This is a genomic window from Planifilum fulgidum (assembly GCF_900113175.1).
Lineage (GTDB): Bacteria > Bacillota > Bacilli > Thermoactinomycetales > DSM-44946 > Planifilum > Planifilum fulgidum.
The window spans coordinates 1-115,343 of the sequence record NZ_FOOK01000007.1 but is presented as its reverse complement, the minus strand read 5'-3'; the positions used below and the strand labels follow the sequence as shown (position 1 = coordinate 115,343).

Below are 115,343 nucleotides of genomic sequence, written 5' to 3'. Positions count from 1 at the left end.
TTTCAGCTCTACCTTGTACTTGAGGTCGATCAGCCTCTGGATCGTGGCCACCATCCGGTTGAAGCGGGCCGCCAGCTTTCCGATCTCGTCGTCCGAACGAACAGGCACCTGAGCGGAAAAATCGCCCTTCTCCACCCGCCGGGTCTGTTTCGTCAGCTCCACGACCGGCAGCACGATGAAATTGTAAAACCCGGTCAAAGCAAGGATTCCCAGCAGTACAGAGCTCAAAAACATCGTCCAAGTCAACAGGTAGACCGACTTCAAATCTCGAACGATTTTTCCTTCATCCACAATCGACACCAGATACCAGCCGGGCCCGCCGATCTCCCGAAGGACTGCAAGCCCCCCTTTGTCATACCGAAAGTGGAAAAACGTTTCGTTGTCCGGAAAACGGAGAATCCGCTCCACAAGAACCGAATCCGGATAAATGTTTCCCAAGTATTTGTCATCATCGTCCAAAACGACGGAACCGTCCCGTTGTACGACAAAAACCCTTCCCTTATCCCGGGTGACCGCCCCGGTGAAGGATTGATACAAATCCCTGGCGTTGATCCGAATTCGCACCAGACCGATGGGCCGTTTCGCATCATTGATGTCATTGATCACCCGAAAAAGAGTGACCACGTACTTCTTGCCGCTCCAACCGCTCGACACCGCGTAAGCGCTGCTCCAAACAATTTTTCCCTTCCTTTCCTTGGCAAGGCGAATCCATTGTTTTTCAGCGGCCCGCACCGGCTCGCCGAAATGGAGTTTGTTGCCGTTGATTCCCTCGACCGTGACCGAATTGATGTAGTTTTTCCCCGCCAGATGGAAGGTTAAAAACCCCTTCAACCGTTCTTCAAGATCCTCAAAAACCTGCGCGTTTTCCGGTGCGCGCTCCAGCGCCATGTAATTTCGGAAATCTTCGCTGAAGATCATGTAGGAGGAAATATCTTCAATGTCCTGAATCTTGGCGGACAAATTTTTTTCCGCCGCGTCCAGGTGTCGCTCTGTCGACTCCACGGCTTCCCGTTTCAAAATCTGGTTCACCTGATAAAGAACGAAGGAGCTGAAAACGGTCGACGGCAGCAAAATCAACACCGCGAAGAAAAAGAGGGATTTCCCTTTCAAGCTCCAGTTGCGGAAATGCCAGCGTCCCCCCAAGCATCCACCAGCCCTCCCGCAAAGACAAGGTCGGATTTCTATCACCTTTTTCTCCTCAGCCCTTTACCGCTCCTGCGGTCATCCCCTTCACCAAGTGCTTTTCCATGAAGAGATAAATGATCACTGTCGGGATCAGGGCCATCGTCAGTCCGGCCATCATCGTCCCGTAGTTCGTGGTGAATTGACCGGCGAAGCTGGCAAGCCCCAGCGGAATCGTCTTCAGATCGGCGTCATTGATCAGGACGAGGGCAAACGCAAACTCGTTCCAATTGTTGATGAAGTTCAGGATAATGACGGACGCCAGCGCAGAGCGCGCCATGGGCAAAATAATGGACCAAAAAATGCGGAAGATCCCGCAACCGTCCAACACCGCCGACTCCTCGATTTCCCTGGGAAATGCTTTCATGAAACTGACGAGGATGAAGATCGTAATGGGCAGGTTAAACGCGACATACGGCAGAACCAGGGAGGCGCGGGTATCCAGCAAGCCCAGGTTTTTCATCAGGATAAACATCGGAACGAGCGTTGCATGGACCGGAATCAACATGCCCAAGAGAAAAAAGGAGTGGATCCACCGGTTCCAGCAAAAATCAAACCTCGAAAGAAAGTAGGCGGCCAATGCGCCCAAAAATACGGTGATGATCACAGCGACAATGGAGACGAGGAAACTGTTCCAAAAATACGTGCCCAGCCTGGCCGTTTCCCATGCCGCCTCGTAATTGTCCCAAGCCCATTCACGCGGCAGGGAAAACGGATTCAAGGCGAACTCTCTTTCCGTTTTCAACGAATTGATCATCATCCAGGCGATCGGGTAAACATTCACCAGGCTGTATAATACCAGTACCAGGTATACAGCGGCTCTTTTCCACCTTTTCTTGCCCCGCTCCAGAGGCTCCGCCCTTTTCCGAAGTCCCGAGGACATGTCAGTGATCCCCTCTCCAGTCCCTTTTCATCAACAATCCCGAAACAATGAGAATGATCGAAAAACTGAAGACGAAGATCAGCAGGGACACGGCGCTGCCGTACCCATACCGCATGGATGAAAAGGTTTGCTCGAACATGTAGATGGCCATGACTTCCGTCGCGTGTGCAGGTCCGCCGTTGGTCATCACGTAGATCAAGTCGAAGGTCCGCAAGCTTCCGCTGATGCAGAGGATCACGGAGAGAACGATCGCATCCCAGATCATCGGAATCGTGACAGTCCACGTCTTTTTCCAACCGGTCGCCCCGTCGATTTCCGCCGCCTCCAACACTTCGTCGGGCACATTTTGCAGGGCGGCCAAAAAGATCATCAGGTATAAACCGACGAATTGCCAGACAATCGTCACGCAAACGGCGATCATCGCCCACCTCGGATCCCCCAGCCAGTCCCGCGCCAAAAAGTCCAGCCCGACCGATTGCAGCAACCGGTTCAACAAGCCATATTCCGCGTTATAAATCATGTTCCAGGTCAGGGAAATGATCACAGTGGATATCACAACCGGCAAAAACCCTATCGTGCGAAAGATTTTGGCCCCCTTCAGCCGGCGGTTCAACAGCAGAGCCAGCGCCAGGGCGATGGGAATTTGCCCGAAAACCGAGGCGAGCACCACATAGATGTTGTTTTTGAACGAATTCCAGAAAAGGGGGTCGGACAAGGCCTCCGAAATATTTCTCCATCCGACGAATGAGGCTTCAGACAATCCGTCCCAATCGGTCAGTGAATAATAAAAGGAGTGGAAGATGGGCACGATTCCGAACGCGCAATAGACGAGCAACGCCGGAATCAATCCCCCGGCGATTGCCCATTTCTGTCGGTTCAGCAGGTGCATGCCTCCACCTCCCCGGAAATCCGTCCGACCGGCCCAACCGCTCTAGCGATTCACTCCCCGCTGCATTTCTTCCGCCAGCTGTTCCGGCGTCATGGAACCTATGGTGATCGACTGCAATCCGTTGTTGATGATGTCCGTCAAACCGACCGGAAGCACTGCGTCGTACACCGGGGCGGTGCCGTGGCTCGTCAGTTTGATCTCTTCCTCGAACAGCGGATGTAGATTGTCCGGCATGTTCACTTTGGCCGGCACGAGCGATCCCACCGACAGCAACTGCCTGTAAAGTTCCTCATCATAGAAGAATTTCAAAAATGCGTGGGCCGCCTCTTTCTTTTCTCCGGACAACTCGCTGTTCAATGCGATTCCGATGCCCGTCACGCCGGACACGGCATTCGCGTTTCCCTTCCCGCCTTCGATGGCCGGAAATGCAGCCACACCAATCTGTCTGTCCTTCGGCAATCTTTCCAGGAGCGGTCCCAGGGCCCAGGTGCCCTCGATCATCATCGCCGCCTTGCCCTGCACGAAATAATCCCGCTGCTGAATGTTGTCCAGGCTGTTCATATCCTCGTTGAACGCGCCCAAATCCTTCAATTCCTTGATGATGGAGAGAGCCCGGACAAAATCCGGATCGGTAAATTTCTTCTCCCCTTTTAATGCTTTGTCCAGAAAGTCGCTTCCCGTAATCCGGTCGCCTATCGTCGACATGTAACAGGATTGCAGGACCCATTTCCCCTTGTTTCCGAGACTGATCGGAATCGTTCCCTCCGCCTTCAGTTTTTTAATGAGTTCCTTAAATTCGTCGTAGGTTTTCGGAAACTCCTTGTAACCCGCCTTTTTCAGCATCGCTTTATCGTAGAAAATCACGCTCGTGTACACTTTGTTCCCCGGTATCGCATATTGTTTGCCGTCGATCTGATAATCGGCCAATTTCTCGGATGGAATCAGCTTGTCCTTCCAGTGATCAACAATGTCGTCGATCGGCATGATCACTTTCGCATCCACGAGGGGCTTCAATTCCGCTCCCGGCCAGACCTGCACGAGGTCCGGCAGTTGTTTCCCCGCGGTTTGGGTCTTCACCTTGATCTTGTACTGGTCATGGGGGATTTTCTCCATCTTGATTTTTATGTGCGGGTTTTGCTTCTGAAAGTCTTCCACCTTCTTCAGGAACACCTCATTCTCCGGAATCGGCTCCGTCCAGGTGTTCCAGAACGTAAGTTCCACTTGTCCGTCTTCCGCCGCGCCGCCCGACGAACTTCCTCCGCATGCAGAAGCTCCCGCCGCCAGGACGAGCGCGAGCAAAAGCAGAAATCCCTTCTTCCCGGCTGCTCCCTTCATCGCACACACCCCTCATTCCCTTCCATAAACAGATTGGAGAAAAGGACATGCTTATGCGATGAATCATGATGATGGAATTTGTGTCAATTTTTATTGTACTGGATGAATGAAAGTGTGAATATCCGATAAAATTAAGATAATATCCGAATTTCACGGAAGACCGAAGTGCATTCATGGATTTTTGCTTATCTGTCACCCTGAAGGCTCAAAAGCGCGTTTTTCGGATCTGCAATAAAAAAACATGCCCGTCGGCATGTTTCAAAAAAGCGGATTTTTTGTGGTTTGCGCCTGATCCTTGCCACACCCCTTTTCCCCTGCCCACGGGCGCCACCCAGAGGCAGGGTTTTCTCTGAAGATGCAAGGAATCAAATCTTCAGCTCCCCTAGGCGCACCAGTTCAACAACTGCTTGCGAACGACCTTTTACGTTTAATTTCTGCATGACATTGGAAATGTGATTGCGCACGGTCTTTTCGCTGATGAACAGTTGTTGAGCAATTTCCTTGGTTGTTTTGTCCTGAACGAGCAGCTCAAACACTTCCCTCTCCCTGGGCGTCAACAACGGCTTCCCTTTCTGGTAGGTCAAAGGTGCCACCCTCCTTGCCCGAGCTCTGAGAACACGAGGGTCAGGGAATCAGTCAACATATCTTATGTCCCGTTGATTGCAGGGGTGAAGGAGAGAGGGCAATTTAGGCGGTTTCGGCATCGGATGTTCGGGAACCCTCAGGCATTTTCCATCATATTCACGATTTCACCTCCGGGTGACTGGAAACGCCCCTTTCATCCGCGTCTGCCGCCGCTTCACCGGCCCGCCTCTTCCCTTTACGTAGATCGGATTCGGGACAAGCTCCGGTGTCGACGCCCGCCCGGGCGCCCGCACCCGCTTGTCTCCCCGCGGGGAAGGACGAGCCTTTCTCACTCTGCATGATCCCACTTTTCGGCCAAGGCCTCCAGGTCCAGTTCTTCCAGGGAATCGAGGCGCAGATCGACTTCGCCAAAATCGAAGCGCCGGGTCACATCATTGGGAACGACAATGCATTTTAAACCCGCCCGCTTGGCGGCCAGGGCCCCGTTGGGGGAATCCTCCAGCGCCACGGCCTCCGACGGCTCCACCCCGAGGCAGTGGAGCGCCCGGCGGTACAGGGCAGGGTCCGGTTTGGTCCGCTCCACGTCCTCCCGGGTGCAGATGCATTGAAAATAGGGACGAAGTCCCAGCCGACTCAGATGATTTTCCACCCACTCCCGGGCGGAACTGGAAGCCAAACCGATTTTCCACCCGAGGGAACGGGCCTGATTCAGGACATCCCGCACTCCGGGCATGACCCCCTTTGTTTCGATCAGCGCGAGATGGCGCTGCCTCCGCCTCCTCTCCAGGGTTTCCCGGTCCAGTTTTTTGCCGGTGCACTTCTCCAGATAGGCATAGGGATCGAAATCGCTGTCGGAACAGCCGACCACCCGCGCCCACTCCCGGAGGGGAAGCTCCGCTCCGTGCTCCCGATACATCTCCACAAAGGTCAGGTATTCCGGGGATTCCGTATCCAGGATCAAACCGTCAAAATCAAAAATCACCGCTCGCAACACCGGTTTCTCCTCCCTCTCTTCAGGCGTCTTCATTGGTCCTGTCGCATCATCCCGGATCTGAGCAAGAACGCCCGTAACGGCGCAATTTGATCATACCAGGAATCGATGTCCTTATCTATGAATCTCCCGCCGTCACCAAAAGGCCACCGGCAGGTGCGGAAACCGGGACCGGAACCAACAGCGGTGCTTCTTGCCGCTGATGATAACCCAAGCGGCCCTGCGCAAGTCGAGAGTGCGTACGCCCCATTCGTGCTCGCTCAGCTGGACGCGGGGATAAGGAATCGATTCAAAGGCGAAAACGACCTCCCCGTATCGGAAACATGCCTCCAGACACCTTCGAATCGGATAAGAGGGCGAAGAGCGCAGGAGATGAACCGGCTCGAAGCCGATGGTTCGGATCAGCCGACGGGCATCGGCCCGCTTGGCGGGGGATTTGTTCCGGAAAGAAGAAGCGGGGTTGAGCACCGGATACTGCCGGACGAGATAGATGAAAGGTATTCCGTGAAAAAACATCGGACCACTCCCCTCCCGGATTAACATGGCAAAAATGCCGGCTTTCAATGCGCGGACCGGGCAAAGGATCCGGATTGTCCGCCCGGAATGAGGCAAGCCGTCATCCTCATACAAAGTATCAGGATTCCCTGCGCAAGGGGAGGCATCCTTTTCATGGTCCCAGGCTGTCAACCCGCCGGCGTCAAACTGTCATCGATCGTCCTGGAGAGAGCGTGGCCCGTCCTGCCCGCCCCCGTTCTCGCCCTGTCCGAACTGGAACAAGACGAGGTGTATCCCCTTCTGGACAAGCGGAAGATCGGAACCTATCTGAATCGGTCCCTTTCCATCGGAAGGGAAGCCGCCCGGGATATGAAATTCGACGGTGATTTGAAAACGCTGTTGAACCGCATGCTTCGAAGCGGAGTCCGCATCCGGTTTCGGGAGGGAAGCGGCCCGGGCGGGACCGGGTGGGTTCGCGCCCAATACCGCATCCGTCCCCCGACGATCACGGTGTTCCGCTCCTCCGTCGAACAGCTGAACCGTTTTTTTCGCATGACGGGAAACCCGGTGCGGAGGGAGGATCTCATCGCCCTTCATTTGATCCACGAATGGTTTCATCATCTGGAAGTGAGCCACATCGGCCGAACGGACCTCCGGCTGCCCCAGGTGGTCACGACCCGCCTCGGCCCCTTCCCGGTGAGGCGGCCCCTGAAAAAAACCCGGGAAATCGCCGCCCACGCCTTTGTGCAGGAGATGATGGGCCTTTCATTTTATCCCCTGCTCCTCGACCGGCTGCTCCTCCACCTTGACCGGGGATTGAGCAAGGAACAGATCCGGGAACAGTTCGAGAAGTTGAGAACCCGCTATCGGAGTCAACTCCCTGATGGAACATGAAGAGTCCGCCTTCGGAATTCAAGAACTCGTATGAACGGGTCCACGGAGGGCATTTTATAAAACGAATGATCCTCCCTGGCGGAGGATCGACCTCACTTACCCGATTTCCGGAGGTGTTTCCATGTCCAAACCCTATCTCTGTCCCTCCTGCGGAACCAACCGGACCCGGTTCAACCTGATCGAACAGGTGGTGCATCCGGTGAAAAAAGATCCCCACACCGGGGAGATCATCGAAAGGATCGGAATGGATGACCCGCTGCAGATTCCCTACACCGGCGAACCCCTTCGGGTCCAGTGCGGCGTCTGCGGTTTGGTGGAACCGGAGGAACGGTTTGTCAAAACGGCGCAAAGCCATCCTTTCCCCGCCGGCGTCAATGTCTGAGATTCGGCTTTGGGACCAGGACAACCGCGGCAACAGGTCCGCCGCGGCACACCCCCTTTTCCAGGGGGTTTTTGTCTGCCTACCGGGCGGCTGAAGCGACACGGATCTTGTACTATAATGAGGATAAATGGACCATTTGCCGGAATCCGTGCCGGCAAGAGGCGACCGGCGCCGGCCGTCAGCGCAAACGGAGGCGGAGGTCGCCGAAGGTTTCCGCAACAAAGGAATTTTCACAGAGAAGGGGTTTGAGATGCGCGCGTTCAAAGATTCGATATTGGAACTCATCACCGAAACATCCACCAATCTTCCTCCGGATGTGCGGGCAGCGATCCGTGCCGCCAAGGAACGGGAGAATGCGGGCACCCGCGCCGCCCTGGCCCTGTCCACCATTTCGGACAACATCCGCATGGCGGAGGAAAACGTTTCTCCCATCTGTCAGGACACGGGACTGCCCACCTTTGAAATCCGGGTTCCCGTCGGCGCCAACCAAATCGAAATGAGCCGCGACATTCGCGAAGCGGTGGCGGAGGCCACCCGCCGGGGAATCCTCCGCCCCAACTCGGTCGATTCCCTGACCGGAAAAAACACCGGCGACAACCTGGGACCCGGAACGCCCGTCATTCATTATGAACAATGGGAAAAAGATGAGATCGAAGTCCGCCTTATCCTCAAGGGAGGCGGATGTGAAAACAAAAACATCCAGTACAGCCTTCCCTGCGAACTGGAGGGACTGGGGCGCGCGGGACGCGATCTGGACGGCATCCGCAAATGCATCCTGCACAGCGTTTACCAGGCCCAGGGGCAGGGCTGCAGCGCGGGATTCATCGGCGTGGGGATCGGCGGGGACCGGACGACGGGCTACCAGCTGGCCAAGCAGCAGCTGTTCCGCCGCGTGGACGATGTCAACCCCGATCCGGACCTGGCCAAGCTGGAATCCTACATCATGGAAGCCGCCAACCAATTGGGCATCGGCACCATGGGCTTCGGCGGCGACGTCACCCTCCTGGGGTGCAAGATCGGGGCGATCAACCGGATTCCCGCCAGCTTCTTCGTCTCGGTGGCCTACAACTGCTGGGCTTTCCGTCGGCAGGGAGTGACCATCGATCCGAAAACCGGTCAAATCCGAAGCTGGTTGTACAAGGATGAGCCGAAGGACGCTTCGAAGGAGAAGAAGACGGCCCCGGCCGCCGCGCCCGCGATGAAAAAATCCCGGGAATGGCGCCTCACGCCGCCCATCTCCGAAGAACAAATCCGGCAACTCCGCGTCGGCGACGTGGTCATTCTGGACGGGCTGATCCACACCGGGCGCGACGCCCTCCACAAGTATCTGGTCGACCACGAGGCGCCGGTGGACCTGTCGGGGGGCGTGATCTACCACTGCGGTCCGGTGATGCTCAAGAACAAAGAGGGCAAGTGGGAGGTCAAGGCGGCCGGCCCCACCACCAGCATCCGGGAGGAGCCCTATCAAGGGGAGATCATCCGCAAATTCGGAATCCGGGCGGTGATCGGGAAAGGCGGCATGGGCGCCAAGACCCTGGCCGCCCTGAAGGAGCACGGCGCCGTCTATCTGAACGCCATCGGCGGCGCGGCCCAGTACTACGCCGACTGCATCGAGGATGTGGAAGGGGTTCACTTCCTGGAGTTCGGCATCCCCGAAGCCATGTGGCACCTGCGGGTCAAAAACTTTGCGGCCATCGTCACGATGGACGCCCACGGCAACAGCCTCCACGTGGATGTGGAAAAAAGTTCGCTGGAAAAACTGGCAAAGTTTAAGGATCCGGTCTTCGTCTGACCACCCGGGCGAAAGCATTTCGGCCCGAACGTCTCCGGAAAACGCCGCGGGGAGGGGGCGCCATCCCTCGTCGGCCCGAGGCGCTCCCTTCGGCCGCGGCGTTTTCTCTCTTTGGACGGTGAAATTTCGCCGCCTCCTTTTTTCCCGGAACGGATGGCGAAAGAATAGGTTCCCCGAATTCCCAGCAAAAATATACAAACAAGGCCCCATACCTCAAAGCGCCGCCGTTAAGAAAAACCTTTCGGCGAAAAACGCCCGCCCGTTGAAACCTCATGTCCCCAATCCACGTCTATATTTATTGAAAAGGGGGTTTTCACGATGAACTGGAAACGTCTGCGAAAAGCGGGAGTGGCAGCGCTAGCCTTCGCACTGATCTTCTCCCTTCTTCCTGCCGTCGCATTCGCCGACGCCGTTGTCGGCGAAACGGTCGTCACCCTCGGCGCCGATCTGACTCCCCAGCAACGGGATGCGATTCTGAAGGAAATGAATGTGGACAGAAACGTCCAAATCGTTGAGGTGACCAACGAAGAGGAACACCGTTATCTGGGGAAATATGTGAGCAAAGCCACCATCGGCACCCGCGCCCTCTCGTCGGCCAAAATCACCCTGGCCGAAAAGGGAGCCGGCATTACGGTGAAAACCAATAACATCACACACATTACCGAAACGATGTACGCCAACGCCTTGATCACCGCCGGGGTGAAGGATGCGGAGGTGTACGTCACCGCTCCGACCCAGGTTTCGGGAACCGCGGGACTGACGGGCATTCTCAAGGCCTTCGAAACGGCCACCGACACCAAGATCAGCGATGAACAAAAAGAAGTGGCCAACGAAGAAATGGTCCGGACCTCCGAATTGGGTGAAAAGATCGGAGACCCGGACAAGGCCGCCCAATTCATGATGGACCTCAAACAAAGGATGGCTGAAGAAAAGCCCGAAACGCCGGAGGAGTTCCGCAACCTGATCATCAACGTTTCCAATGAATACAACATCAATCTGAGCAATCAGGACATCGAGCAGCTCACCCAATTGCTTCAACGCCTGTCAGAGTTGAATATCGATTGGGGCGCCCTGAGCGATCAGGTGAAAAAGCTGCGGGACAACCTGGATGAAATCCTCAACTCCGATGAGACGAAAGGGTTTCTGGAAACCCTCCTGGACTGGCTCGCCAGCCTGCTGGATGCGCTGAAACAAATCTTCTCTTCGGAAAGCGCCTGATGCCCTGATCTGTCGCGGGGGAGGCGGGATCAAACCCGCCTCCCCTTGCTGCGAACGAAAAAACGATTTCCGCCGGGCATCCCCCGCCCGGCGGAGCGAATAGAGACGCCAAATCAGGGAGGCGGAAAAACCGCCTCCATTATATTTGGGCTGCATCCGGCCGGATTTGTGAACAAAAAACCCCCCGTGAAGGGGGGATCGGTCAGTTGGACAACCATTTGCGGAAGAGAAACCTGGTGGCCTCCCGGTTCATCGCGGCGATCGACGTGGTCAGCGGAATCCCCTTCGGACAGACCTGCACGCAGTTCTGCGAATTTCCGCATTCCTGCAGTCCGCCTTCGCCCAAGAGGGCTTCCAGACGCTCGTCCTTGTTCATGGCTCCGGTCGGATGGGAGTTGAACAGCCGGACTTGGCTGATCACAAAGGGACCCATGAAATTGGAACGGGAATTCACATTGGGGCACGCTTCCAGGCAGACCCCGCAGGTCATGCACTTGGACAGCTCGTAGCGCATCTGGCGCTCCGTCTCCGGCATGCGCGGACCCGGCCCCAAATCGTAGGTGCCGTCGATGGGGATCCAGGCCTTGACCCGCTTCAGCGCGTCAAACATCCGGCTGCGATCCACGATCAGGTCCCGGATCACGGGGAAGGTTCGCATCGGTTCCAGCCGGATGGGCTGCTCCAGGTGGTCGATCAGGGCGGTGCAGGCCTGACGCGGCTTTCCGTTGATCACCATCGAACAGGCGCCGCACACCTCTTCCAGGCAGTTGGACTCCCACACCACCGGGGTGGTTTTTTCCCCCTTGGCGTTGACCGGGTTCCGCTGGATCTCCATCAGCGCCGAAATGACATTCATGTTTTTCCGGTACGGCAGCTTGAACTCTTCCGTATACGGCTTTTCATTCGGTCCGTCCTGGCGGGTGATGATGAGATGCACCGTCTGTTCGCTCATTGTTTCGCCGCCTCCTCTTTCGCCACGTCGTACCGGCGCGGGCGCGGTTTGATCAGGGAAACGTCCACGGGCTCGTAATCAAACTCCGGACCGTCGGGGGTGTATTTCGCCTTGGTGGTCTTGAGCCACTCTTCGTCATTCCGCTCCGGATATTCCGGCTTGTAGTGGGCGCCGCGGCTTTCGTTGCGGTGATAGGCCCCCAGGGTGATCACCCGGGCCAACTGCAGCATGTTCCACAGCTGACGGGTGAACGAGGCGGCCTGGTTGCTCCACCGGCTGGTGTCGATCATGCTGATCCGCTTGTACCGCTCCATCAATTCCTGAATCTTTTCGTCCGTCTTCAACAGCCGGTCATTGTAGCGGACCACCGTCACATTGTCAGTCATCCACTCGCCCAATTCCTTGTGCAGCTGATAGGCGTTTTCATTTCCGTCCATCTTGAGGATTTGTTCGTATTTTTCCTCTTCCTTTTTGCGGTATTGCTCAAACAGGGTGGAAGGCAGATCCTCCGCCGACTTTTCCAGTCCGCGGACGTATCTGATCGCGCTGGGACCGGCCACCATCCCTCCGTAGATGCAGGAGAGAAGGGAGTTGGCGCCGAGACGGTTGGCCCCGTGGTATTGATAATCGCATTCTCCCGCGGCAAACAGGCCGGGAATATTGGTCATGTGGTTGTAGTCCACCCACAGGCCGCCCATCGAATAGTGCACCGCCGGGAAGATCTTCATCGGAACCTTCCGCGGATCTTCTCCCATGAATTTCTCATAAATCTCGATGATCCCGCCCAGTTTGACGTCCAGCTCCTTGGGATCCTTGTGGGAAAGGTCCAAATAGACCATGTTCTCCCCGTTGATCCCCAGTTTCATGTCGACGCACACCTTGAAGATCGCCCGGGTGGCGATGTCCCGCGGCACCAGGTTCCCGTAGGCGGGATACCACTCCTCCAGGAAATACCACGGCTTTCCGTCCTTGTAGGTCCAAACCCGTCCCCCTTCCCCGCGGGCCGACTCCGACATCAGGCGGAGCTTGTCATCCCCGGGGATGGCCGTCGGGTGAACCTGGATAAACTCCCCGTTGGCGTAAATGGCTCCCTGCTGATAAACGGCGCTGGCAGCGGAACCGGTGTTGATCATCGAGTTGGTCGACTTGCCGAAGATGATTCCCGGACCGCCGGTGGCCAGAATCACCGCGTCCGCCGGGAAGGCGCGGATTTCCCCGCTGCGCAAATCCTGGGCGACGATTCCCCGGCAACGGCCTTCATCATCCAACACGGCGGACAAAAACTCCCAATGCTCAAACTTGGTGACGCGACCGGCCACCTCGTAGCGACGCACCTGCTCATCCAGGGCGTACAGCAACTGTTGGCCCGTCGTCGCGCCGGCATAAGCGGTCCGATGGTGCTTGGTTCCGCCGAACCGGCGGAAGTCAATAAGCCCTTCCGGCGTCCGGTTGAAGGGGACTCCCATCCGGTCCATCAGGTAAATGATGCCCGGCGCCGCTTCACACATCGCCTTGACGGGCGGTTGGTTGGCCAAAAAGTCCCCTCCGTAAATGGTGTCGTCAAAGTGCTCCCAGGGAGAATCTCCTTCCCCCTTGGTGTTGACCGCACCGTTGATTCCACCCTGCGCACAGACGGAGTGGGAACGCTTCACGGGAACGATCGAGAACAATTGCACGTCGGCGCCCGCTTCCGCCAGTTTGATCGTGGACATCAGACCGGCCAAGCCGCCGCCGACAACGATGACCTTTTCATTCATTGGCAGTGCCCCCTTTTAGAACTGTGCCGACTGGGTCACGAATTCTGGGTCAACAAAGGCAAACAGGGCCCGAACGCCGATGTAGGACACGACGACGAAAACGACGGCCCACACCCAGGTGGAAACGGCTTGGGCGCGGGGTCCCACGGTGATGCCCCAGCTGACCAGGAAGGACCACATGCCGTTGCTGAAGTGGAAAACCGCGGCGATGACTCCGATCACATACAGGGCGAAGGTGAGATTGTTGGACAAAATTTCGTTCATCCTCAATCCCACTTCATGGGCGCTCAAGTCGTTCAGGGCGACGTAAATCCGGGTTTCCCAGACGTGCCAACCGACAAAGATGAAGGTGATCACCCCGGTCACCCGCTGCAGCATGAACATCAAGTTTCGGAAATAACCGAAATTGGTCACGTTGTTCTTCGCCTGGAAGGCGATATACAATCCGTACACCCCGTGGTACAGAAGCGGAAGGAAAATGAAGAAGATCTCCAAAAAGAGCAGGAAGGGAATGTCCCACAGCCACTCCACCTGCTCGCGGTAAGCGTCAGCTCCCCGGGTGGCGTAATAGTTCGTCAACAGATGCTCGAGCAAAAAAAAGCCCACCGGTATGACACCCAACAGCGAGTGCAGCCGACGGTTGAAAAAACTGGAGTGATTCATTGCCAGGCCCCCCATAAACCTGAGTGCTTCTCCTTATGTTACCCTGCTTTCCAAAAAAGCTGCACAAACGGCAGCAAAGAGATAAAATTCCTCATCAAAATGATTCACCGCTTTTTGGAAAGGGGTTTCACATAATGAATTAATACATCCCTATTGTACTCCCACAGTGTGGGAGCGTCAAGAAGACCTCATCCTCCCTTCCCCCAGGAAACGGCGAATGGGCGGCCCCACCAGGTCAAATTCGACCAAGAAAGCGTCATGGCCGTAGTGGGATTGAATTTCCTCCAACCGGGACCTTTTCCCCAGCCGCTGAAGCAGGGCATGGATTTTTCGCTGTTCCCGGATCGGAAACAGAATGTCTTCCCGGATGCCGATCACCAGCACGTCGGACTGAATCCGGGACAGCGCCCGCTCCACCCCTCCGCGTCCCCGGCCGATGTCATGCAGATCCATCGCTTTCAGGAGATAGAGATAGCTGTTCGCGTCGAAGCGGCGGACCAGCTTCTCCCCCTGATAACGCAGGTAGCTTTCCACCTGGAACATCGAATCCAGCCGGGTGATGGGTCCGTCGTCCTGGATCCGGCGGCTGAACCGCTTCTCAAAAAGGGTTTCGGTCCGGTAGGTGATCATTCCCATCATCCGGGCGATGGCCAAACCCCTTCGGGGGCCGGGCCCGGGATAATAATTTCCGCCCTTCCATTCGGGATCCGCCAAAATCGCTTGGCGGCCGATGTCGTTGTAGGCAATTCCCATCGGAGAGAGGGCAACGGAGGTGGCGATCGGGATCATCCGCTCCACCGCTTCGGGGTACATGATCCCCCATTCCAACACCTGCATCCCGCCCATCGAACCGCCGATCACCGCCGTTATTTTGGAGATGCCCATTTTTTCCAGGCAGCGCCGCTGGGCGCGAACCATATCACGAATCGTCACCACGGGAAAAGAGGTCCCGTAGGGACGACCCGTCCCCGGATCGATCGACGAAGGACCCGTGCTTCCGGCGCATCCGCCCAGAACGTTGGTCGTGATCACAAAATAGCGGTTGGTATCGATATATCCGCCCGGTCCGATCAATCCGTCCCACCAGCCGGGATGTTCCGCATCCCCCACGGCGTGGGCATCACCGGTCAGCGCATGACACACCAGGATTACGTTGTCCCTGGAATCGCTCAGGGTCCCGGCGGTCTCCACGGCGATCTCCACCTGCTTAAGGCGGCGGCCGCATTCCAAATCCAACGGACCGATCGGAACCGTCAGCTTTTGCGGGCAGTTGACGGTCGTCGCCACATCCATCCTCCCCCTTCCGGAAAAACAAGCGCCCTCTTCGATCAGAAGAGGGCGCGGGACCCACTAAGTGGGTTGGATTCCGTTCCGCCTCTTCTCATCTCTCAGGACCCGAGGGTCCTGCAGGAATTGGCACCTTTCCCCTCGTCCGGATCGTTCGGTCCGGCCGTTCCCTGCACGGGAGCGGGGTGGTTGCCGGGCTTCATCGGGCCAGTCCCTCCGCCTCTCTCGATAAGAAGACGCCTATTGAATTTTCTGTTATGATACGACAATCTGAAAGGGTGTGTCAACCCGCGGCAGATGATAAGGGGACGGCCGGGGGGGGGGGATTCCTCCCCCCTTTCCCGTCCCCTTAAGCGCAGAACCTACTTGGCCGAGATGTTCACCCGCAGACCCCGGTCCACGCGGGGAGCCTGAGGATGCTCCAGCCAGCAGTACACGCCGTGGCTGGAAGACGCTTCGGTCTTCTCCGGCATCATTTCATGGCAGATGTTCATCGCATGAGGGCAGCGGTCGGCGAAGGGGCACCCCTGCGGGGGCTTGAACAGGTCCGGCGGCGAACCCGGGATCGACTGCAGCTCCGTGTCCCGCTCCATGTCCAGCCGGGGCATGGAGTTGAGCAATCCCCAGGTGTAGGGATGGCGGGGACGGTAGAAAATTTCCTCCACCGTTCCGTACTCCACCACTTTCCCGCCGTACATGACGGCCACCTTGTGGGCGGTTTCGGCCACCACGCCCAGATCGTGGGTGATCAGGATGATCGCCGTTCCCGTCTTCTCCTGCAGCTCCTTCATCAGTTCCATGATCTGCGCCTGGATGGTCACATCCAGGGCGGTGGTGGGTTCATCGGCGATGAGGATTTTCGGATTGCAGGCCATGGCTATGGCGATCATCGCCCGCTGCCGCATTCCCCCGCTGAACTCGTGGGGATACTGATCCACCCGTTTTTCGGGCGTCGGAATCCCCACCAGGCGGAGCATCTCAATCGCCCGTTCCCGGGCCGCCCGCTTGTCGATCCCCTGGTGCCAGATCAATCCTTCCATGATCTGCCTGCCCACGGTCATCGTCGGGTTGAGGGAGGTCATCGGATCCTGGAAGATCATGCCGATCTCCGAACCGCGAATGCCGAACATCTCCTTTTCCGACAGGGTCAGCAGATCCTTTCCGTCGAAGCGGATCTCCCCTTCCTTGATGATGCCCGGCGGCGTCGGAATCAGGCGCATGATCGACTGGGCGGTGACGCTCTTCCCGCTCCCCGACTCGCCGACGATGGCCAGGGTTTCCCCCTTTTCGAGGGAGAAGCTGACTCCGCGGACCGCGTGCACTTCACCCCCGTAGGTCTGAAACGACACATGCAGATTCTCCACTTCCAAAAGAGCCATGATCTCCCTCCTTTACTTGCGCATTTTCGGATCCAGGGCATCCCTCAGGCCATCGCCGAGCATGTTGAAGGCCAACAGCGTCAGGCTGAGGAAAAAGGCGGGGAAGAAGAGGCGCCACCACTCACCCGACAAAATCACCGCCGTCGAATCGTCGATCATCGTCCCCCAGCTGGCGAAGGGCGCCTGCACCCCCAGCCCGAGGAAGCTCAGAAACGCTTCGGCGAAGATGGCGTTGGGAATGGTGTAGGTGATAAGAACAATAATCGGGCCCAAGGAGTTGGGAAGCAGATGCTTGAACAATATCCACCGGCCGCTCGCCCCCAGGGTCCGGGCGGCCAGCACGTACTCCTGCTCCTTCAGCTGCAGCACTTGTCCCCTAACCAGACGGGCCATGCGCAGCCAGCCGGTAATCGACAGGGCGATGATGATCGTCAGGACGCCGGGCTCCATCACGACCAGCAGGAGAATCACGGTCAACAAGTACGGAAGCCCCCACAGGACGTCGACGATCCGCATCATGATCTCATCGGTTCGCCCGCCCTTGTAGCCGGAAATGCCGCCGTAGAGCACGCCGATGATCAGATCGATCAATCCCGCCGCCAATCCGATCAGAAGCGACACGCGGGCGCCATACCAGGTGCGCACGAACATGTCCCGGCCCAGATCGTCGGTCCCGAACCAGTGCTCACTGGAGGGTTCCAGGTTCTTTCCGGTTTCCAGGTTTTGCTCATAATAGGTATAATCCACCATATAGGGGCCGAAAATGGCCATGACGGCGAGGAGCACGAGAATGACGAGACCCGCCATTGCCAACCAGTTCTTCTTCAAGCGCAACCAGGCATCCTGCCAGTAGGTAAGGCTGGGGCGCGCAATCGCCTCCGCCTCCGCCTCGCGGCGCGGCGCCGGTTCAAAAGCTTCTGCAGGCAAAGACATGTCAGTTCGCCCCCCTTCCGCCGATCTTGATGCGCGGATCCACCAACGTGTAAGCGATGTCCACCAGCAGATTGACCAGAAGAAGCAGCGCGGAATAGAAGATGGTCACGCCCATGATCACCGAATAATCCCGGTTGAATATGCTCTCCACAAAATATTTTCCGATGCCCGGAATGGAAAAGATCTTCTCGATCACGAAACTGCCGGTGATGATATCCACCGCCAAGGGACCGATGATGGTGATCGCCGGCAGAATGGCATTGCGGATCGCGTGCCGGGTGATGACCCTCGACGGGGACAGCCCCTTCGCGCGGGCGGTGCGGATGTAATCCTGGCTCATCACCTCCAGCATGCTGGAACGCATCAATCGGGTCATGAGGGCCAAGGGGGTGAAGGACAGGGCAATGGCCGGCAGAATGGTATCCTCGAAGGAACCCCACCCGGCGATCGGCAGAAGATTCCACTCAAGACCGAAATACTTCTGAAAGAGAGGGGCAAGGACGAAACTGGGGACGGCCAGCCCGACCACCGCCAGGAACATGACGGTATAATCCGGCAGCCGATTGTGGCGAATAGAGGCGATAATTCCCATGATCAGTCCCGCCAGCACGGCGACAGCCATCGCCTCCAGGCCCAGCTGGGCGGAGGCGGGGAACCCGTCGGCCAGAATGCTGTTCACATCCCGGGACTCCGATTTGATCGAGGGACCCAGATCGAACATGATCAGATTTTTCATATAAAGGGCATATTGCACCGGCAGCGGCTTGTCCAGATTATAATGCGCCTCCAGGTTGGCGATGATCTGGGGCGGCAACTTCTTCTCCGAAGCAAAGGGACCGCCGGGGGCCAGATGCATCATGATGAAGGTCAGGGTGGCGATCACCCAGAGGGAAATCAGCATGTAAAAAACGCGTTTTCCTATATATCGAAGCACCGGCAACACCTCCTCTGCAGAAAAAGCGGACAAGGGAAAGTCACCCCATGAAGGGGTGACTTTCACCCATGCCTCCATTAATGCTCAAGAATATAGGCATCTCGGAAGTAGACACTCCCGTCCGGGTTCCGCACGACACCCTTCACGTAATCCTGCTCCATGTAGAGATCCGTATAGAAATAGATCGGTGCGATCGGCATTTCGTCCATCAGAATGTCTTCCGCCTTGTGCAGCGCTTCCATGCGGACCTTTTGATCGGCCGTGGATTTCGCTTTCTCGATCAAGGCATCGTACTCCTTATGGCTGAAGCGGGTGTCGTTGTTGCCTCCACCCGTCACCCACATGTCCATGAAGGTCATCGGGTCGATGTAGTCGGGCAACCAACCAAGGCGTCCCACCTGGAAGTCGCCGGACTTGGTCTTGTCCAAATACACCTGCCATTCGGAGTTGCGCAGTTTCACGTCCACCCCGAGGTTTTTCTTCCACATTTGCTGAATCGCTTCCGCGATCTTCTTGTGACCTTCATCGGTGTTGTAATCGATGGTCACCGTGGGAAGCTTGTCATAGCCTTCTTCCTTCATGCCTTCCTCAAGCAGCTTTTTGGCTTCCTCCGGCTGGGCCGTTTCCGGCAGATAGGGATCGCGGGTCTCTACCCAGTCCTTGTTGGCGACAAAGTCCGGGATTCCCCACGGGACGAAACCGGTGGCCGGAACCTGTCCTCCCTGGGTCACGTTTTCGACGATCGACTTGCGGTCGATGGCCAAGGCAAAGGCTTTGCGGATCTTCTTGTTGTTAAAGGGCTTTTTCTCCACGTTGAACATGTAGAAGTAGATCGCCGGAGATTTCTGCGACTTGATCTCGCCGCTCTCCAGCCCTTTTTTCACCAAATCCGGAGGGATGATGATGGAATCCCCTTCATCCAGTTTACCGGACTTGAATTGCTGGTATCCCGTCTCCTCCTTCCCGATGAACGGGAAGTTGATCTGGGTCAGTTTCACATCCTTGGCGCCCCAGTAATGCTCGTTCTTCACCAGCTCGATCTTGGCATCGTGCTCCCAGGTCTTCAGCTTGAAGGGGCCGTTGCCCACGTAGGTGTCGGCCTCGGCGGCCCACTTGTCGTTTTTCTCCGCCACTTTCTTGTTGACCGGGAACAGGGTGTAGAAGCTGGTGAGAGACACGAAGTAGGGCGTCGGCTGCTCCAGCTCCACCTTCAGGGTGTGGTCGTCCACTGCCTTGACGCCGACATCTTCGGCCTTCGCTTTCCCTTTGTTGTACTTCTCCCCGTTTTTCAGGTAGTAGAGCTGGTACGCGTAGTCGGCGGGCGGTTTCTTCTTCGGATCGAGCACCCGCTTCCAGGCGTACTCGAAATCATGGGCGGTCACCGGATCGCCGTTGGACCACTTGGCGTCCTTACGCAGATGGAAGGTGATCTCCTTCCCGTCTTTGCTGACCTCCCACTTCTCAGCCACGGCGGGCTGCGGTTTGCCATCGGGGGCAATCCGGACAAGGCCTTCCATCACCTGGTTAAGTATCGTACCGGACGTTTGGTCCGTAGCGGTTGCCGGATCCAGGCTGGGCGGCTCGCTCCTGACGCGACCCACATTGAGCACCTGTTCTTCGGCGAGCTCCTCACTGCCTTTCCCCTGGTCGGATCCGCCGCCGCAGGCCGCGGTGAAGACCAGGGCAAAGGCGACCAGAATTGCCGAAAGTTTGCCTGTCCATTTGCCCTTTTTCATCAGTCAACCCCCTTGATTAGATCGTTAGTTGCTGTATCGATACATAATGTGTCCTATGATCCATTCTTTAATATATAGGCCTTTTGTACAAGCGGAAATTAAGACCATTTCGAATGGATCATAGTTGCACCTAATTCTTGTTTATTCTCTACAGATTGAAAAATTCCTTCTTGGCAGGGGTGACATCCGAAAAAAATCTTCGGAAGAAGGATGTATCTATATTCCATATTTTCCTATTATCAGGATGCAGAAAAAATGAGATTCATCCGGCACCTTTTGCCGCGATGCCCGCCATCTCGCCCTCGGCCACGTCGAGGCCGAAGGCGGCATGCAGCTCGCGGACGGCTTCCACGGCTCGTTCCCGCGGGATGACGCAGGAGATCTTGATTTCCGAGGTGGAGACCATTTTGATGCGGATGCCCGCATCGGTGAGCGCCGCGAACATCTTCGCCGCCACGCCGGGGCGGGACACCATCCCGGCCCCCACCGCCGAGACCTTGGCCAGTCCGGTCTCATACAGCACCTTGAGGTAGTCCAGTTCCTCCCGGCGGGCCTCGATCACTTCCTTGGCCAGTTCCCCTTCGTCCTCATGAACGCTGAAGGCCACGTCGATCCGTTCCGCATCGTGTTCACTCTGGACGATCATGTCCACATTGATGTGGGCATCGGCCAGAATGCCGAACAGATGGGACAAGGTTTCGATCCGGTTTTTCAGCCCCAACACCTTCATCCGGGCCACGTGCATGTCGTGGGCGATCCCTCTCACATGGCGCTCCGTTTCCAAGTCCTTCGCCTCCTTCACCCAGGTTCCCGGCTCCTCCGAAAAGCTGGACCGGACCACCAGCGGCACCCGGTGCTTCATGGCGCACTCCACCGACCGGGGATGAAGAACCGCCGCGCCCAGATGGGCCAGCTCCAGCATCTCTTCAAAGGAGATTTCGTCCATTTTCCCCGCCCGGGGCACCACCCGCGGATCCGCCGTGAAGACGCCGGGCACATCGGTGTAGATCTCGCAAACCTCCGCCTCAAGCGCCGCCGCCAGCGCCACGGCGGTGGTATCCGAACCGCCCCGCCCCAACGTCGTGATCTCCCCCGTCGCCGTCTTCCCCTGGAAGCCGGCAACGATCACGACCTCACCGCGGTCGAGGCACTCCCGGATCAGCCGGGTGTCGATTTCTTGAATGCGCGCTTTTCCATGGATCTCATCGGTGGTGATCCCCGCCTGCCAACCGGTCAGGGACCGGGCCGGAACCCCCAGTTCCGACAAAGCCATCGCCAACAGGGCGATGGACACCTGTTCCCCGGTGGTGAGGAGCATATCCATCTCCCTGGCCGGGGGGCGGGGACTCACCTGGCGGGCCAAATCGATCAGCTGGTCCGTCGTCTTCCCCATGGCGGACACGGTGACGACGCACGGCTTCCCCTGGGCGTGAACCGCCGCCACCCTCTCCGCCACCCGGCGAATTCTTTCCACACTGCCTACCGACGTACCCCCGTATTTCTGGACGACAATACCCATGATGGTCAGCTCCTCCCCGCTTCCTCATGACTCCCCGAAAAAATGAAAAAGGCCACAGCAGGAAACGAAGCTGTCGCCATACGGTCGATCCAGCCTCACTTACCTCCTGTGAGATAGTGCTCCACGAAAGCCGGCGGTCGGCCTTCGTGACAGTGCCGCCCCTGTTCGGTGACGGCCCCAGGCCACCCTCCCGCGGCCGGAAAGATGACCTTCGGCGGACTCCCCTTTCCCCGCCGGTCAACGGCGGCCGCTGCCTCGCGCCGGGTACTGATGGAGTTCCGCTCCCCTATTTCACATGCAGTGAGGAGTATGTTGTGGTTGTGGTTTTGGATCAAATATTTCTTGTAATCTTATCACAGCCCGGAATCCCTGGCAATGCTTTTCTTTCGAATCGGAGAAAAAAAGGATGTGTCAAAAATGGGAAAACTGCTTTTCTCCGCGCCCTTCCGCCGGGTCTTTCTTTGCGGGTCCCTCTGATCCGTAGTATAATGGGAATGCAAAATCCATCGGGGGTTTTAGACCCCATCGGAGTGTGAGCTTTATGATAAGCAACATCGGAGTACCCGGTTTGATCCTCATCCTGGTGGTGGCATTGCTCCTGTTCGGCCCCAGCAAATTGCCGGAATTGGGACGGGCCGTGGGACGGACTCTTCGGGAATTCAAGGAATCCTTCAGCGGGGCGGACGAAACCCGTACGGACAAACCGGAAAAATCCTCCCAAGAGCAATCCAAATGACGAAAGGACCAGCCCTCAGCGCCGAAGAAGGTCTGAGGGCTTTTTGCCGCGGCACAAAGTGCGCCGCCCGGCAGAAAGCCCTCATGCCTCCTCCCCGCCGTTCATCCTGCAAGCCCGGCAGTAATCCGCCGGTTCGTTCATGTTGAACAGGGCAAGCCGGGGATCCGCCACCGCCGCGATGGCTTCCCGCTCCACAAACCGTGTCCGGATCCGCCGGAGAAACCGAATGACGCTGAGATCCCCCGCTTCCAGGGACATTTCAAGGGGACCCAGACATTCCTTGGTGTACACGGCAAACAGGGGATGCGGGCGGTCGCCGAGGCGGGGAACGGAAGCATCATCGCCGGCGAGATGCGCAAAGAGCAGGTCGGCGAGGGCCCGGGAAACGAAGGGCATGTCGCAGGCAACCACCAGATTGACCCGGTGGCGGGAATGGGCAAGCCCCGCATGGATGCCCGCCAGGGGGCCCTTTCCCGGGAAGCGGTCGCCGATCAATGGAACCTCCAGGTGGCGATAGGCCTCCGGACGATTGGTCACCACCAGCGGATCGCCCCAGCCCTGCAGCCGGTGAAGCACCCGCTCGATGACGGGCCGCCCCCCCACGGGCATCAGCGCCTTGTCCCTCCCCATCCGCCGGGATTGTCCTCCGCACAGAACGATCAGTCCTCTCCCCATCATCCCTTTTCTCCCGCAGAGGAGGAAGAAGAACCCGCCGGTTCCTCGGAACGCAGGGCCTCAATGATTTTTCGGGCCAATTTGTCCCCGATCCCCGCCTTCCGGTACTCCTCGATGGTGGCGTTTTTCATCCGTTCGATGGAGCCGAAGTGACGGAAAAGCTGGCGCTTCCGCTTTTCTCCCACACCGGGGATGTCATCCAGACGGGAGCGGATCATCGTCTTCCTCCGCACCTGCCGGTGGAAGGTGACGGCAAAGCGGTGAACCTCCTCCTGTATGCGCTGGATCAGGTAAAACTCCTGGCTCCTGCGGTCAAGGCGCACCTCCCGGGGGGGATCCCCCGCCAGCAGGCGGGCGGTCTGATGCCGTTCATCCTTGACCAGACCGCCGACGGGAATAAACAGCCCCAACTCGTTCTCCAGCACATCCACCGCCGCTCCCATCTGCGCCTTCCCTCCGTCCACCAGAATCAGATCCGGCAACGGCAAATCCTCCCGCAACACCCGGGTGTAGCGGCGGCGTATCACCTCCCGCATCGTCTCCACATCGTCCGGCTTGTTGACGGTGCGGATCTTGTATTTCCGGTATTCCTGCTTTGCCGGCCGGCCGTCCAGGAAAACCACCATCGCCGACACGGGATCCGTTCCCTGGATGTTGGAATTGTCGAAGGCCTCGATTCGCCGGGCCGCTCCGATTCCCAGGATTTCTCCCAGCCGCCGGGCCGCCTGGACCGTCCGCTCCTCGTCCCTCTCCATCAAGCGGAACCGCTCCTCCAGAGCGATCCGGGCGTTTTCCGCCGCCATGTCGACCAGTTTTTTCTTCAATCCCCGCTGAGGAACGCGCACATGGACGCCCTTCAGCCATTGGCCCAGCCACTCGGTGTCGGTCCCGACCGGCAGATAGATCTCCTTGGGCAGGGCGGGTGTTTCGTGATAAAACTGCGTCACGAAGGAATGGAAATCTTCTTCCGGATCATGATAATGGGGAAAGATGGAAACTTCCCGCTCGATCAACTTCCCTTGGCGGACGAAAAAGACCTGGACGCACATCCAGCCCTTGTCCACCGCATACCCGAACACATCCCGGTCGATATCGTCGTTGAAAATGATGTTTTGCTTGGTCATCACCGCATTGATATGATGAATCAGGTCGCGCAGTTCCTTGGCCCGCTCAAAATCCAGCCTTTCGGCGGCCTCTTCCATTTTCTTCCGCAGATCCCGCTCCACTTCCCGGTAACCCCCGCTCAAAAAGCGGACAATTTCCCGGGCGATCGCCTCTTCCTGACTCGGATCCACATCAAACTCGCAGGGGGCCAGGCATTGCCCCAGATGATAATAGAGGCAGGCCCGCTTGGGCAGGGTTTTGCACTTGCGCAGGGGATACAACTTGTCGAGAAGCTTTTTCGTCTGCTGTGCCGCCCCGGCGTTGGGATAGGGGCCGAAATATCGGGAACCGTCCTTCTTTTTCTTTCGGGTCACTTCCAGACGGGGATGCTTCTCCCGGGTCAACCGGATATAGGGATAGGATTTGTCGTCCTTAAGCAGGACATTGTAGCGGGGACGGTGCTTCTTGATCAGGTTGCACTCCAGGATCAACGCCTCCGTCGGCGTTCCGGTGACAATCACCTCCACATCGGCGATTTGCGACACCAGCAGCTGGGTTTTTCCGTCATGGCTGCCGGTAAAGTACGAGCGCACCCGGTTGCGGAGGCTTTTGGCCTTGCCGACGTATAATACCTCCCCTTTCTCGTCTTTCATCAGATAACACCCCGGCTGATCCGGGAGCAGGGCCACTTTTTCCTTTACCCGATCCTTCACGGGACCTGTTCCTCCCTTCCGATCATTTCACTATTGTACCACAAGGCCTCCCGCAGCCCGTGAATCTTACGGATCGGCAACATGAAAAAACGGATTTACTCTTTCCCCGAAATCCAATATGATGGACGCATAACGGCGTGGAGACGACCGTTTTTTCTTTCCGACGGGACTTGCCACATCCGAAAAATCGACATGGCGTAAGAAAGGAGGAAACCGACTTGACACAGTCCTATTTCGGCACACTGAAGCGTCATGGAGTCAAATTGTCTGTGGCCCTGTTCCTCGGTTACCTGTTTCATGTGGCGATGGCTTATCTGGCCGCTTTTTTGCTGATCATCTTCGCCGTTTTCATCGGGGCGGTTGCATCCTTACTGGATGCGGAACCTTCGGAACACGGGAAAATCGTCCTCGGAGCGGTCTTTTTTCTTCTCCTGTTCCTCGCCGGCACTCTGCCGCAAAGCTTCTTCACCGCCGGAGCCTACGGGGCTGCGGCTGCCTGCGTTTTCCGCGGGAAGTCGACCATCGGCTCCTTTTTTTCTGAGGGATTCAGGAACCTGTGGAAAATGTTCGGTCAGCAGGTCCTTTTGGTCCTTTTTTTGATGGTTGCCCTTTTGCTTGTGATTTTCCCCTTCGGCCTGCTCGTCCGAACGGAGGAACCCCCCCACATCCTCATATTCCTGTTCCTCCTCATCCTTGCAGGATATTTGTGGGTGTCCCTTCACGCCCCGCTTTTTCTGGTCGTGGAACGGACGGGAGTATGGAATTCAATCCTCCTCTCGTTTCGGCTGATCATGAAAAAACCGGGGCAAACCCTTCTGTCGGGCCTCTTCGCCCTGGCCATCCTTCTGGGCATTCTTTTGCTGGCCGCATCCATACTGATTGTCCTCCCTCTCCTTTTTATGAACCTGATGGAAGAAAACGGGGCGGTCGCGGCTTTGGTCATTTTGGGCATCCTGTGCTTCCTCCCCGTGATTCCCTATGCCTTCGCCGCCGCCCTGCTGGCCGTCGTCCACCGGTACAGCACCCGCTTTCGCCACGTCCTTTTTCCCGAATCTCATCAGGACGGGGAAGCCGCCGGAGCAGCGCCCGTGCCCGATCAATAATTTGCCGTCCCTCACACCGATTTCCCAATACACCGCAATATTTCTCGGTTTAGACGATCAGGCGGATTTACTTTTTTCCCGAAATTCGGTACCATGTGTTCGTGACGGCGTGGAAGCGTCCGTCATTTTTCTATCTGAATGTGACGGACTTCGTATTTACTTCCCAAGGGAGATACAATATCTTGAAAGGAGGAAATTCGTTTGACGGAATCCTACTTTGACACACTCAAGCGCCACGGACTCAAATTGTCCGTTGCCATGTTTCTCGGCGGTTTGCTTTACTCGGCGTTCTATTACGTGGCGCTGATCCTGTACGTGATCGTTGCTTTTCTCCTGATCGCGATATTTTCATCGGCCTCTTACATACTCGAGGGCGATACGGATCAGCTCGCCGACAATCTCGCTTCCGAACCCGGAGGGATGGTTCTGATCGCAGTGCTGATCCTGCTTTTTTTCGTCACCCTCTTACTGCCGCACAGTTTCTGGACCGCCGGAGCCTATGGAGCCGCCTCCGCCTCGGTCTTCCGCGGCGAATGGTCCATCGGATACTTTTTCACGACGGGATTCAGGCACTTGTGGAAAATGTTCGGTCAGCAAATCCTATTGATCCTTTTTTTCATAGGGCCCGCCCTGCTCATGCTGCCCTTCATCAGTTTTCTCGCTGTAAACGGGGGCTCGGAAGTCGTCCTCCTGATCTTTCTCTTGCTGTTTTTCATTCTGCTCTTTGTCCTGTCCATCGGATATCTCTGGATATCCCTGCACTCTCCTCTGATCATGATCGCTGAACGGACGGGAGTTTGGGACTCGATCCGCCTCGCGTTTCGGCTCACCGTCAAAAAACCGGGGCAAACCCTTCTGTCCGGTCTCATCGCCCTGGGCATCTCTTTGGGCGCCTACGGTTTGGTCTTGCCGATTGTTTTCGTCCTTTTCATTCTGTTTGACGTTCTGACGGGAGGAAATGAGATCGTTCGGGTGATTTTGGGCATCTTCTTATTGTTGACCATTCTGTTTGTCGCTTACTACGCCCTTTCCGCGTCCCTGCTGTCCATCGCCCACCGGTACAAGACACGGCTTCGCAGCTATCTCTTCCCGGAAGATCCGGACCGGGAACGAGCCTTTGTCGGGACAACACCCGGTTATGCCCCGAACAATTGGTGATTTTGGAGGGAAAGGGATGGAAAACTACTTTGAACTGTTGCGCCGTCACGGACTGACACTGTGGCTCGGCAATATTGTCGGTTCTCTGGTCGCGGGAGTCATCTTCGCGGTCATGACCATCATCATCGCCCTCATCGGCCTGCTGCTCCTCGTCCTGATTGCGGGAGGGATGATCGGATCGATTATGGATCCTTTTAACCCCGAATCCCCGGATCCCTTTGCCGCCGCGATGGACAAGGCGGCCGTCCCGGTACTGATCGGGTTGCTGATTTTCAGCATCTTTTTCATCCTGGCTTTTTTCCTTTACTCGGGTTTTACCTCCGCAGGCATGAACTCGATGGTAAACCATGCGGTCTTCGAAGACCGGTCCTCGCTTCAGATCTATTTCACCCAGGGATTGCGCTTTATGTGGAAAATGGCGGGTCAGCAATTCCTGCTCTTTCTCTTTTTCATCCCCTCCATCGTCCTGTTTGCTCTGGGAATCGTGATCTTCGCAGCCGGGCTCATGGAAGGGAATGAGAGTCTGCTATTGGTCAGTTTGTTGCCCCTCCTTGTCGCCACCATCCTGACCATCGTGCTGGCCCTTGTCTTTCTTCACGCTCCGGTGATCCTTGTGGCGGAAAACACGGGGATCTGGAAGGCCATCGCCCTTTCCGGCCGGCTTTTTACGCGGTCCTTCGGGCAGGTCTTCCTTTCCGGTTTGATCATTTTTCTCATCAATTTTGCGTACGGATTGTTCCTGATTCTGCTTTCGGAGTTCTTCGGGTTCAACTCCTTTGATCCGGCCAGTTCCGCCGAACTAAACCCGGGTCTTCAATTTCTCTTCAGCCTGATTCAGTACGCCCTCGGCGCTCTGGTCAATGTGTTGTGGCTCCTGGCGGTGTTCGTCCGCTACCGGAACCGGCTCCGTCCCCGCCTTTTCCCGGATGAAAACAGCGGGACCATCGGCGGCATGAAAACGATCTGGGGATAAACCAAAAAAAAGGCTGTTGACCGTCGTCAGGGTCAACAGCCTTTTTTCGCGGGGAAGTCAAGGATCACAAATAGGGGTCGAGCCATTCCCGCAGCTGTTCTTTGGGCTGGAAACCGACCATTTTGGAGACCATTTCGCCGTCTTTAAACACCATCAGGGTCGGAATGCTCATCACCCCGAAACGGCCCGCCGTCTCCGGGTTGTTATCGACATTCAATTTGGCGATCTTCAGCTTGTCGCCGATCTCGTTGTCCAGCTCCTCCAAGACGGGAGCGATCATTTTGCACGGACCGCACCAAGGAGCCCAAAAATCGACCAGCACGGTCCCCGATTTCACTTCCTCGGAAAAATTCTGGTCCGTCACATCGACGATGGCCATTGTTGTTTAACCTCCTCAATTCACCGAGTTCCGATCCGACGAACATAGTATACCACTCCGCGGCGAAGGATCCAAGGTATTTCGGTTGACGAAAAAACGAGAGATTGCCCCAAAGGGGGCGCCTTTCGCCGCTTTTTGCCGAAAACGCGCAGGCGGGATCCGTCAAAGCGCAAGGTGGCGGCGAAGCCGTCTTCACCGGCCGAAAAAGTGCGGCAGACTCACGGTCTGCCGCACCGGGCACGAAATCAGTTGGATTCGGCCAGGACCTTCTTGAATTCCTCCGTCAGCATCGGAACCACTTCAAACAGATCTCCCACGATGCCGTAATCGGCCACGTTGAAGATGTTCGCCTCCGGATCCTTGTTGATGGCGACGATCACCTTGGAGTTGGACATACCGGCGAGGTGCTGAATGGCGCCGGAGATCCCGCAGGCGATGTAAAGATCCGGCGTGACCACTTTTCCGGTTTGGCCGATCTGCAGGGAGTAATCGCAGTATCCGGCATCGCAGGCGCCCCGGGATGCGCCCACGGCGCCTCCAAGGACATCGGCCAGTTCCTGAAGGACTTTAAATCCCTCCGCACTTTTCACGCCCCGACCGCCGGAAACAATGATCCGCGCCTCCGTCAGATCCACACCGCCGGCGGTCTTGCGAACCACCTCTTTCACGATGGTCCGCAGGGAATCGGCGGAAATCGCGACATCCAGCTCCTCCACCTGGGCGGAACGGGAAGTGTCCGCCTCCCCCGCCGGAATGTTGTTGGGACGGATCGTCGCAAAGACGGTCCCTTCCTTCACCGCCTTTTTCACAAAGGCCTTTCCGGCGTAAATGGGCCGGGTGAAAATGATCCGTCCGTCCGCCGGCTGCACATCGGTGCAGTCGGAAATGAGCCCCCATCCCATCCGGGCGGCGATCCGCGGGCTCACATCCCGTCCGATGGCGGTATGCCCGGTGAGGATGACGTCGGGATGCACCTTGTCGATCACTTGTTTGAAGGCCTGGAAATAGGCATCCGTGGTATATTGGTCCAGCTTCTCATCGGTGGCGACGACCACCTTGTCGGCGCCGTGATGGGCGAGCGTGTCCGCAAATTCCTTCGCTTTGCTGCCGAACACGGCGGCCGTGATGGTTCCCCCCTCAGCGACCCGCCGCGCCGCCGCCAGGCACTCCAGGGAGACATTCCGCAATCCCCCGTCCCGCACTTCGGCCAGTACCAATACGTTTCTGCTCATGGACGTTTCCCCCTTGCAGTCTGCATGGTCTTCTCAAGCCGCTTTTTACCGTGCCGCAGGCGTTGAAACAGCCCCTGCCGGGATCAGATCACCTTTGCCTCGTTCCGGAGCAACTGAACCAGTTCCTTCACCTGATCGGACAGCTCGCCTTCCAGGATCTTCCCGCCTTCCTTCTTCGGCGGAAGGAAAATTTCCAGCGTTTCCGTCTTGGCTTCGATGTCCTCCTCATCCAGGTCCAGATCGTCCAGGTCCAGACGCTCCAGGGGCTTTTTCTTCGCCTTCATGATCCCCGGGAGGGAAGGATAGCGCGGTTCATTCAGCCCCTGCTGGGCCGTCAACAGGATGGGCAGTTTGGACTGAATGATTTCCACGTCCCCCTCCACGTCCTTTTCCACTTCCACGTTTTCGCCGTCGATGGTCAATTTGGTGATGGTGGAGATGTGGGGAATTCCGAGCAATTCCGCCAAGCGGGGCCCCACCTGCGCCGAGCCGTCGTCCACGGCCATGTATCCGCACAGGATGATGTCGTACTCCTGCTCCTTGATCACCTCGGCCAAAATTTTGGCGATGGTGTATTCATCGGCATCTTCCAAATCCTCGGAATCCACGATGATTCCCTTGTCGGCCCCCATGGCCATGGCCGTGCGCAACGCTTGTTCCGCCCGCTCCGGCCCCACGGTGATGACCGTCACTTCCCCCCCGTGCTCTTCCTTCAGCTTGATGGCTTCCTCCACGGCATATTCATCGTAGGGGTTGATGACAAATTCCACCCCGTCTTCGCTGATTTTGCCGTCCTCGAGAACGATGCGCTCCTCGGTGTCGAAGGTTTGCTTCAGGCAGACCAAAATGTTCATGCATTACCCTCCTTCTCAGACTGAGCCTCCCTCTGCTGAGGGGCATCCTTGCCCATTCCGTAGAGGAACAGGCGATGGATGGGTTCCACCTGGTCCATCAGGCTGTACTTGCAGCCGTTGGCGATCCAGGACGTGACGGTTTCATCCAAGGTGCCGAAAATCATCCGGCGGGCGACCCGTACATCGACATCCGGGCGAAAAATCCCCTGCTCGATCCCGGAGCGGATGATGTCGTCGATGACATCCATGTACTTTTTCAGGGTTTCCGCAATCCCCTTGCGCACCTTCCGGTTGGATTGCCGCAGTTCGATCTGCGTGACGATCGCCATCTTCGGATTGTTTTCCAGGTGCGCAAAATGGAGGCGCATCAGCTCCCGGAGCTGGTCCGGCGCGGAGTCGACACGGGCGATGGCTTCCCGGACGGTCTCGATGAAGGCCCCCATCTTCTCATTGAAGAGGGAGATCAGCATATCGTCCTTGTTTTCGAAATAGAGATAGATCGTCCCGTCGGCCACCTTTGCCTCCCGGGCGATTTTGGACACCTGGGCGTTGTGGTAACCGTTTTCGGCGATGACGCGGATGGCGGCGTCAATGATCGCCTCATATTTTTCCCCGGTCCGTTTGGCCATGCCATTCCCTCATTCCTTAATGAATGACCATTCATTCAATTTCTAGTTTATTACGCAAAACAGACCCCTGTCAACTTTTTTCGTCAAAATTGCGGATGAAAGCGCAACCGAAAAACATTATACCATGTCGGATCGCCCCGGGAACAAAAGAAATCGGCAACTTTCAAGAAAAACGTGGAAATCGCCGCTTGTCGGAAATGCTTGCCGTGGCCGGGGGTTTTCATCGCCGCTTCGCCCCCGTCACTTCTTCTTCTCTTCTTCGACCAACACCCGCCGGAGAATCTTCCCCACGGTCGTCTTGGGCAATTCGGAGCGGAACTCGTAAAGTCGGGGAACCTTGTAAGCCGCCAGGCGCTCCCGGCAGTAGGCATCCAGTTCCTCCTCCGTGATCCTCTCCCCTTCCTTGAGGACGATAAACGCTTTCACGGTTTCCCCCCGATAGGGATCCGGAACACCGACGACGGCCGCCTCCTGAATCGCCGGGTGTTCGTACAGCACCTCTTCCACTTCCCGCGGATAGATGTTGAATCCGCCGGCGATGATCACGTCCTTCTTTCGGTCCATGATGGCGAAATAACCTTCCTCGTCCATGAAAGCCATATCTCCGGTGCTCAGCCAGCCGTCCTTGAGCACCTTTTCCGTCTCCTCCGGCCGGTTCCAATATCCCTTCATCACCTGGGGACCGCGAACCTGAAGCTCGCCGACCTCTCCCTGCTTCACCTCTTCGCCGGTTTCCGGATTCACAATCCGGCATTCGGTGTCCGGCCACGGAAGGCCAATCCTGCCGGCTTTCCGACGGCCCCAGATGGGATTGGCGTGGGTGACGGGGGAAGCCTCGGTCAATCCGTATCCTTCGACCAGGCGACCGCCGGTCAAATTTTCAAACCGCTCCTGCACCTCGACGGGAAGGGGGGCGGACCCGCTGAGGCAGGCTTCGATGGAAGAAAGGTCGTACTTTTCGATGTCGGGATGATTGATCAGGGCCACATACATCGTGGGGGCACCGGGAAAGAGCGTCGGCTTCTCCTTGGCGATCGTCTTGAGGACTTGTCCGGCGTCAAACCTCGGCAGGAGGATCATCGTCGCCGCCATGTACACGGAATAATTCATCACCACGGTCATGCCGTAAACGTGGAAAAAGGGCAAAATGCCCAAGGTTTTTTCTTTTCCCTTCCGCCCCCGGTACATCCACGCGGCGCACTGGACCGTGTTGGCCACCAGATTGCGATGGGTGAGCATCGCCCCCTTCGCAAGCCCCGTGGTTCCGCCGGTATACTGGAGCAGGGCGAGCTCGTCGGGGGATTCGACGGGCATCGTCACCGGATCCGCCGGCGCTTTCCGGATCAGTTCGGAAAAGCGGTGGATGTTATCCCCGTAGGAAATGTCCACCCGATTGCCTTCTTTGAGCATTTTAAGCGGATACAGGATGTTCTTCGGGAAGGGAAGATAATCCTTGATGCTGGTGACGATGACGCGCTTCAGCGGGGTTTCGTCCATCACCCGCTTCACCTTGTCGAACACCAGATCCACGCAGACGATCGTCTCCGCGCCGGAATCCGTCAGCTGGTGTTTCAATTCCCGCTCCATGTACATCGGATTGGTCTGAACGACAACCGCCCCGGCAAACAGCGTGCCGTAATAGGCGATCACCGCCTGGGGCGAATTGGGCAGCATGATCGACACCCGTTCCCCTTTGCGCACTCCCAGATCCTTCAGGGCATGGGCAAAGCGAAAGACATCATCCAAAAGTTCCCGGTAGGTAATCCGTTTTCCCATGAAGTGAACGGCGTCCCGGTCGGGAAACTCCCGGGCCGACTCCAAAAGAAAATCCGTCAAATACGCTTCGGGGTACTCCAAAGTTGCGGGGACTTCTTCCGGGTAATACTGGTGCCAGATCTTCTTTTCCGTCATTGGAAACCCTCCCGACTGAATGAATAGTCATTCAATAATGGGGATACTTAGTCGTGGTTTTATTTGGATGGTTTCCACACCATTTTAACGAACTTTTCATCCGATTTGAATCACTTTTCTTGGAAATCCCCGGATGAAGGGCCTTTTCATCGGGCGGAAAAAGGCCCTTCGCACCTCCTTTCGAGGCCAAGGCAAGGGGCGGGCGCACCTATCCCTCCCGGCGATCCGGATCCGACGGAGAAAGGACCCGCGGCCGTTTCGATTTGATCGGCATGGGCGAACGGACCATCACATCCCACAGCGCCTTCCCGTTGAAGGGAACCAGCGGCCACATATAGGGCGTGTTGAGGCACCGGGTCGTCGCCAGGACGAAAAACCAGATTCCCACGGTGAGAATCAGCCCCGGCAGCTTCCCCAGGGCGACCCCGACGAGGAAAAAGAGTCGGGATATCTTGTTGGCCAGGCCCAGCTCATAACTGGGAGTGGCAAAGGTGCCGATGGAGGCCAAGGCCACGTACAGAATCACCTCCACGTTGAACAGCCCCACTTTCACCGCCATTTCCCCGAGCAGAACGGCGGCGATCAAACCCAGGGCCGTGGCCAGGGGGGACGGCGTGTGGATCGACGCCATCCGCAGGATCTCCACCCCCACTTCCGCCGTCAGGATCTGCAGAAAGAGGGGGACATCCCCGATCTTCTCCGGTCCGAGAAAGCGCAGATCCGCGGGGAGGAGATCCGGCTCCAGAACGAACAGATACCACAGGGGGATCAAAAAGAGGGAAGCCCCGATCCCGAGAAACCGAACCCAGCGGAGAAACGCCCCCACCCCCGGTTTCTGCCGGTATTCCTCCGCATGCTGCAGATGGTGGAAAAAGGTGGTGGGAGTGATCATCACGCTGGGGGATGTGTCCACGTAAATCAACACGTGTCCCTCCAACAGATGGACCGCCGCCACGTCGGGCCGTTCCGTGAAACGGACCATCGGATAGGGATTCCAGAAGCGCCGGAACAGATACTCCTCCAGGCTCTTCTCCGCCATCGTCAATCCGTCCACCTCAATTTGGCTCAGGGTGCCCCGGATCGTCTCCACCAGCTCGGGATCCGCCACATCCTCCAGGTAAGCGATGCAGATGTCGGTTTTTGAGCGGGTGCCCACCTGCATGTACTCCATGCGAAGGGAAGGATCCCGGAGCCGACGGCGGGTCAGGGCGGTGTTGAAGGTGAGCGTCTCCACAAAACCGTCCCGGGAGCCCCGCACCACCCGCTCCACGTCCGGTTCCTCCGGATTGCGGGCGGGATACGTTCGGGCATCGATCAGGATGGCCTCTTCTTCCCCGTCCGCCAGCAAGGCCAGCGGACCGGACAGGACCGCCGTCACCACATCGTCGATTTTCTTCGTCGATTCCACTTCCAGATAGGGCAGATGGGTGCGGATCAGCCGGTTGATCGTCCCGGGAACGAGATCCTTCCGTTCCAGCTTGGATAAGTGATCCATCACCCGGTTCAGGATGTCGTCCTTGGCGAAGCCGTCCACAAAATACAGGGCGAAATCTTTTCCGCCGTAAGTGAGCTCGCGACAGATCACATCGAAGCTTTTCCCCACGCCGAGCACCCGGTTCAAAATCTCGACATTTTTCCGGAGGGAACGATCAACGGTAAGCTCCTTCAGCTTTTCCTTCTCCGACCTGTTCAGAGGAGATCCCTTCCTTCAAACGCGTTTCCCGATGCTGATCCCCATTATTTCCAGCCGGATTCGAAGGCAAACGCTTCCGCCAGATCCGCTCGAGGAAAAAGACGGCCAATGTTCCGACGAGGAGCCCGTTTTCGAGCACGTATCTCACCGCCGGGGGAAACGTCTCAAAGAACGGGGTGGGGAGAAACATCGTCCCGATTCCCAACACCAGGCTGATGCCAAAAATCGTCGCCCTCCGCTCGTCCAGGGGTTGTTCCATCACCGTCCTCACCGCGGTGCCCGCCATCTGGACAAAGGAGGCCAAGAGGGCGGCATAGACGACGGGACCCGGAATGGAGGCCAGCGCCTCCGTCCAAGGCGGAACCAGGGAAACCCCGATCATGAGCAGACAGGCGATCAGGAAGGGGCCCCTTCCCCTTTCCCCGGTCAGCCGGACAAAACCCGCCGACACGGAGAGGGGAACCATCCCGCCCGTGGAAAACAGGGCGGACAAGCCGTGGTTGATCCCGCTCACCCATCCGCCCCGGGTCAGCTCCCGGATATCCACGTCGCTGCGACCGCGAACCGCCTCGCCGACGGCCGCCAGACTGGCCACCATGTTGGACAGCAGGACGAATGCGACCAGAATTCCGGTTATCGCCGACTCCATTCCGATGTGCGGAGGCCCCCATTCCAGCACGGTCGGAAGCGGCGAACCGGCCGAGCTCTCCGCCCCGGAGGCCCGCCCAAAGGCGGAGAAAAGGATCCAGCCGGCGAGCATCCCGATCAGCATCGCATAACTTTTCCACCAACCTTTCCCGACGGCGGACAAAAGGAGGACGAGAAAAAACACCCCCAGGGCGGTCCAGGCGGAAAGCGGATCAAAACCGCCGTTTGCACCCGTCAACATTCCCTGAAAAAAGATTCCGCTCAGCTGAGAGACGAGCAGCAGCAGATAAGTCCCCGTCACCAGGGGCGTGAAAAGGGGAAGCAGCCTTTTCATCCATCCCGTCATGGAAAGGATCAAGAAACACCCCCCGGTGACCAGCATCGCCCCCTCCAGCGACTGCAGCACCTCCCGGGCATCGCTCCCCCGCGCGAGGGCCTGACTCCCCAGGATGGCGAACACTCCCATCCAGATGCCCGCGGGTCCGTCCATCAGGGGCAGCCGGTGCCCCAGCCATCCCTGAAGCAGCGAACCGACCGCCACCACCAAAAACGTCCGCTGCATCAGGGCGGCGGTTTCCGCAGAGGTGAACTGGAAAATCTCACCGATCACCACCGGCAGCGCCACCGTGTTGGCCACCAAAAAGATCAGCCACTGCACGGCGGCAATGGCTTCAGCTCCCCAACGGCGCACCTTTGAATTCTCCATCCTATCCCTCCCTACCTCGAATTCACAGATCCTGGGTCAAACAAGTCTTCAGGGACTCCCTTTCATCGGAAAGGGGCGGCAGCAATCGCCGCACCCCCGGCTTTGGGCTTTATCATCGGCCCATCATTTTTTTCCTTCCTCCTGTTTGCTACAATAACAGGTGCAACCTCAGACACCGGACGGGAGGATGACCTGTGGCACAGCTCCCCGACAAATATCTGGAACAGATGAACGAACTCCTGAAGGATGAATATCCCGCCTTCCTCGCCACCTATGAGAAACCGGCTTCCAAAGGCCTCCGGGTGAACACCCTCAAAATCGGGGTGGAGGAGCTTCTCCGGCGGGTCCCCTTTCGCCTGGAACCGATCCCCTGGTGCAGGGAAGGCTTTTATTTCGAACCGGAGGAGGATCGTCCGGGAAAACACGTTTACCATGCCGCCGGGCTGTACTACATCCAGGAACCCAGCGCCATGGCCCCGGTGGAAGCCCTGGATCCCCGGCCGGGGGAACGGGTGTTGGACCTTTGCGCCGCTCCCGGAGGGAAAACGACCCAAATCGCCGCCCGCATGCGGGGCCGGGGACTTCTGGTGGCCAACGAGATCGATCCCCGGCGGGTCAAAGTGCTGGTGGAAAACCTGGACCGCTTGGGCGTGAGCCACGCGGTGGTCCTGAACGAGGCGCCGTGGAGGCTGAGCCGCCGTTTTGTCGGTTTCTTCGACCGGATCCTGGTGGACGCCCCCTGCTCCGGCGAAGGCATGTTCCGCAAGGATCCCGACGTGTGCGGACGGTGGAGCCCGCGGGCCACCCGCCGCTGCGCCGACGTGCAGCTGGAGATCCTGGACTCAGCCGCCGCGATGCTCCGTCCCGGCGGGCGGCTCACCTATTCCACCTGCACCTTCAATCCGGTGGAAAACGAGGAAGTGATCCTCCGCTTTCTGGAAAACCATCCGGAATTTGAACTTGAGCCCGTCCCCGGGGCGGAACATTTCCAAAAGGGACGCCCCGACTGGGTTGACGGTCCGCCGGAGCTCGCCCGTTCCGCCCGGCTGTGGCCCCATCGCCTCCGGGGGGAAGGACATTTCGTCGCCGTCATGGAAAAGACCGGCGGTCCGGAAGGAACGGCCCCGCGTCCCGGTTCCTTTCCGCCCGTCTCCGCCGACGCCATAAACAAACTGAAGCAGTTCGCCCGGGAAACGCTGGCGGAAGATCCCCCGGACGGCCCCTTCACCCTGTACGGGGAGCATCTGTATCTTTTGCCGGGTTCTCTCCCCACCCTGAAGGGGCTCAAGGTGGAACGCCCGGGATGCTATCTGGGACAGGTGAAAAAGGGGCGATTCGTCCCCTCCCACTCCTGGGCGATGACCCTGACGCCGGACCGCGTCAAGCGATCCGTCTCCTTCGCCGAGGAAAGCCCCGAACTTCACCGTTACCTCCGCGGGGAGACGCTGCCCCATTCCGGGGAAAAGGGATGGGTCCTGGTGGCCGTCGACCGCTTTCCCCTCGGCTGGGGAAAAATCTCCGGAGGAATGCTGAAGAATCACTTTCCCAAGTGGTTGCGGTGGGATTGAACCCCCGGGAAGGGAACCTTTACGCGGCCTTCCTCTCCCCCTCCCTTTCCCGGGAAAGCCTTCTCGCCCACCGGTAAACAAACAGCGATGCCAGCACAAACAGGCCGCCGATCAGGAACATGCTCCGGTAGCCCCACCAGCCGACAAACAGCCCCAGCACGAAGGAGCCGAGGCCGATTCCCGCGTCCATTGCGATCAAATAGGTGGCGGTGGCCGCCCCCCGCCGTTTCGCCGGCACCTCCGCGATGACCAACGCCTGAACGGAGGGCTGAATCGCCCCGTAGCCGAAACCGATCAATCCCGCCCCGGCATAGAACAGCACCGGGCCATCGGCCAGGCCGAGGGCGGCCATTCCCGCCAGATACAGCAGAAAGCCGGGAATGACCGCGGAGTCCGGCCCCCTGCGGTCATAGATTTTTCCAGACACCATCCGGGACAGGACCAGGGCCAGGGCATAAACGACAAAATATCCTCCGGCCATTCCGGGATTCCCCAGCTCGACGGCATAAAGCGAAATAAAGGAGATGACGCCGCCGAACACGATCGCCGGCCCCACCAGGGAAAGGGAATACGGGACCGCCCGCATCTCCAGCCATCGCTTGAGGCCGCGCTCCGTCCCATCGGAACGCGCCTCCGCCCCGGAATGACGGATCGGCAGGGAGAACAGCAAGGCCAGGGCCGCCAAGCCGGCGCCGACAAGAAAGAGCAGCGGATACGATCCGTGTTGAACAAGCGCCATGCCGAGGGCGGGGCTGAGAATCATGGCCACCATCGAGGAAACGCCGAAGATCCCCAAGCCTTCCCCCCGCCGGCCGGGCGGCACCCGGTCCGCCACCACCGTCGCCGCGGCGGTGGTGGCCATGCCGAAGGCGGCGCCGTGAAACAGCCGCAAAAGCAGGAGAAAAACCAAGCTGAAGGCCGCCAGATAGGCCGATGAGGCCGCGGCGAACAAGGCCAGCGACAGGATCAAAAGGCGCCGCCTTCCCCACCGGTCCAATCCGATGCCGGAGACGGGCCGGGCCAGCACCGCCGCCACCGTAAACACGCCGACGATCAGCCCCGCCTGTCCCGCCGCTCCCCCCAGCTCATCCACCACATAGATGGGAAGGGTGGGCAGCAACATGAAAAAACCGGCAAACATAAAAAAATTGACCGCGCAAATCAGGATGAAATCCTTTGTCCACAAGCGCTCCCTCATCTCTCCACCCCTTTCGGTGCCTTCCGAATCCCGCATGAACCGTCCCCTGGCGCCCATATATTTACATTAACAGAAGCGACAGGGGGATGATCGCGGTGAACGAGACGGAAGAACGGACCCGCCTTGTGCCCTATGGCCCGCTGACCCTGGGACTGATTCAACCGGAATGGCTGTTTACGTACCATTACTTCCCGGAAGAACCGGACGAAGAAGAGCACCCGCCAGAAGAATCCGGAAAAGAGAAAGCCGGGATCCGGATCCATTTCCGCGCCAGGCGGGATCCGGCGCCCTGAACGGGAGGCCCGCATCCGGCGCGAAAAAGGCGAACCGATGTCGGTCGCCTTTTTCGCATTTGTCCGGCCTGCGGGTTTTCATCCATAAAGGTTCATGAGACAAACTGATTCACGAAGTGTTCCGGGTTGAGCGATTCCCCCGTCGCTTCCTCGATCAGGACCCTCCAGCCGCTCCGGTCTCCCGGCAGAAACACCTTTTCCAGGAAAAAGCGGCCGGTCTCCTCGGTGAAAAGCGATGTCGCCCCGTTTCGGCGAAGGGCGGCGTCAAACTGGGAAGCCGTCAGTTCCCCCAGCAGGTAATTTTGATAATACACCGGGGCGATGGTGAAATGAATCTTCGACGCCCAATGGGGCTCATCCGTTTCCTCCGGCGGATTCACATACTGAATCTCCCGGACCAGCTTCCACCACAGGCGGTTCAGGTCCTGATCGGGATCGCGGTACAGCTCCCTCTCAAAGGTGACGAAGGTGATGATCCAGCGGGCAACGATCAGCATCTGCCGCTTCAGCATCTTCTCCACCTGGGGCATGATCCGCGAAAGCTCCGCCCGGTCCACCCGGGGAAATCGCTCCAGCCACTCCCGGTTCCGGGTGAGGCGGCCGAAAAACATCGCGACGGCCTCGGTCGTGAAAATGTGGGCGGGAGTGCGCAGGATGAAGGGCAGATTCCGATCCCCGTACTTATCGTATACGGCGTGGCCGAACTCGTGCAGCATGGTGGACATCCAGTATTCATTGTCCCGGATGTTGCACAGAACCCGAACGTCTCCCCGGCGATTCATATCCAGGCAGAAGGCGTGCTGGTTTTTCCCTTCCCGCTCGTACAGGTCGCTTTTGGCGAGCAAATCCCGGATCTCCAGCCCGAGGGCGGAAAAGGTGTCGGCGGTCAGTTTTTCGATGTTTTTCCCCCGGTAATGGACATCCATATCCAGGCCGGGCACCGGCGGGGCTTCCTGAAAAAAGGGATCCGAATAATGCCACGGCCTCAGCTCCTGAGGCTCCAGCCCGAATTTCGCCCCCAGTTCCGCATCGATTTCCCCCTTGAGCCGCCGGAAGGGCTCGTCGGTCAACTCCTTGAGCCGCTGAAACAGGGAGAACACCTCATCCCGATCCAACTCGGTGAGATGAAATTTCATCTGATGGTGATCCTCGAACCCCAGCCCGCGCGCCGCCTCGTTCCGGAGTTTGACCAGCCGGATCAGGCCCGCCTCCACTTCCCGGCCGATCTGCTTGCTTGCCCGCCACACCTTTTCCCGCTCCTCGGAATCGGTGCTCTCGGCCAGGACGTTGCGCACCTGGTTTTCCGTCACCTTCCGCCCGTCGACGGTGCCGCGGAAGGTGTTGAAGATATTGCTCAGCTCCGATGAAAGGCGGATCATTTCATCCAGCAATTCCGCAGGCACCTGGTTTTCCAGCGCTTCCTGATAGAGGCGATCCAGCTGCCGCCGCTCCAGGGACCCCTCCGGAACCTTTTCCCTCAGTTCGGCAATCCGCTCAAACCGTTTCCGGTCGGCAAAGTGCCGCCGATACTCCCTTTCCGCCTCCACTTCCGCCTCCTGCCACTTCTTCTCCCCGGTGGTGTTCACCATCCACACGGCATGGGCCACCCGCTCGGACAAACGGGCAACCTCCTCGTTCTCCTCCCGCAAAAAGCTCTGTACGTCCAAAGCTAATCCTCCTTCCCGCAAAGGGGAAAATCTGGTCGTTGAGCCTCCCGGTATTATGGCCCATGTTATCAGAATATCAGAAAAAGGGAAGTCGCAGAACTCCTGAGATCCTCAGACACCTTCGAAAAGGGGCGGCCGCACGATGGATGGAGTTTAAGCGCCTTTCCGCCTTCATCCTTGCTTTCCCTCCCTGCCGATCGGGCCGGGAAAAGGAACATCGCAGCTTCGGCCCAGCTCCTCCAGATCCGACACCACTTCCCTGGAAAGGGGAATGCCTTCCCTCAATCTCCTGCGGATTCTCCGCTCCCGCCCCTCACCGGGATACAGAATCTCCTCCGCCCCTTCCGCCCGGGGAACCGCCTTCAGCTCCCGCAAAAATTGTTCCATCCGCCGAAAATACGTATCGATCGGCATCCATCGGGAAATGTCCATCAGAATAAAAAAGTGCCCCACATCGGCGGCCGCATGCCCTTCTTCGTAGAGGTTTCGCACATGGGGCCCGAAGGCGGCGCCGCTCAGCACTCCGGACAGCACCTCCACCGCCGCGGCGAGGGCGTACCCTTTCACGCCGCCGACGGGCAGCACCGCCCCCCGGAGCGCCTCCGCCGGATCGGTGGTCTCTCTGCCCTCCCTGTCGACGGCCCAGCCGGGCGGGATGGGTTGACCCCGCCGGGCGGCGAGGATGATTTTGCCCCGGGCGACGACGCTGGAGGACATGTCGACGATCAGGGGAGGGCCCTTGCGGGTCGGAAACCCGAAGGCGACGGGATTGGTTCCCAAAAAGGCCCTTTTCCCTCCGTGGGGGGGAATGCCCGGCGGCGAATTGGTCAGCGCCATCAGCGCCAGGTTTTTTCGACAGGCCCATTCGCAGAAATAGGAGGCGGCGCCATAATGGTTGCTCCTGCGGATCGCGATTCCGGCAAGCCCCGACTGCCCGGCCACGGAAACGGCCGCCTCCAGCGACCGCATGGCCACCACCTGCCCCAGGCCGTTGCCCCCGTCCACCCGGAGGACAGCCCCCGACCGCGCGATGCGAATATCCGGCCGGGCGGCGATCCGCCCCTCGCGGACGCGCTTCGCATAGATCGTCAGCCGGCTGATCCCGTGGCTGTCGATGCCCGCCAGATCGGAACGGATGAGGGAATCGCTCACCGTCTCCGCATCCCCTGCGGGAACCTTCAGGGAAGTCAGCACGGCCTTTGCAAACCGATGCAGATCCTCCGCCCGGTACCGCTTCATGCCCATGTCGTCACCTCCCGCTCAAGTCGCCACATTAATAGGGCGGGTGACACATCGCCGGGGGCCTTCGTTGCCGAATATATCCCCGGCAAGCTCGCCCCTTCACCTATCCTCTCCTTTCCCCTTTCATTATGGCACCGAACTCTTCCGGGCCCGACACAGGCGAAGCCGCCGGTTTCCGCTTTCGCGTAACCGGCGGCTCAATTCTCCCGTCACATGGCGTTGCGCAAAAACCAGATGAGACCGATCAGGAAAAACAGCAGGGCGAGCGATCCAAGAATCTTGGGCAGATGATCCATTTCCAGTCCACCTCGCGGCCATCTGAGTCACTGAAGTTCGACAACGGTGACGCCGGAACCGCCTTCTCCGTGGCCTCCCAGCCGGAATCTCTTGACGTTCGGATGGTTTCGCAAAAACTGCTGAACCCCCGTCCGGAGGGCGCCGGTTCCTTTCCCGTGAATCAGGTACACCTCCCGGTATCCGGCCAAGATCGCCTGATCCAGGTATCTGTCGATGGCGTAAACGGCTTCCTCCACCATTTTTCCCCGCAGATCCAGCTCCGGCCGGACTCCCTCCGAAGCGCGCCGGAAGGATGCGGTCTTCCTCCGGAAATCGCCTTGTTCCGTCTTTCCGGACCCGATCCACGCCAAATCCTTCCGGGAAACCTTCATTTTCAGACTGCCGATCTGAACCTGAAATTCTTCCCCTCCGAGATCCTCCAGGATTTCCCCCTTCTGATTCAGCGTCCGGACCCACACACGATCTCCGGGTTTCAGGGGACGGTTCGGATCGCCGGCTCCTTCCGCGGGCCGGGCGGGGATTTCCATCTCGGGAACCGCGCCTTCCAACCGCTTTTTCGCCTCGATCAGCTGATGTTCCTTCAGCTGATCCGGCCGCCGGCGCGCCCACTCCCGAAGCTGGCGAAGGACCTCTTCCGCTTCCCGCTCGGCCCGCGCCACCACCGACCGCGCTTCGCGGCGGGCCGACTCGAGGAGTCGCCCCTTGGTCTCTTCCCAAGCCTCCATTTTCTTCTTCAGCTCCGCATGGAGGGATTCGGCTTCTTTCCTCAGCCGCTCCGCCCGTTTCCTCTCCTCTTCCGCCGCCCGCCGGTCGGCGCTCAAAGCGGCGATCATTTCCTCCAGGCGGTTTTCCTCGGAGGTAAGTTGCGCCTTCGCCCGATCGATGATCTCCCGGGGCAATCCCAGGCGGTCCGCGATGGCGAAAGCGTTGCTCTTCCCGGGAATCCCGATCAGCAGGCGATAGGTGGGGCGCAAGGTTTCCACGTCAAACTCCACGCTGGCATTGATCACTCCGGAGCGGGCGTGGGCAAACACCTTCAGTTCGCTGTAATGGGTGGTGGCCACCACCAGGCAGCCGCGTTCCAGAAGATGCTCCAAAATGCCGATGGCCAGGGCGGCCCCTTCGGCGGGATCCGTTCCCGCCCCCAATTCGTCCAGCAACACCAGGCTCCGCCCGTCCGCCTTCCCCAGGATCCGGACAATGTGGCTCAAATGGCTGGAAAAGGTGCTCAAGCTCTGTTCAATGCTCTGCTCGTCGCCGATGTCGGCGAACACGCCGCTCAACAGGGGAAATCCGCTCCCGTCCTCCGCAGGGATCGGCAAGCCGGCGTGGGCCATCAGAGCCAGAAGGCCGACGGTTTTCAGGGTGACCGTTTTCCCCCCGGTGTTGGGGCCGGTGATCACCATCACCCGGTGGGGATCCCCCAACTCCACGTCGATCGGCACCACTTCCTCCGGGGGAATCAAGGGATGGCGCGCCCTTTTCAGACGGATGGGGACGTCCCGGCCGACGGCGGGGACCGTTCCCCGGATCCGCCGGCCGAAGCGGGCCTTGGCCAAGATCAGGTCCATCTCGGCCAGCACTTCGATGTTGGTGGCAAGGGCGTCGACGACGGATCCCACCTGGGCGGAAAGCTCCTTCAGGATTCTCTCCACTTCCCGCTCCTCTTCCAGCTGCAGTTCCCGAAGCCGGTTGTTCAGTTGAACCACCGCTTCCGGTTCGATGAACAGCGTGACCCCCGAAGCCGACTGATCGTGAATGATCCCGCCGAAGGCGCTCCGGTATTCCTGCTTCACCGGAATGACATAACGATCATTTCGCACGGTGATGATCGGTTCCTGGATCATCTTTTGATAATGGGAATTGCGGAGGATCTGCTCCAAAGCATTGCGCACCTGCTCCTGAACCCGTTCGATCGTCCGGCGGATCCGGGTGAGGGCGGAGCTGGCCCGGTCCACCACCGTCCCTTGTTCATCCACGCACTTCCGAATCTGTTCCTCAAGGGACTTCAATCCCTCAAACCGGGCCGCAAGGGAGCGCAGATGGGGCAGGGGGGCTTTTTCCTCCTCGATGTCCGCGATCTGACCGCAAACCTTCCTCCCGGCGGCAAGGGTATCGGCGATCTCGATCAGCTCCCTTCCCTCCAGGATGCCCCCGATGCGGGCGCGGCGCAGGGAAGGACGGATGTCGCGGACCCCCGAGAGCGATACGCCGTCCTTCCACCGCAATAGTTCCATTCCCTCCAGGGTGGCGGCCAACCGGCGCCGCACTTCTTCCGGATCATAGCTGGGACGAAGAGAAGCGACCCGCTCTTTTCCGGGCGGGGATGCGGCGTGATCGGACACCCTTTCGATTATCGCGTCGTATTCCAGCAGGCGAAAATAGTGGCGATCATCCCTTTCCGTCAAAGCCTCTCCCCCCTTCTTAAGCGGCATCTTCTGAATTCTATCCGCAAACGCCCAACAGGTTCGTCGGGCGAAACCGCTCCGCGATCCGGCGACTCCTTTTAGTGTAATGGGTCTTCCGGCGATTGGCAAGTTTGCCCTAACAGGCGCCAATTAGCGGAACCCGCTTCGGTTTCCCCGCCGAATCGGCTCCCCTTCAACCCGTTATAAACCCCCTGGAGAACAGCCACACTAAACGCAAAGGAGGGATGCACATGACCGTTCTTCGACACATTATCCGCTTTGTGGTGGCGGCCATCGTCCTGATGATCACCAGCGCCATCGTCCCCGGTTTCCAGATCGCCGGGTTTTGGAGCGCCCTGTTGGCGGCGGTTGTCATCGCCATCCTGGGCTGGATCATCGAATCGCTGATGGGAAGGGAAATCTCTCCATACGGCCGGGGCATCGTCGGATTCATCGTCAGCGCCGTCGTGATTTACCTCACTCAATTTTTTGTGCCCGGACTTAGGGTCACCGTCCTGGGCGCCCTGCTCGGAGCCCTGGTCATCGGGATCATCGACCTTTTGGTTCCCACCAAAGCGCGCATCACCAGTCGGCCCGAAAAACAGTAAAACACACCTTTTGATCTCCCGGAAACGGGAGATTTTTTTGTGCAATGATGCCGGGGACAGGCGATCGGGCCTTTTTCGACCACGCAGAAAACCCGCCGGAATTCCGGCGGGTTCGTCGGCGGGATGACGTCATTTGCAGAAGATGTGTTTGCCGATCCGTTTGATTTGCGGGCGAGACCAGATCCATTTGGATATGGCCCGGTCGGGGTTGAAGTAATACAGCGCTCCTCCGGAGGGATCCCAACCGTTCAAGGCATCCATCGCCGCCTTTTTGGCCGTTTCGTCGGGTTCCAGCCAGATCTGGCCGTCGGCGACGGCCTCAAAGGCCTGCGGTTGGAAAATCACACCGGACAAAGTGTCGGGAAATTTATTGCTGTCGATGCGGTTGAGAATCACCGCGCCCACCGCCACCTGTCCGACATACGGCTCTCCCCGAGCTTCGGAATAGATCGCCCGGGCGAGCAGATCAAAATCCTGCTTGGATATGCCCGGCGCCGATCGAACCGGTTTTGCCGCCGGGGCTTTCCGGGCTTGAGGAGCCTGCGGCCGGGCCTGTTTTCCGGGACGCCAATGGCGCGTCGCCTTCCACAGCATGCGCTTGGTCTTGGGGCCCACCACCCCGTCCACTTTCATCCCGAATTCGTATTGAAACAGGCGAACGGCGTGGTAGGTGCGCCACAGGAAAACTCCGTCCACTTTCCCGGTATAAAACCCCAGGAACCTGAGGCGACGCTGAAGTTCCCAGACATAACCGCCTCGGTCCCCCACCCTGTAAATCCGGTTGTCGGCCCCGGGCGTCCAATCCTTGGACGCTTCCCACAGCTTCCGCTTCGTCTTCGGGCCCACCACCCCGTCCACTTTCATCCCGAATTCATATTGAAACAGGCGAACGGCGCGATAGGTGCGCTCCCCGAAGTTTCCGTCGATCTTTCCGGTATAAAACCCCAAATATTTCAGACGACCCTGCAGCTCGTAAACGTCCCCCCCGCGGGCTCCCTTCTTGAGGGTTCCCTTTCCGAAAGAAGCTTCCGCCTGAGCATTTGCCAAACGGTCCGCATCCGGAGAGACGCCGCCCAGAATCGCCCCTGCCAGCACCATCAGGGCGCAACAGAGCAGCCACTTTCGTCTCCTCATAGGCTCAACCCTCTCTCAACGCTGGAATTCATCCGTTATTATGCCGAGATTCCCACCGCCCAATTCAAAAGACTTGCCGGGCAAACCGGAAAGAAAAAAGGATGCCGCGTCGTCGCGGCACCCTTTCCGTCGGGATACAGGATTTATCCCGTTCCATGCCTGATCCACTCCCCGATCTGTTCGCTCAGACCGGGAGTCAGCTTCAACACGCCCTGGCAGACGAGGGATCCCTGAACCGCTTCGCGCCCCGCCTCCCAGGGAAGAAAGTTCATCACGTGAACGCCGATGAACAGGATCAGAAACACTTGGATCAAGTTGAGGAGAACGCCTCCGAGGCGATTGATCTGCGAAAGGACGGGGACGTCGAACAGGCCGGTCAAAAGCCGGGCGATGATCGAGATGAGGATTTTGACCCCCACGAAGAGGAGGATGAAGGCAACCACCCTGTACAGGATCCCTTCGATCGGAAGGAGGCCGATTAAGCCTCCCCCCACCTCCTCCGAAAGAGGAAAGCGCTCCATCAGGACCCGGGAAAAATCTCCGGAAAAACGATACGCGGCCAAGAGGGCGAAAATCGCCCCCACCAGGGAAAACGCCTGGAGGATCAACCCCTTTCGATATCCCCGGATCACCCCTCCGGCAATCAGCAGGAGGAGGATCCCATCCAAGATGTTCATCCCCTTCACTCCTAGGGCTGGTCATCCTCGATCAAGTGGATGATCTCGTCATACTCCCGTTTCAGCTTAAGGTACGCATCGGCGATGTTGACCGCGGACAAAACCGCCAGCCGCGTCGTGTCGAGCCGGGGGTTGCTCTTGGCAATTTGCCGCATCTTGTCGTCCACATGGGCTGCCACTTCCCGCATATAGCCGGGACTCGCCTTTCCGACAATCTGATATTGCTGACCGTAAATTTCAACGCACAATTTGTTTTTTGTCATCGGAACGCCTCCTCCACAGCGTGAAAGTGTGCATCATGTTTCTTTCTCCCTGTGAAGGGGTACTTCCTGCACCTCCGGCGGCATCCTAAGCGCGCAACCGGGCGCCGAAGGCCCTCTCCAGTTCATCGACGACGGCCTGATGGAACTTCGCCACTTCCTCATCGGTCAGCGTTCGATCCTCCGCCCGGTAGACGAGGGAATAAGCGAGGCTCTTCTTTTCATTACCCACTTGTTCACCGGTGTACACGTCGAACAGGGTGACCGATTCCAAATGTTCCCCGGCGGCCTTGCGGATCGCCTTCTCCACTTCGGCGGCGGGAACGTCCGCGTCGACCACGATCGCCAGATCCCGGGTGGACGCCGGATGGCGCGGAATCGGGCGGAACCGGAGATCCGTCTTTGCCGCATCCTGCAACACTTCCATATCCAGCTGGAAGGCAAAGGTTTCCTTGAGGTCCATCTCGTCCGAAATCCGAGGATGGATCTGTCCCAATATCCCCGCAAAGCGCCCGTCGATCCGAATCTCCGCCGTCCGTCCCGGGTGGAATCCCTTCGGGCGGGCGGGGAAAAACTTTGCGCTCCCGATTCCCAGACGCGCAAAGAGGGCCTCCAAAATCCCCTTCACCCGATAAAAATCGGACGCGGTTTGCCCCCGCCAGTGAACCGGCCCCATCGGCCCCGTCCACAGCCCGGCCAATTCCCACCGCTCTTCGGGAAGGTCCGTCAGGGGCTGCTCTTCCGCCAGATAAACCCGGCCGATCTCAAAGAGGGCCACCCGCTCCTGACGGCGGTGCACATTGTAGGCCGCCGACTGGAGCAAATGGGGCAACAGGCCGGTCCGGAGCACGCTTCGTTCATCGCTGAGGGGCATGCTGAGCGGAATTGGCCGGGCGTCGGGATGAAGGGACAATCCCTTTTCCATTTGCGGCGATGTCAGGCTGTAGGTGACCGCCTCGTTCATGCCCAGATGCCGGAGGGTGTGGCGGATGGTCCGGCGCAATTGCTGCTCGCGGGTCAGCCCGCCCCGCCCCTGGGAACCCTGGAGAGAAGCCGCCGGAATCCGGTTGTAGCCGTAAAGGCGCGCCACTTCCTCGATGATGTCCACCTCGATGCTCAAATCGTTGCGCCGGGAAGGCACCCGCACATGGTAGACGCTTTCCTCCTTTTCCACGGAAAAGCGGAGCCGGCGGAAAATGTCCATAACCTCTTCTTCCCGGATCTCCGCGCCCAACAGGGAAACAATCCGCCGATGACGCACGGGGATGATCCGCTCCTCCACCTCTCCGCTTTTCTCCAGAACGATGGGGGAGGCCACGCGCCCGCCGGCCACTTCCACCAGCAACTGGACGGCCCGCTTCAATGCCGGGACGATGCGGCTTCGATCCACTCCCTTTTCGAAGCGGTTGCTGGCTTCGGAGCGGAGTCCCAGTCGGCGCGAAGTCCGGCGAATCAACACCGGATCAAAACAGGCCGATTCGATCAAGACCCGGGTGGTCGCACCCGTTACTTCCGAATTGGCTCCGCCCATGACACCGGCAAGGCCCAGGGGTTTGTCCCCGTCGGTGATCAGAATGTCATCCGGATTGCATTCCCGGATCACTCCGTCCAGCGTTTCGAGCCGCTCGCCCTGTCGCGCTCTGCGGACGAGAATCCTTCCCCCCGAAATCCGATCGTAGTCAAAGGCGTGCAGGGGCTGACCGTATTCCAACATGACATAGTTGGTCACATCGACAATATTGTTGATGGGACGGATTCCCGCCGCCATCAGCCGGTTCTGCATCCACTGGGGGGACGGTCCCACGCGGAGTCCGTCGACGGCCTGGGCGGCATAGACGGGGCAGTCCGCACCCGATTCGACGGCCACGCTCACGGGCAGCTCCCCGCCGGTCGCGGGCAGTTCCTTCGGCTCCGGCAGGTGGAGGGACCGGTCGAAAACCGCCGCGGTCTCATAGGCCACGCCGATCATGCTTAAACAGTCGGAACGGTTGGGCGTCAGGTCCAGTTCCAACACCTTGTCGTCCATCCCCAGCAGGGAGCGGACATCCCGCCCCACCTTCGCTTCCTCGGTCAGGACGAGGATGCCTTCCGTCAGCTCCTTGGGAAGCATCTTCTCCGGAAGTCCCAGCTCCCCCGCCGAACAGATCATTCCCTGGGATTCCACACCGCGGAGCTTCACCCGTTTGATGCGGACGCCCCCCGGCAGTTCCGCCCCTTCCAGGGCGACGGGAACCAACTGTCCTTCCGCCACGTTGGGAGCACCGCACACGATCTGGAGAAGCTCTTCCTGCCCCACATCCACTCGGCACACGCGCAACCGCTCCGCTCCGGGATGGGGCTCCACCGATTTCACACGGCCGACCACCACCCGATGGACCCCCGGATTCCGATCCTCCACCGCATCCACGGCCACTCCGGTCCGGGTCAATCCCTCCGCCAGTTCGTCGGCATCGATGCCCGAGAGATCCACCATCTCCTTCAACCACTCATAGGACACGCGCATCCTTCATCCCCCTCAAACCGATTGGTACTGACGCAGGAATCGAAGATCGTTGGTATAAAAATGACGGATGTCGTCCACCCCGTACTTCAGCATGGCAATCCGTTCCACGCCCATGCCGAAGGCGAAACCGGTGTACTTTTCCGAATCGTAACCGGCCATCTCCAACACCCGGGGATGGACCATTCCGGAACCGAGGATTTCGATCCAGCCGGTTCCCTTGCAGGTCCTGCAGCCCCGGCCGCCGCAGATGATGCAGGAAATATCCACTTCGGCGCTGGGTTCGGTAAAGGGAAAATAACTGGGCCTCAGGCGAATCTGTTGATTCTCCCCGAACATTTTCCGGGCGAAGGCCAAAAGCACCCCGTTCAATTCGCTCATCGACACCCCGCTGTCCACCACCAGCCCTTCGATCTGCATAAACTGATGGGAGTGGGTGGCGTCGTCCTCATCCCTGCGGTACACCTTCCCGGGGCCGATCACCCGGACCGGAACCTCTCCCTTTCGGGAGCGCAGGGTCCTAACCTGCACGCCGGAGGTGTGGGTCCGAAGCAGGATGCGGGGAGTGATGTAAAAGGAATCCTGCATGTCCCGGGCCGGATGATCCTGGGCGATATTCAGGGCCTCAAAGTTGATCTCGTCCCATTCCACCTCCGGCCCTTCCGCCACTTCAAAGCCCATGCCGATAAATATGTCCTCGATCTGTTCGATCACCGCCGACAAGGGATGGACGGATCCCAAGGGCCGGGGATCGCCGGGCAGCGTCACATCGAGCGCTTCCCGCTTGAGCCGCTCCTCCAGGGCGCGCTCGTCCAGCTCCTTTTCCTTTTCCGCGATCAGGCGTTCCAGCTCTCCGCGGATTTCGTTGGCCAAGCTGCCCACCTTCGGGCGATCCTGCGGGGGAATGTCCTTCATTCCCCGGAGAATCGCGGTGATCTCTCCCTTTTTTCCCAAATACTTGACGCGCAGCTCCTTCAGCTGATCGGAGCGGTCCGCCGCCGCAATGGACCGCCGCGCTTCCTCGCGCAAGGCGTTCAAGCGTGAAAGCATCCCCAGACACTCCCTTCCCTCGGTATAAAAAATCTCCCGCCCAAAGGGACGAGAGATCGCGGTACCACCCTTTTTGAACGACAGCCGCAGGCATGCGGCGCCGTCCCCCTCTGATCGCGCTAACGGGCGAACCCGGTGCTCCCTACTCGGAAAATCCTTTCAGGAGACAGCTCCGGAGCGAACTTCGAACCGCCGTTTCCCCGGAGATGCTCTCAGTCGCGACATCTCCTCCCTGTGGGGGCGTGCGGCCTACTCCTCTCCTTCATCGCCTGGCCGTAAAATTTGATATATAGTATAGCGGAATTTTTCGGAAGCGGCAACCCGATCAGGCCTTCCCCCATTTCTGCCGCAGCCGCTCGTAGAGCAACACCGCCGCGGTCACCGACACATTGAGGGATTCGACGCCGCCGGGCATCGGAACGCGAACCTGTGCGTCCACCAGTCTCTCCAGGTCGGGGTCCACCCCCCGCCCTTCGTTTCCCAGCAGAAAAGCCGTCCGGGGCGGATACTCGTAACAAAAATGGAGCGTCTCCGCCCGGGGATGGGTGCCGATCACGACGACCCCCCGCCGGCGCAGGTCCAAAATAGCGCTTGCAAGTTCCACCCTCCGAACGGGGAGGCGGAAAAGGGAGCCCATCGCCGCCCGGACGGTCTTGCTGTTGTAGGGGTCCGCCGTTCCCTTACCCAAAAAGACGGCCGCCGCGCCCGCCGCCTCCGCCGTTCGCAGGATGGTTCCCAGGTTGCCGGGATCCTGCACCGCATCCAGAAGAATCAGCGTCTCCCCGACCGGAGGCGCTTCTTCGTCCCCAAGCGGGGGAATCTCCAATTCCGCCGCAACCCCCTGGGGGGTCTCCGTGTCCATCAGGCTCCGGAACAGGGGGACGGGCAGGCGGTACACCGGGAAAGACCCCTCCCGGATGCCGGGGATTTCCTCAAGCAGCCCCTCTTTCCCCTCTTCCACCAGGCAGGCGCGCACCTTCCATCCGGCGTCCATCGCCTCAGCCACCAAATGGGGCCCCTCCACCAGAAGGGCGCCGTACCGCTCCCTGCCCTTCCGGCGGTGAAGCTTTCTCCAGCGCTTGTATTGTTCGTTTTGGTTCGATCTGATCAGTCGGATATCCACAGCCTCATGCCTCTTCTTCCAACTTTTTCAGATCCCGGTTGTGCCCGAGCACGATCAGGATGTCCCCCGAGTGGATCACATCCTGGGCCGCCGGGGACACATTCATCCGTTCCCCGCTCTTGATCGCGATCACGTTGCAGCCGAAGCGGGCGCGAAAATCCAGCTCCTTGAGGGATTTTCCGCTGAACTTCTCGCCCGCGCTGATTTCCATGATGCTGTAATCGCCGGACAGCTCGATAAAATCCAGGATGTTGGGGGAAATCAGGGAATGGGCGACGCGAATGCCCATGTCCCGCTCCGGGTAAATCACCCGGTCGGCCCCGATTTTGTACAGCACCTTCCCGTGCAGGTCGTTTCGGGCTTTCACGACAATCTTGTTGACGCCCATTTCCTTCAGGATCAGGGTGGTCAATATGCTGGACTGGATGTCGTCGCCGATGGAAACGACCACCACGTCAAAATTGCGGATGCCCAGGGCCTTCAAAGCCCTTTCGTCGGTCGAGTCCGCTTCCACCGCATGGGTCACCAGCGAAGCGAAGGCCTGCACCCGTTCGGGATCGCGATCGATGGCCAGAACCTCATTCCCCATCTCGATCAGAGTCCTGGCCAGACTGCCCCCGAAACGCCCCAGGCCGATCACGGCAAACTGTCTCATGCTCCACCGTTCCTCCCGTCTCCGTCGGCTACATTATATCACAGCCCAACGGAGGCACAAACGGATAAGGAATTTGGGAGGGGACAAAATAAAAAAACAAAAAGGAGGGACGCTTGATGAACTTCGATGTGCGCGGCGCCGTCATTCACAACATTCAACACATGTCCGAGCAGGAATTGACCGACATGGTGAACGAAACCCTCGAGCAACAGGAGGAAAAATTTCTCCCCGGTCTCGGCGTGCTGTTTGAGATCATCTGGGAAAACAGCGATTCTTCCTCCCGCAAAGAGATGATCTCCACCCTCCATGAAAATCTTCCCCGGGAAAAGGCGGTTCCCCCCGTCTCTCCCTCATGATGCCCTCCTTCGGCGATTTTTCCGAGGGTTGGGCCGGGTGACAGATGGGTTAGATCCGCCGCGGCCCCGCGCGATCCGTCTCCGGTTCCCATGGCCGTCGTCCGGAAAGGCCGGAGGCTTCAGCGCGCATTTTTTCTGCCGGGTGCGGGCTTCAAAGCCTTGCCCCCCGTCGCGGAAGGGTTTTTTTGGACAACCCTCATCGGCACAGGGGAAGGGTGTTGTTTCAAACCGTCTTCCCCTTCGATTTCCGCCTCGCGGCAACGAGCCGGACCTGTCGCTCTCTCCGCTTCTTCCCCCTCTCGACCTCAGCCAGTCATGACGGGCCTTGACGGATTGCGGGAACCTTCCCGCTTCCATCGGCAAAAAAGACCGCGCAAGTCCGGCCTCCCCGGGATGAATCCGGCGTCAAGCCCCATCAGGCCGGCCGGGAGACGTTCGGGAAAAAACGCCCGAAAGGTCGGTCCCCCTTCGCTTTCGGAGCCGGCAAGGGCGCCGTCAAGGCCCCGGACAAGCCCGGATCTTGTCCGCTTCCTTCATCACCCGCCCAAACCCGCCAAAAAAAAGACTGCAACCTCCTCCGGTCGACAGCCCCGCCGGGCGGCTCCGGGACAATGGGCCTTTTCAATTCACCCTCGGCCCCTTCGGAAAACGGACGATCAAAACATTTCCCTTCAACTCCGTCTTCATGCGAGAAGCATCGGCGGAGGACGGCAGGGGGAGGGCCACGAAGAAGGACATCTCCGACCGCTGATGCACCGCGGGACGATTTCCGCCATCCCGACTCCTTTCGGAGCCCGTCTTTCCGCGGATCACCAGTCTGCCCTCCACCGCGCGAATGTCCAAATCATGCCGCGTGCACAGCCCCGGAATCTCCACCACCGCGATCACTTCCCGATCGGTTTCCGTCACCCGGGTGCCGCCCATCGCCCTCTCCACCGACATCCCGCTTTGTTGGATCCACCGTTCCGCCTCGGTCCAGAACCGGTCGAACGGCCAAAAAACGGAGTGTTTTTTCATGGAGGCACCCTCTCCTTCTCCGGCATTCCGAATCTTTGGATCACAAAAAACCGTCAGACGCAAGCGGGGGCTCAATAAAAGTAGTCAAACCAGTCGTAACCGAAACCGTAGCCGCCCCAGCCCCAGGCGCCGAACCAGAAGAAGAAGCCCAGCACGATCAGCAGGATGATCACGGCCACAATCCATTTCCAGCCGAACTGTCCGATAAAGCTGTTGGTGCGCAATTGACTCACCGATACCTCTCCTCTCTCACCGATAATGGTTCCTTACAATTTATGAGAGGGGTTTGTGGGCGGTCATGGACACCTGACCCCTTGCGGGCCCATTTTTCCTCCCTTGACGCTGTTGAAAACCAACCGATAAGATGGGATCGGAAGCAAGGGGCGCATCCCGCGCAAAAGGAGGGGTTCCCGTGAACATCGCCAAGGCGCTGACCATCGCAGGGTCCGACAGCGGTGGAGGCGCAGGAATCCAAGCCGATTTGAAAACGTTTCAGGAGTTGGGCGTGTTTGGCATGAGCGCCCTGACGGCCGTCACCGCCCAAAACACCAAGGAAGTGACCGGAATCTACGAACTGCCGCCGGAGGCCGTCGCCAAGCAGATCGACGCCGTGGTGACGGACATCGGCGTCGATGCGGCCAAGACCGGAATGATCTCCAGCGTCCCCATCATGGAGATCATCGCCGCCAAGGTAAAGGAACACCGCATTCATCATCTGGTGATCGACCCGGTGATGATCTCCAAGAGCGGGGCCGCCCTTTTGAAGGAGGAAGCCCGCCATGCCCTCAAACGGCTGCTGATTCCCCTCGCGGAAGTGGTGACCCCCAACCTTCCCGAGACCGAAGTGCTGACGGGCATCACTCCCGACACCGAAGAAAAGCGCAAGGAGGCCGCCCGCCGGATCGTCGAGATGGGAGCGCGCTCCGTCGTGATCAAGGGAGGTCATCTCCGCGGCGAAAAGGCCGTCGATCTGTTCTTTGACGGGAAATCCTTTGAACATCTCACAGCCCCTCGCATCGAGACCCGGCACACCCACGGGACCGGCTGCACCTTCTCCGCCGCCTTGACCGCCGAACTGGCCAAGGGCCGGCCGCTTTTCGACGCGGTCCGAAAAGCGAAGGAATACATCACCGCCGCCATTCGCCACCCCCTGGAACTGGGCGGCGGCCACGGGCCGGTCAACCACTGGGCCCACCGCCGGGAGGAGGCGAAGGGATGAAGGGGGCGATCCGCTACTCCCTCTACCTGGTCATGGGAAGCCAGGACTGCCGCGGCCGCGATCCGGTCCGGGTGCTGGATCAGGCCATCGACGGAGGAATCACCCTGTTCCAATTCCGGGAAAAGAATTCCGGCCTCACACTCCGCGAAACCGTCTCTCTGGGTGAACGGCTGCGCAGCCTCTGCCGGGAGCGAAACATTCCCTTCATCGTCAACGACCGCGCCGATCTGGCCCTGCTTTTGGACGCGGACGGCCTCCACGTCGGGCAGGACGACCTGCCGGTGCGACAGGCCCGGAGGCTGATCGGTCCCCACCGCCTGCTGGGGGTCTCCGCGGAGACGGTGGAAGAAGCGGAACAGGCCCTCCGGGAAGGGGCCGATTATTTGGGGGTGGGACCGATATACGCCACCGCCACCAAGCCCGACGCCGGCAAACCGATCGGCCCCGGTGCCATCGCGGAAATCAGGCAGCGCCTTTCATCTCCGCTGCCCATCGTGGGAATCGGAGGCATCGACGTTGCGGGCGTCGCCGAAGTGATCCGCGCCGGCGCCGACGGCGTCGCCGTCGTCTCGGCCATTGCCGGAAAGCCGGATCCGCGAAAGGCCGCAGTGGAGCTGCGGCAAGCCGTCGAGAGGGCGGCGGGCGCCGCACCCGGCCCAGCCGGCTTCGACCCGAGGTAAGCCCATGGCTTTCGGCGGCAAGGTTCCGCATCTTTCCCCCGCCGGCCCGCGGGGCAGGATGGGACGGAGGAGGTTTTTCCCGTCTCCACAAAACTGTCAAGGCCTGATTCGGTTTTCGGCCCCGACCCGTGATAAAATAGGTAGAAAACGGGGTCAAGCCGGGCGGGGTCAGCCCCGCCCGTCAACAAGAGAGGGAGGGTTTAACCCATGAAATACCGAAACATTCCCGGAATTGACACCCCCATCTCCGAGGTGGGCTTCGGGGTTTGGTCCGTCGCCACCCCCTGGTGGGGCGTCCGGGACGACAAATTGGGCAAACGGCTGCTGCGCGCCGCCTACGAAGAGTACGGCATCACCTTCTTCGACACCGGCGACGTATACGGCCAAGGAAAAGGGGAAACCATGCTGGCCGAGGCGCTGGAAGGCCTTCGGGACAAGGTGGTCATCGCCACCAAATTCGGTTATGACATCTACGCCAAGCGGGGCGATCGCCACGGCGGCCATTCCGAACTTCCCCAGTACTGGGATCCCGACTTCATCCGGAAGGCGTGCGAAGAAAGCCTCAGACGCCTGAAGACGGACACCATCGACCTTTACCAGATGCACAACGCCCGGATGGAAGTCATCCAGAGTGATGTCGTCCTGGAAACCCTGGAACGGCTGAAGGAAGAGGGGAAAATCCGCACCTACGGCGTCGCCCTCGGGCCGGACATCGGCTGGCGCGACGAAGGTCTTGCGGCCATGGACCGAAAGGTGGACATGGTGCAGATCATCAACAACCTGCTGGAGCAGGATCCGGCCCGGGATCTGATCCGTGCCGCCGAGGAGAAGGGCGTCTCCCTGGTCGCCCGCGTTCCCCACGCTTCCGGCCTGTTGGACGGCACCTACGATCCGGACAGGCATTTCGATAAAACGGACCACCGGAACCATCGGCCGATCAAATGGATGCAGGCGGGGCTCGAGGCCGTCCGCAAGCTCCGTTTCCTGTACGAGGGAACCGACCGGACCATCGGGCAGGCGGCCATCCTCTTCAATCTGGCCTTCCCGGCGATCAAATCGGTGCTGCCCAACATCACCAGCGAAGAAAACCTGCGGGAATTTGCCCAGGCGCCGGACAAAACCCCCCTGTCGGAGGAAGAGATGCGCCGGATCGAAGAGCTCTGGACAAGCGAACTGGCGGAGAAGTTGAAACAGCCCTTCTCCAACAGCAAGGTGAAACCCACCCCCGTCGCCGCCAAGTGAGAAGGACCTTGCCGAAAAGGCGATTGCCACAGGGCAATCGCCTTTTTCTCGTTCTATCCTTTCCCGAAAATCCCCGGCATCCGGCACTCAAGCTTTTGATGGATAATTGACGCTCTTTCGGAAATGGAATGGAAATCACGTTTTTTATTTTTATTTCCCCATTCTTTTTAAAAAACATATTTTTCTTCTTGACGAAAATACCCCGCTTCAGGGTATTATCAAAATATGTAAACGATTTCACGGAGGTTAAGAGCATGCACGGAATGGTAAAGACAACATGGGCCCATTTGTGGAAATGGCACCATCAGGCCGTCGACCTGCTCCGCTTCTCCGTCGGAATGGATGCCCGAAACGGGAAAAAGGAAGGCGGCGAAGGGGAAACATCCCGCTTGGACGGTTCCCCTCCGTCCTACACCCGCCGTCAGCAGGTGGGACTGGTGCTCGGACCGGCGCTGTTTATCGTGACCTTGTTCTTTCTTTCTCCCCAAGGCATGTCCTACGAGGCGAAAGCCGTATTGGCCTCAACGCTGTGGATCGCCACCTGGTGGATCACGGAAGCGATTCCGATCCCGGCGACCTCCCTCCTGCCGATCGTGCTGTTCCCCCTGACCGGGGCCCTGGAGACCGGGGACACAACGGCTGCCTACGGCGATCCCACCATCTTCCTCTTCATGGGCGGCTTTATGCTCGCGCTGGCCATGGAGCGGTGGAATCTGCACAAGCGGATCGCCCTGAATATCATCTCCATCGTCGGAACCAGCACGGAACGGATCATCCTGGGGACGATGGCGGCCACCGGCTTCCTCTCCATGTGGATCTCCAACTCCGCCACGGCGATGATGATGATGCCGATCGGCCTGGCGATCATCTATCAGATCGCGGAGTCGCTGAAGGACAACCCCTCCGTGGACACCTCCCCGGGTAACTTCAATTTCGGCAAATCCCTGATGCTGGGGATCGCCTACTCGGCATCCATCGGAGGCGTCGGCACCCTGATCGGGACCCCTCCCAACGCCATCCTGGCGGCAACCGTCAGGAAAATGTTCGGCGTCGAAATCTCCTTTGCCCAGTGGATGCTGTTTGCCGTGCCGATGGTCATTCTCCTGCTGGCGCTCACCTGGCTTTATCTGGTGAAAGTGGCCTTTCCGATGAATCTGAAGAACATTCCCGGGGGGCGTGAAGTGATCGAGGCGGAGAAAAAGGCGCTGGGTCCCCTCACCCAGGAAGAGAGATGGGTCGGAATCGTGTTCTTCTTGGCGGCGGTCGCTTGGATTTTCCGCGTCCCGCTGGAGAAGGTGATCCCCGGGATCGACGACACCCTCATCGCCATCGCGGCGGCCCTCGTTCTCTTTCTCATTCCCTCCGCCAGCCGCCCGGGGGAACGGATCCTCAACTGGGACACCGCAAAAAACCTGCCCTGGGGCATTCTCCTGCTCTTCGGCGGCGGTTTGGCGATCGCCGAGGGCTTTACCAGCACGCAGCTGGACCAGTGGATCGGAAAACAGCTCACCTTGCTTGAAGGAGTCGGCTTTGCCCTCACCCTGCTGCTGACCATCATCCTGGTCATCTTCCTGACGGAGATCACGTCCAACACGGCCACCGCCACCATGATGTACCCGATCATGGCCTCCTTCGCCGCGGCCCTCAGCGTCCACCCCTACGGACTGATGATCGCCGCCGGCGTGGCCGCCTCCTGCGCCTTCATGCTGCCGGTGGCCACACCGCCCAACGCGGTCGTGTTCGGCTCCGGCTACATTCGGATCGAAGACATGGCGCGGGCCGGTTTCTGGCTGAACCTGATCTCTGTCGCGGTGATTTTTGCCGCCATCTATTTCTACCTGCCGCCGGTGTGGGGAATCGATCTATTGTCTCCCCTGAAATAATCAGATTTCCAGGGAAGCCACGACCGGACGGCCTCAGGATCTTGTCAAAATGTCAAGAAAGAGGCGATGTTTCGTCGACCCGCCACTTCGTGGAGACGAGACGAAAATCGCCCCCCGGCTTCAAGGTTTTGAAGTCCAAGAAACGGCCACCCGTCGATCGACGGGTGGCCGTCTTGCCTTTGCAGGCGTTTGCCGCTCAAAAGTTGAAGTTGTCCGGATCCGGTCCGAAGCGGTGGTTCCGGTTCAATGCATCCAATTTCGCCATGTCCTCCGCCGACAGTTCGAAATCGAACAGGTCGGCGTTTTCCCGGATTCGCGCTTCCCGCACCGATTTGGGGATGGTGACGACGCCGTGCTGGAGATCCCAGCGCAGCACGATCTGGGCCGGCGTTTTCCCGTATTTTTCCGCCAATTCCACGATCTCCGGAACGTTCACCACCTCTCCCCGCATCAGCGGGCTCCACGCCTCCAGCTGGATGCCCTCCCTCCGGCAAAAATCCCGGAGTTTCTCCTGAGTCAGGAACGGGTGGAACTCCACCTGGTTCACCATCGGCTTGATTTCCGCATCGGCCATCAGGTCTTCCAGGTGATGGACCTGAAAGTTGCTCACTCCGATCGCCCGCGCCTTCCCTTCCTTGTAAAGGGTCTCCAGCGCCCTCCAGGTTTCCTTGTATTTCCCTTTGACCGGCCAGTGAATCAGATACAGGTCCACATACTCCATCCCCAGCCGCTGGAGACTGGCCTCAAAGGCGGCCAGCGTCCGCTCGTATCCCTGGTCCGAATTCCAGACCTTGGTCGTGATGAAGATTTCCTCGCGGGGAATTCCGGACTCCCGGACCGCCCGGCCGACCCCTTCCTCATTGCCGTAGAAGGCGGCCGTGTCGATGCTCCGGTAACCGATCCGAAGCGCCGCCTTCACCGCCTGTTCCACCTCTTCCCCTTCCTTCGCCTTGTATACGCCGAGTCCCAGCCAGGGCATGTTGACGCCGTTGGCAAGCACCGTCGCGTCCGAGATGTGTTGAGCCATATGTAATCGCCTCCCGATAACCGTCTGTAGGATGGTACGGGGTTTTATTCCCGCTGAAAAGGACGCCCAAACGATTTTCCGAATTTGCCGGAAATTTTGCCCGCCGGATGACGGAAACGCCGGTAAAGGGATCACCCGGTGGTGAAAACCATGCCGGTTTTCCCCGGTTGAAACCGCCCTGATCTTCTTCTCGTCCGCCGCGCCTACCGGTCTCCCCCTCCTGTCCGTGCTGTCCAGCCTGGCGATCCATCTGGCCGCCTTTGGATGGGACCGGTTGTCCGTTTGGTTTCTTCCCGGAATCTGGTGCACCTCCGTCTTTTTCACTCTCTTCGGCCTCGGTGTGGCCATCCGTTGCCGGACACTGGGCGGATATTTTCTGGTATCAAGCCCTGCGGCCCTGATCCTTCTGCCTTCCGTTCTTGGGTCTCTCCATTTCCGCGACATCCCGATCGATTTCCTGTTTCCCGCCGGCGCATCGCTGCGTCTTGATCGAATCCCCCTTCCGTCCGTTGGAAACGGCTGAAGGCCTTGCTCTCTTGGGCAATTTGGCGGGATGGTCGATCCTGGCTTACGTCTGGGCAAAATGGTCCGTTCAAAAAGAGATCACGGGAAAGAAGGAAGCGCAGTGAAAAGGGTGTGTTTTCTGCTTCATGCCGACCTGAAAAACATTCTTCGCGACCCGCTGTTGTTTCCGGCCGCTGCCGGTCCCTTGCTATTGACGCTTCTCTTTCGTTTGGGCACTCCCGCTGCCACAGGGTGGCTGGAAAGGGTGTTCGCCTTTGACCTCACACCCTTCCACGGACTGATCCAAGCCGTCGTCCTCCAACTGATACCGTTCATCACGGGGCTGGTTGCCGGCCTTTTGATGCTGCAGGAACGGGATGAAAACCTGATCCCGCTGTTTGCCGTGACGCCCCTCATGAAATCAGGCTATTTGCGGATCCGTCTGTTCACCCCGGTTTTGTTGACCTGGATCTATCTGTTTCTCATCGTCAACTTCGCCGGCCTGATCCCTGTCGATGCCGTCAAAGGCTTGGCCGGCTCGCTGCCTTGGACGATGGAAGCTCCGATGCTGGCCTTGTTGTTGGCGGCTTTTTTCCGCCAACAAGGTGGAGGGGTTGGCCTTGACCAAGGGAGCGGGAATCCTGGTGTTCACTCCCCTCGCGCTTCATTTCCTGCCGTGGCCTTGGCAGCTCCTGATGCCGGTTTTTCCCACCTTCTGGCCCGCAAGAGTGCTTATCGCGAAGAAAACGCTGGCCTGGTTCGTTCCCGGATTGATGATGCACGGAGGAATTTTGTGGGGGTTGTACAGATCCTTTCAAAGGAGAGTGGAATAGCGGAAAAGGCGGAGCACCCCGGTCCATCTGAAACAGAATGGGAAATGCGGTGGGATGGCCCCCGTTTGGTTATTGGTTTTGCGCCTCCCTTTCCGTTTTCGGGCATCCCCGCCCCTTCCCTCCATTCGGAGGAAGGATTTTCTTCCGGACGGGGAGAATAGAGTATCGTCCTGATAATCGATCGATTGCGACAAGGGAGGAGCTGTCATGTTCATCCGCAATTGTTTGACGCCCCGGGAAGAGATTGTGACCGTCACCCCCGACATCAGTCTGCAGGAAACCCTGGAGATTCTTCAGAAAAACGGCTTGGATTCCGTGCCGGTGGTGGATGACAAGGGCCTGTTTCTCGGGATCACCGGATACCGCTATATTTTCAAGGCGTTGGTGGAAGAAGGCGTCAAAAACCTGGAGACTCTCAAGGATTACAAGGTCTCCGACGCCCTCTACCTGATCGATCCCATTACCGTCGACAGCGATTTTGAGGCCACCTTCCCCGTCATCGTCTACCATCCCTTTGTGCCCGTGGTGGATGAAGACGGTTTCACCTTTTTGGGCATCGTCAAGATCAGCGATATCGAAGCCGTCCTGACCACCACCTACGGTCAAGGCATTCCCGGCGTCCGATTTCTCCTGGGCGTCCTGGTCGACGCTCCCCACGAATTGGAACAGATCATGGAATGCGTCAAACCCTTTGACGTCAATATCATCACCGTCGTCACCTTCGACGCCGGAGACGCGGTGGGACGGCGGATCCTTCTGAAAATCGAACCGACCCCCCACACGGAAAAAATCCGACAAGAGCTGGAAAAGAAGGGCTTCCGCGTCCTGGATGTGAAAGAAGTGAAACCCGCCGAAGAAGCGGAGAAATCCTGAAGGCGGCAATCATCGATCGGTCGTTATCCCCAAAAAGCGCCCCTGCCGAAGCAGGGGCGCTTTTCCACCCAGCTTTACACTTCCTGCGCCTTCGTCCGAAAACCGTGGGGGTGACGTCGGTGCCAGTTCCAGGCCGTCTCCAGAATCTCTTCCAGCCTGGAATATCGGGGAGTCCAGCCCAACTCCCGCCGGGCCTTCTCGGCGGAAGCCACCAGGATCGCCGGATCCCCCGGCCGCCGGGGGGCCCTCTTTTCGGGGATGGGGCGGCCGGTCACCTGACGGGCCGTCTCGATCACTTCGCGGACGGAAAATCCCGCCCCGTTGCCCAGGTTGTAAACCCCTCCCTCTCCGTCCCGGCGCAATTTTTCGAGGGACAACCAGTGGGCGTGGGCCAGATCCGTCACGTGAACGAAATCCCGGATGCAGGTCCCGTCCCGGGTGGGATAATCATCCCCGTATACATGGACGCATTCCCGCTTTCCCAGCGCCGCCTGCAACACGATGGGAATCAGGTGGGTCTCCGGATCGTGATCCTCCCCCAGCTCGCCCGAGGGATGGGCGCCGGCGGCATTGAAATAGCGCAGGGAAACGGCCTTCACTCCGTAGGCCCGGTCGCACCACTTCAGCATCCTCTCGATGGCCAGTTTGGTTTCCCCGTAAGGATTGGTGGGATTCGTCGGATCCTCCTCCGAAATGGGCGTCCTTTCCGGCTCGCCGTAGACCGCCGCCGTCGAGGAGAAGACGAGTTTCTTCACGCCGTGTTCAACCATCTTCTTAAGCAGGCGCAAAGTTCCCCCCACATTGTTTTCATAGTAAAGAAGAGGGTCCCTGCCGCTCTCCCCCACCAGCGAACAGGCGGCGAAATGGATCACCGCTTCGATCTCCCGCTCCCGAAAGATCCGGTCCAGCAGGGCTTCGTCGCCCACGTCCCCCCGGTAAAAAGAGGAGACACGAACCGCCTCCCTGTGCCCCGTTCGGAGGTTGTCCAGGACCACCACCTCTTCTCCCCGCTCCGCCAGTTCCAACACCGTGTGGCTGCCGATGTATCCCGCTCCGCCGGTGACGAGAACCGCCATCACTTTTCCCCCCTGTGAATCTCTCTCGCTCCGTCGCCGATGCCCGGGCAGTAGAAACGAGGGGTCAATCCGGTCCGGCGGCGGTATCCTTCCTCCACGCGCCTCCGGAACTCCTCCAGCGCATCCCGGTGCACCAGGTTCACCGTGCAGCCGCCGAATCCGGCTCCGGTCATCCGCGCCCCGATGCATCCTTCCACCCGGATCGCCTCGTCGAAGAGGGCATCCAGCTCCGGGCCGGTCACCTCGTAATCCCTTTGGAGGGAGAGGTGAGATTCTCTCATCAGCCGGCCAAAGGCAGGCAGGTCTCCCGATTCGAGGGCTTCCGCGGACCGCAGCACCCGGTCGTTTTCCGTCACCACGTGCCGGATCCGCCTGCGCAACCGCTCGGAGGATACCCTCCCCTGCACCCGCTCCCATTCTTCCGGGCGCACCTCCCCCAGGGACTTCACACCGGGAAGCGCCCGCTGCAGCTCCCGCAGCCCGGCTTCGCACTCCTGCCGGCGCTCGTTGTATTTGGAGCCGGCCAGCCCCCGCGACTTGTTGGTGTGAACGATGACGAGGCGATAATCCCCCAGCCGCAAGGGGACATGCCGGTAGTCGAGCGTGTCGCAATGAAGGAGGATGGCGTGGTCCGCCTTTCCCATGCCGGAAGCGAACGGATCCATGATTCCGCACTTGACGCCGACAAATTGATTTTCCGCCTGCTGGACCAGCTGGACCAATCGGATCATCGGCCAGGAGAGGCCGCTCACGGCGGCAATGGCCGTCGCCGCCGCCAGCTCGATGGAGGCGGAGGAGGAAAGTCCCGCTCCCAGGGGAACATCCCCGTCGAACAGCATGTCGCACCCGGAAAGATGAACGCCGCATGCGAGGAACTGGTGCAGCACCCCTTTGGGGAAATTGGCCCATCCGTCTTCCTTTCGGTAAACCACATCCCCCACCCCCACCTCCACCCGGTTCGCAAATTGGCGGGAGGCCAGGCGGAAACGGCCGTCCTTCCGGGCCCGGACCGCCACGAGGGTGCCGAAGGTGAGGGCGGCGGGAAAGACGTGCCCGCCGTTGTAATCGGTGTGTTCCCCGATGAGATTCACCCTGCCCGGCGCGAAAAACACCCGTTCGGGCTCGGCGCCGTAGAGGCGGCCAAATTCCCGTTCCAAATCCTCCACGCGCTTCATCGGATCCCCCGCCTCCCCTGCCGCACAAAGCGGCGGTACGCTTCGCGCAACCGCTCCGCGCATTCCTCGACGGAATGGGGGTTGCACGCCGCCCAGGCGCCCATCTCCGAAGAGGCGTAATATTTGATTTTGTCCGCTTCCCTAAGGGGAGGATAAAACTCGATATGAAAGTGATAGTAGTCCTCCACATCCTCCCCGTTGACGGGACGCTGGTGCAGGACCATCATGTAGGGAAACAGCCTGTCAAACAGGTTGTCCATCGCCCCGGTCACCTTTTGCAGCATATCCGCCAGGCTGCGCCTCTCCGCCCGGTCAAAATCGCTGAGGGCGGTTTTGTGGCTGTTGCTGACGATGAACACACCGTAGGGATAATCGGTGAAAAAGGGAAGATAAGCGACAAAATGGTCGTTCTCGGCGATGATTCTTCCCCCGAAGGTCCTCTCCTCCCGGTTCATGTCGCAAATGAGGCAGGAACCCTTCCGCTCGTAATATTTGCGGCAATTCTCCAGCTCGGTGCGAATCTTCAGGGGCATGTGGGAATAGGCGTAGATTTGACCGTGGGGATGGAACATCGTCACCCCGCATTCCTTCCCCCGGTTCTCAAAGATGAGCACATATTGATGCCTCGGATCCTTGCCCAATTCGACGAAGCGTTCCGTCCAAAGATCGACCAGCTTCTCGATGTGATCCACGGAAAGCTCCGGAAGGGTGGCGGTGTGGCTGGGGGAATAAAGGATCACTTCGCATTTGCCCACCGCCTTGCGGGTCCGGTAGAGGGAAGAACCCACCGGATCGGGCTCCGGCGGATCCGGCATCAGCGCGGGAAAATCGTTGTCGTACGCGTAAACGTCGTAGTCCTCCGGAACTTTCCCCGATCCCGGACAAAAGGGACAATCCGTCTCCGGCAGATGGGGCCGGTCTTTCCGATTGGAAGCCACCATCGTCCAATCGTCCAAAAGGGGATTGTAGCGCAGTTCCACCGGATGAATCACCCCCGCTTGAATTCCCTGGCCGTCGAAGACCGTCCGGCAAAGCCGTACCCTATTCCATCATCTCACAGGAAAAAGAGATCATCAATCGATCATTGGGAATTTACGCGTGAGTCGAACAAATCTGATATTCCCCCCGGCATTTTCGCCGAAGGCCCACGCCGTCCGGCCCTCGGGAATCCCCTGGACACAAGCCCCTTCCTTTTCATGGAAAACATTTGTCGGATGGACACCGGGTCGATCCCCGGCGTCGCGCACGCCTCCGGAAACAAAAAACCCCCTAAAGCCTCGCAGAAAGCCTGTTGGGCTTCAGGGGGCACGTTTGTTCAGGAAGGCTCAAACCTTCACCTCTCTGCGGGAGAGGGTCCGGCTCACGGCATCCCGCCATCCCCGATAGAGGGCCTCCCGCTCCTCTTCCGCCATTTGGGGGCGGTACTCCGCGGCCACCGCCCAATTTTCCTGGATCGTCTCTCGGTCGTTCCAATAACCGACGGCCAATCCGGCGAGATAGGCCGCCCCCAGGGCGGTGGTTTCACTCACCACCGGCCGCTTCACCGTCACGTTCAAAATGTCGGACTGGAATTGCATCAAAAAGTCATTCAGGGAGGCGCCGCCGTCCACGTTCAATTGCTGCAGACGGATGCCGGCATCCTGCTCCATCGCCGCCACCACATCACGGGTCTGATACGCCAGGGATTCCAGGGCGGCCCGGGCCAGGTGATCCCGGGTGGTGCCTCGGGTCAGCCCGAAGATCGCCCCGCGGGCCTCCATGTCCCAATAGGGGGCTCCCAGCCCCACGAAGGCGGGGACGAGATAAACCCCTTCATTGGATTTCAGTCGGCGGGCGCGGTCCTCCGATTCCCTGGCCGTTTGCAGGATCTCCAGACCGTCCCGCAGCCACTGGATCGCCGCCCCCGCCACGAAGATGCTCCCTTCCAGGGCATATTCCACCCGTCCCTCAATCCCCCAGGCGACGGTGGTCAAAAGGCCGTGGTTGGAACGAACCGCCCGGTCGCCGGTGTGCATCAGCAGGAAACACCCGGTGCCGTAGGTGTTCTTGGCCATCCCGGGCGTGAAGCAGGCCTGACCGAACAGGGCCGCCTGCTGGTCGCCCGCCATCCCGGCCACGGGCACCCTCGCCCCGCCGAACGCAGCTTCATCCGTATATCCATACACCTCGCTCGACGGGCGCACCTCCGGCAACATGGCCCGGGGCACATCCAACATCTCCAGCAGTTCATCGTCCCAATCCAAGGTGTGGATGTTGAACAGGAGGGTGCGGGAAGCGTTGCTGAAATCGGTGGCGTGCACTTTGCCGCCGGTCAGTTTCCAAAGGAGCCATGTGTCGATGGTTCCGAACAGCAATTCCCCCCGCTCCGCCTTCTCCCTGGCTCCTTCCACGTGGTCCAGGATCCATTTCACCTTGGTCCCGGAAAAGTAGGCGTCCACCACCAACCCGGTCTTGTCACGAATGGTTTTCTCCAGCCCCCGCCGCTTCAGGTCCTCGCAGATGTCGGCGGTTTGACGGCTCTGCCACACGATGGCGTGGTAAACGGGGCTGCCGGTGTCCTTATCCCAGACCACCGTCGTTTCCCGCTGATTGGTGATCCCGATGCCGGCCACCTGATCCCGGCGCACGCCGGTGGATTCAAACAGATGATCCACCACCCACCGGGTGACTTCCCAAATCTCTTCCGCGTCGTGTTCCACCCAGCCCGGTTTCGGATAGAGCTGGCGAAACTCCTTCTGCGCGATTCCCCGGATCTCACCCTGCCGATCGAACAGGATGGCCCGGGAGCTGGTGGTCCCCTGGTCGATGGCCAACATGTACATCTGGTCCTTCACAATCAACCCCCCTTGTCCCGCTACAAAGGATTTCTTTCTCCCGCGCCGCCTTCCCTTCCGCCGGACTCGTCATTTCACGCATCCAGCGGGCGCTGTTTCCGCTCCGCCTGGACCGCCGGCGCTTCCTCCTCCCGCTGAAGGAACGGACGGATCACGCCGTCATACACCAGCGCCCCGAACAGACCCCCGAGGACGGGCGCGATCAAGGGAACCCAGAAGTAGGCGCCCGGTCCGGGCAGGGCAATACTGTCCCACCCCGCCAACGCCGCAAACAGTTTGGGGCCGAAATCCCGCGCCGGATTCAGGGCAAAACCCGTCAGGCTGCCGAAGGATCCGCCGATCATCGCGATGGTCAGCCCGATCACCAAGGGCCCGAGATTTTTCAGCGCCGACAGCAGCGGGTTCCGTTCATCGACCACGGCCAGGATCACCATCAACAGGAGGGCGGTGATGGCGAACTCGACAAAGAAGGCTTCCCAGTTGGACAAGTAAGGCGCCGGATACGTGGAGAACACCTTCGCGGTGACCACGCTTTCCGCCGAACCCCGGACAATGTTTTGACCGGCTTCAAACTGCGCAAACGCGTGCCGGTAAAAGAGATAGACGACGGCCGCACCCGCGAAGGCCCCCGCCATCTGGGCGACGATGTAGGGAATCACGTTTTTCCAGGGAAAACCGCGAAAAACCGCCATGGTGATGGTGACTGCCGGGTTGATGTGCGTCCCCGACACCGGACCGGTAATGTAGATCGCCATCGCGACGGCCATTCCCCAGATGCAGGCGATCCCCCACAAATCCAGGGACAATTCATTCAGCACCCATCCGGCCACCGCACCGCACCCGATGAAAATCAGGATAAACGTGCCGACAAACTCGGACAGGCATTGCCCCCACAGGTTCCGATTCACCTTTCGACTCCCCTTTCCCAATCGTCCTCGAAAGGTTGCATCCTCCACGCCTTTTCGTCCGACAGAAAAATCCGCTTCCATCAAAATATTATATTTTATAAGAAAATTTAATGCAATAATTGATGGAAAATTTGGATGAAACAGGTCGATGGCGGCAACAACGGGATTCTCGGACGACCGGGAAAAGGCTTCCTCCGGACGCGAAGCTTTGCGGGGAGCCGGGGATGAAATGAAGCGGCCAAAAAAGGGGAGCGCCGCAGCGATCGCGCTCCCGCCAACGCTTTTCTCAGTAATAGGGTGAGATCATCAGATACACCAGAACGCCGGTAATGCTGACGTAGAGCCACAGGGGCATGGTCCAACGGGCGATTTTGCGGTGCTTCTCCACCTGCATGTTCAGCCCCCGGGCAAGGGTGAAAAGGGCCAGGGGAACGATCACCGCCGCCAGAACGACATGAGTGATCAAAATGAAATAATAGACGGCCCTGAGCACCCCTTCGCCGCCGTATGGCGTCGATTCCGCCAAGGAATGGTAGATCAGATATGTGATCAGAAACAGCGCCGTCGTGGCGAAGGCGGCCAGGATGAACCGCCGGTGCAGCTTCACGTTTTTCCGGCGGATGAAGTACAGAGCGGCCAGCAGAAAAACCGTGGTAAAACTGTTGAAAATCGCATTCAACATGGGCAGGAAGGTGAGGTCCCAGTGATCGAAGCGGTCCGCCTTCGGCATGAAGAACAAAATGGCCACGATCAAATTGATGGCGATCGACAGGGTGACCACCCAAGGCGTATAATTCCGCTGCCTGACGTTTTCCGTCTCATAATTGGTCTTCTCCATGATTCGTTCACCTTTTTGGAGGAATTCCGTCAAAACATAGTATACCACATGGATCCTCCAACGGAATCGCGGTCACAAATCCGTGAAAAATGGATCCGATCGATGTGACGGCGATCATTGCTTCCGCCGGAGACCATCGGCGTTTTCGACGGATTTCTACCTTATATATAGGAAGAATCCGTCCACAAAAAAGGGGCCCTTTCAGGAAGGGCCCCGACAGCAGGGGGTTGACTTGTCGGAAGCTTACAACACGATCTCCAGCGGCACCGTCGTCGAGGAAGACGGCTCGTGGCGTCGGATCGCCTCGGCCACCCGGTCACCGAACTCCTCGGTGCCGATGGCCAGATCGCCCGACGGGGCCAAATCCGCCGTCCGGTAACCGGCGGCCAGCACGGAGCGCACCGCCTGTTCGACGGCCCGCGCGGCCTCTTCGTACCCGAAGGAGTGGCGAAGCATCATCGCCACGGACAGGATGGTGGCAACGGGATTGGCCACGCCTTGACCGGCGATATCCGGGGCGGAACCGTGGACCGGTTCGTACAGGCCGAAGGAACCGTCGCCGAGGCTGGCGGAGGGAAGCATCCCGATGGAGCCGGTCAGAATGGCCGTTTCATCGCTCAAAATATCCCCGAACATGTTCTCGGTGACGATCACGTCGAAATGGGCGGGCTTTCGGACCACCTGCATCGCGCAATTGTCCACCAGCATGTGTTCCAGCTCCACGTCGGGGTAATCCTCAGCCACCCGGTTGACGACGGAACGCCAGAGGCGGGAGCTTTCCAATACGTTGGCCTTGTCGACGGAGGTGACCCGTTTCCGCCGGCCGCGGGCGATGTCAAAGGCACGCCGGGCGATCCGCTCGATCTCCCACTCGTGATACACCAAGGTGTCCGTCGCCTTTTCGCCCTCCTCCGACCGTTCCCGGCGCTTTTCCCCGAAGTAAATGCCGCCGGTCAGCTCCCGGACGACGATCAGATCCACGCCCCGGAGCACCTCCGGGCGGAGGGTCGAACTTTCCTCCATGCCCTCAAACAGCATGGCCGGCCGCAAGTTGGCGTACAGTCCCAGTTCCTTCCGCAATCTCAGCAGCGCCTTTTCCGGGCGCAGCTCGGGCGGGTTGTCGTCCCACCGGGGTCCGCCCACCGCCCCCAGGAGCACCGCATCCGAATCGCGGCACAAATCCAAGGTTTCCTGCGGGAGGGGATTCCCCACCCGGTCGATCGCTCCGCCTCCCACCATGCCAAACCGGAACGAAAAGCGATAACCGAAGGTCTCCGCCACCACCCGGAGGATCTTGACGCCTTCATCGACGATTTCCGGTCCGATCCCGTCCCCCGGGAGAACGGCAATTTTCTTGACCATATTTCCCTCTCCTTTTGATTCGACCTGTCATGTTGCCGAAGCCCTCTTGTCGGATGGAAGAAGAGCGGGGTCCGCAACGATCTCCGGACACCCGCACCTCCCTGTCTCATCCGACCTGGCCGTTCGCGGTTTCCCTCTCTCCTATCCCATCGAAACACCCATCGTCTCTTTCTCTTCGGAAGGCTTCTCCCCCCGACACTGGATCAACCGGTTGATTCCGTCGATATAAGCCCGCGCGCTCGCTTCGAGAATATCCGTGCTCACGCCCCGTCCCTGAACGGTGAGCTCCTTCTGATTCAGCTGTACATACACCTCGCCGAGGGCGTCCTTGCCCCGCGTGACGGACACGATTTTGCAATCGACCAATTCCACCTCTTCACCGGTGATGCGATCGATCGCCTTGAAGATGGCGTCGAGGGAGCCGTTGCCGCAGGCCGCCTCTTCCAGAATCTCACCGGTCCGGGCATTGCGCAGCCGGACCGACGCGGTGGGAACCGACTGATTGCCGTAGGAGAGCTGCACCCACTCCAGCGCGTACACTTCCGTCTTCGGTTCCCCCCACTTTTCCTCCACGAGGGCGATCAGGTCCTGATCGGTGATCTCTTTTTTCCGGTCCGCCATCTCCTTGAAGCGGACGAAAAGCTGGTTGATCTGTTCGTCGGTGAGACGGTAACCCAAAGCGCTCAGATGATCCCGGAAGGCGTGCCGTCCCGAATGTTTGCCCAGCACCAGCCGGCTTTTCTCGAAGCCGACCGTCTCCGGACGGATGATTTCGTAGGTGGACTGATGCTTGAGGATGCCGTCCTGGTGAATCCCCGATTCATGGGCGAAGGCGTTGGCCCCGACGATCGCCTTGTTGCCGGGGACAAACATCCCGGTCAGCTTGCTCACCAAGCGGCTGGTGCGGGCGATCTCCCGGTGATTGAGGGTGGTGGCGGCCTGGTAGTAGGATTCGCGGGTCTTCAGCGCCATGGCCACTTCTTCGATGGCGGCGTTTCCGGCCCTTTCGCCGATCCCGTTGATCGTTCCCTCCACCTGATCCACCCCCGCCTGGATGGCGGCGAGGGTGTTGGCCACGGCCATGCCGAGATCGTTGTGGCAGTGGGCGCTCAGTTTGACCTTTTCAATGCCGGGAACCCGCCGGCGCAGTTGGATGAAGATGTCGGCATACTCCTCCGGCGTCAGATAACCCACCGTGTCGGGGAAGTTCAACACGTCCGCCCCGGCTGCGATGGCCCGTTCCGCCACCTGGCAGAGGTAATCGATCTCCGTCCGCCCCGCGTCTTCGGCGGAAAACTCCACCTTGGGGAAAAACCGCCTGGCATATCGGATGGCCCGATCGAGCGTCTCCAGGACCTCTTCCTTGCTCATGCGGAGCTTATATTTCCGGTGGATCGGAGAAGTGGCCAAAAAGATGTGGATGCAGGGGGATTCCGCTTCCTTCAGCGCCTCCCAGGACGCATCGATGTCCTTTTCCACGGACCGGGACAGGCTGACCACCGTCGCCCGTTTCACTTTCTTCGCCACCGCCCGGACCGATTGGAAATCCCCCGGCGAGGAGGCGGCAAAGCCGGCTTCGATGGAGTTCACCCCCAGCTTCTCCAGCTGGAGAGCGATTTCCACCTTTTCCGACGTGCTCAGATTGACTCCCGGCGACTGCTCGCCGTCCCGCAGCGTGGTATCAAAGATCTCTACGGTCCGCATGGGGCGACACCCTCCCAGGTTAAGATTTGACGGGTTCTTTTCTCTTTCCGTCGACCCAAACCATCATCTCGCGCAACTTCGAACCCACCTGTTCGATGGGGTGATTCCTCTCCTCTTCTCTCATCCGGCTGAACTCCAGGCGTCCCCGCTCGTTTTCCTCGATCCAGCGCTTGGCGAAGGTGCCGTCCTGAACTTCCTTGAGGATCTGCTTCATCCGCTCCCGGACTCCTTCGTCGATCACCCGCTTGCCGCTCACGTAATCGCCGAATTCCGCGGTGTCGCTGACGGAGTAGCGCATGCCGGCCAAGCCGCCCTCATACATCAGATCGACGATCAGCTTCAATTCGTGGAGACATTCGAAGTAGGCGATCTCCGGCTGATAACCCGCCTCGGTGAGGGTTTCGAAGCCCGCCTTGATCAACTGGGTCACACCGCCGCACAGCACCGCCTGTTCGCCGAACAGGTCCGTCTCCGTCTCTTCCTTGAACGTCGTCTCGATGACCCCCGCCCGGGTGGCCCCGATTCCCTTGGCGTAGGCCAATCCGATCTCCATCGCCTTTCCGGTGGCGTCCTGGTGAACGGCGATCAGCGCCGGAACGCCAAATCCCTCGGCATAAACCCTCCGCACCAGATGGCCCGGCCCCTTGGGGGCGATCAGCACCACATCGACCGACTTGTCGGGAACGATCTGCCCGAAATGGATGTTGAAACCGTGGGAGAAAAACAGGGCGGAACCGGGTTTCAGATGGGGCGCGATCTGTTCCCGGTACACCTTGGGCTGCACCTCGTCCGGAAGGAGGATCTGCACCACATCGGCCCGCTTCACCGCTTCATCGACCGGGCAAACCGTAAAGCCGTCCCTTTCCGCCTGCTCCCACGATTTCCCCGGGCGAAGGCCGATCACCACGTCGACGCCGCTGTCCCTCAAATTCAGCGCCTGGGCGTGCCCCTGGCTCCCGTATCCGATCACGGCAACCGTCTTTCCCTCCAGCGCTTTCAGATCCGCATCCTGTTCGTAATACATTTTCGCCATGCCAATCCCTCCAGTCGGTAATTTGTTGTCTGTTGTATCAGGATCCGCCCGCGAAGGGCGGAAGTTTCCCCTTGGAAGCTCTCTTACGAGGGAACTTTGATCGGCCCCCGGGGCAGGGCCGTCACCCCCGTCCGGGCGATCTCCTTGATCCCGTAGGGGCGGAGCAAATCCAGCAGGGCGTCCAGTTTCTCCCGGTCTCCGGTGGCCTGCACCATGAGGGTGTTGCTTCCCACATCCACCACCGACGCCCGGAAGGGTTCGACGATGCCCGCGATCTCCGTCCGCGTCGAGGGATTCGCCCCCACCTTCACCAACATCAGCTCCCGGGCCACCACCGGGTGGGAGCTCAGATCCTGCACCTTGATCACGTCGACCAGCTTGTGCAATTGTTTGGACACCTGCTCCATCGTCCGCTCGTCCCCGTGGGTGACGATCACCATCCGGGACAAACCGGGTTCCTCGGACTCGCCGACGCTGATGCTCTCGATGTTGAAGTTGCGGCGCCCGAGGAGATTGGCCACCCGGGCGAGAACGCGCGGCTGATCGTTGACCAACACGGACAGAATGTGCCTCATGCCTCTTCATCCCCCATGATCATCTCGTCCAGACTCGACCCCGGCGCCACCATCGGATAGACATTCTCTTCGGGATCGATCTCAAAATCGACCACGACGGGACCGGGATGGGCGAGCGCTTCCTGCCAGGCCCGTTTCGCCTCTTCCTCCGTCCGCGCCCGGAGCCCCTTCACCCCGTAGGCCTCCGCCAGCTTCACGAAATCGGGGCTGCCGGAGAGATCCACTTCGCTGTACCGCTCCTGGTAGAACACCTCCTGCCACTGCCGCACCATGCCGAGGCACCGGTTGTTGATGATGGCCACCTTGACGGGGAGATTTTCCAGGGCGGCAATCGCCAGTTCCTGGGAGGTCATCTGAAATCCCCCGTCCCCGGTCACGCAGATCACCAGCCGGTCGGGATTCGCGATCTGCGCTCCCAGGGCCGCCGGAAAACCGAACCCCATCGTTCCGAGGCCGCCGGAGGTGATGAAGGAACGGGGCCGTGCGAAGCGGAAATATTGGGCCACCCACATCTGGTGCTGACCCACATCCGTGGTGACGATGGCATCCCCGCCGGTGGTTTCGTAAAGGTGGCGAATCACCCACTGGGGTTTCAAAGCGTTCTCCGACGGACGGAAGGTGAGGGGATACTGCCGCTTCCAGTCTTCGATCCTTCTGAGCCAATCCGCGGAACGGCTCCGGGGAAGACCGTCCAGCGCCGCCTGGAGCACCCTTTTCACGTCGCCGACGATCGGGATATAGGCGTCCACGTTTTTTCCGATCTCCGCCGGGTCGATGTCGATGTGGGCGATTTTCGCCCCCTTCGCAAATTTGTCGATACGTCCCATGGTCACCCGGTCATCGAAACGGGCGCCGATGCCGATCAACAGGTCGCATTCCAGCAGTGCATGATTGGCGGCATACGTCCCGTGCATCCCCGGCATGCCCACCCAAAGCGGATGATGTCCGGAAAAACCGCCGATGCCCATCAGGGTCGTCACCACGGGAATCTGCGCCTGCTCGGCAAAGGCCTTCAGCTCCTGGTCGGCTCCCGACGTGACCACGCCGCCTCCAGCGAGAATGACCGGCCTTTCCGCTTTGGCGATGGCCGCCTTCAGCTTCTGAACCTGAAGGGGATGGGGATCGGTGGTGGGCTGATAGCCCCGGATGAAAACCTTGTCCGGAAACTTGAGGGCAGCCTTTGCGTTGGACACATCCTTGGGAATATCGATCAGCACCGGTCCCGGACGACCCGTGGACGCGATGACGAAGGCTTCCTTCACCACCCGGGCCAGGTCCCGCACATCGGTCACGAAATAGTTGTGCTTGGTAATCGGCATGGTGATCCCGGTGATGTCCGCCTCCTGGAAGGCGTCCGTTCCGATCAGGTTTTGCGGGACATTGCCCGTGATGCAGACCAAGGGAATGGAATCCATGTACGCATTGGCGATTCCGGTCACCAGGTTGGTCGCCCCCGGCCCGGAGGTGGCGATCACGACACCGGGTTTTCCCGTGACCCGGGCATAGCCCTCGGCCATGTGGATCGCCCCCTGCTCGTGCCGGGCCAATACATGGCGGATCTGACCGTGATAGAGGGAGTCGTAGATCGGAAGCACCGCCCCTCCGGGATATCCGAAAATGGTGTCCACCCCTTCTCTGATGAGGCAGCGGAGCAGGATTTCCGAACCGGTCAGCTCCCTCGTTTCTGTCCCTTTCTCCTGTCGGTCCTCCGTCGCGATCGCCGGGTGAGGCACCTTGATCGAACCTCCTTCAGTGATATTGAAAAAAGAAAACCTTTCACCCCACACGAGTCACAAATATTGCCTCGATTGGGGCGAAAGGTTCGCGGTACCACCCAATTTCGCCGCTCCCTCGCGGGAGTCGGCCTCTGCGGGTGCGAAGGGATCGCACCCCGTCGGATAACGGCGACAACCGGAGACGGCCTACTCGCGCGGCATGCGCCGCCTTTCGGCGTCCAGCTCCGAGGGGAGAAAGCGGTCCGGCCGTGATTCCGGTCTCACCTATCCGGAACTCTCTGTGACACGGTGACGGATCGCTTGTTGTCCTCTTCATCGCTTTAAACCGATTCAGTTTTTAAATAACAACAAACCCCTGCTCGCAAGCGCCAACCTGTCCCGTAATGCTTCAGGTCAGAACCTGCCGCAGAGGCTTTTATCCTCACGGTGTACATCCCGGCATGCCGCCGGAATGCTGGTGCCGCTCGGTCGCAGACCCCGCAAACGCAGGCGGGCGGAACCCTAGGCACCCTTCCAACCATTCTCCGTTATTTGATTTGCTTTACCTGTTCGATTATTTAGGTGTTATTATAATCAGGCAAATTCATCTTTGTCAACTGTCTTTCGAAAAATTTTTTTCCGCGGTGCACTCTCTCCGATCCGGCAGCCTCCCCATGCTTCGATTTGGTTCATTGTATATGAGCCGGATGCCCGCCTTAGAACCATAAATTTTTTTTTCACAGCGCTAGATCTCCCGGAAGACCGCGCCGGTGCTGGCGGAGGTGACCAACCGGGCGTATCTCCTGAGGTATCCGGTCTTCACCTTGGGCTCCGGCTCTGTCCAGGCCGCCCGCCTCCGCTTCAATTCCTCCTCGGGAACATCCAGATGGATGCGGCGGTTCGTAAGATCGATCTCGATCATGTCCCCCGGCTCAATCAGGGCGATCGGTCCCCCTTCAGCCGCCTCCGGAGACACGTGGCCGATGCAGATCCCCCGCGTCGCCCCGGAGAAACGGCCGTCCGTGATCAGCGCCACCTCTTTGTCCAGTCCCATTCCGGCGATGGCGGAGGTCGGCGAGAGCATTTCCGGCATGCCCGGCCCTCCTTTGGGCCCCTCGTAGCGGATCACCACCACATCGCCCGGCTTCACCTTCCCCAGGGCGATGGCGGCGATGGCCGAATCCTGGGAATCGAAAACCACGGCGGGTCCCCGGAACACCCGGATCGACGGGTCCACCGCACCGGTCTTGATGACCGCTCCGTCCGGCGCCAGATTCCCGAACAGGATGGAAAGCCCTCCTCTCCGGCTGTGGGCCCGCTCCAAGGGGCGGATCACCTCTTCGTCCTTGATTTCCGCATCCGCGATATTTTCACCCAGGGTCTTCAAGGTGACCGTTTTCGCATCCAGATGGAGCAGGCCTTCGATTCGGCTCAGCTCCTTCAAAATGGCGCTGATTCCCCCCGCCCGGTGCACATCCTCCATGTGCCACCGGCCGGCGGGGCTCACCTTGCACAGGTGGGGAACCCGTTCGGCCAGCTCGTTCAAGCGGGACAGGGGATATTCCACCCCCGCCTCGTGGGCGACGGCGATGGTGTGCAGCACCGTGTTGGTGGAGCCGCCCATGGCCATGTCCAGGATGAAGGCATTGTCCAAGGCCTCCCGGGTGACAATGTCCCTGGGCTTCAGGTCCGCTTCCACCAGGGCCATGATCTGCCGCGCCGCCCGGCGGGCCAGCTCCTCCCGCTCCTTCGTGCCGGCCAGGATGCTCCCGTTTCCGGGCAGAGCCAAGCCCAACGCCTCCGCCAGACAGTTCATGGAGTTGGCGGTGAACATCCCCGAACAGGAGCCGCAGCTGGGACAGCCGAAGTCCTCCAGCATCTTCAGCTCCCGCTCATCGATCTTTCCGGAATGGTAGGCCCCCACCCCTTCGAACACCGAAGACAGATCGACCTTGCGGCCGTCCGGCATCCGGCCTGCAGCCATCGGACCGCCGCTGATGAAGATCGTCGGGATGTTGACCCGCATCGCCCCCATCATCATCCCCGGGGTGATCTTGTCGCAGTTGGGAATGCAGATCAGCCCGTCGAACCAGTGGGCCTGCACCACCGTCTCCAGGGAATCGGCGATCAGCTCGCGGCTGGGCAGCGAGTAGCGCATGCCGATGTGGCCCATCGCGATCCCGTCGTCCACGCCGATCGTGTTGAACTCAAAGGGAACGCCCCCCGCTTCGCGGACGGCCTCCTTCACCAGCTTCCCGAATTCCTGCAGGTGGATGTGCCCGGGAATGATCTCCACGAAGGAATTGCAGATGCCGATAAAGGGCTTGTCAAAGTCCTCGTCCTTAAGGCCCGTCGCCTTGAGAAGGCTGCGATGGGGCGCGCGATCGATCCCTTTCTTGATCCGGTCGCTGCGCATGTTTTCTCCCCTCCGCAAATTCATGAGATATTGTTCATCAGTGTATAACAAAAATTCGCATCTGTCACTACCGGAAAAATTCTCGGCGGAAAGCGTCGACTTGAAGCGCCCGGTTGTCTCAGCCTTATGAGCCGATGGCCCTTGATATGGACCAATATTCAAAATATACCGATATCCGGAAGGCGGCAGGACGAACACACGCCTCCGGTAACCGGCGTACAGCGGTGGCTGAAGACGGGAATTCAGCGCAAGAAGTCCCGCCCCCTGCATCAGGCGATGTCCCGCACCTTCCACGGCTGTGGAAACTCTTTACAGGGTTCACGCCTCCGGGATATGATAAATGTAAAAGATGTTTTACATTTCCGGGCAGGGGATTTCCAGTGATCAAAAATCGCGTCAGGGAGCTCAGACAGCAGAAGAACGTGACCCAGATCCAAATGGCGCGGGATCTGCAGATCACCCGGCAAACCCTGATCGCCATCGAACGGCACAAATACCATCCGAGTCTGGAACTGGCCTTCAGGATCGCCCGCTATTTCGGGAAGCGGGTGGATGAAGTTTTTTTGTGGGAGGAGGATGGGGATTGAGGCGAGAGTGGTTGATCGCCCTGACGGGACTTGGTGCGGGAACCGCCATCGGCATGTGGATCACGGACCGATTCGAATGGTTCTCCTTCGTCAGCCTGGCAATCCTGGTAACGATATATTTCTACCTGAAACAGTTGCGCAGAAAAAAAACCGGAACTCCCGAAACCGACGAGCGGATCCGGAAAAATGCGCAGCGGGCAGCCCTCTACACCCTGCTCGCCCTGATCGGCGCCGGCGTGCTGGTGCTCGCCTTGACGACATCTCCCGGCCAACAGATTCCAGTGGAATATATTGCGGTTTATTGCCTGTTCAGCCTGTTCACTCTGTCGGCGGTGCTTGCCATTGTGAAGCGTAGATAGAATGGCTTTCCCCGATTTCAAACGAAGACAAAATCTAAAAAGCCCCGGGAGGCAAAGAGGAGGAAGACGCGATGAAGCGCGAGTGGTTGTACTCCCTTCTGGGCATATGCGCGGGAATGGCCATCATCATGGCGGTGAGGGGAGAGATGCGATGGTCTTTTGTCTTCGGCGCAACGACGGGCATGATGCTCTATTTCTTCGCAAGACGCCTGCTCCGGAAAAAAGACGGCACCCCGGAAATCGATGAGCGGATCCGGAAAAATGCGCAGCGGGCAGCCCTCTACACCCTGCTCGCCCTGATCGGCGCCGGCGTGCTGGTGCTCGCCTTGACGACATCTCCCGGCCAACAGATTCCAGTGGAATATATTGCGGTTTATTGCCTGTTCAGCCTGTTCACCCTGTCGGCGGTGCTGGCCGTCGTGAAGCGAAAATAAGGGCTGCGGACAAATCCGGATTCAAGTCGTGCGATCCTGCGCGGTTGTGTGTTATAATCTGTACAATCATTCGAAATATTGTTCCGGCGCGCCGGCGATCACTGCCCCATCCCGATACAAGAGAGGAGGATCCGGCTTTGTCGCCCTTCATCTCCGCACTCCGCCTGATCGACCGCTATTTCATCCTTTGGCTGCTGATCGTCTCCTGCATCGCCTATTTCTTTCCGTCCCCCTTCACCGGGATCAGTCCGTGGATCCCGCTCCTTTTGGGCGTCGTCATGTTCGGCATGGGAACCACCCTTTCGGCGGATGATTTCCGCCTCATCCTGAAGCAGCCCGTTCCGGTTTTGATCGGCGTCGCCGCCCAATACGTCATCATGCCCGGAGCGGCCTTCCTGATCGCCTTGCTGTTCCGGCTGCCCCCGGATTTGGCCGCGGGAATGATTCTGGTGGGAGCAAGCCCCGGCGGAACCGCCTCCAACGTCATCGTCTACCTGGCCAGGGGGGACGTGCCCCTGTCGGTCACCATGACGACCGTCTCCACGCTGTTGGCTCCCATTTTCACTCCGCTGTTGATGCTGCTTTTGGCCGATCGGTGGTTGCCCGTCGAACCCTGGTCCCTATTCCAATCCATCGTGCAGGTGGTGATCGTGCCCGTCGTCCTGGGAATCCTGGTCAAACGCTTTTTCCCGGTCGCCGTGAAGAAGGCGACGCCCGCCCTGCCGGCCGTCTCCGTCCTCGCCATCATCGCCATCGTCGCCGGCATCATCGCAAACGGGGCCGATCAGCTGTTGGCCGCCCCGATCATCTTCCTGGCGGTGATGCTGCACAACTTGGCCGGGCTGGCCCTGGGGTATCTCGCCGCCCGCCTTCTCAGGCAGGACGAGGCGCGCTGCCGGGCCATCTCGGTGGAGGTGGGAATGCAGAATTCCGGTTTGGCCGTCGCCCTGGCCACCGCCCACTTCAATCCGATCGCCGCCCTGCCCGGCGCCATCTTCAGCGTCTGGCACAACATTTCCGGTTCCCTGCTGACCGCCTACTGGGGAAAAAAGAAAATCGAAAAGGCCTCTGCTTCCGGAATGACGGCCGATTCCTAAAGGGGGCCGCTTTCGTCCTTCCACGGACCGCATCAATCCGCCCGTGATATACCGGGGCGGGAAGGAGGAAACATGTGCCCATGATCCGGATCATTCCTTCCGAAAAGCGATACAGGGCGGACCACGGCTGGCTTATCACCTACCACAGCTTTTCCTTCGCCGAATACTATGATCCCAGCAACATCCGGTTCGGTGCCCTGCGGGTGTTCAACGACGACACCGTTCAACCGGGTCGAGGATTCGGCGAACATCCTCACGCCGACATGGAAATCATGACCTATGTGATCGACGGCACCCTGGAACACCGGGACAGCCTGGGCAACCGGGGATTGCTCCATGCCGGAGAGGTCCAGCGGATGACGGCGGGAACGGGCATCTTTCACTCCGAATACAACGCCTCGAAGGAAAGGCCCGTCCATTTTCTGCAGATCTGGTTTTTGCCCGAGAAAAAGGGATTGCCCCCTTCCTGGGAACAGAAGAAATTTTCCTCCGAACAGAAGCGGAACCGGCTCCTGCCCGTCGTTTCCGGACGACCGGCCGAAGGGGCCCTGCACATCCACCAAGACGTGACCGTTTACCTCTCCCTCCTGGAGGCGGGCAAGGAAGTCCGCCACCGCCAAGAGGCGGGCCGCCGGATGTATCTCTTCGTGATCGACGGAACCGTCGCATTAAATGAAAAGCATCCGATGAAAAAAGGGGATTCCGCGCGGATCACCGGGCTGTCCGAACTGACTGTCGCCACCCGAGAGGGCGCCGAATTCATGTTGATGGATTTGGCTTGATGAAAAACGGGTTTCCAATGTTTCATCCCCACGAAGGGTACGCCCAACCAATGATCAAAGCCGGGAGATGCTTCTCCCGGCTTCGAGACTGCTGTCATCCCCTGCAGCGAACAGTGGGGCGTAAAGCCCTTATCAGTGCCGGAAGGGGTTGTGCCGCGACCTTTCGTTTAAGCAAAGGCACTCGCGGCACACCCCCCTCCCCGCTCCGGAATGCAATATGCTTATGGCTTGTCGCTCGGCGGAAAATCGTCCCCTCCCGGCACTTTGTCATTCACCTCACCGGGTGTTATACCACTGAAAAAATCGAAAAAGAAAGTAAGTACATCCCGAAATCACAAAAGTGGCGGTCAAGGGTCCCGGTGCGTGGTCCCATTTACCAAAAAAACCCCCCACCCATAAAACCATAAAGGATATCCAACCTTGCAAATAAAAGAAATGATCATCACGTTCCGCGAAATGTCGACCACCAAATTCAAGCGCTTATCCATTTGTCACCATCATCATAAATGATAAAAAAAAATACACAAAAGGCTTGAGGCAAGTGATCAAAATGAACATCCCGGTTCCCCAAAGCGCCTCAACATACCGCTATTTGCCGGTTAATGTAACCGTATAAGAAAACACTTTCGGTCGGATCGCCGTTGGACCCGGCTGATCCGACCGATTAGGTTGACCCTTTTTCCCTCAATATTATTTACGCCTTGATTTGCTGCTTGGCCAGCTCCGCCAGTTCGGAGAAGGCCTTCGCATCGTTGACGGCCAAATCGGCCAGCATCTTCCGGTTGATTTTCACGCCGGCCAGCTTCAGCCCGTGCATCAACCGGCTGTAGGACAGGCCGTTCATCCGCGCCGCCGCGTTGATGCGGGCGATCCACAGTTTGCGGAAATCGCGCTTGCGCTGACGCCGGTCGCGGTAGGCGTACATCCAGGACTTCATCACTTGCTGCTTCGCCGTGCGGAACAGCGCATGCTTCGAGCCGAAGTAGCCGCGGGCCAACTTCAGCACCTTTTTGCGCCGCCGCCGTGTCACGTATCCGCCTTTCACCCGTGCCACCAGATATCCCTCCCAAAATCGACCGATACTCAATGCTTATTTATAGGCGATCAATTGGCGCGTCCGCTTGACGTCGCCCTTGCTCATCAGAGCGCCCTTGCGGAGTCGGCGCTTCCGCTTCGACGTTTTGCCCTCGAGCAGATGGCTCTTAAAGGCGCGGTTGCGCTTGATCTTGCCCGTTCCCGTCTTGTCGAATCGTTTGGCCGCTGCTCGACGCGTCTTCATCTTCGGCATTGCGTATCCTCCTCAAGACTGCTGTTTCGGAGTCAGAATCATGATCATTTGCCGCCCTTCCAGGCGGGGCTGGCGCTCCACCTCGCCGAGGTCCTTCACTTCCTCGGCCATCCGGTTCAAAATCGCCCTCCCCAGCGCCTGGTGAGTGATTTCCCGTCCGCGGAAGCGGATGGTCAGCTTCACCTTGTCTCCGCTCTGCAAAAACCGCCGCACATTGCGCAGCTTGGTTTGCAGATCGTGCTCTTCGATCGACGGGCTGAAGCGGATTTCTTTCACCTGGATGATCTTCTGCCGCTTACGGGCCTCTTTTTCCCGCTTGCTCTGTTCATAGCGGTACTTTCCGTAATCCATGATCCGGCACACCGGAGGCTTCGCATGGGGAGCCACATTGACCAGGTCGAGGTCGTGCTCCTGGGCCAGCCGCAGCGCCTCCTTGATGTGCTTGATACCCAACTGCGACCCATCAGGGCCAATCACGCGAACCTCGCGAGCACGAATCGCTTCATTGACTTGATGTTCCTTGCTGATAACCTGCCACCTCCGTGGGGGAATTAAAACAAAAAAGTGCGGACCTCACGCCCACACTCAACATCGAAGTCATCCGCGATGAAACCTGTCAACAGCCCGTGCGTCGATCAGGTGAGAAGCGGGGCGCTTCTTCTTGGATACCGTCGCAATTGTACCATGCCCCTATTATCTTGTCAAGAAAGGATGCCGTGTAATTTTCCGGTGTCCGTGCAAGGGCCAGGAATCGTTTCAGATCGCCTTCACCGCCTCGTTTCTCAGGATGGACATGACGTGAAGGGAAACATACCTGCCTTCGATCTTCAGGCATTCCCGGAGCGTTCCTTCCCGGACGAAACCGAGCGATTCGTACGCGCGGCGGGCCCTTTCGTTGTGCTCCATCACATCGAGCCACAGGCGATGGGCCCCCAGGTCGTCAAAGCATCGACGGATGAAGAACCGCAGGGCTTCTTTTCCCAGCCCCCGGCCCGGCCGGGACACCACGATCCGCATCAGTTCGATGGAACCGTGGGGATTTTGGATGCCCCGCAGAATCGCATAACCGATGGGTTGGCCGGTTTCGGGATCCTCCATCACCCAGTGTTCCGCATCGGGATCCCTCATGGCATCCCGATGCGCTTTTTGGGGCCAGGCGATCACCCACCGGCGGGCATCGGCTTCCATCTTAAGCACGGCATCCAAATCCCTCTCCTCCGTTCCGCGCAGGATCATGCGTTCCAGACGAACGGCCCGGCCCACTTTCTCCTCTCCCTTCGGTTTCCCTATTCTTTCGCCTCGATCTCCGCTTTCATCTGGGCGATCACTTCGCTTACGGGTTTCGCACCCTGATCCCCTTCGGAGCGCTTCCGCACGGCCACGGTGCCGCTTTCCCGCTCCTTCTCCCCGACGACCAGCATGTAGGGGATCTTCTGCAGCTGGGCCTCGCGAATCTTGTAGCCGATCTTTTCGCTGCGGTCATCCAGTTCGGCGCGGATGCCCGCCTCCTTCAGCTCCTCCAGGACCTTGCGGGCGTAATCGGCATGCGCATCGGCAATCGTGAGCACCCGGGCCTGCACCGGCGCGAGCCACAGGGGAAACGCGCCTCCGTAGTGCTCCACCAAAATTCCGATAAACCGGTCGATGGAACCATAGATCGCCCGATGGATCACCACCGGCCGGTGGCGCTGGTTATCCTCCCCCACATAGGAAAGGTCGAATTTCTCCGGCATCTGGAAGTCCAACTGGATGGTGGCGCATTGGTGGCTGCGCTTCAAGGCGTCCCGGATGTGGAAGTCGATCTTGGGTCCGTAAAAGGCTCCGTCCCCCTCGTTAATCCGGTACTCCACCCCCGATCCGTCCAGCACCGCCTTCAGCGCCGACTCGGCCTTCTCCCACAACGCATCCGAGCCCATCGAGTTCTCCGGCCGGGTGGACAATTCCACCGTGTAGGGAAACCCGAACACGGAGTACATCCGATCGACCAGCTCCATCACGCGGGCAACCTCTTCCTCGATCTGATCGGGGCGAACAAAGATGTGCGCGTCATCCTGGGTGAAAGAGCGCACCCGGAGCATCCCGTTCAACGCTCCGGAAAGTTCATGCCGATGCACGTGACCGTATTCCGCCAAGCGAAGAGGCAAATCCCGGTAAGAACGCACCTCGTTCTTGAAAATCAGCATGTGGCCGGGGCAGTTCATCGGCTTGACGGCGAACACGGTGTCGTCCACTTCGGTGAAATACATGTTTTCCCGGTAGTGTTCCCAGTGGCCCGATTGCTCCCATAACCGCCGGTTCATGATCAGGGGTGTGCGGACCTCCTGATAACCCGCCTTTTTCTGCAATTCCCTGGAAAAGTTCTCGAGCTCGTTGCGGATCGCCATGCCGCCCGGCAGATAGAAAGGCATTCCCGGCGCCTCGTCGGAAAACATGTACAGCTTCAATTCGCGCCCCAGCTTTCGATGGTCCCGCTTTTTCGCCTCTTCCAACCGTTTTAAGTAATCCTCCAGCTGCGACTGCTTCGGCCAGGCGGTGCCGTAGATCCGCTGCAGCATCTGGTTGTTGCTGTCCCCCCGCCAGTAGGCTCCGGCGACGCTGAGCAGCTTGAAGGCCTTCAACCGGCCCGTCGAGGGAACGTGCGGACCCCGGCAGAGGTCGAAAAACTCCCCTTGCTCATAGATGCTGATCTCCTCGTCTTCCGGCAGATCCCGGATGAGCTCCAGCTTGAGGTGATCCCCCACCTCCTCGTAGATGCGGATCGCTTCCTCCCGGGAAACCACCTTCCGGCGGATGGGAAAATCCTCTTTCACGATCTTCTGCATTTCCGCCTCGATCTTCGGAAAATCCTCCGGGGTGATCTTTTCCGGACAGTCGATGTCGTAATAAAAACCGTCTTCGATGACCGGCCCGATCCCCAGTTTCACCCCGGGATAGAGCCGCTTGAGGGCCTGGGCCATCAGGTGCGCCGTGCTGTGCCGGTACACCTCCAGCCCTTCCGGATCATCCAAGGTGAGCACCTTGACCTCCGCCTGATCCGGCACCGTCGCTGACAGGTCGACCACCTTGCCGTTCACTTTTCCCGCGATCGCCTTTTTCAAGAGCCCGCGGCTGATGGAGGCCGCCACCTCCGCCACCGACACGGGCTGATCGTATTCCCGGACGGATCCGTCCGGAAGTTTGACCGCCACGCCCATGTTTCTCACCCCTGCCATCTTTTTTTCAAATAAAAACGCCCGCACCCAAGGGACGAGCGCAGACGTCGTGGTTCCACCCTTCTTCGACCCCGCCTGTCAAAAGGGCGGACGGGATCCTCTTCGCGGTAACGGCGCGTTCCCGTCGGCGGATACTCACCCTGATGGGCGTTCCCCGCCGCTGCTTCGAGGGGGTAAACCGATCCCCAGGGGGTTAAGGGGCTTCCAGCCGATGACCCCTCTCTCTGGCAACCGTGGTGGACCGGCTCATGTCCTCTTCATCGCATTTCCCGAAAAATTTGTTATGTATTATACCGGTTTGTTCCCCGTCAGTCAAGGGTTTCGCGGCTCGCCCCTTCCCGGCAAAGGGGGCAGCCCTCGCAAAGAACGATCCGGCCCTCGAAAATTTTGCGCACCGTGCGGATGATCGTCTCCTCGCGCTGTCGGGTGTGAAGCACCACAAACTCCGGAGCCGCCGACAAAAGCGCGCTCACGATCATATCCTCCCGGGAAAAGGGGTGTTCCCCCAATTCCTGCACGGCTCCCTCCACGTCCTTCAGACGCAGGGGGGTTCCATCCCCCTTCATCAGGTGGAACCGGCTTTTTCCGAAATGGAGGACGTGAATGACGGGAATCCGGGTCTTTTGGGTGGAAACGAAATACCGCAAGAGCTCGATGAACTCCCGGTATTCCTGCTCCAGGCGGTACTCCCGGACAGCCTGCTCCAAAAGCCGGGAAAAAACCCGGTGGTACCCCTTCAGGCGAAAGCGGATGAACCCGTCGACGGCCAACCTGCGGCTCTCTTTGAGGAAGCCGGACACCTGCCCCGCAATTTTCCAGTCCAACCCGAGGGAAGGTTTGCGCCGCCGTTTCTTGCCGATCCAGCTCAGCACCGCCTTTTCGGCGGCGTCGGATCCCGAAGGCTGGAAGGGGAAGGCTTTCCGGACGGCATCGCGGACCAGATGCGGTTCGTGATAGGAACGGATATATTGGGCGACGGCCAGGCCGATTCCGTGACGGACCTCCCTCGATTCCGCCTCGCCCCCGCCGCTGTCATCGCACAGAAAGATGACGCGGGAGCCGATCCGCTCTTCCCGGATGCGGAAGGCAATCCCGCGGAACTGCATCCGAACCACCTGCTCATCCAGGCAGTTCCACAGGTGGCATACGGCTTCCGGAACCCTGTCCGGCAGGGATAACTGATAGACGGTCACGCACAACACATCCTCCCCATCCATCGGTATTTCTAGTATATGGGGGGATGCCCGGCGGTATACCGCCTCCGCCCCTCCGGCCGCTCATCCGAAAAGGCCGAAGGCGGCCAATCCTTCCTCCATCACCCGGCGATACACCAAATATGTAAAAATCACGCCGGTGCCCATCAGGGACACCTTGTAAAACCACCGGTCCACTCCTCCTCCGGTGGGGATTTTCAGGCCCAGATTGCGCAGTCCGAACCGCTTCGACCACGGCCAAAACAGGGGAATCCCGCCGGCCGTGACCGCATCGGCCAAGAGATGGGAGCCGTATCCGACCGCCACCGCCGGGGCGATCATCGGTGAAGCCAGATACGAGGTCCATACGACAAAAACGAAGGCCAGAAGGGAATGGCTGAATCCCCGATGGTCGGCGAAGGCGACGCAGAGGGCGTAGATTCCCGCAAGCAGCGTCCAGAGCGGCCAATCCCTGAGAATAAAGAAAAGGACGACCAGACCGCCCAAGGCGGCCAACACCCAGGACCGGAGGCCCTCCGGCAAAAAGGGAAAAAGAATTTTGTTCACCGTGCTGTTGTCGTCGTCGATATCCGGCAGCAGCGCCGCGGTTCCGCTGACCAGAATGGTCACCGTCGCTTCGTTGAGGCTCTGCGCCGGATCGATCGCGGTCGCCGTCACCGCCCCGGAAACCAGTCCCAGGGCCAAATGGGTTTTGCCGGTCACCGCGGTTCCTCTCCTTTCCTGCGAAGAAAAAAGATGCATTTTCCCCAAATAAACGACAAGGCACCGGTTCGCCCATCGGGCGGTCCGGCACCTCGTCGCTGTTTTCTCGCGCCTTTTGAACCTCTCAGTTTTGCATCACAAAATCCTTCTCCACCGTTTCCCCTTCCCGGAAAATGCGGAGAATCTCATACCTCGTGTTCCGCTGGGCGGGAATTTTCCCCGCTTCGCGGATCAATCGGAGGATCAGATTGGTGTTCACCTTGTGGGTGGTTCCCGCGGCGGAGACCACATTCTCCTCGATCATCGTGCTGCCGAAGTCGTTGCAGCCGTAGCTGAGGGAGAGCTTGCCGATCCTCGTCCCCATCGTCACCCAGGAAGACTGCAGGTTGGGAATGTTGTCCAGCATGATCCGGGATATGGCCACCGCCTTCAGATAATCCTCCCCGCTCAGCTTTTCCCGCTTCAGGCGGGTGTTGTCCGGCTGGAAGGTCCAGACGATGAAGGCGAGAAAGCCGCCGGTCTCATCCTGGGCTTCGCGGATCCGGAGCAGATGGAGCACCCTCTCTTCCAGGGATTCCCCGAAACCGATCACCATCGTCGCCGTCGTGTGCATACCCAACCGGTGCGCCGTCTGCATCACGTTCATCCAGTCCCGCCAGGATCCCTTCCGCCGGCTGATCTTGAGACGGGTCCGGTCGTCCAGGATTTCGGCCCCCCCGCCGGGGATCGAATCCAATCCCGCCTCCTTCAACTGGCGGATCACCTCTTCGAGGGGAAGACCGGAAACTTCCTTCATTTTCAGGATCTCCGCCGGCGAAAAGGAATGGATGTGAATGTCGAACCGCTTTTTGATCTCGCGCAGCAGATTGGTGTAATAACTGAAGGGAAGATCCGGATGGGTTCCGCCCTGCATCAGAATTTCCGTGCCGCCCACGTCGACCGTCTCCTGGATCTTCTTAAAAATCTCCTCATTGCTGAGCACATAGCCCTCCTCATGGCCGGGCGGCCGGTAAAAGGCGCAGAAGCGGCAGTACGTGTCGCAAATGTTGCTGTAGTTGATGTTGCGCCCGATCACAAAGGTCGTGATCGGTTCCGGATGCAGGCGCTCCATAATCTGGTTGGCGGCCCATCCCAGTTTTTCCACTTGATCGCTTTCCCAGAGGAGAATGCCCTCCTCCAGTCCCAGCCGTTCCCCTTTCAACGCGCGGTCCAATATTTGATCGATTTTCGCCATCAGCCAACCTCCTCAAACCCGGAGCCGACGGATGCGGCTTCTTTTTCTATCCTATCACATGAGACGGATCCTGTCTTGCCTCCCTCCAAAACCCCCGGTGTGCTAAACTGGATATGTGCCGCGGCACGGTTTTGCCACTTCCGGAACGCGGCGCAGAGTGTCGAAAACCCACCACTCTCAAAACAAACACTAGGGAGCGATCGCCATGAACGCAAAGGAATGGAATCAAGCGGGACCCTCCCGAAAGGAGGAGGGGACCTTTCCCTTTCCGCCGAAACTGCAGATCTTCGGCAGGGACATTCAAAGGGAACAGCTGAGGTATCACCAGCGGCGCGTTGCCGTGGAGAAAACCTTCACCTTTGACTCATCCCACCACCTGCATTTGTATGAAGGCAAGTGCAAGGCGCTCCACGGGCACACATACCGCCTCACCGTCCAGGTGAGCGGTTTCGTCAACGAGATCGGACTGGTTGTCGATTTCAAGGATCTGAAGGCGATGGTGAAGGAAAAAATCCTGCTTCCCCTGGACCACCAATACCTGAACGGCGTCCTTCCCCCCATGAACACCAGCGTCGAGAACATGATCGTCTGGATCTGGGAGAAATTGGAGGAAGGGCTGAAGGAGCTGGGTTCGCCGGAGCAGGCCCTTCGGCTGGAAGCCCTCCGGCTGGAGGAAACGCCCACCAGCGCCGCGATCCTGCGGCGGGAATGGATGGAGGATCGGCGATGAATCCCAAGGAAATCACTCTGCCCCTGGTGGAAATCTTTCAGACGGTGGAAGGGGAAGGGGGAAAAGCGGGTTTTCCCACCACCTTCATCCGGCTGTATAACTGCAATCTGCGCTGCACCTGGTGCGACACCCCCTACAGCTACGCCCCGCATCCCCCGGAAAAAATGCTCACCGTGGGAGAGATTCTGGAACAGGTGAAGCGCTGGGGCAACCGCCACATCTGCCTGACGGGAGGGGAACCCCTCCTCTATCGGGACAAGGCCCTCGCCCTGCTTCAGGAACTGGCCCCCCTTCCCTTTTTGGAGGACATCCACATCGAGACCAACGGAGCCATCGATCTGCTCCCCTTCCACCGCTGGCGGGAATCCTCCCCCCACGGGTGGAAAATCCGCTTCATCATGGATTTCAAACTCCGCTCCAGCGGAGAGCGGGACAAAATGATCCTCAGCAATTTCCTCCATTTGACCGATCGGGATGAGATCAAATTCGTCATTTCCGACCGGGCGGAATTTGACGAAGCCCTGTCGGTGGTGGAAAGCGCCGTGCGCCGGGGTCAGATTCTCTTCAGCCCCGAGTGGAACTCGCTTCCCCCCGACCGGCTGGTCTCCTGGCTGCTCCAGCAGCCGCGGAGGGACATCCGGTTAAACCTGCAGACCCACAAGTACATCTGGGACCCGGACCGTCGCGGAGTTTGAAAGGAGGAAAAACAATGCCCGACAAAGCGGTCGTGATTTTGAGCGGGGGCCTGGACAGCACCACGTGCATGGCCGTCGCTGCAGACGAAGGCTTCGACATTTACGCCCTCACCTTCGACTACGGTCAGCGGCACCGGCGGGAGGTGGACTGCGCCCGTCGGGTGGCGGCCCACTTCGGCGCCCGCGAACACCGGATCGTGAACCTGGACTTCCTGAAACAAATCGGCGGCAGTTCGCTCACCGACTCCCGCATGGACATCCCCTCCGGGGGAGCGGGGGACGATATCCCCAACACCTATGTCCCCGGAAGAAACCTGATTTTCTTGTCCCTGGCGGCCTCCTTCGCGGAGGTGATCGGGGCCCGGGCCATCTTCATCGGCGTCAGCGCCGTCGATTACAGCGGCTATCCCGACTGCCGCCCCCAATTCATCGAAGCGGTGAACCGGGTGCTCCGGGTCGGCACCCGGGCGGGAGACCGTTCGGAACCGATCGAAATCCGGACGCCCCTCATCCATCTGTCGAAGGCGGAAACGATCAAGCTGGGACATCGGCTGGGCGCTCCCTATCACCTGACAACCTCCTGCTACCGGGGAGGGGAGCGGGCCTGCGGGGAGTGCGACAGTTGCCGGCTCCGGCTCAAGGGATTCCGCGAAGCGGGAATAATAGACCCGATCCCTTATGAAAAGCGGCCCGGCGACCCTTCTTGAACGCCCTACGGGGGAACTTCCCGCATCGGGATGGGCCTAATCGCCCCTCCCTCGAACCAAACCCTGTGAGGTGATTCGGTGAAAGCCCCCGAATTTCCCAAGTCCGCCCTTTGGCTCAACACGGACCGTCCCCTGTCCCTCGACCTGCTGAAGGGGCATGTGGTGCTCCTCGACTTCTGGACCTACTGCTGCATCAATTGCCTGCACGTCCTGCCGGATCTGGCTTATCTGGAAAGAAAGTACCGGGAAGCCCCCTTCCTGGTGATCGGTGTGCACGCCGCCAAATTTGACAACGAACAGGATCCGGAAAACATCCGGCAGGCGATCATCCGCCACGACATCGAACACCCGGTGGTCGTCGACAACGGACACGAAATCTGGAACAACTATCTCGTCCGGGCCTGGCCGACCTTCGTCCTGATCGGCGCCGACGGCCGGTTGCTCGCCCGGGGATCGGGGGAAGGGCTTCGGGATGCGCTGGACCGCCGCATCGCCCAAGCCCTCGACCAGGCCAAAAGACAGGGCATACTCGCCGAGGAGAAGATTCAAATCCGGCGGCCGCCCCTGCCGGACAGCACCCTCTCCTTTCCCGGAAAATTGGCCGTCCACCCGGAAACCGGCCACCTCTTCGTCTCCGATTCCCATCACCACCGCATCCTGGAGCTGAAGCTCGCCGGCGACCGCGCCGAAGTGCGGCGCATCATCGGCCGGGGAACGGCCGGCGACCGGGACGGATCCCTTTCGGAGGCGGCCTTCCGCTTCCCCCAGGGATTGGAAACCGCCGGAAACAAGCTGTACGTGTGCGATACGGACAACCACAAGGTCCGGGAGATCGATCTGGAGAGGCAGACGGTAAGGACGCTGGCCGGAAACGGAAAACAGGCCATGGGGCCGCCGGAGGAAGGGACCGGCCCCGACATCTCCCTCAACTCCCCCTGGGACCTGACGGTCTTCGGCAACCGCCTGTACATCGCCATGGCCGGTTCCCATCAGTTGTGGAAGCTGGACCCCGACACCCGCCGGGCCGAAGTCTTCGCCGGCAGCGGAAGGGAAGACCTGATCGACGGACCTCCCCATGCCGCCAACTGCGCCCAGCCCAGCGGAATCGACGTCCTGGGAAAGCGGCTGGTTTTCGCTGACAGCGAAACCTCCTCCCTTCGCACCTGCCACGCGGAAACCGGGGAAGTCACCACGTTGATCGGGCGCGGACTGTTCGATTTCGGACACCGGGACGGCCCCTTCCGGACGGCGCTGCTTCAGCATCCCCTGGGCGTTTCCGCGGCGGGAAACACCGTATACATCGCCGACACCTACAATCACGCCATCCGGAGAGCCGATCTGTCCTCCCGGAGAATTTCCACGGTGATCGCCCGGCCGGAAAAATCCCTGTGCAGGATCGGCGACAGGGATTGCGACCTTCTTCCCCTGAATGAACCGAACGACGTCCTCTGGCACGACCATAAGCTGTACATCGCCGACACCAACAATCACCTCATCCGGGTGTTCGACCTCCAAACGGAAAAACTTGAGACGCTTAAGCTGGCATGAAAAAACTCCCGCTTTCGCGGGAGTTTCCCGTTCCATCCACAAGGGGCGGTCCCTTTTCGCCGGCTCGATGCCGTCTCATCCCGGGTGCCGTTTATCGCAGACCCCGTCCGGGTGTCGACAAATCGGGAAAATGCGAGCCATTGAAAACCGCGCGGCAAATTTCGCGGCGCGATCATTCCCCAAAGACAAGCAAGCCATGCCGGCGCAACCGTCAAGAGCCCAACCATTCTCTTTCCATGCCGACTGCATCCGAAAAGAAGACACAAAAAAATCCCCTGTCAGTAAACCCTCCAGGAGATCCGCTGGTGCCGAGGGTCGGACTTGAACCGACACGGTGGAAAACCCACCCCGGGATTTTAAGTCCCGTGCGTCTGCCATTCCGCCACCCCGGCCTAAAATGAAAATGGAGCGGAAGACGGGATTCGAACCCGCGACCCCCGCCTTGGCAAGGCGGTGCTCTACCCCTGAGCCACTTCCGCTCGCAGATGGTGGTTCGGGACGGAATCGAACCGCCGACACGAGGATTTTCAGTCCTCTGCTCTACCAACTGAGCTACCGAACCACATGACTTTTGTTAAGACGTTACCAATTATATCACGAGTGCTTTTCCGGATCAAGGTTTTTTTCGGCAAGGGGCTTTTTCAGGCGTTCCCCCGACGGACAATTAATATTTTATCCGCCTCCGTCAGGAAAGTCAAGGGGCCTTGATCCCGGCCCTTTCCAAGGGAGGGTCAGGATTTTTCCTTCATGAGCCGCCGATTGGGCCCTTCCACCAGGTACACATCCACGTAATGGCGGATTCGCTCCATGATCCGCCGGGCTTTGACCCGTTCGGTCCCCCCCCGGTGCGAGTAAGCCAGGTGATCCTCCAGCTCCTCCAAGTCCAGATTGGACGTATAAACCACAGGGAGCCCTTCGGAAACCCGGTATTGCAAAATCGAACCCAACACCTCATCCCGGATCCAGGGCGTGAGGGTTTCGGCGCCGATATCGTCCAGAATCAGGACGCTCGCCTTTTTCAACCGGTCCAGCTTGTCACCCAGGGATCCCTCCTGGATGGAATCGCGCATCTCCCGCATGAAATCCGGCACATACACCATCAGGGAATCCACGTTGTGGCGCACCAGTTCCCGGGTCATCGCCCCGGCGATCCGGCTCTTTCCCACGCCGAAAGGGCCGTAAAAATAAAGTCCCCGCTCCGGCTTCCCGTCGGCAAAGGCATTGCAGAAGCGGATGGCCGCCCGGATCGCCTCGGTTCTGCCGGCGTCCGGAATAATCGTTTCAAAGGTGGCGGACAGAATGTCCCGGGGAATGTAATGGCTGCGAATCAGCCGGTTCCGCTTCTCCTCCTCCGTCTTTTCCTTCAGCTTGTCGCAGGGCTTCATCATCAAATCCACATAACCGCCGGAATAGACAAGCCTTCCCGCATGTCCCCGCACCAGATTGGGACAGTTGTCCAGTCCGGGGCATTTGGCGCAGTTTTCCTGCTCCTGGACAAACTGGCGCACCCGGGCGAGGGAGCGGACCAACGTTTTTTTGGATACCTGCGGATGATCCCGCAAAAACCGCGTGACGGCCGGGTGGGACAGCCACGATTCGACGCGGGCATCCATTCCCTTTCGCCCGGGCATCCTTTTCAGCCACTCGCCCGTATAGCGATCGATCCGGTTCATGTTGAACCCCTCTTTTCCTTGAACCGTTCACGCATGCGGTTCAATTCCTCCAGGATCTCCGCCTGCACTTTGGGATCCACTTCCGCCTGTGCCACCTTTCCTCGGCTTTCCGCCTCCATTTGTTTCGCCACCGCCCGCGGCAGCGACTCTTCGCCCGTTTCCTTTCGGGCGGGAAGATTCCTCTTCCGCTGCCGCTTTTTCTTCCACTCCCAGTTTAACTCTTTCCGCGCCAATTCGTAAGCCTCTTCCACCGTTTCCACACCGCGGCGCTTCCAGTGGCCGGCGATTTTCTCCACCAGGGGGCGCGGCAACTTGTAATCGTGCGTGTACATCACGTACTCCAACAGAACATTGATCACGCCGTAAGGCAGCCCGTATTCGTGGATCAGCCGCTCCACCAGATCCATGTCGGCATCGGGAATCCGCGATCCGTTCTGAAAGTGGGCCAAAAGTTCCAGAGGAGAGATGGAAGCCAATTTTTTCAGATGGCGCTTCAGGTGATCCTCTTCCTTCTGTGGCTTTTGTCCCTTGGCTTGTTCTTCCCCGGAAGGAGGCTCCGCGCGCGATTCCGCGCGGGGAAAATTCCGATTGACCACCACGGGAAGCGCGCCGAACCGGAAGCGATACTCGTTGCAGACGAAATTGCGCAGACGTTCCAGATTGATTCGCCCGTTATACGTCACATAGGGGTTTTGCAGCGCCCGCAGCAGATCCCAATCGCTCAACTGGTACAAAAAACGGATCTCCCGCAGCTGCATCTCCACTTCCTCCGTCCAGGCGTCGGGATCGAGGACGGATTCCAGCCGCATGCGGATCATGGACAAATCGTCCTCTTCGGCGAGGAAAGAGGGCGGTTTCCCCTCCTGGGACACCGATTCGACTCCGGGGTTCCACATTTTCTCGACGGAAGCCGCTGCGCTCACCTCCGCCGGGGAGAAGCTCCCGAACACCTGCTGAAAGGACTTGGTCACATTTTTTCCCTTCTGTTCCTTCCGGGCATTCTCTTCTCCCCCCAGCAATTTCCTGCGGATGGAGAGATATCGCTCCTTCCCCAACCGGTTGTAGAGGGCGATACTGAGAACGTCGCTCTGAAAAAACCGCTCCGGACAGAGAGGGGGGACGATTTCGTACTCGTAAAGGCGCATCTCTCCCTTGTCCAAGCGATAAGTGTTGACAAGCCCCACTCCTTCCAGCCGGTAGCGGGCCTCCAGCAAATCCTGCAGAGGCAAGGACAACAGGTTCATCAGATACAGGTGGGAATGAACCTCGGAAGCACCCGCCCGGTGGTGCAACGGAATCTGATAGGCCAAGGTGAGATACAGACCAATGGCCGCTGTTCCGACAATCGGTTGGTACAGGTGCAACAGACTGCTCACATCCGCCGCATGAATCGGCCGAAGTGTCCGGCTCCACCAGCCGTCGCGCGGCGTGCACTCTTTCCAGATCATCGAAGACATACCCGAAGCCTCCTCAACGTCCCTTTTCGGGTAAAAAAACAGCAACCATCGGAAATCCTCCGGCCGAAAGCGGAACAAAACGGGGCAAGAAAATCGCGATATCTGAAAAACTTCGTCGCCGGGCTTTTATAAGGGAAGATCCCCGGCTTTGCATGGAACTCATCCGTCCGGGGAAAAATCGTAAACAAAAAGCCGATCGCAAGGGGTCCTATTATTGTACCAATCCCCTTCCGGGTTGACAAACCGCTCTGGCTCCCGTCGGACTCCATTCTTTTCATCCATCTTGCTCTTTCACATCCGGAAGCGGCTTCCGGGAGCGATTCAACAATTCTTCCAGTTCCTTCACAAACATGTTGATATCCCGAAACTGCCGGTAAACGGAGGCAAAGCGGACATAGGCCACCTCGTCCACCTCCGCCAATCCCTCCATCACCATTTCACCGATCTCCCGGGAGGGCACCTCCGACCGTCCCTGCTCCCGCAGCTGCCGCTCGATCCGGTCCACCAGCTGCTCCAGCTTCTCCAGGGGCACGGCCCGCTTTTCGCATGCCCGAATCAGCCCGCGAAGCACCTTCTCCCGTCTGAATTCCTCCCGGCTTCCATCCTTCTTGATCACCATGAGGGGTTTCACTTCCACCGTTTCAAAGGTGGTAAACCGCCTTCCGCAGCTTTCGCATTCGCGGCGTCGCCGGATCGATTTTCCTTCGTTGGCCGGGCGGGAATCCAGCACCCGGCTTCCCATCGATCCGCAATAGGGGCATCTCATCCAAGCATCCCTCCTTCATCCTCATTGTATCCTCTTTTTGCCGCATGCTGAAAACAAAAAAAGTTCCCGTCCTTCCAAGGCGACGGGAACGTTTCTTTCGGAATTTACAATGCCACTTCCTGCTTGGTCCGACCGGCTCCCTGCAGCCGTCCGATCAGCTTTAACAAATCCACAACACGGCAGGAATATCCCCACTCGTTGTCATACCAGGCCAAAACCTTGACTTGCCGCTCCCCGGTCACCATGGTGGAGAGGGCGTCAATGACGGCGGAGTGTTCATTTCCGTTAAAGTCGGAGGAGACGAGCGGGGCGTCGCAATACTGGAGAATTCCCTTCATATGGGTCTCCGCCGCTCGCTTGAAGGCCCGGTTCACCTCTTCCGCCGTCACCGGCACCGCCAGATCCGCCACCAGATCGACGACCGAAACATTGGGAGTGGGAACGCGCAGCGCCAGCCCGTTCAACCGCCCGTCCAACTCCGGCAGCACCTTGCCGATCGCCTGGGCCGCACCCGTTTTGGTCGGAATGATCGATTGGGCGCATGCCCGGGCCCGCCGGAGATCCTTGTGGGGATTGTCCAGGTTTTTCTGGTCGTTGGTGTAGGAATGAACCGTCGTCATCAGTCCGTGTTCCACGCCGAAGGACTCGTGCAGCACCTTGACCACGGGAGCGAGGCAATTGGTGGTGCAGGAAGCGTTGGAGAGGATGCGGTGCCTTTCCGGATCGTATGCGCTTTCATTGACTCCCATGACGATGGTGACATCCTCGTCCTTGCCGGGTGCCGTGATGACCACCCTCTTCGCCCCGGCCCTGAGGTGTTTTCCGGCCCCTTCCCGATCCCGGAACTTTCCGGTGGCCTCCACCACCACGTCGATATCCATATCGCCCCAGGGAAGGCGGGAGGGATCCCGGTCGGACAAAAGCTTCACCCTTTGGCCATTCACGGTGAAGCCGTCCGCCTCCGCCACCACTTCTCCCTCAAACATCCCGTGCACCGTATCATATTTGATCAGGTGGGCCAGCGTCTCCGGCGGATAGCTGGCATTCACGGCGACCACCCGGAGATCGGCTTCACGCATCGCTCTGCGGAAAACCATTCGCCCGATTCGTCCAAAACCGTTGATGGCAACTCGAAGTGGCATGATTTTCCCCTTCCTCAATCGAAGTAGACATCAAAATACCCTCTTTTCATTATAAGCAGTATGTCACATATTTCAATGCGACGACAAAATTTGCCTCACCGGGACAAAACACGTCCCAAGGGATGCAAAAAGGGGCGCCGCCTTTCGCCGCCTGGTTGGCAAAAGGTTCCAGCGCCCCCCTGTGTTGGGGATGCTCTCCGGTTTTAGAAAACCCGGAAGCCTACTGGGGCAGGGTGTAGGACTCCTTTCTTTCGATCAGATGGCCGTATAAGGTTCGGTACCTCTCGTAAAAAAAGGTAACCCGGCGGACATAGTGACGCGTTTCCCCAAAAGGCACGCCACTCAGATTCCGGCGGGTCCCGTCCCACCTTCCCTCCCTCATCCAACGCTTGACATTGCCCGGTCCGGCATTGTAAGCGGCGATCGCCGCGATTTTGTTGCCCCCAAATTCCCTGACCAGACCAGATATGTAATAACTGCCCATATGTATGTTGACCGATGGTTCATACACCAGGTCGCGAAAGGCGGGAGAAAACTTGCCATCCGCAATCACCCAGTCCACCGTCTCGGGCATCAGCTGCATCAGGCCCTGGGCTCCCTTCGGTGATCGCTTGTGAGGATCAAACTTGCTCTCCACCCGAATGATGGCCATCACCAAAAAGGGATCGGCTCCGGTGGCTTCCGCGCTGTACAGAATGTGCTCCTCGTATTCGAGGGGATACATCCATTGGTTGAACAGCGGGGAAATGACCGAGAAAAAAAACAACAACAGAAAAAAACCCAGGGCCATCTTCCGTTTCGAGGGCAGGGCCATCACTGCGGGCCGAATCCACTTTCTGAGATCAGGCATTTCCATAGCTGATCAACCTGTCTTTCCGTTTCCTCCAGTGAGCCGGAATTGTCGATGAGACAGTCCGCCATTCGTTTTTTCTCCTCGATCGGGATCTGTGCCCGAATCATGCGAAGCGCTTCCTCTTCCCCGATTCCCTCCCGCTCCATCAATCGGCGGATTTGAACCGATTCCGGGACATACACCACGATCACCTTTCGCACCCACCGGGTCAGCCCGCTCTCATAAAGGAGGGGAATGTCAAACACGATGATTCTTTCCGGCTTCTCCTTTTCCAGCATTTCGGCCTTTTCCATCATTCTCTCCCGGATCAGGGGATGCAAAATTTCGTTCAAATCCCTGCGGGCCCGAGCATCGCGGAAAACCACGTTCCGAAGGGCCTTCCGGTCGAGGAAACCGTCGGGAAGCAGGATTTGATCGCCAAAACGCTCCCGGATACGACGCCATCCCGGCGTATGGGGCTCCACCACCTCCCGGGCCACCTGATCGGCGTCGACGATCGCCGCGCCGCGATTCCGCAGCATCCGGGAAACCGTGCTCTTGCCCGTCGCGATTCCACCGGTCAATCCGACACGCATGGCTCCCCTCCTTCCCTTTTGCCCGATATATGAAAATCATAACACGGTTTCGGGAACAAAATCCAATTTTGAGGCGGAAGGAAGAAGGCGGAATGTCCCCCTGCACCGGCGCTCTCCCGCCCTCGCTACCAAGGGCGCCAACCGCCTTCCCTGAAAGCGACTGTGTCAACGCCTGCGGCGCGACGGAGGGCGGCTTTCCCCTCGCGCCAGTCGCCTGGCCGCCCGCGTCCAATTTCGCGTGCGGCTTCCCCCATCCCGCCAAAACGGCCGCCTCATCCGGATCCCATCGGTCTTTGCCGGACGGCGCACACAAAGGATCCTCCAGAGAAACCCGCGCCGGAAACCGGCACAGATGAGATGTGTTCACCTCCTGCAAATGCCGGGCCGCCGACGCGCCGTAAAAAGATCGGGCCCGGTGGATGGGCCGTGTTCCGCCGGCGGCGGGAAAACCGCAGAATTCCCTTCACCTCTCTTCGTCGGAAAAAGGGCCGCGGTGGAATTCCACGATCCGATCCGCCCCCGGGCAGCGGCCGGCGGACATCCTATCCTCCGGGCTTCCGGCGGAAAACATCCGGCTGCATCCCGCTTCGATGATCTTTTCGCCGCGTCGCGGTCGCCGGAAAGACGTCCAGGCCGACGGGGCGATCTCTAGGGGACCCTCCGCGATCTCCTCATTTTCAGCGCGCATTTTTCTCGAAATCATCTCCTGTTAAAGAATTCCCCGTCTACCCTCCCTTTCCCTTGGAGGGACAAGACAGAAACGTCTTCCTTTCGGGCTCCCGCACAAAAGGGTGCAGCCCGGCCATCACGGTTGCACCCTTCCCGATTTTCGGACACCCGTCGAGGAGCCTCCGACGAAAAATGTTTGTTATGAAAACGCCGCTCCCTTTTGCTCGCCGCCCTTCTGTTCATCCGGATCGGGACTGACGGGACCTCGTCCGCCGCATAAGGGTTTGATCACCGGTTTTCACCTCCTTTCAGGGCGATGAAACGGGGATCCGCTTTCGTCTGCGCCTCGGGTCCCTTCGGATCTCCGTCAATCCGTAGAATGTATATGCGGAGCTCCATAAAAATCCCCCGGCATTTCCCGAGAATGGACACGATCACCATCGGTCCCGTCGTAACGGACGGCGGAACCGGATTCCCCCTGCATCCGGGAGACGGACCGCTCCTTCATCCAGGTTCCGATGACGAAAATCCCCGCTCCGAAAGAGGCACCCCATGGAGCGCATCGGGAGAAGGTCGTTTGGCTGAGAAGTCATCCCCGTCGGTTTGGATGCCTCTTCCCCTCGCCGCTTGATGGCGGCCGCACCTTCCCACGAACAGGACGGAAACATTCACAGAGGAGGCGTCGTCGCCGGGCGGAGGCCACCGCTTCGGGCTTTGTCACCCGTCCCCGTCTTTTCCACCGTCCGCCGCCGGTCGGGACGCGGTTTCCACGGGGCGACGATCTCCGCGTCCACCGGCCCCGGCACGGCGGCCACCGCCCGGATATGGACCGGGCCAGCTCCAGGTCCGCCGCCTCGGTCCTCATCCCCGGCATGACAGGAAAAGGTCTTCGATCCGCAAAAAACCGCCTGCGGAAGCGGTGTCGATGATGGCGCCGCCCTTTTCCTCACGGCGCCGCCTTGGTCCCGCAAAAAACCCCGCGCTGGTTGACGGCAACGGGCCGGTGACACTCCTCCGGAGGCATGTCGAGGACGGGCGGATTGCCGATCCCGGCATTGTGGAACATGATGTCCAAACTTCAGCCCTCCACGCTCTCATCATCGGAGGGGGTCGCATGGATGTGAAGCGGACTGCTCCCCTTTTTCCGCCATTTCGGACGCCGTCCGCTCCCCCGCGGGGTCAATATCCCCCACCACCTTGAGTCCCTCCCGGGTAGCTCCCGAACCGAGTCGGGACCGATTCCCTTTGCGCCGCCGATGACGATCGCCACCTGTCCTTCGGCCGCACTGGCCATCCCGCGCTTTCCGAAAAAGCCCTCCGGCAAGTTCTGATGCCGGATCCTCCGGCCGCCCATCAGGGGCCGGAAAATAGCGGGATCGCGAAAGCCCCGCAACCCGCCCAACCGACTTCCTCCAATGCAGAACCGAATTGCCCGTGACCGCCTTCGGCACGATGCCGAATCCCCGATCCCTTCCCCCAATCCAAAAAGGGGGGCCGGTCCTGTGACCGACCCCCGGGCGATGTTGGGGAATAGTCCCTTCTTTCCGAAGCGGGAAAGGGCTTCAGCGATTTTTTCATCGGCCCGTCAAGAGGTTCCTTTCCTTCTCCAAATCTCTGAGAAAAATCACCTTTTCCTTCCCCGGCAACCGGAACTCGGCGAAACTGCGCACCGGCTGAAGGACGAGGTTGTCCAGGATCAAGGGGCGCTTTCCCCGGTACGAGAGGATGATCCTGTTTTCTCCCTTTTTCAGCTTGACCCTCCGAAGAGCTTCCCGCCACAGGTAATCCGCATCCGGCGAACCGCCGGTATCATGCCGGACCACTTCCTTGCCGTTGACGATCAGCGACAAGGTCCCCCTTCCTTTCGGCTCCGCCTGCCTCTCAAAGGTTGCCTCCAGCTGCACCGTCTCCGCCCGGCCCTGATCCACGACGATCTGCAGGGCGTCCCCGTCTGCCATCTTCACCAACCGGTCGCTGTACAGAGACTCCCCGGTCCACGGGGATTCCGGCGTGACGATTTCCGGAGCGCCGGAGACGGCTTTCGCCCGCTCCGCCTCAAAGATGCGTAAGCTGTGGACTTCCTCCCTGTCCGCCCAAAGATACCGCGACGCCTTCTTATCCCATGCGACGGACTGCATGGTCATCAAGGCTTCGATGGTGGATTCGGCTCCGGCATTGCGATTGATCTTCCCGGGGCCGACGATGCCGTCGTATCCCCGCCCGGTTTGGACATCGTACATCACCGCGTCGGCGTCGTTGTTCCCGAAGAACCACGAGGCGGCCAGCCCCGCCATCCGCCGGTATTTGTGATCCCCCGTGGCCTCTCCCACGGCGATCAGCCCCTGGACCATCCGGTTGGCCCCGTAGGCGATCTGCTCATAGTAGAAGGGAGTGGGGGCCATCTCCTTGATCATCCCGGAGACGAGCAGATGGGCGTAAATCCCCTCCGCCGCCTCCCGCGCCGATTCAATGTAGTCCCTGCGGTTCAGCACCTTTCCCGCCCTCGCCAGCGTCATCGGTTGGGAGCTTCCCCAGGCGTGCCAGAGCTGGACGGAGCCGCTCCAATCCATGTGCGCCCGGTAGGGGTATTCGGAAAAGGTCCCCAACTGATAGCGGGACAATCCATCCCCCAGCTTCACCATGGAATCCGCCACTTCGGGCAGTGGCTCCGCCCGGTAAAACTCCGTCAGCCCCAACAGGGCGTTGGAAAAGGCGTCAAATTCGTCGATCCAGGCGGGAACTTTTTTGCCGTGGATCCGGCGGTACTTGCCGTAATCCGGCCCGATTTTCCGCTGCAGGGCCTCGTTGGCAAGCAGGAACCGCTCCCTGAGCTCCGCGGCATAGGCGGGATCCTCCTTCCGGAACACCCGGTAACCGTGCCCCAAGGCCCACATGGCGCGGGCGGCCCACCAGCTCATGGATTTGCGGCTGGTCGGTCCGTCCCGGTTGATGGAATAATCCTTCCGGACGAAATTGTAAAACTCTCCGTCCTCCGCCTGCATGTGCAGGACAAAATTGAGCGCCTTCCTCGCCCTCTCCAGGCTCTTGCGGTCTCCGGTCCGCTCAAAATCGGTGAGATACACCACCGCGGCCCGGGCCGTGTCATCGACACAGCCGATCCCTTCCTCGCCGGCATCCACCCATCCGTAATCCGGATACTCCGAGTAAATCCGGGTCACCGCCATCTTCCGGCCCCCCAGGATCACCTCATCCTGCAGATGATTGAGGTGGTCCAGATTGACCAATTGACGGTACAGGGATTTTGGCTCCTCATTCACCGGCGGCTTGGCGGCGGCCGGAAAAGCGGATCCGGCCGCCAACAACGCGCCGGCCACCGCACCGGCAACCAGCCTTTTCAGGGACACGATCTTCACCCCCTCTACGGACGGTAAATGGCCACGCCGATGTGGGAATCCGCCATTCCGTAGTACAAATACCAGGCTCCCTTAAACTCCACCAGCCCTTCCAGAAAGACGACGTTATCCACCTGTCCTTCCGTCTCGGCCTGGGATTCGGGAGCGAAAAAGCTGGTTTCCGTCCGCCGGATCACCTGGGCCGGATTCTCCCGGGAAAACAGCACCTGTCCCGCCTCATAGCGGACGGGAAAAGCGTGGATGTTCCCGGTTCCGCTCCTTCCGCTCTCGCTCAGCTTCCGGGCACCGTTGTAAATCAGGAGGATCCCCTCCTCCGTCAGAAGGGGCTGGGGGCCCGGCTCCACCAGCAGACTGTCGAAGTCGTCGGGATTTTCACGGGGTCTGAGGACCGGTTCCTTCACGGGTTCCCAGTGGATCGCGTCGTCGGAATAGGCGATCCAGATGCAGCTGTCTCCGAAATACATGACGTATTTGCCGTTGATCTTCTCCGGGAGAATCGCTCCGGCCTTGGACCATTCCCTGGCCTGGTCCCCTTCCCATCCCGGGAAGACGATGCCGTGCTTCTCCCAGTTGAACAGATCCTTGGATGTGGCCAGGCACATCCGGGCGTTTTTGCCGTCATAGGCCGTATAGGTCATATAATAGGTGTCGCCGATCTGGGTCACCCGGGGATCTTCGCATCCGCCGTCCGCTTCATAGGGCTCCGTCGGAATCAGTACCGGTTCGGGATGGCGCTCAAAGCGGATTCCGTCCTCACTCACCGCCAGACCGATGCGGGACGTCCCGTTCCACTTCCCCATGCCGGTGCGATCCTCCGCCCGGTACAGCAGGTACACCTTGCCGTCCTTCACGACCGCGGCGGGATTGAACACATCCTTGGATTCCCATCCTTCTCCGCGGGGGGATAAAATCGGGTTGGATTCATGCTTCACAAAGGAACCGAAAGGAAAAAGAATCGATGATTTCGACACTTACAATCACTCCTCAATTTTCCATGTTTCAGTCTAATCAGTCCAAAGGGGGGAGGCTCACTTTGGCCGCTCCGCCCACAGCGCGGCGGCGCCGACCACGCCGGCATCCTCCCCCAGTTTTGCCGGCAGAAGCTCAAAGGTCCCCGCAAAGGACGGCATCAGGAAGGCCCGGATCCTCTCCCGGAGGGGAGCAAACAGCGCGTCCCCGGCGCGGGCCACCCCGCCCCCGATCACGATGGCCCGAGGATTGAACAGGTGGACGATGTTGGAAATGCCGATGGCGAGATGGCGGACCGCTTCGCGCACGATCCTGGAAGCATCCTCGTCCCCATCCCGGTATGCGGCGAAAACGTGTTCCGCCCGCGGCGCGCTCCCGCCCGCTTCTCTGATCCGCCGGTTTCCCTTGCGCACGGCTTCCGCTGCCGCCCGGGCGATCGCCGTCCCGGACGCCAGCGCCTCGAGACACCCTCTGCGCCCGCAGCTGCAGGGGGCTCCCCCGGGATCGACGATCGTGTGCCCGATCTCCCCGGCAAACGTGTCGGCTCCCCGATACAGGCGCCCATCCAAAACGATTCCGCCGCCGATGCCGGTGCTCACGGTGATGTAGACCATCGGATCCGCCCCCCGGCCCGCTCCCAGCAGATATTCCCCCCAAGCGGCCGCATTGGCGTCGTTTTCCACCCGGACGGGCACGCCGAATCGCTCCTCCAGCCGGTCTTTCAGAGGAATCCGGTCCCAACCGGGCAGATTGGGCGGAGAAAGAACCACCCCGGTGCGGGCATCCAGAGGCCCCGGACAGGCGATGCCGATCCCCTCCACCTTTTCTTCCCCCATCACTTGCTCGATCCCTTGGCAAATCCGTTCGATCACTCCGTCGGGTCCCTCGTCGGCCCGGGTATCCGTCCGAAACCGCCGGCTCAGGGAGCCGTCGGACTCCACCCGGGCGGCGGCGATTTTGGTCCCTCCCACATCCACGCCGATGCATCGGCCCATGACAAACGACACGGCATCCAACCTCCCGACTCGTCTGCAATCCTTGATTTGAAACCCTGGAATGTGGCGCCTTTCATCCTGGGGGTGCCGGAGGGGATCCGATTCCCCCCGACGGCGATGATCGCCCTTCAACCCGCCGGTTCATCCCTTCATCCCGGTATTGCTGATGCTTTCGATGAAATACCGCTGGAAGAACAGATACAGGAGGACGACGGGAAGGGCGAGAAGGGTGTTTACTGCCATAATACTCCCCCACTGCCCCCCTTGACCCTCCAGGCCGAACAGGGTGGCCGCCTGGGCCAGGGGCATCATCTCCTGCTCCCGGGTCACCAGAAGGGGCCACAACAGATCGTTCCACGGTCCCATGAAGGTGAGGATCGCCACCGTGATCATCGCCGGCCGGGACAGGGGAAGCATGACCCGGAACAGGATCTGCAGTTCGCTGGCTCCGTCAATCCGGGCCGCATCGATCAGTTCCTGGGGAATGGTGCGGAAGAACTGCCGGAAAATGAAGATGCCCAGGGCATTGACGGAAATCGGCAGAATCAATCCGGCGTAGGAGTTCATCCACCCCAGTTTGACCACGATCACATACAGGGGAATCATCAGCAGCTGAAACGGGATCATCATCGTCAGGAGAACGACGGAGAAAAGCACGTCCCTTCCCCAAAACTTCAGACGGGCCAAGGCATACCCGGCCATCGAAGTCACCACGAGGGTGATCAGGGTGACCCCGCCGGCAAAGACAAAGCTGTTGAAAAGCGACCTTGCCACCGGAATCCGGTCCAGCATGTAGTTGTAACTTTGAAAGGTGATCTCCGACGGAATCAGATTGAGGTCAAACACTTCCCGGGGCGTTTTGATCGAAGCCACCGCCATCCAGTAAAACGGGAAGATGAAAAGGACGGCGCCGGCAATCAGGACCAGGTAAAAAATCCCCGTTTTCAGCCACTTTCCAAGTCCGGCGTTCATCTCGGCCTTCCCCCTCCTTCATCAATAGTAGGCATCCCGCTCCAGGAGCTTTTTCTGCAAGAGGGACACGGTGAGGATGATCAGGGCCAGCGCCAGCCCGATGGTCGCGGCATAACCCATGTCCAGGCTCTGAAAAGCGTTTTTGTAGATGTACATCACCACGGACAGGGAACTGTTGGCCGGTCCGCCTCCGGTCATGATGAAGGGTTCCGTGAACAGCTGAAACCCGTTGATCGTGGACATGACCAGCACCAACAGCATCGCCGGATTCAACATGGGCAAGGTGATCCGGAAGAAGATCTGAACCGGCCCCGCCCCGTCGATCCGCGCCGCCTCGTACAGGGTTTTCGGGATGCTCTGCAGGCCGGCCAGAAAAATCACCACATAATAACCTAGATTTTTCCAGGCGGCCACCCAGGCGATGGAAGGAATGGACCAGGTTTCGCTGGTCAGCCAAGGGACGGGGCCGATCCCGAACCAACCCAGCACTTCATTGATGATCCCGTCGTCCGTCGACAGCATCCACGACCAGAGAAAGGAGATCACAACCCCGGAGGTGACCACAGGAAGAAAGTAGGCCGCCCGGAAAAAACCCCTTCCCTTGATCGGCTGGTTCAGGGCGACGGCCAGCAAAAGGGCCAGGACGATCTGCAGCGGAATGTTGATCATAATGAAGCGAAAGGTGTTCCACAGGGCCTTGTAGAACAGCTCGTCGCCGAGCAGGCGACGGTAATTTTCCAGCCCGACGAAGGGAATCTCCGGCGACACGATGTTCCAATCATGAAAGGTGAGCCAGATGGAAAAGAAAACGGGATAGATCAAAAACACCGCCAGAAACAGCAGGTAGGGCGAAATCAGAAGATAGGCGGACCGGACGCTCCGTTTCAACCGCTGTCACCTCCCGGCAAGGTCTGCGGGGAGGTTTTTTCCTCCCCGGACTCCTTTCGCGCAAAAAGAAGTCCCCCGGGCGAGAAGACTGGGGGACTTCCCTTTGAGAAACCATCCGTCAGCCCGTCATTTCTTGAGAAGCTGGTTCACTTTCTTTTCCGCCTCGTTCAGGGCGGCCTTCGGAGACTTTTTCCCCAGCACCGCCGCCTGCTGATACTCCAGGGACAAGGCGTCGAAGATATCCGTCAGCTTGTCCGAATCATCCGTCGCCCGGGTGTAGGGAGCCTGCTTGGCAAAGGCCTGAAGCACCGGATTTTCCTCAAAGAACTTTTTCGTCTCCGGATCCTGGTCGATCCCTTTGCGGAAGGGGATTTGCTGGGTCATCTCCAGGAATTTGCGGTCATTCTCCTTGCTGATCAGGAACTTGGCGAACTCCCAGGCTTCCTTGGGATGCTTGGTCGTGCTGAAAATCCCGATGTTTTTCGGATCGCCGTAGGTGATCACCTCTTTCCCCTCCTGATCGTCGGGAACCGGGATCGGAGCGACGCCGATCTCCATGTCCGGCGCCTGCTTCTTCAGATCCGGCAAGGCGAAGGGACCGGTGATGGTCATGGAGACCTTTCCTTTGGCCAACAGATTTTCCTTGTAGGTGGAATTGGGAGCCAGTTTTTCCTCGAAGAGGGTTCGGAACAATTGGACGACCTCCAGACCGGCTTCATTGTTGAAGGCCGCTTTGCCGTCCTTCAGCAGCGTCTCTCCCCCCGTGGCCGCCAGATAGAAGGGGTAGAAATCGAAAAACCGCTGCCACCAGGTTTGTTCCACGTTGGGATTGATCGCCCAGACGTCCGGTTTTCCGTCGCCGTTCTTGTCGCGGGCCAGCTTTCTGGCCGCCTCCAGGAATTTGGAATAGGTGCCGATGTCCGGATTATCCGGATCCAGCCCCACTTCCTCGAAGTGTTTTTTGTTGTAGAGGATCATGACGGGATTGCCCTTCCAGGGGATCTGGTAGAGATGGCCGTCGGGGGATTTGAAGGCTTCCACGGTCTCCTTCGGGGTCCGCTCCGTGATATATTCCATCGCCCCTTCAATCTCGTCGATGGCCAGCATCCCTCCGGCTTCCACAAACTGCCCCAACGCCCCCGGGTTGATGTTGGATGTGATGTCCGGGGTGGTTCCCGCGGCGATCGAGCTTAAAATGACCTCCTCCGAGGAACGGCTGGCGGGAAGGGGCTCCATCTTCACCTGAATGTCGGGATGTTTCTCGTTCCACTCCTTGACCACTTCCTTGGCGAACTCCACCTCCGAAGGATTGGCCGCGGGCCAGTAGGTCAGCTCCACTTTCCCCCCGCTTTCCCCTTCGGAAGAACAGGCCGTCTGGACCAGCACCAACAGCAAAGCGGCACACACGATCAGCGCTTTCCTCATGCTTCTCCCTCCCTGTCAAAGATGCAGGGTAAAAAGGTCCTCGATCACCAACGCGGCGGCGCCGATCAGCGAGGCGTCTTCGCCCAGCTCCCCGGGCACGATCGACACCCGGTCCTTCAGCACGGAAACGACGCGCTGCCGGGTGATCTCGGCGGCGATCTCCACCATCTTCGGATACGCCCAGACCATCTTCCCGCCGATGATCACCTTTTCCGGCGCGAAGGAATTGAAAACGCCGGTGAGGCCGATGCCCAGCATCCGGGCGGAATCGTCGAAAATCCGACAGGTCAGATCATCCCCTTCCCGAAGGGCCTTCAACACCACGGGAAGCGTGATCGACTCCACGTCCTCCGGATAGGCGCTGCTCACCGCCCCCCGGCGGAGCTCCCGCTCCACCCTTCGGACGACGGCCAATCCGGACGCCATCGCCTCCAGACACCCGTAATTGCCGCAGTTGCAGCGAAACCCGTCGATATCCACCGTCACATGGCCGATCTCTCCCGCCCCGAACGGATTTCCCTGATACAGGGTGCCCCCGATGACGATGCCGCCCCCGATGCCTTCCCCGACGAGAACGTAAATCAGGTTTTCCACGTCTCTGCCCGCTCCGCGCCACCTTTCCCCCAGGGCGGACAGGTTGGCATCCTTCTCCACTTTGACCGGCATCTTCAGCGCTTCTTCCATCAGATCCTTGAAGGGAACGACGCCCCAGGGAAGGTTCGGGGGATGAAAGATTTCCCCGGTTTGGGCGTTGACGGGCCCCGGCGTGGAAACCCCGCAACCGATGATTTTTCCTTCATCCACCCCGGATTCCTCCACCAGCTCGCGAAACGCCCGGGCGGCGAGCAACGTGTAATCCCGGGGATTTTTTCCCGAAGGAGCCGGCAGGCGCCGCTCGCCGGCGATCCGGGTGTGAACATCCATGAGCGCCACCCGGATTTCCTCCACCGACACGTCCACCGCCACCACATAAAGGGCATCCGGATTGAGGGCATAGAGGACGGGCCTCCGTCCTCCGCTGGATTTTCCTTCCCCTTGGGGAATGACGATGCCCGAAGACTCCAGATCCCTCACAATCTTCGACACGGCGGCAAAGGTCAGCTGGGTGTGCTCCGCAATTTCCGACTTGGTCAAGGGCCCCAATGTGCGAAACAGATCCAACACCTGCGTCCGGTTCACTTGTTTCACCAAACGGTGATCTCCTCGAAGCAGCCGCATCACCTCCGTTTATAAACTGAGTTGAATAAGAAACGGGATGAATGGAGATGAAAGCGCATCCAATGAAGAAGTGCAGAAACGATTTCGGCGTCGATATTAAACTTTATTGAATAAGTTACGAGACTATTATACCAAATTCCTGCTTGTTTCTGAATAAAATTATTTTTTTCCGACAGCATGGAGGCAGACAAAGGAAAAAGCCTTCCCGAAAGGGAAGGCTTCGATCGGCCTCACCGCTGACATTTCGGACAGAGGTGCGTTCCCCTGCCGGCGACCACCAGGCGTTGAATGGGCCCGCCGCACCGGGGGCAGGGTTCTCCCCGGCGGCCGTATACCTGGATCTGCAATTGAAACATGCCCATCTCCCCGTTGCCGTCCACATAGGAGCGGACGGTGGATCCCCCCGCCTCCACGGCCCTCTCCAGCGTGGAGCGGATGCTCCTGAAAAGGCGCTCCGACTCTTCCTCGGAAAGGGACGGCACGGGGCGCTCGGGATGGAGGCCCGCTTCAAACAGCGCTTCGTCCACGTAAATGTTTCCCAAACCGCTCAGAAACTCCTGATTGAGGAGAAGGGCCTTCAGCCGGGTGGTTCTGCCGGAGAGCCTCTTGCGGAATCGTTCCAATGTGAACTCCTCGGACAAGGGCTCCGGCCCCAGCTTGTTCAGCGGGGGACGGCGTTCCTCCTCCCCGCGCAAGAACAGGTGCATCGTCCCGAACTGGCGGACGTCCCGGTACCTCAGATCGGTTCCGTCCGCAAAGCGGAACACGACGTGGGTGTGCTTTTCCAGCGGCTCCTCCCGGGGAAGGAGCCGGTATCTGCCCTCCATGCGCATGTGGGACACCAGCACCCAGGGATCGAAAAAAATCTTGAGAAACTTGCCCCTCCGGCCAAGGCCCGTCACCTTCCGCCCCCTGAGCCGCTCAACAAACAGATTGACATCGGAGGGTTCCTTGATGATTTTCGGCAGGAACACGTCCACGTCCTCAACGGTTTTTCCGATAATCAGCCGCTGCAGGGTCCGTTTCACCGTTTCCACTTCTGGCAGTTCCGGCAAGGCGATTCCTCCCGTCACTTGGCTTCGTACCAGGTTTGTCCCGTGTGAATGTCCACCTTCAGGGGCACGGACAGCGGAACCGCCTGTTCCATCACGGTCCTCACCAGGTTTTTCATCTCCTCCAGTTCCTCCTCCGGCACTTCAAAGATCAGCTCGTCGTGGACCTGCAGGAGCATGCGGCTTTTGACGCGCCGCCGCTTTATCTCCCGGTGAAGGCGGACCATGGCCGTCTTGATGATGTCCGCCGCCGAGCCCTGAATCGGGGTGTTCATCGCCGTTCGTTCGGCAAAGGTGCGACGATTGTAGTTGCGGGAACGGATCTCGGGCAGGTACCGGCGCCGGTTGAGCATCGTGGTGACGTAGCCGTCCTTCCGGGCCTGCTCCACCACGCGGTCCATGTACTCCTTCACGCCGGGGTAACTTTGGAAGTAACGCTCGATAAACTGCGCCGCCACCTTGCGGGGGATGTTCAGATTCTGGGACAATCCGTAATCGCTGATGCCGTAGATGATCCCGAAATTGACCGCCTTGGCCTGCCGGCGCATGAGGGAGGTCACCTCGTCCTCCGGCACGCCGAACACATCCATCGCCGTCTTCGTGTGGATGTCCATATCCTCGGAAAACGCCTGCTTCAGGGATTCGTCGCCGGAAAGGTGGGCCAAAACCCGCAGTTCGATCTGGGAATAGTCGGCGGAAAGGATTTGCCAGCCCGGCTCCGACGGGACGAACACCTGTCGGATCCGGCGGCCTTCCTCCAGCCGGATCGGGATATTCTGCAGGTTCGGTTCCGTGCTGCTGAGCCTTCCCGTCGCCGTGATCGTCTGATTGAAACGGGTGTGGATCTTTCCGGATTCGGGATCGATCTCCTTGAGCAGGCCCTCCACGTAAGTGGAGATCAGCTTCATGATCTGCCGGTAATGAAGGATCTTCTCGACAATTTCGTGCTGGGGCGCCAGCTTCTCCAGCACGTCGGCGCTGGTGGAATAGCCGGTCTTGGTCTTTTTCAGCACGGGCAGCCCCAGCTTGTCGTACAGGATTTCCGCCAGCTGCTTGGGGGAATTGATGTTGAATTCGGTTCCCGCCAGCTCGTAGATCTGCCGCGTCAGCGACTCCGCCTGCTCCTTCAACTCCTCTCCCAGATCCAAAAGCCGGTCCCGGTCCACCCGGACTCCGTGGAGCTCCATTTCGGCCAACACCCGAGACAGGGGCAGCTCCATCTCGAACAGCAGGGACTCCATGCCGGCCTCCCGGATCTCCTCGCTGAGCAGGGGATAAAGGCGCTTCAGCGCCTCCGCCTTGCGGGCCAGGTGCTCCGCCAGCTCTCTTTCCCCGGGAAGGCGGCGCTTCGCCCCTTTCCCGTACACCTCTTCGTCCGGGGGAAGGGATCCGTCCATCTTCCGCTGGACCAGGTCGCTCAGGCTGTGTCCCGATTCGGAGGGATCCAGCAGGTAGGAAGCGAGAAGCGCGTCGAAGGCCAATCCGCCGGCCTCAAGACCCCGCCGCTTCAGGACCACCTGGAGCCGCTTGCCGTCGTAGACGATCTTTTTTCTTTCTTCGTCGGCCAGAAGGCGGTGGAGATTTTCCCAGTCCCGGGCGGTCCGCCAGGGAACATACAGGTGCGTCTCCCCGTCGGAAAGGGCCAGGCCGATGATCTCCGCCCGGTGATAATTTTCCCCGTCCATCTCCAGCCAGAGGGAGAGGAGGGGGTTTTCCAAAAAATCATTCCAGGATTCCCGGTCCTCCGGTTCCACCGTTTGAACTTCCACTTTCCGCAGCTTCCGGGAGGAACCGGAAACCGATTCCTTCCCGCCGATCCGCTCCAGGAGCGATTTGAACTCCAGCCGTTCAAAGAGGGCGGCGACGCGGCCCCGGTCATATCCCTCGTAGCGGGTATCCTCCACGGAAAAACCGAGGGGAACGTCGCAGTAAATGGTGGCCAAATCCTTGCTCATCCGTGCCTGTCGGCCGTGTTCCTTCACCCGCTCCCGCAGCTTTCCGGTCAATTGGTCCACATGGTCCAACACCCCTTCGACGGACCCGAACCGGTGCAAAAGCTTGAGGGCGGTCTTCTCCCCCACCCCCGGAATCCCGGGGATATTGTCCGAAGCATCTCCCATCAGGCCCTTCAAATCGATGATCTGCTCCGGAGTCAATTGATACTTTTGCCAAACCGCTTCCCGGTCGTACCGCTCCCCCTCGGTCACGCCTTTCCGGGTGAGCAGCAGGGTCACCCGGTCCGTCACCAGCTGCAGCAGATCCTTGTCCCCGGTGACGATCAGGGCATTCATCCCCTTTTCCTCGGCGCTCTTGGCCAGGGTCCCGATGATGTCGTCCGCCTCGTATCCCTCCGCCTCAAAGTGGCGGATGCCGAAGGCATCCAGAACTTCGCGGATCAGCGGCAACTGTTCGGACAACTCCGCGGGGGTCTGGGCGCGCTTTCCCTTGTATTCCCGATATTCTCCGTGCCGAAAGGTGATCCGCCCGGCATCGAAGGCCACCAGCATGTGGGTGGGCTTCTCTTCCTCCAACACCTTCATCAGCATCATGGTAAATCCGTACACCGCATTGGTGTGAACGCCCTTTCCGTTGGTCAGAAGGGGCAGGGCGTAAAAGGCCCGAAAAGCGATACTGTTCCCGTCGATCAAAACCAGTTTGTCCATATCCATCCTCCGTCCGAACCGGTTCAAAAAATCTCCCCGCAGGGCACGGCCGGGCACCGAACACTTCCTCGCGAATCAAACCTATTGTATCACGAGGGTTCTTCCGTATCCAGCCGACCCCCGCGACGGACAATGCGAAACCCCCGGGGCTTCTCCCCGGGGGTTGCCGTCCCAGGCAACAACCTTTTCCGCGCCTGCCCTCTTCCGGGACCCGATTCGGCTCCGCAAAACGGGCCGGGCAAAACCCGCGCTCCGGGCTGCTTCGCGGATCACCCGATTTTTCACCTGTCCGCGGACGGGACGATTGTGGAAGGGTCTTAGGGCAAAGGGAAAACACTTCCTGCCGAGGCCGCCTTGCCGCGGGCGACACGCGAAATCCAAGGCGCCTCTGTGGATCTGAAGGGCGCGCGTCAGTCCTCTCCGCCGAAATCGAAGAAATCGCCGACATCTTCCAAGACTTCGCCCAGATCCTCAGCCCCTTCCGCCACCTCTTCCACCAGCTCGGAGAGAACGAGGCCCCCCAGCACCCCGGCGGCCAGTCCCCCGATCGCCCCTCCGTACCGGGAAAAGGCATGATGCGGATGGTGATCAAACCGGAAACCGGAAAACGCTCCCGGATTCTCCGCCATTTCCCCGATCAACTCCCGGAAATGGTCGGACAGGGCGGTTACATCCTCAAGCAACGAATTTTCCAGGAAAACTTCCCTCTTCAATTCCTTCTCCCCGCCGAAAAGGGTGCGAAGATCCACTTCCAGGAGCAGCCGGATGCCGTCTTCCTCGAGGGAGGCCACAAATTCCAGTTCTTCGATCCTCTCCCTCATGAAATCGGTCGGGAAAAATTCGAACTCCTGCACATACCCGTCAAAGGAGCGGGAATCGTGTTTCTCCCGGAATCCGAGGCGCCCCAAGGCCTCCAAGACGCGGTTCAACCGCTCGGGCGGAAGAATGCGAACGGGATCCCGGTCCGAATGGTCGACCCCGTCGGCGATATCGAGGCGGGTGACAAAATCGTACCAGACCGTGTTCCCCGAAATCAGGAGGTTGTTCGGCAGGGAAAAGGTGAAGGGAAACACCTTTTTTTCCGAAGGAGCGACGCGAAAGGGAGTATGGAAGGAGGCGCTGTCGACGGTGTGGGAGAACACCTTCTCCTTCACCCGGACGCTCAGGACCAGGTCCACGTCGATTTTGTTGATCCGCTGTTCGACGGTTCCCCCTTCAACCAGGATCTGCCCCTCCACCGTGTCTCCCAGCGTGTACTCATCCTTGTCCAAGACAAGATTGACTGTGGCGGAGCCGACGCCCAGCTTGGCCAAGACTCGCTTGAACATGTCCATCCTCCCTCTATATTTGCTGCAAATTCTATTATAAATTCAGCGAAGCCCCCGTGCATAGTCCCCTTTGATACCGGGTAAAAGCGTTCCTTTTCGCACTCATCTTTTGTATTTTTCGGGTTTACACCCAATAATTTACAAAAAGCGCACCTGTTCGGCACGCCCCTTGCCGTTCTTTACAGAAAATCCAGGTCGACGCGGAAGCGCAAAAAAAGCCCGCGCCCTTTGCTGAAGTGCACCCCTTAAAGTAGACACAGGAAAACACCCCTGTGAAAATTACTTTAAGGGGTGATTTTCGTGGCAAGAAAAGGACAGAAATTCAAGACATATAGCTTTGAACTGAAAAAGAAGGCAGTGGAAATGAGGCTTCAGGGCATTCCCAAGGCAAAGATTGCTGAAGAGCTGGGGATTCAAGATGTGGGGCGATTAAAGATCTGGATGCGGAAATACCGGGAACAGGGC

General features: G+C 59.2%; 106 protein-coding genes, 3 tRNA genes, 2 riboswitches and 2 other annotated features (1 of these 113 running past the window's edge). Of the genes, 28 read left to right on the top strand and 81 right to left on the bottom strand.

Annotated features, from left to right (window positions below; all coding sequences use genetic code 11):
• The 7 genes from BM063_RS06045 to BM063_RS06015 all read right to left on the bottom strand — a co-directional run.
• A protein-coding gene (locus BM063_RS06045) for a sensor histidine kinase (protein WP_177199013.1) crosses the window boundary here: on the bottom strand, positions 1-1,143 show its 5' portion. Its footprint begins 666 nt before the window's first position; the window shows 1,143 of its 1,809 coding nt (coding positions 1-1,143); its start codon is at positions 1,141-1,143; its stop codon lies beyond the left edge, outside the window.
• A gap of 55 nt (positions 1,144-1,198) precedes the next feature.
• Entirely contained in the window at positions 1,199-2,065 is an 867-nt protein-coding gene (locus tag BM063_RS06040; protein WP_092036883.1) for a carbohydrate ABC transporter permease, read from the bottom strand.
• Position 2,066: 1 nt separating this feature from the next.
• Positions 2,067-2,954, bottom strand: coding sequence for a carbohydrate ABC transporter permease (locus BM063_RS06035; RefSeq protein WP_092036881.1), 888 nt, complete (start codon positions 2,952-2,954; stop codon positions 2,067-2,069).
• Between the two features lie 42 nt (positions 2,955-2,996).
• Positions 2,997-4,289, bottom strand: coding sequence for an extracellular solute-binding protein (locus tag BM063_RS06030; protein WP_092036879.1), 1,293 nt, complete (start codon positions 4,287-4,289; stop codon positions 2,997-2,999).
• Between the two features lie 365 nt (positions 4,290-4,654).
• Positions 4,655-4,873 carry a helix-turn-helix domain-containing protein gene (locus BM063_RS06025; protein WP_092036877.1) on the bottom strand — a complete coding sequence of 73 codons (219 nt, stop codon included), beginning with the start codon at positions 4,871-4,873 and terminating at the stop codon, positions 4,655-4,657.
• Between the two features lie 329 nt (positions 4,874-5,202).
• Positions 5,203-5,868 (bottom strand): HAD family hydrolase, encoded by a 666-nt coding sequence (locus BM063_RS06020; protein ID WP_092036875.1) that lies wholly within the window; start codon positions 5,866-5,868, stop codon positions 5,203-5,205.
• Positions 5,869-6,000: 132 nt separating this feature from the next.
• Positions 6,001-6,381, bottom strand: coding sequence for a hypothetical protein (locus BM063_RS06015; RefSeq protein ID WP_143085249.1), 381 nt, complete (start codon positions 6,379-6,381; stop codon positions 6,001-6,003).
• Positions 6,382-6,534: 153 nt separating this feature from the next.
• On the opposite strand from BM063_RS06015, the gene BM063_RS06010 reads away from it, so the two are divergent.
• The 4 genes from BM063_RS06010 to BM063_RS05995 all read left to right on the top strand — a co-directional run bounded on the left by BM063_RS06010 (position 6,535) and on the right by BM063_RS05995 (position 10,646).
• Positions 6,535-7,254, top strand: coding sequence for a hypothetical protein (locus BM063_RS06010; protein ID WP_092036871.1), 720 nt, complete (start codon positions 6,535-6,537; stop codon positions 7,252-7,254).
• 121 nt (positions 7,255-7,375) lie between these two features.
• On the top strand, positions 7,376-7,636 hold the full coding sequence (locus BM063_RS06005; protein ID WP_092036869.1) for a DNA alkylation repair protein: 261 nt from the start codon (positions 7,376-7,378) through the stop codon (positions 7,634-7,636).
• A gap of 250 nt (positions 7,637-7,886) precedes the next feature.
• Positions 7,887-9,428, top strand: coding sequence for a FumA C-terminus/TtdB family hydratase beta subunit (locus BM063_RS06000; RefSeq protein ID WP_092036932.1), 1,542 nt, complete (start codon positions 7,887-7,889; stop codon positions 9,426-9,428).
• Between the two features lie 318 nt (positions 9,429-9,746).
• A complete protein-coding gene (locus BM063_RS05995) occupies positions 9,747-10,646 on the top strand; it encodes a DUF1002 domain-containing protein (protein WP_092036867.1) in 900 nt (299 codons plus the stop codon).
• A gap of 202 nt (positions 10,647-10,848) precedes the next feature.
• On the opposite strand, the gene sdhB is transcribed toward BM063_RS05995, so the two are convergent.
• The 9 genes from sdhB to BM063_RS05950 form a co-directional block, all read right to left on the bottom strand.
• Positions 10,849-11,598 carry a succinate dehydrogenase iron-sulfur subunit gene (gene sdhB / locus BM063_RS05990; RefSeq protein WP_092036865.1) on the bottom strand — a complete coding sequence of 250 codons (750 nt, stop codon included), beginning with the start codon at positions 11,596-11,598 and terminating at the stop codon, positions 10,849-10,851.
• Entirely contained in the window at positions 11,595-13,355 is a 1,761-nt protein-coding gene (gene sdhA / locus BM063_RS05985) for a succinate dehydrogenase flavoprotein subunit (protein ID WP_092036863.1), read from the bottom strand. Before sdhA ends, sdhB begins: the two co-directional genes overlap by 4 nt.
• Before the next feature lie 15 nt (positions 13,356-13,370).
• Complete coding sequence (locus BM063_RS05980; RefSeq protein ID WP_092036861.1) at positions 13,371-14,018, bottom strand: succinate dehydrogenase cytochrome b558 subunit; 648 nt, start codon at positions 14,016-14,018, stop codon at positions 13,371-13,373.
• Between the two features lie 177 nt (positions 14,019-14,195).
• Positions 14,196-15,311: a homoserine O-acetyltransferase MetX gene (metX, locus tag BM063_RS05975; RefSeq protein WP_092036859.1), complete on the bottom strand. Its 1,116-nt coding sequence runs from the start codon at positions 15,309-15,311 to the stop codon at positions 14,196-14,198.
• Between the two features lie 85 nt (positions 15,312-15,396).
• Positions 15,397-15,540, bottom strand: a riboswitch (SAM riboswitch).
• 127 nt (positions 15,541-15,667) lie between these two features.
• Positions 15,668-16,684 carry an ABC transporter ATP-binding protein gene (locus tag BM063_RS05970; RefSeq protein WP_177199012.1) on the bottom strand — a complete coding sequence of 339 codons (1,017 nt, stop codon included), beginning with the start codon at positions 16,682-16,684 and terminating at the stop codon, positions 15,668-15,670.
• A gap of 12 nt (positions 16,685-16,696) precedes the next feature.
• On the bottom strand, positions 16,697-17,617 hold the full coding sequence (locus BM063_RS05965) for an ABC transporter permease (RefSeq protein ID WP_092036855.1): 921 nt from the start codon (positions 17,615-17,617) through the stop codon (positions 16,697-16,699).
• 1 nt (position 17,618) lies between these two features.
• Positions 17,619-18,551, bottom strand: coding sequence for an ABC transporter permease (locus tag BM063_RS05960; protein ID WP_092036854.1), 933 nt, complete (start codon positions 18,549-18,551; stop codon positions 17,619-17,621).
• Positions 18,552-18,628: 77 nt separating this feature from the next.
• A complete protein-coding gene (locus BM063_RS05955; protein ID WP_092036852.1) occupies positions 18,629-20,287 on the bottom strand; it encodes a peptide ABC transporter substrate-binding protein in 1,659 nt (552 codons plus the stop codon).
• 262 nt (positions 20,288-20,549) lie between these two features.
• Complete coding sequence (locus BM063_RS05950) at positions 20,550-21,806, bottom strand: aspartate kinase (RefSeq protein ID WP_092036850.1); 1,257 nt, start codon at positions 21,804-21,806, stop codon at positions 20,550-20,552.
• A gap of 106 nt (positions 21,807-21,912) precedes the next feature.
• Positions 21,913-22,103, bottom strand: a riboswitch (Lysine riboswitch).
• 244 nt (positions 22,104-22,347) lie between these two features.
• On the opposite strand from BM063_RS05950, the gene tatA reads away from it, so the two are divergent.
• A complete protein-coding gene (gene tatA / locus BM063_RS05945) occupies positions 22,348-22,542 on the top strand; it encodes a twin-arginine translocase TatA/TatE family subunit (RefSeq protein ID WP_092036848.1) in 195 nt (64 codons plus the stop codon).
• A gap of 81 nt (positions 22,543-22,623) precedes the next feature.
• Here the strand turns inward: tatA and mobA are convergent, their stop codons facing one another.
• Both mobA and uvrC read right to left on the bottom strand, forming a co-directional pair.
• A complete protein-coding gene (gene mobA, locus BM063_RS05940) occupies positions 22,624-23,220 on the bottom strand; it encodes a molybdenum cofactor guanylyltransferase (RefSeq protein ID WP_092036846.1) in 597 nt (198 codons plus the stop codon).
• A complete protein-coding gene (gene uvrC, locus BM063_RS05935; RefSeq protein ID WP_092036843.1) occupies positions 23,217-25,034 on the bottom strand; it encodes an excinuclease ABC subunit UvrC in 1,818 nt (605 codons plus the stop codon). The genes mobA and uvrC overlap by 4 nt, the downstream gene beginning before the upstream one ends.
• Positions 25,035-25,252: 218 nt before the next feature.
• Here uvrC and BM063_RS05930 point away from each other — a divergent pair, with 218 nt between their 5' ends.
• The 3 genes from BM063_RS05930 to BM063_RS05920 all read left to right on the top strand — a co-directional run bounded on the left by BM063_RS05930 (position 25,253) and on the right by BM063_RS05920 (position 28,268).
• Positions 25,253-26,137 carry a hypothetical protein gene (locus BM063_RS05930; protein WP_092036841.1) on the top strand — a complete coding sequence of 295 codons (885 nt, stop codon included), beginning with the start codon at positions 25,253-25,255 and terminating at the stop codon, positions 26,135-26,137.
• Positions 26,138-26,338: 201 nt separating this feature from the next.
• The gene (locus BM063_RS05925; RefSeq protein WP_092036839.1) at positions 26,339-27,295 is read left to right on the top strand and encodes a hypothetical protein; all 957 of its coding nucleotides are present in this window, start codon (positions 26,339-26,341) and stop codon (positions 27,293-27,295) included.
• 16 nt (positions 27,296-27,311) lie between these two features.
• A complete protein-coding gene (locus BM063_RS05920; RefSeq protein ID WP_092036837.1) occupies positions 27,312-28,268 on the top strand; it encodes a hypothetical protein in 957 nt (318 codons plus the stop codon).
• Positions 28,269-28,332: 64 nt separating this feature from the next.
• Here the strand turns inward: BM063_RS05920 and trxA are convergent, their stop codons facing one another.
• The 7 genes from trxA to BM063_RS05885 form a co-directional block, all read right to left on the bottom strand.
• On the bottom strand, positions 28,333-28,647 hold the full coding sequence (gene trxA, locus BM063_RS05915) for a thioredoxin (protein WP_092036835.1): 315 nt from the start codon (positions 28,645-28,647) through the stop codon (positions 28,333-28,335).
• 245 nt (positions 28,648-28,892) lie between these two features.
• The gene (locus tag BM063_RS05910) at positions 28,893-29,879 is read right to left on the bottom strand and encodes an electron transfer flavoprotein subunit alpha/FixB family protein (protein ID WP_092036833.1); all 987 of its coding nucleotides are present in this window, start codon (positions 29,877-29,879) and stop codon (positions 28,893-28,895) included.
• 83 nt (positions 29,880-29,962) lie between these two features.
• Positions 29,963-30,733, bottom strand: a complete 771-nt coding sequence (locus BM063_RS05905; protein WP_092036831.1) for an electron transfer flavoprotein subunit beta/FixA family protein — start codon at positions 30,731-30,733, stop codon at positions 29,963-29,965.
• Entirely contained in the window at positions 30,730-31,362 is a 633-nt protein-coding gene (locus BM063_RS05900; protein WP_092036829.1) for a fatty acid metabolism transcriptional regulator FadR, read from the bottom strand. The genes BM063_RS05905 and BM063_RS05900 overlap by 4 nt, the downstream gene beginning before the upstream one ends.
• A 240-nt stretch (positions 31,363-31,602) precedes the next feature.
• The gene (locus tag BM063_RS05895) at positions 31,603-33,273 is read right to left on the bottom strand and encodes a long-chain-fatty-acid--CoA ligase (RefSeq protein ID WP_092036827.1); all 1,671 of its coding nucleotides are present in this window, start codon (positions 33,271-33,273) and stop codon (positions 31,603-31,605) included.
• 208 nt (positions 33,274-33,481) lie between these two features.
• A complete protein-coding gene (locus BM063_RS05890) occupies positions 33,482-34,894 on the bottom strand; it encodes a spore germination protein (protein ID WP_245752103.1) in 1,413 nt (470 codons plus the stop codon).
• Positions 34,895-34,922: 28 nt separating this feature from the next.
• A complete protein-coding gene (locus BM063_RS05885; RefSeq protein WP_092036823.1) occupies positions 34,923-36,320 on the bottom strand; it encodes a purine/pyrimidine permease in 1,398 nt (465 codons plus the stop codon).
• A 194-nt stretch (positions 36,321-36,514) separates the two neighbouring features.
• Here BM063_RS05885 and BM063_RS05880 point away from each other — a divergent pair, with 194 nt between their 5' ends.
• The gene (locus tag BM063_RS05880) at positions 36,515-37,888 is read left to right on the top strand and encodes an RsmB/NOP family class I SAM-dependent RNA methyltransferase (RefSeq protein WP_092036821.1); all 1,374 of its coding nucleotides are present in this window, start codon (positions 36,515-36,517) and stop codon (positions 37,886-37,888) included.
• Positions 37,889-37,907: 19 nt separating this feature from the next.
• Here the strand turns inward: BM063_RS05880 and BM063_RS05875 are convergent, their stop codons facing one another.
• Complete coding sequence (locus BM063_RS05875; RefSeq protein WP_177199011.1) at positions 37,908-39,122, bottom strand: MFS transporter; 1,215 nt, start codon at positions 39,120-39,122, stop codon at positions 37,908-37,910.
• Positions 39,123-39,181: 59 nt separating this feature from the next.
• Here BM063_RS05875 and BM063_RS05870 point away from each other — a divergent pair, with 59 nt between their 5' ends.
• Positions 39,182-39,379, top strand: a complete 198-nt coding sequence (locus BM063_RS05870) for a hypothetical protein (protein ID WP_143085247.1) — start codon at positions 39,182-39,184, stop codon at positions 39,377-39,379.
• 92 nt (positions 39,380-39,471) lie between these two features.
• Here BM063_RS05870 and BM063_RS05865 read toward each other — a convergent pair whose 3' ends face one another.
• The 3 genes from BM063_RS05865 to BM063_RS05855 all read right to left on the bottom strand — a co-directional run bounded on the left by BM063_RS05865 (position 39,472) and on the right by BM063_RS05855 (position 44,993).
• Positions 39,472-41,046, bottom strand: a complete 1,575-nt coding sequence (locus BM063_RS05865) for a M2 family metallopeptidase (protein ID WP_092036815.1) — start codon at positions 41,044-41,046, stop codon at positions 39,472-39,474.
• A gap of 171 nt (positions 41,047-41,217) precedes the next feature.
• Complete coding sequence (locus BM063_RS05860; RefSeq protein WP_218154416.1) at positions 41,218-42,291, bottom strand: Ldh family oxidoreductase; 1,074 nt, start codon at positions 42,289-42,291, stop codon at positions 41,218-41,220.
• Positions 42,292-42,611: 320 nt separating this feature from the next.
• Positions 42,612-44,993 (bottom strand): endonuclease MutS2, encoded by a 2,382-nt coding sequence (locus tag BM063_RS05855; protein ID WP_245752101.1) that lies wholly within the window; start codon positions 44,991-44,993, stop codon positions 42,612-42,614.
• 251 nt (positions 44,994-45,244) lie between these two features.
• On the opposite strand from BM063_RS05855, the gene BM063_RS05850 reads away from it, so the two are divergent.
• Positions 45,245-45,601, top strand: coding sequence for a phage holin family protein (locus BM063_RS05850; RefSeq protein ID WP_092036811.1), 357 nt, complete (start codon positions 45,245-45,247; stop codon positions 45,599-45,601).
• Between the two features lie 129 nt (positions 45,602-45,730).
• On the opposite strand, the gene sleB is transcribed toward BM063_RS05850, so the two are convergent.
• The 7 genes from sleB to BM063_RS05815 form a co-directional block, all read right to left on the bottom strand.
• Entirely contained in the window at positions 45,731-46,735 is a 1,005-nt protein-coding gene (gene sleB / locus BM063_RS18280; RefSeq protein WP_092036809.1) for a spore cortex-lytic enzyme, read from the bottom strand.
• A 143-nt stretch (positions 46,736-46,878) separates the two neighbouring features.
• Complete coding sequence (locus BM063_RS05840; protein WP_143085246.1) at positions 46,879-47,412, bottom strand: CvpA family protein; 534 nt, start codon at positions 47,410-47,412, stop codon at positions 46,879-46,881.
• An 11-nt stretch (positions 47,413-47,423) separates the two neighbouring features.
• The gene (zapA, locus tag BM063_RS05835) at positions 47,424-47,675 is read right to left on the bottom strand and encodes a cell division protein ZapA (protein ID WP_092036805.1); all 252 of its coding nucleotides are present in this window, start codon (positions 47,673-47,675) and stop codon (positions 47,424-47,426) included.
• Positions 47,676-47,760: 85 nt separating this feature from the next.
• Positions 47,761-50,175, bottom strand: a complete 2,415-nt coding sequence (gene pheT, locus BM063_RS05830) for a phenylalanine--tRNA ligase subunit beta (RefSeq protein ID WP_092036803.1) — start codon at positions 50,173-50,175, stop codon at positions 47,761-47,763.
• A gap of 12 nt (positions 50,176-50,187) precedes the next feature.
• Positions 50,188-51,222 (bottom strand): phenylalanine--tRNA ligase subunit alpha, encoded by a 1,035-nt coding sequence (gene pheS / locus BM063_RS05825; RefSeq protein ID WP_092036801.1) that lies wholly within the window; start codon positions 51,220-51,222, stop codon positions 50,188-50,190.
• Positions 51,223-51,263: 41 nt separating this feature from the next.
• Positions 51,264-51,497, bottom strand: a binding site (T-box leader).
• A gap of 50 nt (positions 51,498-51,547) precedes the next feature.
• Entirely contained in the window at positions 51,548-52,345 is a 798-nt protein-coding gene (locus tag BM063_RS05820; protein ID WP_092036799.1) for a TrmH family RNA methyltransferase, read from the bottom strand.
• Between the two features lie 4 nt (positions 52,346-52,349).
• The gene (locus tag BM063_RS05815; RefSeq protein ID WP_092036797.1) at positions 52,350-53,000 is read right to left on the bottom strand and encodes a potassium channel family protein; all 651 of its coding nucleotides are present in this window, start codon (positions 52,998-53,000) and stop codon (positions 52,350-52,352) included.
• A 116-nt stretch (positions 53,001-53,116) separates the two neighbouring features.
• Here BM063_RS05815 and sspI point away from each other — a divergent pair, with 116 nt between their 5' ends.
• Positions 53,117-53,356, top strand: a complete 240-nt coding sequence (sspI, locus tag BM063_RS05810; RefSeq protein WP_092036794.1) for a small acid-soluble spore protein SspI — start codon at positions 53,117-53,119, stop codon at positions 53,354-53,356.
• A 621-nt stretch (positions 53,357-53,977) separates the two neighbouring features.
• Here the strand turns inward: sspI and BM063_RS05800 are convergent.
• Positions 53,978-54,373, bottom strand: a complete 396-nt coding sequence (locus BM063_RS05800) for an Hsp20/alpha crystallin family protein (RefSeq protein ID WP_092036788.1) — start codon at positions 54,371-54,373, stop codon at positions 53,978-53,980.
• 71 nt (positions 54,374-54,444) lie between these two features.
• The gene (locus tag BM063_RS17580) at positions 54,445-54,606 is read right to left on the bottom strand and encodes a hypothetical protein (protein WP_177199010.1); all 162 of its coding nucleotides are present in this window, start codon (positions 54,604-54,606) and stop codon (positions 54,445-54,447) included.
• 179 nt (positions 54,607-54,785) lie between these two features.
• Here BM063_RS17580 and thiD point away from each other — a divergent pair, with 179 nt between their 5' ends.
• The 4 genes from thiD to BM063_RS05780 all read left to right on the top strand — a co-directional run bounded on the left by thiD (position 54,786) and on the right by BM063_RS05780 (position 59,397).
• Entirely contained in the window at positions 54,786-55,592 is an 807-nt protein-coding gene (thiD, locus tag BM063_RS05795) for a bifunctional hydroxymethylpyrimidine kinase/phosphomethylpyrimidine kinase (protein ID WP_245752099.1), read from the top strand.
• Positions 55,589-56,272 (top strand): thiamine phosphate synthase, encoded by a 684-nt coding sequence (thiE, locus tag BM063_RS05790; protein WP_092036784.1) that lies wholly within the window; start codon positions 55,589-55,591, stop codon positions 56,270-56,272. The genes thiD and thiE overlap by 4 nt, the downstream gene beginning before the upstream one ends.
• A gap of 207 nt (positions 56,273-56,479) precedes the next feature.
• Positions 56,480-57,514, top strand: coding sequence for an aldo/keto reductase (locus BM063_RS05785; protein ID WP_092036783.1), 1,035 nt, complete (start codon positions 56,480-56,482; stop codon positions 57,512-57,514).
• Between the two features lie 263 nt (positions 57,515-57,777).
• A complete protein-coding gene (locus BM063_RS05780) occupies positions 57,778-59,397 on the top strand; it encodes an SLC13 family permease (RefSeq protein WP_092036928.1) in 1,620 nt (539 codons plus the stop codon).
• A 196-nt stretch (positions 59,398-59,593) separates the two neighbouring features.
• On the opposite strand, the gene BM063_RS05775 is transcribed toward BM063_RS05780, so the two are convergent.
• Complete coding sequence (locus tag BM063_RS05775) at positions 59,594-60,424, bottom strand: aldo/keto reductase (RefSeq protein WP_092036782.1); 831 nt, start codon at positions 60,422-60,424, stop codon at positions 59,594-59,596.
• Between the two features lie 625 nt (positions 60,425-61,049).
• Here BM063_RS05775 and BM063_RS05765 point away from each other — a divergent pair.
• A complete protein-coding gene (locus BM063_RS05765; RefSeq protein ID WP_092036778.1) occupies positions 61,050-61,922 on the top strand; it encodes a hypothetical protein in 873 nt (290 codons plus the stop codon).
• A gap of 46 nt (positions 61,923-61,968) precedes the next feature.
• Positions 61,969-62,634, top strand: coding sequence for a CBS domain-containing protein (locus BM063_RS05760; RefSeq protein ID WP_092036776.1), 666 nt, complete (start codon positions 61,969-61,971; stop codon positions 62,632-62,634).
• 74 nt (positions 62,635-62,708) lie between these two features.
• Here the strand turns inward: BM063_RS05760 and galE are convergent, their stop codons facing one another.
• The 12 genes from galE to ilvD all read right to left on the bottom strand — a co-directional run bounded on the left by galE (position 62,709) and on the right by ilvD (position 78,270).
• The gene (gene galE, locus BM063_RS05755; protein ID WP_092036774.1) at positions 62,709-63,710 is read right to left on the bottom strand and encodes a UDP-glucose 4-epimerase GalE; all 1,002 of its coding nucleotides are present in this window, start codon (positions 63,708-63,710) and stop codon (positions 62,709-62,711) included.
• Positions 63,710-64,885 carry a galactokinase gene (locus BM063_RS05750; protein ID WP_092036772.1) on the bottom strand — a complete coding sequence of 392 codons (1,176 nt, stop codon included), beginning with the start codon at positions 64,883-64,885 and terminating at the stop codon, positions 63,710-63,712. Before BM063_RS05750 ends, galE begins: the two co-directional genes overlap by 1 nt.
• Positions 64,882-65,865: a galactose-1-phosphate uridylyltransferase gene (gene galT, locus BM063_RS05745; RefSeq protein ID WP_092036926.1), complete on the bottom strand. Its 984-nt coding sequence runs from the start codon at positions 65,863-65,865 to the stop codon at positions 64,882-64,884. The genes BM063_RS05750 and galT overlap by 4 nt, the downstream gene beginning before the upstream one ends.
• Positions 65,866-66,210: 345 nt before the next feature.
• The gene (gene glpK, locus BM063_RS05740) at positions 66,211-67,707 is read right to left on the bottom strand and encodes a glycerol kinase GlpK (RefSeq protein WP_092036924.1); all 1,497 of its coding nucleotides are present in this window, start codon (positions 67,705-67,707) and stop codon (positions 66,211-66,213) included.
• Positions 67,708-67,793: 86 nt separating this feature from the next.
• On the bottom strand, positions 67,794-68,627 hold the full coding sequence (locus BM063_RS05735; RefSeq protein WP_092036922.1) for an MIP/aquaporin family protein: 834 nt from the start codon (positions 68,625-68,627) through the stop codon (positions 67,794-67,796).
• Positions 68,628-68,913: 286 nt separating this feature from the next.
• Positions 68,914-69,465 carry a DUF420 domain-containing protein gene (locus tag BM063_RS05730; RefSeq protein ID WP_092036920.1) on the bottom strand — a complete coding sequence of 184 codons (552 nt, stop codon included), beginning with the start codon at positions 69,463-69,465 and terminating at the stop codon, positions 68,914-68,916.
• A gap of 243 nt (positions 69,466-69,708) precedes the next feature.
• Positions 69,709-70,827, bottom strand: a complete 1,119-nt coding sequence (leuB, locus tag BM063_RS05725; protein WP_092036771.1) for a 3-isopropylmalate dehydrogenase — start codon at positions 70,825-70,827, stop codon at positions 69,709-69,711.
• Positions 70,828-70,968: 141 nt separating this feature from the next.
• Complete coding sequence (locus BM063_RS05720) at positions 70,969-72,531, bottom strand: 2-isopropylmalate synthase (protein WP_092036769.1); 1,563 nt, start codon at positions 72,529-72,531, stop codon at positions 70,969-70,971.
• A 19-nt stretch (positions 72,532-72,550) separates the two neighbouring features.
• A complete protein-coding gene (gene ilvC / locus BM063_RS05715) occupies positions 72,551-73,564 on the bottom strand; it encodes a ketol-acid reductoisomerase (protein WP_092036767.1) in 1,014 nt (337 codons plus the stop codon).
• Positions 73,565-73,647: 83 nt separating this feature from the next.
• Positions 73,648-74,139, bottom strand: coding sequence for an acetolactate synthase small subunit (gene ilvN, locus BM063_RS05710; protein WP_092036765.1), 492 nt, complete (start codon positions 74,137-74,139; stop codon positions 73,648-73,650).
• Complete coding sequence (ilvB, locus tag BM063_RS05705) at positions 74,136-75,872, bottom strand: biosynthetic-type acetolactate synthase large subunit (RefSeq protein WP_245752098.1); 1,737 nt, start codon at positions 75,870-75,872, stop codon at positions 74,136-74,138. The genes ilvN and ilvB overlap by 4 nt, the downstream gene beginning before the upstream one ends.
• A gap of 727 nt (positions 75,873-76,599) precedes the next feature.
• Positions 76,600-78,270 carry a dihydroxy-acid dehydratase gene (ilvD, locus tag BM063_RS05700; protein ID WP_092036763.1) on the bottom strand — a complete coding sequence of 557 codons (1,671 nt, stop codon included), beginning with the start codon at positions 78,268-78,270 and terminating at the stop codon, positions 76,600-76,602.
• A gap of 380 nt (positions 78,271-78,650) precedes the next feature.
• Between ilvD and BM063_RS17935 the strand changes: the two genes are divergently transcribed.
• From BM063_RS17935 to BM063_RS05675, 5 genes are all read left to right on the top strand, one after another.
• Positions 78,651-78,857 carry a helix-turn-helix transcriptional regulator gene (locus BM063_RS17935; protein ID WP_245752097.1) on the top strand — a complete coding sequence of 69 codons (207 nt, stop codon included), beginning with the start codon at positions 78,651-78,653 and terminating at the stop codon, positions 78,855-78,857.
• Positions 78,854-79,216, top strand: a complete 363-nt coding sequence (locus BM063_RS05690) for a DUF2178 domain-containing protein (RefSeq protein WP_092036759.1) — start codon at positions 78,854-78,856, stop codon at positions 79,214-79,216. The genes BM063_RS17935 and BM063_RS05690 overlap by 4 nt, the downstream gene beginning before the upstream one ends.
• A gap of 71 nt (positions 79,217-79,287) precedes the next feature.
• Positions 79,288-79,650 (top strand): DUF2178 domain-containing protein, encoded by a 363-nt coding sequence (locus tag BM063_RS05685; RefSeq protein WP_092036757.1) that lies wholly within the window; start codon positions 79,288-79,290, stop codon positions 79,648-79,650.
• A 137-nt stretch (positions 79,651-79,787) separates the two neighbouring features.
• A complete protein-coding gene (locus BM063_RS05680) occupies positions 79,788-80,747 on the top strand; it encodes a bile acid:sodium symporter family protein (RefSeq protein WP_092036755.1) in 960 nt (319 codons plus the stop codon).
• 80 nt (positions 80,748-80,827) lie between these two features.
• Entirely contained in the window at positions 80,828-81,529 is a 702-nt protein-coding gene (locus BM063_RS05675) for a pirin family protein (RefSeq protein WP_092036753.1), read from the top strand.
• Between the two features lie 694 nt (positions 81,530-82,223).
• Here the strand turns inward: BM063_RS05675 and rplT are convergent.
• The 8 genes from rplT to mqnC all read right to left on the bottom strand — a co-directional run bounded on the left by rplT (position 82,224) and on the right by mqnC (position 89,179).
• Positions 82,224-82,583, bottom strand: coding sequence for a 50S ribosomal protein L20 (gene rplT / locus BM063_RS05670; protein ID WP_092036751.1), 360 nt, complete (start codon positions 82,581-82,583; stop codon positions 82,224-82,226).
• A 36-nt stretch (positions 82,584-82,619) separates the two neighbouring features.
• Positions 82,620-82,817, bottom strand: a complete 198-nt coding sequence (gene rpmI / locus BM063_RS05665; RefSeq protein ID WP_092036749.1) for a 50S ribosomal protein L35 — start codon at positions 82,815-82,817, stop codon at positions 82,620-82,622.
• A 12-nt stretch (positions 82,818-82,829) separates the two neighbouring features.
• Positions 82,830-83,345, bottom strand: a complete 516-nt coding sequence (infC, locus tag BM063_RS05660; protein WP_218154417.1) for a translation initiation factor IF-3 — start codon at positions 83,343-83,345, stop codon at positions 82,830-82,832.
• A gap of 24 nt (positions 83,346-83,369) precedes the next feature.
• Positions 83,370-83,486 (bottom strand) — a sequence feature (ribosomal protein L20 leader region).
• 87 nt (positions 83,487-83,573) lie between these two features.
• A complete protein-coding gene (locus tag BM063_RS05655; RefSeq protein ID WP_092036745.1) occupies positions 83,574-84,080 on the bottom strand; it encodes a GNAT family N-acetyltransferase in 507 nt (168 codons plus the stop codon).
• A gap of 23 nt (positions 84,081-84,103) precedes the next feature.
• Complete coding sequence (gene thrS, locus BM063_RS05650) at positions 84,104-86,011, bottom strand: threonine--tRNA ligase (protein ID WP_092036916.1); 1,908 nt, start codon at positions 86,009-86,011, stop codon at positions 84,104-84,106.
• Between the two features lie 326 nt (positions 86,012-86,337).
• A complete protein-coding gene (ytxC, locus tag BM063_RS05645) occupies positions 86,338-87,222 on the bottom strand; it encodes a putative sporulation protein YtxC (RefSeq protein WP_177199009.1) in 885 nt (294 codons plus the stop codon).
• 84 nt (positions 87,223-87,306) lie between these two features.
• A complete protein-coding gene (locus BM063_RS05640; RefSeq protein ID WP_177199008.1) occupies positions 87,307-87,945 on the bottom strand; it encodes a metal-dependent hydrolase in 639 nt (212 codons plus the stop codon).
• 124 nt (positions 87,946-88,069) lie between these two features.
• The gene (gene mqnC, locus BM063_RS05635; RefSeq protein WP_092036739.1) at positions 88,070-89,179 is read right to left on the bottom strand and encodes a cyclic dehypoxanthinyl futalosine synthase; all 1,110 of its coding nucleotides are present in this window, start codon (positions 89,177-89,179) and stop codon (positions 88,070-88,072) included.
• A 205-nt stretch (positions 89,180-89,384) separates the two neighbouring features.
• On the opposite strand from mqnC, the gene queD reads away from it, so the two are divergent.
• The 4 genes from queD to BM063_RS05615 all read left to right on the top strand — a co-directional run bounded on the left by queD (position 89,385) and on the right by BM063_RS05615 (position 92,859).
• Positions 89,385-89,909, top strand: coding sequence for a 6-carboxytetrahydropterin synthase QueD (gene queD, locus BM063_RS05630; protein WP_092036737.1), 525 nt, complete (start codon positions 89,385-89,387; stop codon positions 89,907-89,909).
• A complete protein-coding gene (locus BM063_RS05625) occupies positions 89,906-90,604 on the top strand; it encodes a 7-carboxy-7-deazaguanine synthase QueE (RefSeq protein WP_245752096.1) in 699 nt (232 codons plus the stop codon). Before queD ends, BM063_RS05625 begins: the two co-directional genes overlap by 4 nt.
• A gap of 14 nt (positions 90,605-90,618) precedes the next feature.
• Positions 90,619-91,311 (top strand): 7-cyano-7-deazaguanine synthase QueC, encoded by a 693-nt coding sequence (queC, locus tag BM063_RS05620; RefSeq protein ID WP_092036733.1) that lies wholly within the window; start codon positions 90,619-90,621, stop codon positions 91,309-91,311.
• Between the two features lie 78 nt (positions 91,312-91,389).
• A complete protein-coding gene (locus BM063_RS05615; protein WP_092036731.1) occupies positions 91,390-92,859 on the top strand; it encodes a thioredoxin-like domain-containing protein in 1,470 nt (489 codons plus the stop codon).
• A 303-nt stretch (positions 92,860-93,162) separates the two neighbouring features.
• On the opposite strand, the gene BM063_RS05610 is transcribed toward BM063_RS05615, so the two are convergent.
• The 22 genes from BM063_RS05610 to BM063_RS05510 all read right to left on the bottom strand — a co-directional run bounded on the left by BM063_RS05610 (position 93,163) and on the right by BM063_RS05510 (position 114,878).
• Positions 93,163-93,251 (bottom strand) — tRNA-Leu (locus tag BM063_RS05610).
• A gap of 12 nt (positions 93,252-93,263) precedes the next feature.
• Positions 93,264-93,338: transfer RNA gene (locus BM063_RS05605), tRNA-Gly, on the bottom strand.
• A 7-nt stretch (positions 93,339-93,345) separates the two neighbouring features.
• A tRNA-Phe gene (locus tag BM063_RS05600) sits at positions 93,346-93,421 on the bottom strand.
• A 169-nt stretch (positions 93,422-93,590) separates the two neighbouring features.
• Positions 93,591-94,532, bottom strand: a complete 942-nt coding sequence (gene dnaI / locus BM063_RS05595; protein ID WP_092036729.1) for a primosomal protein DnaI — start codon at positions 94,530-94,532, stop codon at positions 93,591-93,593.
• Complete coding sequence (locus BM063_RS05590) at positions 94,529-95,989, bottom strand: DnaD domain protein (RefSeq protein WP_092036727.1); 1,461 nt, start codon at positions 95,987-95,989, stop codon at positions 94,529-94,531. Before BM063_RS05590 ends, dnaI begins: the two co-directional genes overlap by 4 nt.
• Positions 95,990-96,263: 274 nt before the next feature.
• Positions 96,264-96,755, bottom strand: coding sequence for a transcriptional regulator NrdR (gene nrdR, locus BM063_RS05585; protein WP_092036725.1), 492 nt, complete (start codon positions 96,753-96,755; stop codon positions 96,264-96,266).
• Between the two features lie 104 nt (positions 96,756-96,859).
• Positions 96,860-97,897 carry a glyceraldehyde-3-phosphate dehydrogenase gene (locus BM063_RS05580; RefSeq protein WP_092036723.1) on the bottom strand — a complete coding sequence of 346 codons (1,038 nt, stop codon included), beginning with the start codon at positions 97,895-97,897 and terminating at the stop codon, positions 96,860-96,862.
• Positions 97,898-98,117: 220 nt separating this feature from the next.
• Entirely contained in the window at positions 98,118-98,753 is a 636-nt protein-coding gene (locus tag BM063_RS05575; protein WP_092036721.1) for a lytic transglycosylase domain-containing protein, read from the bottom strand.
• On the bottom strand, positions 98,711-99,325 hold the full coding sequence (coaE, locus tag BM063_RS05570) for a dephospho-CoA kinase (RefSeq protein WP_092036719.1): 615 nt from the start codon (positions 99,323-99,325) through the stop codon (positions 98,711-98,713). The genes BM063_RS05575 and coaE overlap by 43 nt, the downstream gene beginning before the upstream one ends.
• Positions 99,326-100,662: 1,337 nt before the next feature.
• A complete protein-coding gene (locus BM063_RS17575) occupies positions 100,663-100,800 on the bottom strand; it encodes a hypothetical protein (RefSeq protein WP_177199007.1) in 138 nt (45 codons plus the stop codon).
• Positions 100,801-100,940: 140 nt separating this feature from the next.
• Positions 100,941-101,069, bottom strand: coding sequence for a hypothetical protein (locus tag BM063_RS18150; RefSeq protein WP_281246682.1), 129 nt, complete (start codon positions 101,067-101,069; stop codon positions 100,941-100,943).
• Positions 101,070-101,072: 3 nt separating this feature from the next.
• Positions 101,073-101,396 (bottom strand): hypothetical protein, encoded by a 324-nt coding sequence (locus BM063_RS05560; protein ID WP_092036715.1) that lies wholly within the window; start codon positions 101,394-101,396, stop codon positions 101,073-101,075.
• Between the two features lie 172 nt (positions 101,397-101,568).
• Entirely contained in the window at positions 101,569-103,359 is a 1,791-nt protein-coding gene (locus BM063_RS05555) for an endoglucanase (RefSeq protein WP_143085245.1), read from the bottom strand.
• A gap of 14 nt (positions 103,360-103,373) precedes the next feature.
• Positions 103,374-104,339: a glycoside hydrolase family 130 protein gene (locus BM063_RS05550; RefSeq protein WP_177199006.1), complete on the bottom strand. Its 966-nt coding sequence runs from the start codon at positions 104,337-104,339 to the stop codon at positions 103,374-103,376.
• A 57-nt stretch (positions 104,340-104,396) separates the two neighbouring features.
• Positions 104,397-105,344 carry an ROK family protein gene (locus tag BM063_RS05545; protein ID WP_143085244.1) on the bottom strand — a complete coding sequence of 316 codons (948 nt, stop codon included), beginning with the start codon at positions 105,342-105,344 and terminating at the stop codon, positions 104,397-104,399.
• Positions 105,345-105,473: 129 nt separating this feature from the next.
• Positions 105,474-106,304, bottom strand: coding sequence for a carbohydrate ABC transporter permease (locus BM063_RS05540; protein ID WP_092036709.1), 831 nt, complete (start codon positions 106,302-106,304; stop codon positions 105,474-105,476).
• A gap of 21 nt (positions 106,305-106,325) precedes the next feature.
• Entirely contained in the window at positions 106,326-107,192 is an 867-nt protein-coding gene (locus tag BM063_RS05535) for a carbohydrate ABC transporter permease (protein ID WP_092036707.1), read from the bottom strand.
• 126 nt (positions 107,193-107,318) lie between these two features.
• Entirely contained in the window at positions 107,319-108,617 is a 1,299-nt protein-coding gene (locus BM063_RS05530; protein WP_092036704.1) for an ABC transporter substrate-binding protein, read from the bottom strand.
• 15 nt (positions 108,618-108,632) lie between these two features.
• On the bottom strand, positions 108,633-109,805 hold the full coding sequence (locus BM063_RS05525) for an ROK family transcriptional regulator (RefSeq protein WP_245752107.1): 1,173 nt from the start codon (positions 109,803-109,805) through the stop codon (positions 108,633-108,635).
• 260 nt (positions 109,806-110,065) lie between these two features.
• Positions 110,066-110,890, bottom strand: coding sequence for a DNA-formamidopyrimidine glycosylase (gene mutM / locus BM063_RS05520; RefSeq protein WP_092036699.1), 825 nt, complete (start codon positions 110,888-110,890; stop codon positions 110,066-110,068).
• 14 nt (positions 110,891-110,904) lie between these two features.
• Positions 110,905-113,550, bottom strand: coding sequence for a DNA polymerase I (gene polA, locus BM063_RS05515; protein WP_092036911.1), 2,646 nt, complete (start codon positions 113,548-113,550; stop codon positions 110,905-110,907).
• Between the two features lie 410 nt (positions 113,551-113,960).
• Complete coding sequence (locus BM063_RS05510) at positions 113,961-114,878, bottom strand: sporulation protein (protein ID WP_177199004.1); 918 nt, start codon at positions 114,876-114,878, stop codon at positions 113,961-113,963.
• Between the two features lie 291 nt (positions 114,879-115,169).
• Between BM063_RS05510 and BM063_RS18145 the strand changes: the two genes are divergently transcribed.
• On the top strand, positions 115,170-115,343 hold a 174-nt coding region (locus BM063_RS18145), incomplete at its 3' end, for a terminase gpP N-terminus-related DNA-binding protein (protein ID WP_342713741.1).

Excerpts from the sequence above, each read along its gene's own strand:
- BM063_RS06040 (WP_092036883.1), bottom strand. The coding sequence starts at position 2,065 with ATGTCCTCGGGACTTCGGAAAAGGGCGGAGCCTCTGGAGCGGGGCAAG.
- BM063_RS06035 (WP_092036881.1), bottom strand. The coding sequence starts at position 2,954 with ATGCACCTGCTGAACCGACAGAAATGGGCAATCGCCGGGGGATTGATT.
- BM063_RS06030 (WP_092036879.1), bottom strand. The coding sequence starts at position 4,289 with ATGAAGGGAGCAGCCGGGAAGAAGGGATTTCTGCTTTTGCTCGCGCTC.
- BM063_RS06015 (WP_143085249.1), bottom strand. The coding sequence starts at position 6,381 with ATGTTTTTTCACGGAATACCTTTCATCTATCTCGTCCGGCAGTATCCG.
- BM063_RS06010 (WP_092036871.1), top strand. The coding sequence starts at position 6,535 with ATGGTCCCAGGCTGTCAACCCGCCGGCGTCAAACTGTCATCGATCGTC.
- BM063_RS06005 (WP_092036869.1), top strand. The coding sequence starts at position 7,376 with ATGTCCAAACCCTATCTCTGTCCCTCCTGCGGAACCAACCGGACCCGG.
- BM063_RS06000 (WP_092036932.1), top strand. The coding sequence starts at position 7,887 with ATGCGCGCGTTCAAAGATTCGATATTGGAACTCATCACCGAAACATCC.
- BM063_RS05995 (WP_092036867.1), top strand. The coding sequence starts at position 9,747 with ATGAACTGGAAACGTCTGCGAAAAGCGGGAGTGGCAGCGCTAGCCTTC.
- sdhB (WP_092036865.1), bottom strand. The coding sequence starts at position 11,598 with ATGAGCGAACAGACGGTGCATCTCATCATCACCCGCCAGGACGGACCG.
- sdhA (WP_092036863.1), bottom strand. The coding sequence starts at position 13,355 with ATGAATGAAAAGGTCATCGTTGTCGGCGGCGGCTTGGCCGGTCTGATG.
- BM063_RS05980 (WP_092036861.1), bottom strand. The coding sequence starts at position 14,018 with ATGAATCACTCCAGTTTTTTCAACCGTCGGCTGCACTCGCTGTTGGGT.
- metX (WP_092036859.1), bottom strand. The coding sequence starts at position 15,311 with ATGGATGTGGCGACGACCGTCAACTGCCCGCAAAAGCTGACGGTTCCG.
- BM063_RS05970 (WP_177199012.1), bottom strand. The coding sequence starts at position 16,684 with ATGGCTCTTTTGGAAGTGGAGAATCTGCATGTGTCGTTTCAGACCTAC.
- BM063_RS05965 (WP_092036855.1), bottom strand. The coding sequence starts at position 17,617 with ATGTCTTTGCCTGCAGAAGCTTTTGAACCGGCGCCGCGCCGCGAGGCG.
- BM063_RS05955 (WP_092036852.1), bottom strand. The coding sequence starts at position 20,287 with ATGAAAAAGGGCAAATGGACAGGCAAACTTTCGGCAATTCTGGTCGCC.
- BM063_RS05950 (WP_092036850.1), bottom strand. The coding sequence starts at position 21,806 with ATGGGTATTGTCGTCCAGAAATACGGGGGTACGTCGGTAGGCAGTGTG.
- tatA (WP_092036848.1), top strand. The coding sequence starts at position 22,348 with ATGATAAGCAACATCGGAGTACCCGGTTTGATCCTCATCCTGGTGGTG.
- mobA (WP_092036846.1), bottom strand. The coding sequence starts at position 23,220 with ATGATGGGGAGAGGACTGATCGTTCTGTGCGGAGGACAATCCCGGCGG.
- BM063_RS05920 (WP_092036837.1), top strand. The coding sequence starts at position 27,312 with ATGGAAAACTACTTTGAACTGTTGCGCCGTCACGGACTGACACTGTGG.
- trxA (WP_092036835.1), bottom strand. The coding sequence starts at position 28,647 with ATGGCCATCGTCGATGTGACGGACCAGAATTTTTCCGAGGAAGTGAAA.
- BM063_RS05910 (WP_092036833.1), bottom strand. The coding sequence starts at position 29,879 with ATGAGCAGAAACGTATTGGTACTGGCCGAAGTGCGGGACGGGGGATTG.
- BM063_RS05905 (WP_092036831.1), bottom strand. The coding sequence starts at position 30,733 with ATGAACATTTTGGTCTGCCTGAAGCAAACCTTCGACACCGAGGAGCGC.
- BM063_RS05900 (WP_092036829.1), bottom strand. The coding sequence starts at position 31,362 with ATGGCCAAACGGACCGGGGAAAAATATGAGGCGATCATTGACGCCGCC.
- BM063_RS05895 (WP_092036827.1), bottom strand. The coding sequence starts at position 33,273 with ATGACGGAAAAGAAGATCTGGCACCAGTATTACCCGGAAGAAGTCCCC.
- BM063_RS05885 (WP_092036823.1), bottom strand. The coding sequence starts at position 36,320 with ATGGAGAATTCAAAGGTGCGCCGTTGGGGAGCTGAAGCCATTGCCGCC.
- BM063_RS05875 (WP_177199011.1), bottom strand. The coding sequence starts at position 39,122 with ATGCGGGATTCGGAAGGCACCGAAAGGGGTGGAGAGATGAGGGAGCGC.
- BM063_RS05860 (WP_218154416.1), bottom strand. The coding sequence starts at position 42,291 with ATGGGCATGAAGCGGTACCGGGCGGAGGATCTGCATCGGTTTGCAAAG.
- BM063_RS05850 (WP_092036811.1), top strand. The coding sequence starts at position 45,245 with ATGACCGTTCTTCGACACATTATCCGCTTTGTGGTGGCGGCCATCGTC.
- sleB (WP_092036809.1), bottom strand. The coding sequence starts at position 46,735 with ATGAGGAGACGAAAGTGGCTGCTCTGTTGCGCCCTGATGGTGCTGGCA.
- BM063_RS05840 (WP_143085246.1), bottom strand. The coding sequence starts at position 47,412 with ATGAACATCTTGGATGGGATCCTCCTCCTGCTGATTGCCGGAGGGGTG.
- zapA (WP_092036805.1), bottom strand. The coding sequence starts at position 47,675 with ATGACAAAAAACAAATTGTGCGTTGAAATTTACGGTCAGCAATATCAG.
- pheT (WP_092036803.1), bottom strand. The coding sequence starts at position 50,175 with ATGCGCGTGTCCTATGAGTGGTTGAAGGAGATGGTGGATCTCTCGGGC.
- pheS (WP_092036801.1), bottom strand. The coding sequence starts at position 51,222 with ATGCTTTCACGCTTGAACGCCTTGCGCGAGGAAGCGCGGCGGTCCATT.
- BM063_RS05815 (WP_092036797.1), bottom strand. The coding sequence starts at position 53,000 with ATGAGACAGTTTGCCGTGATCGGCCTGGGGCGTTTCGGGGGCAGTCTG.
- sspI (WP_092036794.1), top strand. The coding sequence starts at position 53,117 with ATGAACTTCGATGTGCGCGGCGCCGTCATTCACAACATTCAACACATG.
- BM063_RS05800 (WP_092036788.1), bottom strand. The coding sequence starts at position 54,373 with ATGAAAAAACACTCCGTTTTTTGGCCGTTCGACCGGTTCTGGACCGAG.
- thiE (WP_092036784.1), top strand. The coding sequence starts at position 55,589 with ATGAAGGGGGCGATCCGCTACTCCCTCTACCTGGTCATGGGAAGCCAG.
- BM063_RS05785 (WP_092036783.1), top strand. The coding sequence starts at position 56,480 with ATGAAATACCGAAACATTCCCGGAATTGACACCCCCATCTCCGAGGTG.
- BM063_RS05780 (WP_092036928.1), top strand. The coding sequence starts at position 57,778 with ATGGTAAAGACAACATGGGCCCATTTGTGGAAATGGCACCATCAGGCC.
- BM063_RS05775 (WP_092036782.1), bottom strand. The coding sequence starts at position 60,424 with ATGGCTCAACACATCTCGGACGCGACGGTGCTTGCCAACGGCGTCAAC.
- BM063_RS05760 (WP_092036776.1), top strand. The coding sequence starts at position 61,969 with ATGTTCATCCGCAATTGTTTGACGCCCCGGGAAGAGATTGTGACCGTC.
- galE (WP_092036774.1), bottom strand. The coding sequence starts at position 63,710 with ATGGCGGTTCTCGTCACCGGCGGAGCGGGATACATCGGCAGCCACACG.
- BM063_RS05750 (WP_092036772.1), bottom strand. The coding sequence starts at position 64,885 with ATGAAGCGCGTGGAGGATTTGGAACGGGAATTTGGCCGCCTCTACGGC.
- glpK (WP_092036924.1), bottom strand. The coding sequence starts at position 67,707 with ATGTACATGTTGGCCATCGACCAGGGGACCACCAGCTCCCGGGCCATC.
- BM063_RS05730 (WP_092036920.1), bottom strand. The coding sequence starts at position 69,465 with ATGGAGAAGACCAATTATGAGACGGAAAACGTCAGGCAGCGGAATTAT.
- leuB (WP_092036771.1), bottom strand. The coding sequence starts at position 70,827 with ATGGTCAAGAAAATTGCCGTTCTCCCGGGGGACGGGATCGGACCGGAA.
- BM063_RS05720 (WP_092036769.1), bottom strand. The coding sequence starts at position 72,531 with ATGCGGACCGTAGAGATCTTTGATACCACGCTGCGGGACGGCGAGCAG.
- ilvC (WP_092036767.1), bottom strand. The coding sequence starts at position 73,564 with ATGGCGAAAATGTATTACGAACAGGATGCGGATCTGAAAGCGCTGGAG.
- ilvN (WP_092036765.1), bottom strand. The coding sequence starts at position 74,139 with ATGAGGCACATTCTGTCCGTGTTGGTCAACGATCAGCCGCGCGTTCTC.
- ilvD (WP_092036763.1), bottom strand. The coding sequence starts at position 78,270 with ATGCGCAGCGACCGGATCAAGAAAGGGATCGATCGCGCGCCCCATCGC.
- BM063_RS05685 (WP_092036757.1), top strand. The coding sequence starts at position 79,288 with ATGAAGCGCGAGTGGTTGTACTCCCTTCTGGGCATATGCGCGGGAATG.
- BM063_RS05675 (WP_092036753.1), top strand. The coding sequence starts at position 80,828 with ATGATCCGGATCATTCCTTCCGAAAAGCGATACAGGGCGGACCACGGC.
- rpmI (WP_092036749.1), bottom strand. The coding sequence starts at position 82,817 with ATGCCGAAGATGAAGACGCGTCGAGCAGCGGCCAAACGATTCGACAAG.
- thrS (WP_092036916.1), bottom strand. The coding sequence starts at position 86,011 with ATGGGCGTGGCGGTCAAACTTCCGGACGGATCCGTCCGGGAATACGAT.
- mqnC (WP_092036739.1), bottom strand. The coding sequence starts at position 89,179 with ATGGCGAAAATCGATCAAATATTGGACCGCGCGTTGAAAGGGGAACGG.
- queD (WP_092036737.1), top strand. The coding sequence starts at position 89,385 with ATGAACGCAAAGGAATGGAATCAAGCGGGACCCTCCCGAAAGGAGGAG.
- BM063_RS05625 (WP_245752096.1), top strand. The coding sequence starts at position 89,906 with ATGAATCCCAAGGAAATCACTCTGCCCCTGGTGGAAATCTTTCAGACG.
- queC (WP_092036733.1), top strand. The coding sequence starts at position 90,619 with ATGCCCGACAAAGCGGTCGTGATTTTGAGCGGGGGCCTGGACAGCACC.
- dnaI (WP_092036729.1), bottom strand. The coding sequence starts at position 94,532 with ATGAACCGGATCGATCGCTATACGGGCGAGTGGCTGAAAAGGATGCCC.
- BM063_RS05590 (WP_092036727.1), bottom strand. The coding sequence starts at position 95,989 with ATGTCTTCGATGATCTGGAAAGAGTGCACGCCGCGCGACGGCTGGTGG.
- nrdR (WP_092036725.1), bottom strand. The coding sequence starts at position 96,755 with ATGAGATGCCCCTATTGCGGATCGATGGGAAGCCGGGTGCTGGATTCC.
- BM063_RS05580 (WP_092036723.1), bottom strand. The coding sequence starts at position 97,897 with ATGCCACTTCGAGTTGCCATCAACGGTTTTGGACGAATCGGGCGAATG.
- BM063_RS05575 (WP_092036721.1), bottom strand. The coding sequence starts at position 98,753 with ATGGAAATGCCTGATCTCAGAAAGTGGATTCGGCCCGCAGTGATGGCC.
- coaE (WP_092036719.1), bottom strand. The coding sequence starts at position 99,325 with ATGCGTGTCGGATTGACCGGTGGAATCGCGACGGGCAAGAGCACGGTT.
- BM063_RS05540 (WP_092036709.1), bottom strand. The coding sequence starts at position 106,304 with ATGAACGCCGGACTTGGAAAGTGGCTGAAAACGGGGATTTTTTACCTG.
- BM063_RS05530 (WP_092036704.1), bottom strand. The coding sequence starts at position 108,617 with ATGAGGAAAGCGCTGATCGTGTGTGCCGCTTTGCTGTTGGTGCTGGTC.
- polA (WP_092036911.1), bottom strand. The coding sequence starts at position 113,550 with ATGGACAAACTGGTTTTGATCGACGGGAACAGTATCGCTTTTCGGGCC.
- BM063_RS05510 (WP_177199004.1), bottom strand. The coding sequence starts at position 114,878 with ATGTTCAAGCGAGTCTTGGCCAAGCTGGGCGTCGGCTCCGCCACAGTC.